Annotated in this window: 98 protein-coding genes, 4 pseudogenes and 1 riboswitch (1 of these 103 running past the window's edge); of the genes and pseudogenes, 37 read left to right on the top strand and 65 right to left on the bottom strand. The window is 62.5% G+C overall.

Annotated features, from left to right (window positions below):
- From CKW35_RS25585 to yghU, 4 genes are all read right to left on the bottom strand, one after another.
- Positions 1–617 carry the 5' portion of a pyridoxal-phosphate dependent enzyme gene (locus CKW35_RS25585; protein ID WP_060516581.1) on the bottom strand. 301 nt of this gene lie to the left of the window's left edge, so the window shows 617 of its 918 coding nt (coding positions 1–617); it begins with the start codon at positions 615–617; the stop codon falls past the left edge of the window.
- Positions 614–1288, bottom strand: coding sequence for a transcriptional regulator (locus tag CKW35_RS25580; protein WP_016486582.1), 675 nt, complete (start codon positions 1286–1288; stop codon positions 614–616). The genes CKW35_RS25585 and CKW35_RS25580 overlap by 4 nt, the downstream gene beginning before the upstream one ends.
- 186 nt (positions 1289–1474) lie before the next feature.
- A complete protein-coding gene (locus tag CKW35_RS25575; protein WP_016486583.1) occupies positions 1475–3178 on the bottom strand; it encodes an amidase in 1704 nt (567 codons plus the stop codon).
- Between the two features lie 140 nt (positions 3179–3318).
- Positions 3319–4158: a glutathione-dependent disulfide-bond oxidoreductase gene (yghU, locus tag CKW35_RS25570; protein ID WP_023048169.1), complete on the bottom strand. Its 840-nt coding sequence runs from the start codon at positions 4156–4158 to the stop codon at positions 3319–3321.
- 200 nt (positions 4159–4358) lie between these two features.
- Between yghU and CKW35_RS25565 the strand changes: the two genes are divergently transcribed.
- Positions 4359–5393, top strand: coding sequence for a dienelactone hydrolase (locus CKW35_RS25565; protein WP_016486585.1), 1035 nt, complete (start codon positions 4359–4361; stop codon positions 5391–5393).
- On the opposite strand, the gene CKW35_RS25560 is transcribed toward CKW35_RS25565, so the two are convergent.
- From CKW35_RS25560 to CKW35_RS28700, 3 genes and pseudogenes are all read right to left on the bottom strand, one after another.
- The gene (locus CKW35_RS25560) at positions 5367–6560 is read right to left on the bottom strand and encodes an MFS transporter (RefSeq protein ID WP_095117160.1); all 1194 of its coding nucleotides are present in this window, start codon (positions 6558–6560) and stop codon (positions 5367–5369) included. The two genes, CKW35_RS25565 and CKW35_RS25560, sit on opposite strands and share 27 nt — an antisense overlap.
- A 273-nt stretch (positions 6561–6833) precedes the next feature.
- Positions 6834–8420 carry an ABC-F family ATPase gene (locus CKW35_RS25555; RefSeq protein WP_016486587.1) on the bottom strand — a complete coding sequence of 529 codons (1587 nt, stop codon included), beginning with the start codon at positions 8418–8420 and terminating at the stop codon, positions 6834–6836.
- Between the two features lie 32 nt (positions 8421–8452).
- Positions 8453–8802: pseudogene (locus CKW35_RS28700) on the bottom strand (integrase).
- Between the two features lie 101 nt (positions 8803–8903).
- On the opposite strand from CKW35_RS28700, the gene trbK reads away from it, so the two are divergent.
- From trbK to CKW35_RS28975, 3 genes and pseudogenes are all read left to right on the top strand, one after another.
- The gene (gene trbK, locus CKW35_RS25545; RefSeq protein WP_016486673.1) at positions 8904–9128 is read left to right on the top strand and encodes an entry exclusion lipoprotein TrbK; all 225 of its coding nucleotides are present in this window, start codon (positions 8904–8906) and stop codon (positions 9126–9128) included.
- A gap of 941 nt (positions 9129–10069) precedes the next feature.
- Positions 10070–10846, top strand: a pseudogene (locus tag CKW35_RS28980) (PAS domain-containing protein); the annotation flags it as partial.
- A complete protein-coding gene (locus CKW35_RS28975; RefSeq protein WP_371262263.1) occupies positions 10829–11383 on the top strand; it encodes a methyl-accepting chemotaxis protein in 555 nt (184 codons plus the stop codon). The pseudogene CKW35_RS28980 and the gene CKW35_RS28975, both read left to right, overlap by 18 nt.
- A 40-nt stretch (positions 11384–11423) precedes the next feature.
- On the opposite strand, the gene CKW35_RS25525 is transcribed toward CKW35_RS28975, so the two are convergent.
- The gene (locus tag CKW35_RS25525; RefSeq protein ID WP_016486677.1) at positions 11424–11990 is read right to left on the bottom strand and encodes a DUF1003 domain-containing protein; all 567 of its coding nucleotides are present in this window, start codon (positions 11988–11990) and stop codon (positions 11424–11426) included.
- A gap of 122 nt (positions 11991–12112) precedes the next feature.
- Between CKW35_RS25525 and CKW35_RS25520 the strand changes: the two genes are divergently transcribed.
- From CKW35_RS25520 to CKW35_RS25510, 3 genes are all read left to right on the top strand, one after another.
- Positions 12113–12403, top strand: a complete 291-nt coding sequence (locus CKW35_RS25520; protein ID WP_016486678.1) for a hypothetical protein — start codon at positions 12113–12115, stop codon at positions 12401–12403.
- Positions 12404–12922: 519 nt separating this feature from the next.
- Positions 12923–13291, top strand: a complete 369-nt coding sequence (locus CKW35_RS25515; protein WP_031312022.1) for a hypothetical protein — start codon at positions 12923–12925, stop codon at positions 13289–13291.
- 194 nt (positions 13292–13485) lie between these two features.
- Positions 13486–13794, top strand: a complete 309-nt coding sequence (locus tag CKW35_RS25510) for a hypothetical protein (protein ID WP_095117158.1) — start codon at positions 13486–13488, stop codon at positions 13792–13794.
- On the opposite strand, the gene CKW35_RS25505 is transcribed toward CKW35_RS25510, so the two are convergent.
- From CKW35_RS25505 to CKW35_RS25495, 3 genes are all read right to left on the bottom strand, one after another.
- On the bottom strand, positions 13787–14011 hold the full coding sequence (locus tag CKW35_RS25505) for a hypothetical protein (protein WP_024717648.1): 225 nt from the start codon (positions 14009–14011) through the stop codon (positions 13787–13789). The two genes, CKW35_RS25510 and CKW35_RS25505, sit on opposite strands and share 8 nt — an antisense overlap.
- A 157-nt stretch (positions 14012–14168) precedes the next feature.
- A complete protein-coding gene (locus CKW35_RS25500) occupies positions 14169–14369 on the bottom strand; it encodes a hypothetical protein (protein WP_095117156.1) in 201 nt (66 codons plus the stop codon).
- A 114-nt stretch (positions 14370–14483) separates the two neighbouring features.
- A complete protein-coding gene (locus tag CKW35_RS25495; RefSeq protein ID WP_016486684.1) occupies positions 14484–14798 on the bottom strand; it encodes a hypothetical protein in 315 nt (104 codons plus the stop codon).
- 231 nt (positions 14799–15029) lie between these two features.
- On the opposite strand from CKW35_RS25495, the gene CKW35_RS25490 reads away from it, so the two are divergent.
- Positions 15030–15389, top strand: coding sequence for a hypothetical protein (locus CKW35_RS25490; protein WP_016486685.1), 360 nt, complete (start codon positions 15030–15032; stop codon positions 15387–15389).
- Positions 15390–15474: 85 nt separating this feature from the next.
- On the opposite strand, the gene CKW35_RS25485 is transcribed toward CKW35_RS25490, so the two are convergent.
- The 3 genes from CKW35_RS25485 to CKW35_RS25475 form a co-directional block, all read right to left on the bottom strand.
- Complete coding sequence (locus CKW35_RS25485) at positions 15475–16656, bottom strand: hypothetical protein (protein ID WP_095117154.1); 1182 nt, start codon at positions 16654–16656, stop codon at positions 15475–15477.
- Between the two features lie 51 nt (positions 16657–16707).
- Positions 16708–17187 carry a VOC family protein gene (locus CKW35_RS25480; protein WP_016486687.1) on the bottom strand — a complete coding sequence of 160 codons (480 nt, stop codon included), beginning with the start codon at positions 17185–17187 and terminating at the stop codon, positions 16708–16710.
- 110 nt (positions 17188–17297) lie between these two features.
- A complete protein-coding gene (locus tag CKW35_RS25475) occupies positions 17298–18917 on the bottom strand; it encodes an NADP-dependent glyceraldehyde-3-phosphate dehydrogenase (protein ID WP_095117152.1) in 1620 nt (539 codons plus the stop codon).
- 480 nt (positions 18918–19397) lie between these two features.
- Here CKW35_RS25475 and CKW35_RS25465 point away from each other — a divergent pair, with 480 nt between their 5' ends.
- From CKW35_RS25465 to CKW35_RS25455, 3 genes are all read left to right on the top strand, one after another.
- Entirely contained in the window at positions 19398–20552 is a 1155-nt protein-coding gene (locus tag CKW35_RS25465; RefSeq protein WP_016486689.1) for a hypothetical protein, read from the top strand.
- Positions 20553–20625: 73 nt separating this feature from the next.
- Positions 20626–21744, top strand: coding sequence for a glycosyltransferase 61 family protein (locus CKW35_RS25460; protein ID WP_016486690.1), 1119 nt, complete (start codon positions 20626–20628; stop codon positions 21742–21744).
- A 42-nt stretch (positions 21745–21786) separates the two neighbouring features.
- Positions 21787–22575 (top strand): AraC family transcriptional regulator, encoded by a 789-nt coding sequence (locus tag CKW35_RS25455; protein ID WP_095117148.1) that lies wholly within the window; start codon positions 21787–21789, stop codon positions 22573–22575.
- Here CKW35_RS25455 and CKW35_RS25450 read toward each other — a convergent pair.
- Positions 22568–23149: a LysE family translocator gene (locus CKW35_RS25450; protein ID WP_095117146.1), complete on the bottom strand. Its 582-nt coding sequence runs from the start codon at positions 23147–23149 to the stop codon at positions 22568–22570. The two genes, CKW35_RS25455 and CKW35_RS25450, sit on opposite strands and share 8 nt — an antisense overlap.
- Before the next feature lie 271 nt (positions 23150–23420).
- Here CKW35_RS25450 and CKW35_RS25445 point away from each other — a divergent pair, with 271 nt between their 5' ends.
- Positions 23421–24992 carry a TerC family protein gene (locus CKW35_RS25445; protein ID WP_023048161.1) on the top strand — a complete coding sequence of 524 codons (1572 nt, stop codon included), beginning with the start codon at positions 23421–23423 and terminating at the stop codon, positions 24990–24992.
- On the opposite strand, the gene rarD is transcribed toward CKW35_RS25445, so the two are convergent.
- Both rarD and CKW35_RS25435 read right to left on the bottom strand, forming a co-directional pair.
- Positions 24955–25842 carry an EamA family transporter RarD gene (gene rarD / locus CKW35_RS25440; protein ID WP_024717647.1) on the bottom strand — a complete coding sequence of 296 codons (888 nt, stop codon included), beginning with the start codon at positions 25840–25842 and terminating at the stop codon, positions 24955–24957. The two genes, CKW35_RS25445 and rarD, sit on opposite strands and share 38 nt — an antisense overlap.
- A gap of 33 nt (positions 25843–25875) precedes the next feature.
- Entirely contained in the window at positions 25876–27462 is a 1587-nt protein-coding gene (locus CKW35_RS25435; RefSeq protein WP_016486695.1) for an EAL domain-containing protein, read from the bottom strand.
- A 299-nt stretch (positions 27463–27761) separates the two neighbouring features.
- On the opposite strand from CKW35_RS25435, the gene hppD reads away from it, so the two are divergent.
- Positions 27762–28838 (top strand): 4-hydroxyphenylpyruvate dioxygenase, encoded by a 1077-nt coding sequence (hppD, locus tag CKW35_RS25430; protein ID WP_016486696.1) that lies wholly within the window; start codon positions 27762–27764, stop codon positions 28836–28838.
- Between the two features lie 22 nt (positions 28839–28860).
- On the opposite strand, the gene CKW35_RS25425 is transcribed toward hppD, so the two are convergent.
- Positions 28861–29667: a CSS-motif domain-containing protein gene (locus CKW35_RS25425; RefSeq protein WP_016486697.1), complete on the bottom strand. Its 807-nt coding sequence runs from the start codon at positions 29665–29667 to the stop codon at positions 28861–28863.
- A 132-nt stretch (positions 29668–29799) separates the two neighbouring features.
- Entirely contained in the window at positions 29800–30486 is a 687-nt protein-coding gene (locus tag CKW35_RS25420; protein WP_095117144.1) for a type 1 glutamine amidotransferase domain-containing protein, read from the bottom strand.
- Between the two features lie 182 nt (positions 30487–30668).
- Between CKW35_RS25420 and CKW35_RS25415 the strand changes: the two genes are divergently transcribed.
- Complete coding sequence (locus CKW35_RS25415; RefSeq protein ID WP_095117142.1) at positions 30669–32732, top strand: ATP-binding protein; 2064 nt, start codon at positions 30669–30671, stop codon at positions 32730–32732.
- Positions 32733–32738: 6 nt separating this feature from the next.
- On the opposite strand, the gene CKW35_RS25410 is transcribed toward CKW35_RS25415, so the two are convergent.
- The 10 genes from CKW35_RS25410 to CKW35_RS25365 form a co-directional block, all read right to left on the bottom strand.
- Positions 32739–34352: a response regulator gene (locus tag CKW35_RS25410; protein ID WP_095117140.1), complete on the bottom strand. Its 1614-nt coding sequence runs from the start codon at positions 34350–34352 to the stop codon at positions 32739–32741.
- Positions 34353–34432: 80 nt separating this feature from the next.
- A complete protein-coding gene (locus CKW35_RS25405) occupies positions 34433–35488 on the bottom strand; it encodes a HEAT repeat domain-containing protein (protein ID WP_016486701.1) in 1056 nt (351 codons plus the stop codon).
- Between the two features lie 277 nt (positions 35489–35765).
- On the bottom strand, positions 35766–37181 hold the full coding sequence (locus tag CKW35_RS25400; protein WP_095117138.1) for an efflux transporter outer membrane subunit: 1416 nt from the start codon (positions 37179–37181) through the stop codon (positions 35766–35768).
- Positions 37178–40357, bottom strand: coding sequence for an efflux RND transporter permease subunit (locus CKW35_RS25395; RefSeq protein WP_016486703.1), 3180 nt, complete (start codon positions 40355–40357; stop codon positions 37178–37180). Before CKW35_RS25395 ends, CKW35_RS25400 begins: the two co-directional genes overlap by 4 nt.
- A 12-nt stretch (positions 40358–40369) precedes the next feature.
- Positions 40370–41611 carry a multidrug efflux RND transporter periplasmic adaptor subunit MexE gene (mexE, locus tag CKW35_RS25390; RefSeq protein ID WP_095117136.1) on the bottom strand — a complete coding sequence of 414 codons (1242 nt, stop codon included), beginning with the start codon at positions 41609–41611 and terminating at the stop codon, positions 40370–40372.
- Between the two features lie 167 nt (positions 41612–41778).
- Positions 41779–44205, bottom strand: coding sequence for a TonB-dependent receptor (locus CKW35_RS25385; RefSeq protein ID WP_095117134.1), 2427 nt, complete (start codon positions 44203–44205; stop codon positions 41779–41781).
- 86 nt (positions 44206–44291) lie between these two features.
- The gene (locus tag CKW35_RS25380; protein ID WP_095117132.1) at positions 44292–45254 is read right to left on the bottom strand and encodes a FecR domain-containing protein; all 963 of its coding nucleotides are present in this window, start codon (positions 45252–45254) and stop codon (positions 44292–44294) included.
- Positions 45251–45781, bottom strand: coding sequence for a sigma-70 family RNA polymerase sigma factor (locus CKW35_RS25375; protein WP_023048544.1), 531 nt, complete (start codon positions 45779–45781; stop codon positions 45251–45253). The genes CKW35_RS25380 and CKW35_RS25375 overlap by 4 nt, the downstream gene beginning before the upstream one ends.
- 158 nt (positions 45782–45939) lie before the next feature.
- Complete coding sequence (locus CKW35_RS25370; RefSeq protein ID WP_095117130.1) at positions 45940–47526, bottom strand: rhodanese-related sulfurtransferase; 1587 nt, start codon at positions 47524–47526, stop codon at positions 45940–45942.
- Positions 47523–48131 carry a cysteine dioxygenase gene (locus tag CKW35_RS25365; protein ID WP_016486709.1) on the bottom strand — a complete coding sequence of 203 codons (609 nt, stop codon included), beginning with the start codon at positions 48129–48131 and terminating at the stop codon, positions 47523–47525. Before CKW35_RS25365 ends, CKW35_RS25370 begins: the two co-directional genes overlap by 4 nt.
- Before the next feature lie 303 nt (positions 48132–48434).
- Between CKW35_RS25365 and CKW35_RS25360 the strand changes: the two genes are divergently transcribed.
- Both CKW35_RS25360 and CKW35_RS25355 read left to right on the top strand, forming a co-directional pair.
- Complete coding sequence (locus tag CKW35_RS25360; RefSeq protein ID WP_095117128.1) at positions 48435–49370, top strand: ABC transporter substrate-binding protein; 936 nt, start codon at positions 48435–48437, stop codon at positions 49368–49370.
- Positions 49371–49509: 139 nt separating this feature from the next.
- Complete coding sequence (locus CKW35_RS25355) at positions 49510–50817, top strand: LLM class flavin-dependent oxidoreductase (protein ID WP_023048547.1); 1308 nt, start codon at positions 49510–49512, stop codon at positions 50815–50817.
- Here CKW35_RS25355 and CKW35_RS25350 read toward each other — a convergent pair.
- Together CKW35_RS25350 and gspG are read right to left on the bottom strand one after the other, a co-directional pair.
- Positions 50811–52001 carry a type II secretion system F family protein gene (locus tag CKW35_RS25350; RefSeq protein WP_060516432.1) on the bottom strand — a complete coding sequence of 397 codons (1191 nt, stop codon included), beginning with the start codon at positions 51999–52001 and terminating at the stop codon, positions 50811–50813. The two genes, CKW35_RS25355 and CKW35_RS25350, sit on opposite strands and share 7 nt — an antisense overlap.
- An 11-nt stretch (positions 52002–52012) precedes the next feature.
- A complete protein-coding gene (gspG, locus tag CKW35_RS25345) occupies positions 52013–52438 on the bottom strand; it encodes a type II secretion system major pseudopilin GspG (protein WP_024717645.1) in 426 nt (141 codons plus the stop codon).
- A gap of 184 nt (positions 52439–52622) precedes the next feature.
- Between gspG and CKW35_RS25340 the strand changes: the two genes are divergently transcribed.
- The 4 genes from CKW35_RS25340 to CKW35_RS25320 all read left to right on the top strand — a co-directional run bounded on the left by CKW35_RS25340 (position 52623) and on the right by CKW35_RS25320 (position 57940).
- The gene (locus CKW35_RS25340; protein WP_016486714.1) at positions 52623–53201 is read left to right on the top strand and encodes a lytic transglycosylase domain-containing protein; all 579 of its coding nucleotides are present in this window, start codon (positions 52623–52625) and stop codon (positions 53199–53201) included.
- Positions 53202–53291: 90 nt separating this feature from the next.
- Positions 53292–54749, top strand: coding sequence for a HAMP domain-containing sensor histidine kinase (locus CKW35_RS25335; RefSeq protein WP_016486715.1), 1458 nt, complete (start codon positions 53292–53294; stop codon positions 54747–54749).
- Between the two features lie 301 nt (positions 54750–55050).
- On the top strand, positions 55051–56544 hold the full coding sequence (locus CKW35_RS25325) for a sensor histidine kinase (protein WP_016486716.1): 1494 nt from the start codon (positions 55051–55053) through the stop codon (positions 56542–56544).
- Positions 56513–57940: a sigma-54 dependent transcriptional regulator gene (locus CKW35_RS25320; protein WP_023049198.1), complete on the top strand. Its 1428-nt coding sequence runs from the start codon at positions 56513–56515 to the stop codon at positions 57938–57940. Before CKW35_RS25325 ends, CKW35_RS25320 begins: the two co-directional genes overlap by 32 nt.
- 95 nt (positions 57941–58035) lie before the next feature.
- Here the strand turns inward: CKW35_RS25320 and CKW35_RS25315 are convergent, their stop codons facing one another.
- The 3 genes from CKW35_RS25315 to CKW35_RS25305 all read right to left on the bottom strand — a co-directional run bounded on the left by CKW35_RS25315 (position 58036) and on the right by CKW35_RS25305 (position 60424).
- A complete protein-coding gene (locus CKW35_RS25315; RefSeq protein WP_016486717.1) occupies positions 58036–58338 on the bottom strand; it encodes a hypothetical protein in 303 nt (100 codons plus the stop codon).
- Between the two features lie 83 nt (positions 58339–58421).
- Positions 58422–59774 (bottom strand): GntP family permease, encoded by a 1353-nt coding sequence (locus CKW35_RS25310; RefSeq protein ID WP_016486718.1) that lies wholly within the window; start codon positions 59772–59774, stop codon positions 58422–58424.
- Between the two features lie 110 nt (positions 59775–59884).
- Positions 59885–60424, bottom strand: a complete 540-nt coding sequence (locus CKW35_RS25305) for a gluconokinase (RefSeq protein ID WP_016486719.1) — start codon at positions 60422–60424, stop codon at positions 59885–59887.
- 207 nt (positions 60425–60631) lie between these two features.
- On the opposite strand from CKW35_RS25305, the gene CKW35_RS25300 reads away from it, so the two are divergent.
- From CKW35_RS25300 to CKW35_RS28965, 3 genes and pseudogenes are all read left to right on the top strand, one after another.
- Entirely contained in the window at positions 60632–61651 is a 1020-nt protein-coding gene (locus tag CKW35_RS25300) for a LacI family DNA-binding transcriptional regulator (RefSeq protein ID WP_016486720.1), read from the top strand.
- A 91-nt stretch (positions 61652–61742) separates the two neighbouring features.
- Positions 61743–62561, top strand: a pseudogene (locus CKW35_RS28970) (PAS domain-containing protein); the annotation flags it as partial.
- 42 nt (positions 62562–62603) lie between these two features.
- Complete coding sequence (locus CKW35_RS28965; RefSeq protein ID WP_371262262.1) at positions 62604–63098, top strand: methyl-accepting chemotaxis protein; 495 nt, start codon at positions 62604–62606, stop codon at positions 63096–63098.
- Here the strand turns inward: CKW35_RS28965 and CKW35_RS25290 are convergent.
- The 19 genes from CKW35_RS25290 to CKW35_RS25200 form a co-directional block, all read right to left on the bottom strand.
- The gene (locus tag CKW35_RS25290) at positions 63073–66342 is read right to left on the bottom strand and encodes a transporter substrate-binding domain-containing protein (RefSeq protein ID WP_095117124.1); all 3270 of its coding nucleotides are present in this window, start codon (positions 66340–66342) and stop codon (positions 63073–63075) included. The two genes, CKW35_RS28965 and CKW35_RS25290, sit on opposite strands and share 26 nt — an antisense overlap.
- Before the next feature lie 13 nt (positions 66343–66355).
- On the bottom strand, positions 66356–66970 hold the full coding sequence (locus tag CKW35_RS25285) for a response regulator transcription factor (RefSeq protein WP_016486723.1): 615 nt from the start codon (positions 66968–66970) through the stop codon (positions 66356–66358).
- Between the two features lie 219 nt (positions 66971–67189).
- Positions 67190–67432 carry a DUF1272 domain-containing protein gene (locus CKW35_RS25280; RefSeq protein ID WP_016486724.1) on the bottom strand — a complete coding sequence of 81 codons (243 nt, stop codon included), beginning with the start codon at positions 67430–67432 and terminating at the stop codon, positions 67190–67192.
- Between the two features lie 66 nt (positions 67433–67498).
- The gene (cobM, locus tag CKW35_RS25275) at positions 67499–68251 is read right to left on the bottom strand and encodes a precorrin-4 C(11)-methyltransferase (RefSeq protein WP_016486725.1); all 753 of its coding nucleotides are present in this window, start codon (positions 68249–68251) and stop codon (positions 67499–67501) included.
- A 33-nt stretch (positions 68252–68284) separates the two neighbouring features.
- Complete coding sequence (locus tag CKW35_RS25270; protein ID WP_024717644.1) at positions 68285–68674, bottom strand: cobalamin biosynthesis protein; 390 nt, start codon at positions 68672–68674, stop codon at positions 68285–68287.
- A complete protein-coding gene (locus tag CKW35_RS25265) occupies positions 68674–69360 on the bottom strand; it encodes a CbtA family protein (protein WP_016486727.1) in 687 nt (228 codons plus the stop codon). The genes CKW35_RS25270 and CKW35_RS25265 overlap by 1 nt, the downstream gene beginning before the upstream one ends.
- 9 nt (positions 69361–69369) lie before the next feature.
- The gene (locus tag CKW35_RS25260; RefSeq protein ID WP_016486728.1) at positions 69370–69558 is read right to left on the bottom strand and encodes a CbtB domain-containing protein; all 189 of its coding nucleotides are present in this window, start codon (positions 69556–69558) and stop codon (positions 69370–69372) included.
- Between the two features lie 93 nt (positions 69559–69651).
- A riboswitch (cobalamin riboswitch) is annotated at positions 69652–69875 on the bottom strand.
- A 194-nt stretch (positions 69876–70069) separates the two neighbouring features.
- A complete protein-coding gene (locus CKW35_RS25255) occupies positions 70070–72544 on the bottom strand; it encodes a TonB-dependent siderophore receptor (RefSeq protein WP_095117178.1) in 2475 nt (824 codons plus the stop codon).
- A gap of 221 nt (positions 72545–72765) precedes the next feature.
- On the bottom strand, positions 72766–73866 hold the full coding sequence (locus CKW35_RS25250; protein WP_095117122.1) for an LLM class flavin-dependent oxidoreductase: 1101 nt from the start codon (positions 73864–73866) through the stop codon (positions 72766–72768).
- A 29-nt stretch (positions 73867–73895) separates the two neighbouring features.
- On the bottom strand, positions 73896–75230 hold the full coding sequence (locus CKW35_RS25245) for an LLM class flavin-dependent oxidoreductase (protein ID WP_016486731.1): 1335 nt from the start codon (positions 75228–75230) through the stop codon (positions 73896–73898).
- A gap of 330 nt (positions 75231–75560) precedes the next feature.
- Positions 75561–77183: an ABC transporter ATP-binding protein gene (locus CKW35_RS25240; RefSeq protein ID WP_095117120.1), complete on the bottom strand. Its 1623-nt coding sequence runs from the start codon at positions 77181–77183 to the stop codon at positions 75561–75563.
- On the bottom strand, positions 77180–78070 hold the full coding sequence (locus CKW35_RS25235) for an ABC transporter permease (protein ID WP_016486733.1): 891 nt from the start codon (positions 78068–78070) through the stop codon (positions 77180–77182). Before CKW35_RS25235 ends, CKW35_RS25240 begins: the two co-directional genes overlap by 4 nt.
- Before the next feature lie 2 nt (positions 78071–78072).
- Entirely contained in the window at positions 78073–79023 is a 951-nt protein-coding gene (locus CKW35_RS25230) for an ABC transporter permease (protein WP_016486734.1), read from the bottom strand.
- Complete coding sequence (locus CKW35_RS25225; protein ID WP_095117118.1) at positions 79020–80648, bottom strand: ABC transporter substrate-binding protein; 1629 nt, start codon at positions 80646–80648, stop codon at positions 79020–79022. The genes CKW35_RS25230 and CKW35_RS25225 overlap by 4 nt, the downstream gene beginning before the upstream one ends.
- 129 nt (positions 80649–80777) lie before the next feature.
- On the bottom strand, positions 80778–81572 hold the full coding sequence (locus CKW35_RS25220; protein WP_060516406.1) for a class II aldolase/adducin family protein: 795 nt from the start codon (positions 81570–81572) through the stop codon (positions 80778–80780).
- 23 nt (positions 81573–81595) lie between these two features.
- Positions 81596–82540 carry a D-isomer specific 2-hydroxyacid dehydrogenase family protein gene (locus CKW35_RS25215; protein WP_095117116.1) on the bottom strand — a complete coding sequence of 315 codons (945 nt, stop codon included), beginning with the start codon at positions 82538–82540 and terminating at the stop codon, positions 81596–81598.
- Positions 82537–83673 (bottom strand): acyl-CoA dehydrogenase family protein, encoded by a 1137-nt coding sequence (locus CKW35_RS25210; RefSeq protein ID WP_070086608.1) that lies wholly within the window; start codon positions 83671–83673, stop codon positions 82537–82539. The genes CKW35_RS25215 and CKW35_RS25210 overlap by 4 nt, the downstream gene beginning before the upstream one ends.
- A gap of 217 nt (positions 83674–83890) precedes the next feature.
- Positions 83891–84781, bottom strand: coding sequence for a LysR family transcriptional regulator (locus tag CKW35_RS25205; protein WP_016486739.1), 891 nt, complete (start codon positions 84779–84781; stop codon positions 83891–83893).
- An 84-nt stretch (positions 84782–84865) separates the two neighbouring features.
- Positions 84866–85912: a LacI family DNA-binding transcriptional regulator gene (locus CKW35_RS25200; protein ID WP_016486740.1), complete on the bottom strand. Its 1047-nt coding sequence runs from the start codon at positions 85910–85912 to the stop codon at positions 84866–84868.
- Between the two features lie 260 nt (positions 85913–86172).
- Between CKW35_RS25200 and CKW35_RS25195 the strand changes: the two genes are divergently transcribed.
- The 4 genes from CKW35_RS25195 (at position 86173) to CKW35_RS25180 (ending at position 91849) form a co-directional block, all read left to right on the top strand.
- Positions 86173–88389, top strand: a complete 2217-nt coding sequence (locus CKW35_RS25195) for a TonB-dependent receptor (RefSeq protein ID WP_095117114.1) — start codon at positions 86173–86175, stop codon at positions 88387–88389.
- A 152-nt stretch (positions 88390–88541) separates the two neighbouring features.
- A complete protein-coding gene (locus CKW35_RS25190) occupies positions 88542–89876 on the top strand; it encodes an LLM class flavin-dependent oxidoreductase (protein WP_060516399.1) in 1335 nt (444 codons plus the stop codon).
- Positions 89873–90916, top strand: a complete 1044-nt coding sequence (gene mgrA, locus CKW35_RS25185) for an L-glyceraldehyde 3-phosphate reductase (RefSeq protein WP_016486743.1) — start codon at positions 89873–89875, stop codon at positions 90914–90916. Before CKW35_RS25190 ends, mgrA begins: the two co-directional genes overlap by 4 nt.
- A 3-nt stretch (positions 90917–90919) precedes the next feature.
- Entirely contained in the window at positions 90920–91849 is a 930-nt protein-coding gene (locus CKW35_RS25180) for an aliphatic sulfonate ABC transporter substrate-binding protein (protein WP_095117112.1), read from the top strand.
- Between the two features lie 122 nt (positions 91850–91971).
- Here the strand turns inward: CKW35_RS25180 and CKW35_RS25175 are convergent, their stop codons facing one another.
- Positions 91972–92451 carry a GNAT family N-acetyltransferase gene (locus CKW35_RS25175; RefSeq protein WP_016486745.1) on the bottom strand — a complete coding sequence of 160 codons (480 nt, stop codon included), beginning with the start codon at positions 92449–92451 and terminating at the stop codon, positions 91972–91974.
- 124 nt (positions 92452–92575) lie between these two features.
- Between CKW35_RS25175 and CKW35_RS25170 the strand changes: the two genes are divergently transcribed.
- The 4 genes from CKW35_RS25170 to CKW35_RS25155 all read left to right on the top strand — a co-directional run bounded on the left by CKW35_RS25170 (position 92576) and on the right by CKW35_RS25155 (position 95566).
- Entirely contained in the window at positions 92576–93205 is a 630-nt protein-coding gene (locus CKW35_RS25170) for a LysE family translocator (protein WP_016486746.1), read from the top strand.
- Between the two features lie 21 nt (positions 93206–93226).
- Positions 93227–94099: an alpha/beta fold hydrolase gene (locus tag CKW35_RS25165; RefSeq protein WP_095117110.1), complete on the top strand. Its 873-nt coding sequence runs from the start codon at positions 93227–93229 to the stop codon at positions 94097–94099.
- A 96-nt stretch (positions 94100–94195) separates the two neighbouring features.
- Positions 94196–95083, top strand: coding sequence for a pirin family protein (locus CKW35_RS25160; protein WP_023047906.1), 888 nt, complete (start codon positions 94196–94198; stop codon positions 95081–95083).
- A gap of 222 nt (positions 95084–95305) precedes the next feature.
- Positions 95306–95566, top strand: coding sequence for a DUF1652 domain-containing protein (locus CKW35_RS25155; RefSeq protein ID WP_023047905.1), 261 nt, complete (start codon positions 95306–95308; stop codon positions 95564–95566).
- A gap of 20 nt (positions 95567–95586) precedes the next feature.
- On the opposite strand, the gene CKW35_RS25150 is transcribed toward CKW35_RS25155, so the two are convergent.
- From CKW35_RS25150 to CKW35_RS25120, 7 genes are all read right to left on the bottom strand, one after another.
- Positions 95587–96201 carry a Yip1 family protein gene (locus CKW35_RS25150; RefSeq protein ID WP_016486750.1) on the bottom strand — a complete coding sequence of 205 codons (615 nt, stop codon included), beginning with the start codon at positions 96199–96201 and terminating at the stop codon, positions 95587–95589.
- Positions 96202–96287: 86 nt separating this feature from the next.
- The gene (locus tag CKW35_RS25145; protein ID WP_016486751.1) at positions 96288–96575 is read right to left on the bottom strand and encodes a hypothetical protein; all 288 of its coding nucleotides are present in this window, start codon (positions 96573–96575) and stop codon (positions 96288–96290) included.
- 166 nt (positions 96576–96741) lie between these two features.
- Positions 96742–97389, bottom strand: a complete 648-nt coding sequence (gene alkB / locus CKW35_RS25140; RefSeq protein WP_016486752.1) for a DNA oxidative demethylase AlkB — start codon at positions 97387–97389, stop codon at positions 96742–96744.
- A gap of 234 nt (positions 97390–97623) precedes the next feature.
- Positions 97624–99069 carry a curlin gene (locus CKW35_RS25135; protein ID WP_023047904.1) on the bottom strand — a complete coding sequence of 482 codons (1446 nt, stop codon included), beginning with the start codon at positions 99067–99069 and terminating at the stop codon, positions 97624–97626.
- A gap of 16 nt (positions 99070–99085) precedes the next feature.
- Positions 99086–99559 carry a curlin gene (locus CKW35_RS25130; RefSeq protein ID WP_016486754.1) on the bottom strand — a complete coding sequence of 158 codons (474 nt, stop codon included), beginning with the start codon at positions 99557–99559 and terminating at the stop codon, positions 99086–99088.
- A gap of 15 nt (positions 99560–99574) precedes the next feature.
- Entirely contained in the window at positions 99575–101806 is a 2232-nt protein-coding gene (locus CKW35_RS25125; protein ID WP_023047903.1) for an Ig-like domain-containing protein, read from the bottom strand.
- 32 nt (positions 101807–101838) lie between these two features.
- Positions 101839–103167, bottom strand: a complete 1329-nt coding sequence (locus CKW35_RS25120) for a hypothetical protein (protein ID WP_095117108.1) — start codon at positions 103165–103167, stop codon at positions 101839–101841.
- Positions 103168–103434: 267 nt separating this feature from the next.
- On the opposite strand from CKW35_RS25120, the gene CKW35_RS25115 reads away from it, so the two are divergent.
- The 6 genes from CKW35_RS25115 (at position 103435) to CKW35_RS25090 (ending at position 109834) form a co-directional block, all read left to right on the top strand.
- Positions 103435–104346, top strand: coding sequence for a LysR family transcriptional regulator (locus CKW35_RS25115; RefSeq protein WP_023047902.1), 912 nt, complete (start codon positions 103435–103437; stop codon positions 104344–104346).
- A gap of 98 nt (positions 104347–104444) precedes the next feature.
- Positions 104445–105374, top strand: coding sequence for a hydroxymethylglutaryl-CoA lyase (locus CKW35_RS25110; RefSeq protein ID WP_016486758.1), 930 nt, complete (start codon positions 104445–104447; stop codon positions 105372–105374).
- A 24-nt stretch (positions 105375–105398) separates the two neighbouring features.
- Positions 105399–106589: a CaiB/BaiF CoA-transferase family protein gene (locus CKW35_RS25105; RefSeq protein WP_031311977.1), complete on the top strand. Its 1191-nt coding sequence runs from the start codon at positions 105399–105401 to the stop codon at positions 106587–106589.
- 12 nt (positions 106590–106601) lie between these two features.
- Complete coding sequence (locus tag CKW35_RS25100) at positions 106602–107126, top strand: gamma carbonic anhydrase family protein (protein WP_016486760.1); 525 nt, start codon at positions 106602–106604, stop codon at positions 107124–107126.
- A 67-nt stretch (positions 107127–107193) separates the two neighbouring features.
- Positions 107194–108510 (top strand): MFS transporter, encoded by a 1317-nt coding sequence (locus tag CKW35_RS25095; protein ID WP_016486761.1) that lies wholly within the window; start codon positions 107194–107196, stop codon positions 108508–108510.
- 43 nt (positions 108511–108553) lie between these two features.
- Positions 108554–109834 (top strand): OprD family porin, encoded by a 1281-nt coding sequence (locus tag CKW35_RS25090; RefSeq protein ID WP_095117106.1) that lies wholly within the window; start codon positions 108554–108556, stop codon positions 109832–109834.
- A 5-nt stretch (positions 109835–109839) separates the two neighbouring features.
- Here CKW35_RS25090 and CKW35_RS25085 read toward each other — a convergent pair whose 3' ends face one another.
- The 4 genes and pseudogenes from CKW35_RS25085 to CKW35_RS25070 form a co-directional block, all read right to left on the bottom strand.
- Positions 109840–110982: a DUF6708 domain-containing protein gene (locus CKW35_RS25085; protein WP_031311976.1), complete on the bottom strand. Its 1143-nt coding sequence runs from the start codon at positions 110980–110982 to the stop codon at positions 109840–109842.
- Complete coding sequence (locus CKW35_RS25080; RefSeq protein ID WP_095117105.1) at positions 110982–113660, bottom strand: T6SS effector BTH_I2691 family protein; 2679 nt, start codon at positions 113658–113660, stop codon at positions 110982–110984. The genes CKW35_RS25085 and CKW35_RS25080 overlap by 1 nt, the downstream gene beginning before the upstream one ends.
- A gap of 11 nt (positions 113661–113671) precedes the next feature.
- A complete protein-coding gene (locus CKW35_RS25075; protein WP_095117103.1) occupies positions 113672–114550 on the bottom strand; it encodes a DUF4123 domain-containing protein in 879 nt (292 codons plus the stop codon).
- Positions 114550–115343: pseudogene (locus tag CKW35_RS25070) on the bottom strand (type VI secretion system tip protein VgrG); the annotation flags it as partial. The pseudogene CKW35_RS25070 and the gene CKW35_RS25075, both read right to left, overlap by 1 nt.

The following is a 115343-nucleotide window of genomic DNA, read 5'->3' as shown; positions in this document are numbered from 1 at the left end:
AGCTCGACCGAATGCCCCGCCTGCAGGGCCGCGTGCAGCGACGCGGCGCCGTGGGTTTCCACCGCCAGCACCGGTACATCACCCCAGCCATTGCGCTGCAGCCCCTCGACCACCCCGCTGAGCAAGCCGCCACCCCCCACCGACAGCACCACGGCGTCCGGTTTGACGCCTGCTTCGGCGACTTCATCGATCAGGCTGGCATGCCCGGCCCACAGCAGCGGATCGTCAAACGGGTGGATGAACGCATCATCCGGCCCCACCAAGGTCTGCGCCAGGGCGTTGGCCTCTTGCCAGGAGCTGCCATGCACCACCACGTTGGCGTCTTCCAGGCGCAGCAACTCCTTGGCCCGCTCGGTGGTGGTCTCGGGGACTACCACGGTCACCGGCACACCCAGTTTGCGCCCTGCATAGGCCACCGCCAGGCCGGCGTTGCCGCCCGAAGACGAGATGAACTGCCGGGCGCCACGGGCCTGATGCACTTCGCAGGCATGGCCCACCCCGCGCAGCTTGAACGAGCCGCAAGGTTGCAGGGCATCGAGCTTGAGCCAGATGTTTCGGCCCGCGGCCAACGACAGGGAGCGGGATTCGATCAGGGGGGTGTGGATATGCAAGGTCATTGGCTGGTTCCGCGTAATTGTTCAAGGTAGTTGTAAATGGTGTAGCGGGTCACGCCGAGCGCACTGGCCGCCTTTTCCACGCCGCCTTTGACGATGAACAGGCCACGCTCCTGCATGACCCGCACCGCCTCGACCTTGGCCTGTTTGTTCATCCGGCCTTGGCCGCTGCGTTGCAGGGAAGCCTGGATGATCTCGCTCATCAGCAGCTCCATGTCGGCGGGTTCGCTGACGGCAGGCGTGGCCCCCAGCGGTTGGAACTGCTGGAGAAAGCTCATGGCGGCGTCCAGGCCGGTGACGTCGGTGTTGACGCATAGGCTGGCGAAGGGGTGGCCGGTGCTGTCGCGAAAGATCGCAGTGGCGCTGCGCAGGGTGCGGCCCTTGAGCGTGGTGGGGTAGTCGGGTAGTACCACCGGCTCGCTGCCGTGCTGGTCGGCCGAGGCCTGCATCAGTGCCTTGAAGCCTTGATCCTGCTCTGGGGCGGCGAGGATCGGGCTGCCGACGCTGCGGCCGGAGAGGTGACCGTTGACGATCGCCACCACGGAATGCTCCGGGTGGTCCAGGTCGTGCAGCAGGATTTCCATGTTGCGTGCGGCGACGCTGCCCAAGGCCTGGATGGCGGCCTTGAGCACCGTGAGGGTGAGGTGGCGTTCTTCGCTGGGGGGGATAGGCATGGCACATCGCAATATCAACGTTTTGTGTATTTTTACACATAAAGTTGAATTGTGCGATCTGTGGTGGTTGTACCGGCCCATCGCGGGCAAGGCAGCGCCCACAGGTACTGCACGACCCTTGAGGTTTGCAGTTTCCTGTGGGCGCTGGCTTGCCGGCGATGAGCCGCAAAGCGGCCCTTGTAAAAGTCAGCCCAGCGCCGGGGTGCGCGGCGGAATCATACGGCGCGAGCCAGTCGCCTCGAAGGCTGCACCAAAGCTCAACAACGCATTGTCACTGTAAGCCCGCCCGGCAAAGGTCAGCCCCACCGGCATGCCGATGTCGGCCATCACCCCCATTGGCACGGTGACGGTCGGCACACCCAGGTGACGGATCGCCAGGTTACCGTTGGCCACCCAGATACCGTTGCTCCAGGCGATGTCCGCTGATGCCGGGTTGACGTCGGCATCGGCCGGGCCCACATCGGCCACTGTCGGGAACAGCACAGCGTCCAGGCCCAGATTGTCCATCCAGTCTTCCAGGTCCAGTTTGCGCGTGTGCTCCAGGCCACGCAGGCCGTCGGGCAAGGTCTCGATCTGGTCCCAGGTCTTCAGCCCGCGCTTGGCCATGTTGACGTACTCGTCCATGCCGGCGGCCAGGTCGTCTTCGCGGTTGGGCAGGGTGCCCGGGTCGTGGGGGAAAATCTGTGGGCCATCGACATCGGCCAGGCGGTTGAGCTTCGGGTCGCCGTTGGCGCGCAGGAAGTCGTCAAAGGCCCACCCCGACAGCTCCCACAGCTCGTCATGCAGGAACTCCTTGCTGACGATGCCACGGTTGTAAACGGTCGGTGCGCCCGGGCGGTCGCCCTCGCAGTTCGACACCAGCGGAAAGTCCACTTCCAGCACTTCGGCGCCGGCCGCCTCCAGAGCCTGGCGTGCCTGTTGCCACAAATCAATCACAGTGGCACGGGTGTTGATGCGTTGGCCAGTCGGGCCACCGATGCCTGGTTTTTCGCAGGTGCCTGCTTCGGCATCGGCATTTATATACATGCGCGGTACGCCAAAGCGTTTGCCCTTGAGTGCGCTGGCATCCACTGCCAGGTCCAGATAAGAAGCTGGGCGCACGGTGGATGCTGCCGGTATTGGCACCCAAGGTTGCAGACGCCACAGGTCGCCGCGCTTGTCAGCGTCATCGGCGACCACCACGTCGAGGATTTCCAGCAGGTCGGCCATGGTGCGGGCGTAAGGAACCACCACGTCCATGGTCGGGGTCAGCGGCCAGTTGCCACGCACCGAAATCACGCCGCGCGAGGGGGTGTAGGCGCACAAGCCATTGTTGGACGCCGGGCCACGGCCACTGGACCAGGTTTCCTCAGCCAGGCCGAAGGCACTGAAGCTGGCGGCGGTGGCGGTGCCGGCACCGTTGGATGAGCCCGAGGCGAAGGGCGCAGTCAGGAAGTTGGCGTTGTACGGGCTTTCGGCGCGGCCATACACGCCGCGCTGCATGCCACCGTTGGCCATGGGCGGCATGTTGGTTTTGCCCAGGCACACAGCACCCGCGGCGCGCAGGCGCTCGATGGTGAAAGCGTCGCGCTGGGCGACCAGATCCTTGAAGGCAGGGCTGCCGGAAGCGGCGGTCAGACCTTTGACCAGGTAGCTGTCCTTGGCGGTGTAGGGAATGCCATCCAGCGGGCTCAGGACCTGGCCTTGAGCGCGGCGGGCGTCGGAGGCCTCGGCTTCTTTCAGCGCCTCGGGGTTGCGTACCACGACAGCGTTCAGGGCGGTGGCGGTGTCGGCGCCATCGTAGGCGTCGATGCGCGCCAGGTAGGCCTTGACCAGCTCGACCGCCGTCGTGCGGCCCGACTCGAGCGCGTCGCGCAGCTCGGCAATGGAAACCTCGGTTACCTCGATCATGCGTTCACCAAAAAAATGTGCAGGTGGGGGCTAATGCGAGGAGTGTACAAGAAGGGCTTGGCGGACGCAGGTTTGCGCGGGGGCAAATGGTTTTATGCAAGCGGGCATTGTCGGGGTCGCACAGCGACCCCGGCTAACCCTCAATCCAGGTCCTGCGCCGCATGCCGCTCGGGCACCTGGCTGGCCTCATCACCCCACGTGCGGTTTACCCGCGTTCCGCGCTGCACCGCCGGGCGCAGGGCAATTTCCTCGGCCCAGCGCTGCACGTTGGGATACTCATCCACCGCCAGGAATTCTGCCGCGTCATACAGGTTGCCGCGCACCAGCTGGCCATACCACGGCCACACGGCAATATCGGCAATGCTGTACTCATCACCGCCCAGGTAGCGGCTCTCGGCCAGGCGGCGGTCGAGCACGTCCAGTTGACGCTTGGCCTCCATGGTAAAGCGGTTGATCGCGTATTCGATTTTTTCCGGGGCATACACGTAGAAGTGACCGAAGCCACCGCCCAGGTAAGGCGCCGCGCCCATCTGCCAGAACAGCCAGTTCAGGCTCTCGGCGCGTGTAGCGGGCGATTTTGGCAGCAGTGCGCCGAACTTGTCTGCCAGGTACAGCAGGATCGAACCCGATTCGAATACCCGCACAGGCGGTTCGACGCTGCGGTCGAGCAGGGCAGGGATTTTGGAATTGGGGTTGACCTGGACGAAGCCGCTGGAAAACTGGTCGCCCTCACCAATGCGGATCAACCAGGCATCGTACTCGGCTGCGGTATGGCCCAAGGCAAGCAGCTCTTCAAGGGCAATGGTGACCTTGACGCCATTGGGGGTGGCCAGGGAGTAAAGCTGCAGAGGGTGGTTGCCTAGCGGCAGGTCCCTGTCGTGTGTCGGGCCGGCAACAGGGCGGTTGATGCTGGCGAACTGGCCGCCGGACGCTGCTTCATTGCGCCAGACCTTGGGTGGCACGTAGGCGGGCTTGCTCATGCATGAATCTCCTTCATTGGCGCGAAACGGTCACGTAAAGACGTGGACCTGTATCTATGCCACGGGTTCGACGCCATGCGCAAATGCATAGGGTGCGCGCGCAACGTGCATGACGAGGGTTTCATCCAGTTTTCATCCGGCGCACGCCAGGCCGGCTTTATGCTGGGCTATCGCTTCGCCCTGCAAGGAACCGCCGGCCGATGACTATTCCCCGCTGCGTGTTGGCGCTGGTCCTGATCGGCGGCCTGCTGGCCCATGCCGAGGCTGGGCCCCGGGTTGTCGGCCTGCACCACATGACCTTGGTCGACCCGGTCGATAGCCGGCCGATGCAAGCACTGGCGTTCTACCCCGCTATCGGTAAACCCCGTAGCAGCCGTATAGACGGCTATCCAGTCGAGGTGGCTGAAGAGGCACCCGTCGCCACAGGCCGGTTCCCGTTACTGGTATTGTCCCACGGCAATACCGGCAGCCCATTGGCGCTGCATTACCTGGCAACTTCGTTGGCGCGGCGAGGCTTTGTGGTGGTGGCAGTCGTGCACCCTGGGGACAATGCCCACGACCACAGTCGTCTGGGTACTCTGAGCAATCTGTATGGCCGGCCGCTGCAAGTCAGCGCCGCCATCACCGCAGCCCGCGATGATGCTTTGGTCGGGGCTTACCTGGATGAAGGCAAGGTGGGCGTGATCGGTTATTCAGCCGGTGGCGAAACCGCGTTGATCCTTTCCGGTGCGCGCCCGGACCTGGACCGCCTGCGCCAGTACTGCCTGGAGCGTCCGACCGACGCCGACGCCTGCAAGACCCACGGCATCTTGATTGCCGACCGCAGCGAACTGGCGCCGCAGGCCGACCAGCGGGTAGGGGCGGTGATGCTGATGGCGCCGTTGAGCCTGCTGTTCGGGCGCCATGCCTTGGCGGGGGTTCAGGTGCCAGCGCTGATCTACAGCGGTGATAGCGACCAGCTGGTGGCGGTGGACCGCAACGCCGAAGCTCTGGCCCGCAAGCTGCCGGTCACTCCCGATTATCGCCTGTTGGCCGGCGCCGGCCACTTTGTGTTCATGGCCCACTGCGACGCCGAGCAGTACGCGCGGATGCCGGCGCTGTGCAAGGATGCCGAGGGTGTGGATCGCCGCCATATCCATCATTCGCTGGCGCGTGAAACGGCGGCGTTCTTCAGCCAGGCGCTGGGCGCGCCGCAACTGGCCGAACGATCAGCCGCGGCGAGCGCGCCGCGATAGCAACAGCGTTAGGCCCACCCCGGCCAGGGCGAGCAGGGCAGCCACGCAGAAGATCGAGGCATAGCCCAGGTGTACGGCTACTGCGCCCATCAGCGGGCCGGCGATAGCCAAGGCCATATCGAAGAACACCGCATAGGCCCCCAGCCCCGCGCCGCGGCTGTTGCTGGGGACCTGCCTGATTGCCTCGACGCCCAGCGCCGGGTACACCAGCGACAGCCCGAAACCGGTAAGCCCCGCGCCGACCAGTGCCCAGGCCGGCGCAGGCGCCAGCCACAGCAGGCTCAGGCCCAGCACTTCGGTGGCCATGCAGGCGACCGCCACGTTGTAGCCACCAAACCGGTTGACGGCATTGACGAATAAAAGCCGCGAAATGATGAAGCACACCCCAAACGCACTGAGGCACCAGGCTGCGCCCAGCCAACCTCGCTCCAGGTAGTACAAGGTGACGAAGGTGGTCAGGGTGCCATAGCCGATCGAAGCCAGGGTCAGGCCAAGACCGCACGGTGCGACCCGGGCAAACGCCGACCAGAATGGCAGGCGCTCGCCGCGCGCCACCACCACATCGGGGCGCTTTCGCAACCCCAGCAGGGCAAGGGTTGCCAGCATCAGCAAAGCAGGCCCCAGCACGCTGAAGTCCAGCCCATCCACGGCCAATACGCCCAGTGGCGCGCCAATAGCGATGGCGCCGTAGGAGGCGATACCGTTCCATGAGATCACCCTGGCGGTGTGTTCGGGGCCGACCTGGCTGATGCCCCAACTCAAGGTAGCCACGCCGATCAGCCCCTGGGCGATGCCGAGCAGCAAACGGCCGCCAAGCAACAACGCGAGGCTCAGCAGTGGCAGCGTCAGGGTCCAGGCCGATAACAGCGTCAATACCCCGCAGCCGGCAATCCCCAGCAGGCCGAAGCGGATGGCTCGCTTGCCCCCGAGGGTGTCTGCAACGCGCCCGGCAAACGGGCGGCTCAGCAGAGTGGCCAGATATTGCAAGCCGATGGTCACCCCGGCGATCACCGCACCGAAGCCCAGCTGGTCGTGCACGTAGCCGGGTAACACCGCAATGGGCAGGCCGATGCAGAGGAAGGCAATGAAGGTGTAGAAAACGATCGACAGGATCTGCAGGGTGATGTGCAGCGTATGGCTGGCGGGGGCAGGTTGTTGCGCGGTCATGGGCTCTTTCGCGGGCGGGCGGTTGGGCGTGGTCCCATCATGGCCGTTGTGCGAAGGAAAAGAAAGCAGGCTAACGAATTATTCGCCAGGGTGTGGCTGTGGCAGCGGACTTGTCCCCTGAATGGGAGTACGCGGTGCCTGGCAACGGCTTCGCCGGTGTTCGCGGGACAAGCCCGCTCCCACACGTCCCCTGCTTGACTGGGCTCTTGGGAGCGGGCGTGCCCGCGAAAAGGCCGGCCCAGCCATGCAACGTGGCCAGGCCTTACACTTCGATCAGACCAGTACGCCTTGGCTGCGCAGGTAATCGTCGTAGGTACCGCTGAAGTCCACCACACCATCGGGCGACAGCTCGATGATGCGCGTGGCCAACGACGAGACGAACTCGCGGTCGTGGCTGACGAACAGCAAGGTGCCCGGGTAGTTTTCCAGCGCCAGGTTCAGCGCCTCGATCGACTCCATGTCCAGGTGGTTGGTTGGCTCATCCATCACCAGCACGTTCGGCTTTTGCAGGATCAGCTTGCCGAACAGCATGCGGCCTTGCTCACCACCGGAAATCACCTTCACCGACTTGAGGATCTCGTCGTTGGAGAACAGCATGCGCCCCAGGGTGCCGCGAATCACCTGTTCGCCGGAGGTCCACTGGCCCATCCAGTCGAACAGGCTCAGATCGTCTTCAAAGTCGTGAGCGTGGTCCTGGGCGTAGTAGCCCACTTCTGCGCTGTCGGTCCATTTCACCGAACCTGCATCCGGGGTCATTTCGCCGACCAGAGTGCGCAGCAGGGTAGTCTTGCCAATACCGTTGGGGCCGATGATCGCAACGCGCTCACCCGCCTCGACGGTAATGTCGAAGTTCTTGAACAGCACCTTGTCGTCGAAGGCTTTCGCCATCTTCTCGACCACCACCGCCTGGCGGTGCAGTTTTTTGGTCTGCTCAAAGCGAATGAACGGGCTGACACGGCTGGAAGGTTTGACTTCGGCCAGCTGGATCTTGTCGATCTGCTTGGCACGCGAAGTCGCCTGCTTGGCCTTGGAGGCGTTGGCCGAGAAGCGGCTGACGAACGTCTGCAGTTCGGCGATCTGCGCCTTTTTCTTGGCGTTGTCCGACAGCAACTGCTCACGCGACTGGGTGGCCGCCGTCATGTACTCGTCATAGTTGCCTGGGAACAGGCGCAGCTCGCCGTAATCCAGGTCGGCCATGTGGGTGCAGACGCTGTTGAGGAAGTGGCGGTCGTGGGAAATGATGATCATGGTGCTGTTACGCGCCGTGAGGATCGTTTCCAGCCAGCGGATGGTGTTGATATCCAGGTGGTTGGTTGGTTCGTCGAGCAACAGCACGTCCGGGTCCGAGAACAATGCCTGGGCCAGCAGGACACGCAGCTTCCAGCCTGGCGCCACTTCGCTCATCGGGCCGAAGTGCTGTTCCAGGGGGATACCCAGGCCCAGCAGCAGTTCACCGGCGCGCGATTCGGCAGTGTAGCCGTCCATTTCGGCGAATTCGGTTTCCAGCTCGGCGACGGCCATGCCGTCTTCTTCGGTCATTTCCGGCAGCGAGTAGATACGGTCGCGCTCGGCCTTGACCTTCCACAGCTGGCTGTGGCCCATGATCACGGTGTCGATCACGGTGAATTCTTCATAGGCGAACTGGTCCTGGCGCAGCTTGCCCAGGCGGGTGTTCGGTTCCAGCATCACCTGGCCACCGGAAGGCTCCAGGTCACCGCCGAGGATCTTCATGAAGGTCGACTTGCCGCAACCGTTGGCGCCGATCAGACCGTAGCGGTTGCCGTTGTTGAATTTTACGGAAACGTTTTCAAACAGCGGCTTGGAGCCGAACTGCATGGTGATGTTAGCGGTAGAAATCAAGTGCTTGTCCTGCGGGGGTTCCAGAGGTGTATTTAGGCCCTCGCGTCAGGTTTGGGCCAATTTTGGGCCAATTCGACTCGGGGCGGCAGCTTCTCCAGCTCCCTCCAGTCCGAGGAGGAGCTGATCCATTTCGCGTAAGTAGAGAGCAACATCTCGACGCTGTGGCGAGCTGGTTCGCAATGAACGCGGGGTTCATACCAGGCATCAGGCACAGGGTCGCATAGGTGTGGCGGGTGTCGTACTGGCGGCGCTCACGGATGTTCAGCGCGTTGAGCGCCGATTTGAAGTGGCGGATTGTAACACTTGGTTCGTTGATCCACAGCCCAACTTTGCTCGGCTGGAACACAAAGGGGCTGACCGGGTGCAGGGATTTGGACGCCATGCACCGGAGTGTGCCCGTTCGCTGGACCTGGGTGAGGGGCGTTCTTTGCGATGCTGGTCGAGGTTTGCTATAACGCCCGACCACTTCAAAGGAATGAGCTCATGTCACGCAAAGCATTGGTTTTCTTCTCTGCCGCCGCGTTCTCTGCAGTGGTTCTGGCGGGCTGCAAAGAAGATGCCGTCGACACAGCAGCCTACGAGCCGACTGGCGAACACTGTCAGCCCGACTATCTGAAAACGCTTCCAGACAACAAGGCGCGCGAAGACCTGGTCGAAAAGTGCATGACCAGTGGCGCTTACAAGAAGTCAGAGCCGAAGACCTGGTAACGTCCGTGCTTCAGTCAACGCCGCCTCATCAGGCGGCGTTTTGGTTTGAGGAAGTGCTGGCGGGCAGCGAGGTGTGGGTACATGCGGCAGGCAGCTGATATGCTTCGTCGCCTACCAAAAGGAGAGTGGTGATGCATTTGGGTGAGAGGCTTCGGGCGTTCCAGCGATGGTTCAACCCGAGGCGCAGGCGGTGGGCTGGCGTGACGCTGATCGCGCTTGGGGTGGTCGGAATGTTTCTCAACCCGGCAAGCCGGTGGACCATGGTGCTAGGAACTGGGATCTACTGGTTCTTCACCGCCTTGCCGCCCGTCCTCGGCGGCAAGCGTTGAGGCGCTGGCGGGCAGCGCCAGAGGGTGAGGCGGCTACTGCGTTTTCCAACATCGGTCCTTTGAGTCGTCCAATCACGGGGGCGAATCTGCGATAAGGCATGCGGCCGCTGGGGTTTGATGTCATATTGATTACACAGGAACATCGGCCCGTGTCCACGAGCCAGTCCTTCAGGCCTTACCTCCAGATGCCAAGCAACGTTGATTTTCGCTTCACGGCTCATCGGCAGCTCCTTGATCTGGAAGCCTGTACATCAAGGCTCATGTACCTGGTTGCTGCGGGTGAGATCCACGGCGCTATCTGGGATGATGCCGTGGTCTGCCAGATGAAATCGCATGATGCCTGGCTTCAGTTCTTGAGCCAGAGATCTCAGCCTTCGCTACCCGCGTGATCCAGAATCGCAGAGGAATCTGTGATTTTCAGCAGTGTCCCTAAACACCTGCAATGTTGTGCGTTGAGCCGCGCGTCCAAGCCTGTAGCAATTTATCTGCCGGCCTGGAATTTTTCATCACCCCGCCCGTATACCCATCATGCTGCAATTAAAAATTGACTGGATGCTCTAGAACAATGGGCCCATCTCGATAATTGCTTACCCAGCACACTTGGAGCCTGTCATGTTCAACCGCAATCTCAAAAAAATGCTGCAAGAGCAGAGCGCGGAGCTGCATCAGTTACGTCAGCAGGTCGAGCAGATGGACAGAGGCATGCTCACCATAAGGCTGGATGCACAGTTTCGTATCTGCGCATTTAACCGACAGTTCTCGGAAACCTTGGGGTATTCTGAGGAGCGCCTGCTGGGGCGCCCGCTCGCGGAGATCGTGCCGCCGTACGTTAAAGACCTGCCTTGTTTTCACGCGTTCAATCAAGCTGTAGCGCGTTTTGAACCCGTCAATGACGAATATCGCTACCTCCGCGCGGACGGCACGCTTGCTTGGTTGAAAATCTATTGGCTCCCTATTCGAGACCACGACGCGAGCCTTGGCCATGTCCAGGGTTACGGCAGTGAAATCACCCGTACCGTGGAGCAGGCGAAGGAAAATGAAGCGCTGATCCAGGCGCTGGTTCGGTCCACTGCCGTCATTGAATTTAACCTGGATGGCACCGTCATCACAGCCAACAAGCAGTTTCTCGATGCCATGAGCTACTCATTAGGCCAAATTGCAGGAAAACATCATCGTTTGTTCTGCCCTGCCGAAGAAGCGGCATCGCCCCAGTATGAAAGTTTCTGGAAGACGCTCAACCGTGGCGAGTACGTTGCAGACCGATTCAAACGCGTCGATGGCCGTGGAAGTGTTATCTGGCTCGAGGCCACTTATAACCCTGTACATGACACTGAGGGCAAGCTGTCTAAAGTTGTGAAGTTTGCGAGTGTCGTGACGGACCAGGTCGCACGCGAGCAAGAGGTAAAGGATGCAGCGGGTGTCGCGTACGCCATATCCCGGCAAACGGATTCGAGCGCGGAGCGTGGCGCTGTGGTCGTGACGCGAACGGTGGAGACCATGCGCAGTATCGCTGAACAAATGAACGCGGCAACCGAGAGCATCGAAGCGCTTGGCAAACAGTCTGCGTTGATCAGTTCTATCGTTAAAACCATTGGCGGAATTGCTTCGCAGACGAATCTGCTAGCACTGAATGCAGCTATCGAAGCCGCGCGTGCGGGTGAGCAAGGTCGAGGCTTCGCTGTGGTTGCTGATGAGGTGCGCAAACTCGCTGGTCACACCAGTTCGGCCACCGAGGAAATCGTTAGCGTGGTCCAACAAAACCAGGCGCTTGCGGATCAAGCCGTTAGCGAAATATTCAGCAGCCGGGCAAAAGCTGAGGAAGGCTTGGCATTGGCTAATGAAGCCGGCACCGTCATCCTGGAAATTCAAAGCGGCGCTAAACAAGTGGTCGGGGCAGTTGGCCGCTTTGCGAATGAGGTGAGGTAGGACGAAACAGCGCTCCGCAGGCAACTGCAGGGGTAAGGGATTAATCGTTATTACCCAAAGGCGCATGCACTGAGGACGCAAGCAAATGCGCGTGCATCTGCGATGTAAGGAGCTCAATCCGTTCACTCATTTGCTTTGTGACTTCTGTGAGGTGTGTGTTTTGCTCCAGCAACTGCAGAAGCTGCTTGCTTTGCATCTCCGCGTCCCGTTGACGTCGTTGATTGGCCATGGCAATCGCCTCTCGATGTCGCGCATCTGCTTCGGCTGTTGCTTTGTCACGGTCGGCTTGGCGGGTTTGAGCCAGAAGAATCAGAGGGGCCGCGTAGGCCGCCTGCAGACTAAACGCCAGATTCAATAGAATGAAGGGATAGGGATCGAACGCTGACAGCCCCGATAGGCTGATCCCCATCCATATCAGAACCACCAGTGACTGAGACCCTAGAAACAACGGCGTGCCAAAGAAGCGCGCGAAAGCTTCCGCCCTGCGGGCAAAAGCATCGTTACCAAACGGGTGGTGCATATGTTCATGGGCGCGGTGAAACCTGAGATGGTCAACATCTTCAAGACCTTCATGAGGGACAGGCTGCGCAGAGATTGACGGTTGCATCTGCTGGCTCCGTGGTGGATGGCCATTTCAGTCTAGACTAGCCCGCGAGCGCATACTGCAGAGGGTTGCTATGATGGCCCTCTATTGCTTTTGTCACGATCAATTCACTTAAGGAGCGTGAGATGACACGTTTATTGCTGGCTGCCTTGATGCTGGCATCGGGCGCGGCCCAGGCCGGGATTCCACTGCTGAACGCAACGTGCCCCGGCAACATTGAGGTCCATGCGGACAAAGGTGGGCCGATCTATATCAATGGCAAGGAAGGGAAGCTGAAGAAGTTCAACGATAACTACTTCGAAGCCAAAGGCAGCGGGGTGACTGTTTCATTGTCGATCAACCCCGACGGTTCGCCCGACGTATCGTATACCGGCAAGAACAAAGCCAACGGCGTATGTCAGGTAAAGGCATCGTAGAAGATCGCCACGTTTGAGCGCAGTGGCAGCCGTTGGCTGGGCATCGGTGCTGGAACGGTAATTGCTTTGCTCCTGAGACATTGATCACGCGGAGAGCGCCGACATGACTCAGGATGACCGCTATTACATGGTTTTCGTTGTGGCAACTGTACTGGTCCTGGACCTGGTGGCAACCTTGGTCTTTCTCAAGGCCATTGCCTGACCCCGAGAGTGGGTACGGTAATACTCGGGGTTGGGGGCATTTGTAGTTGCTTATGCCTATGCGACGCCAGCCGTCCTGAACCTCAGATAAAACTGCGGGCGGGGAGCGCGGCGCCCAAACTTGCAGACCTGGCGGACGTAGGACAAGCTGTAGAAGAGGACATTTATTGCGCCGCCAATGCAGCCTGAACCCATATAGCAAATGAACCTATGGCATGGCTGTCATTGAGCAGTAATATGGCTCACGACAACTAAAAAATGGCGTGCTACTTGGCAACACTTTCCTAAGTTCTCGAGGGGGCAGCAGGGGCGTGTCGCGTGAAGAGCTCAATATCGGTAGCAGGTGCATTACTCGTTTCCACGTTCGCCACATTGTTCACGGCCGGGTGCGCACAAAACCCCGACGTGCGTGATAGTCATGACTCTACCTCTGGCAGCACCGCTAAGAGCCCACCCGCGTATCTGGGGTGCGTGAAGGGTGAACTGCCCGGGAATGTGAAAACCTACGAGGTTGATGGCGATAACTCGGTGAGACTGTTCATCGAAAGCACCGACCCCAGCAAGGCAGATGGCCTTGTGGAGTTGCGCAGCACAGCAGGCCAGCATCAGTTCACAGCCTATCAACGTGATGCCTGGTACGACCATGGGAGGTTGCTGGATGCCGCGTTGATGTGTTCAAAAGCATGATCATCTAACCGCCAGAGACAAAATGCCCGCCGTCGAGAGCGGGCTTTTTGCTGGTGGGCCCTGCCGCCGTTCTTATTCGAACGTGGCAGTCCTGAACTGGGCAGTGCTGGTTTTGCATTTGCCTGCCGTGCCCGCGATAATCCACGCATTTGGATGGAGAACACTGGGTGGAAGCAAGAAGCGCAGTCGCCGAAATGTTCATTGGGATCCCGACGCATTTCTGGGTGTTGCCCGTTGCCGGCCTGGTTGCGTACTACGGGCTGAAGGGTGCCGCCAGGTTCAGCAATCGTAGCACCCTGCTGCTAACATCGACTTACCTGCTATTGTTGGCCTTGGCGGTGCTGCCCAACGGCTTTTATGCCTTGTTCCCACCCACGCCCGACCCGGATGTGCTGTTGAATCACGCGCCATTGCCCAACTACGCGGGGCGTTTCTACCTGGATGCGTTCTACGTCTTCAGTGGCTGGGCGCTGAGCAAAGTGGTGAAGCTCAGGTTCAGCTGAAGCTAGCACCTCCAATGTCGTCGATTTTTGCAGCGACAGCGCGCAACTCGTCTGCTACCACATTGATGGACCTGATGTGCGCCGTGACATCAATCTCGCTCTGCGAACTGGCACGCGCCTCCATGAACCTGGCGTGGCCACTCATGGCCTGACTGAGCTTTTCCAGATGATCGGCTGTACTGACCAGATCGGACTTGATGCTGAGAAGCGTTTCCATGGTGCTAAAGGCCTTCCGTGTCTGTTGCTTCAACCGTTCCATGAGCATCGCCTCAGGGCAGGGTGAAACGCAACAGATTTGTGGAAAGCGCAGCCTTGCCCGAACGCTGGAGCGCTTGTGCGACCCTTATGGTGGGGCCGGTGCGGCTTGAGGGGGCTCAGCTGTTTTCCTGCACCTGTAGCACCGAACCCTTGTCGTCGGTCACCAGCAATCCACTGGTGCGGGTGCCGTCTAAGTGTTGCTCGGCAAGTGGCACATCCGAGGACCGAAAGATGCTACGGCTCTGTTCACCGGTTTTAAGGGTGACGAGTTTGCCGTTCTGGTAGAAGAAGCGCGTGATGTTGGCGTTCTTTTGCATGGTGTGTATTTCCTGGCCGAGTCGCGGTGAGGTGCCCCATTGGCAGTTCACTTTCTCAACGTTCGGCTACCCATGCTACTGGCAGAAATATCAGGTCCCCACCAGTGAGCCCGCTCAGGCTTCGTCCTGCAACCGCCCGGGGCTGAAGAAAAACGAGGCCACCACCACCGCTGTGATCACGCCTGCTGCATCTGCAATAAACAGCAGCAGAGCACCTGGACCACCAAGCGCCAGGTGCTTGCCCAAGGCAAAGTCCACACCGTGCGGGCATGCGGCGATCGTTAGCAGCATGGCAGCCAGCAGGCCAGAGAGGAGCCTCATGTAGACGCTGCCGAATGCCAAGCCATAGGCCCAGAACACGAAAATACAGAGCACGGCCAAGCCGGTGGAGGTTGCATATTGGGCGAGTATTTCCAGCCACCAGAGCATGGGGTTCTCCTGAACAAAGCCGGCCGGTGTTGCCGTTGCCTGATGTTGATGAGAAGCAGGGCAGAATGACTTCGTTCCCTGGATTCAGACAATTAATTGCAGTGACCGGGCGCCAGTAAACAACCCGCGATGTGATGGTGTTGTCACTGGCGCGTCGTTGCTGTGTCAATGGCGCGAAAATTCACCAGCAAGACCATGGTTGGTTAGAAACTTTGGACAACCCTCGTTAGAATGCAGCGTATCCCTGACGGCCAATTGCAAATGCCTACTTTTCGTATCTTCATCGCTTCTGCGTTGGTTGCCAGCCTTGCTGGCTGCGCGACGCCCGGCAAACCCACTGCCAGCAAGCTGACCAAAAAAACGCCGCAGGTGTACGCCGCCTGTGTCCTGCCCAAGTGGCAGGTTCTGGCACCCCAGGCCACGCAGAAGTCGATTGCCCACGGGTATCGACTGACGGCATCCAGTGCGGTGGCAAGTGACGATGTACTGGACGTGGTTGACTCTCGTGAAGGCAGCCGCGCGACCTTCTACAAGGGCAGCTTCCTGTCTGGCGACAAATTGCGCCAGGCTGCCAAGGACTGCCTGGACTGAGTCAATAGCCCGGGATCCTGGGGCCGCCTTGCATCCCTGTCGCGACACATGGCTGTGCCTGCCCGGGGCATGTACCGGCCGCAATTCAGCGTTCGCGCATGAAGAAACCGGCAACAAACTTGCGGAAGGTTTCCAGGCTCTTGAAGTCGGCGTAGCGCTTGAAGTTTTCGGTGTCCGGCTCGGGCCCAATCGGCTGTTCGAGGAGCGACACTGACAATACCCGGTCCTGGTCCGAGGTCATCACCAGCTCATCCATCACCTGGCCGCCGATCACCGGCCGGCGCATTTGCACCTTGACGCCCTTGCTGGCCATCCAGTCGATCAGCGACACCAGGGCCTTGAGTGGCTCGCGTTCTTCATCGCGGTACACCGGGAACAGATGCGCGCGCGATAGCACCGGCACGCTGGCCACATGGATCAGCTCATAGAAATGGCTACCGGCGCTGGTCGGCGAGTAGATCATCAGTGCCAGCAACGGCCCGCTGGTACGGCTACCGCCCCAGTACAGGTGGTGCCCCTGGAAGTCGAAGCCGTCTTCACTGCGATTGTTGAACAGCTTGCGCCCTTTGATCTGGTCGACGCAGTCCAGCATCAGCCCGTGGCGGCGATGGTTGCCGAACAGTGTGGATTCACGCAGCCGGGACTTGAGCATCATCATGTGCTTCATGTCCAGCCGGGTTTCCAGGTAGTTGCTGGCAGGTATCCGCTCCAGCAGCGGGTAGCGACTGGCCACGCTGCGCAATTCGGCAAACTGCGTGGTCAGGTCCTTCTTCAGGTGAGTGGCGTAAAGGTTGAGGCCGCTGGTCTCGATCCAGGTGAGCAGCAGCGACAGCAGGCGCTGTTGCTCGCGCCGGTCGTTGCCATCGCTTGCGGCACTGGCGGTACCGGCGCGAAAGTCACCCATCAGGCGCAGCGGCGTGTCGGGCGGCAGCCAGGCGGCAGGTGGTGCGGGATCGTCTTCGCGTTCGGCGGCTTCCCGCTCGTCTTTGGTAAACGGGCAACCAGGGGCATGCTCGGCAGTGCCCGGGTTGTTCTTGAGGAACAATGTGCCGGTATTGCCGTTAAGGGTGACATTGAGCACCGGCAGGGCGTCGTTGCGGCAGTCGCAGGCCAGCCATTGGTTGGCGTTGCGAACCTTCATCAGTAGCTGGTTCGCCTGCAGCAGGCGCGGGCCGACGAGGCTGCCGGTGGCAAAACCGACCAGCAGATCCTCTTCAGCGGGGGTCAGGCTGCGCACCTGCGCAGCGGTTTTGTCGATGATTCGCATGAAGCAGCTCCAGGCTACGAGCCTCAAGCTTCAAGCAAAGTGGCGCCGCTTTCAACTTGCCGCTGGGTTACCGCCGAACATCTTCGCTGCGCGGGCGCGAATTTCGTCAGGGCTCAGGTCCTCCTTGTGGGTCGAGACGAACCAGATATTGCCGAACGGGTCTTTCAGGGTGCCACTGCGGTCGCCATAGAACTGGTCGGTCAAGGGGTGCAACTGCGTGCCGCCAGCCGCCAGGGCTTGGGCGTAGACCTTGTCGCAGTCCTCGACATACAGGTGCAGGCCCACGCCTGCGCCGCTGAGCTTCTGGCTGGCGGTAAGGCCGCCTTCCATGTCGCAGGGGTCGCCCAGCATCAGCGACGAATCACCGATCTTGAGTTCGGCATGGCCCACACGGCCACCAGGGGCATCAAGGCGGAACATTTCGACCGCACCGAAGGCCTTCTTGTAGAACTCGATGGCCTTGGCGGCGTCGTTGATGGCCAGATAGGGGGTGATGCTGTGCTGGCCTTCGGGGATGGGTTTGACTGCCATGTTCGACTCTCCGTTGCAGTGGGCGCCGGATGGCGCCCTGTTGCTTAGAGTCGTTTGCGCCGATGGACAATCGACAATGCCGCTAGATCGATTTTCTATAAGCGCGGCCGTCAGAAGATGTAGTCGGTGGTCAGGAAGCTCGACTGGCGGTTACGGATGATTTCGCTGATCAGTTCTTTGTTGGCCTCCTGGAAGCGGGTGGCGACCAGGGTGCGGATGGAGAACACGCGCAAGGCGTCATGCACAGACAGAGTGCCTTCGGCGCTGTTCTTGCGGCCGTTGAACGGGTAGGTGTCGGGGCCGCGCTGGCACTGCGCGTTGATGTTGATGCGCCCGACCTGGTTGGCGAAGATGTCGACCAGGCTACCGATGGTCGCCGGATCGTTGCCGAACAGGCTCAACTGCTGGCCGTAATCGGAGTCCAGCACGTAGTCGATGACGGTTTGCAGGTCGCGGTAGGGCACCACGGGTACCAGGGGGCCGAATTGCTCTTCGTGGTACACGCGCATGTCGTTGTTAACCGGGTACAGCAAGGCCGGATAGAAGAACGAGCCGCGGCTTTGCCCGCCACCTGCGTTGAGCACGCGTGCGCCCTTGGCCGTGGCATCGGCGACCAGGCCGTCAAGGTAGTCGACCTTGCCGGGCTCCGGCAATGGCGTCAGCGCGACGCCCGGTTCCCAGGGCATGCCGGGCTTGAGCGCGGCCAGCTTGCGCTGGAACTTGTCGAGGAAGGCGTCGACCACGTGCTCGTGGACGAACAGGATCTTCAACGCTGTGCAGCGCTGGCCGTTGAACGACAGCGCGCCGGTAACCGCCTCTTCGACAGCGTTGTCGAGGTCGACCTGCGGCAACACGATGCCTGGGTTCTTGGCATCCAGGCCCAGCGCGGCGCGCAGGCGATGCGGGCGTGGGTGCAGCTTTTTCAGGTCGCTGGCTGCCTTGTGTGTACCAATGAAGGCGAATACATCGACCTTGCCGCTGGCCATCAGCGCGCTCACCGTTTCCCGGCCGCGGCCATAGATCACGTTGATCACCCCCGGCGGGAAACTGTCGCGGAAGGCTTCGAGCAACGGGCGGATCAGTAGCACACCGAACTTGGCCGGCTTGAACACCACGGTGTTGCCCATGATCAGCGCCGGGATCAGGGTGGTGAAGGTTTCGTTCAGCGGGTAATTGTAGGGCCCCATGCACAACGCCACACCCAGCGGCGCGCGGCGGATCTGGCCGAGGGTGCCTTGTTCCAGCTCGAAGCGGCTGGAGCGGCGGTCGAGGTCCTTGAGGGCATTGATGGTGTCGACGATGTAGTCGCAGGTGCGGTCGAATTCTTTTTCTGAATCCTTGAGGTTCTTGCCAATCTCCCACATCAGCAGCTTGACCACGGCCTGGCGCTGCTCGCGCATACGGGCCAGGAAGTTTTCGACATGCTGGATGCGTTCGGCCACACGCATGTTCGGCCAGGCACCGCGGCCCTTGTCGTAGGCCTGCACGGCGGCGTCGAGGGCCGTAAGGGCGGTGTCCGCGTCGAGCAGCGGGGCGCTACCCAGTACCACCTGGCGTTCCTCTGCGCCCTCCTTCAGCCATACCGGGCTGCGCACCGTGGCCAAGGGGCCGTCCCACTGCCTGAGTTCGCCGTTCACCAGGTAGTCGCGTTGTTCCATTGGGGCTCCCAGGCGCCAGGTTTCCGGAATGTTCTCGGCGCTGGGGAAGAGTGAATCGAGCAGACGGTCCATAGGTACTGCACCTCACATTGCGGGGCTGGTTCAAAGCAGGGTGAATCGCTTCAGCATGGAGCATGCACCGGCTGCCGGCAAAACACCAGTCTGGCTCAATCGGGACGTGGATGCTTGCCAAATGGCCCGGCAGGCACCGCAAAAAGCGTTCAGGCATGGCGACGTTTCTTTTATGCAAAGAAGATATCAAATGCTAATTATCAATAGCCAAGTGGTAATGAAAGGCTGTGTGCGTCGGCACGCTTATAGCAAACTTGCAATTGGCGTGGGTTTTCACGCAGGAAATTTGACGCCATCAAACTTGATCTAAAGTCAGCTAGAAGCCGCTTGCCAAAGCGTTTGCAGGCATCTTAAATTGTTACTGAATGTGATAAGCAAGTTTCAGGGCAAACTATAAAAATCAAAGCGTTAAGTGTTTTTGCTGATTTTTTCTCTTTTTCAGATAGACCATAAAGCCCTTCAAAGGACGTCGAAGAAAAAATGAAAGAGACCTTGACGGCTGTGGCGCGAAAGCTCCTGTCACCCTCCCAGCGCTACGAAATGAGGCTGTTGGCAAGCAAAGTGCGAGAAATGGCGGCGCGCGCCTGTTTCTGGCGCTGGGAAGTAGCGAGGTTTCGGCTACAGCAGGAGAGCCCCTACGAAATTCTTTACATCGGCCGCAAGCAACAGCGGGAAATGGCCAAGCTGCTGATCGGCGGCAAGGGCCAGGGCAGTGCTTCGATCGTAGAAAGTGCAAGTGCCACGGCGGCTGCAAACCATGTAGTGGTCATCAGCGAAATACCCTCGTCTGGGGCGCTGTCAGTGCCGCATTACCTGAGCGCTGTAGTACCGTTGGGCCGCTCGCTGGAGGACATCACGGCGCGCTACGACAGCGAACTGCGGCGCAGCATCCGCAAGAACCGCCCGCTCTACCAGATGCGACAAGCCCTGTCGGACGACGAGATCGCCATGGCAGACCGCGAGCTGCTGCGCCCCTATGCCACCGCCAGGCAAGGTATCCATGCTGCGCAGTTCCCCACGGAAGAAGTGTTCCGCATTGCCAAAAGCGTCGGCCGGCTCGACCTGATTACCTTGGGTGATGAAGTGATTGGCTGCCACTTGGGTTGTGAAGTGGTACGCGGGGGCAAGCGGTACTGGAGCACGTTGCGTTTCGGCTACTGCGAGGCAGTGTTCAGTGATGCCAAGAGGTTGCGTGAGGTGAATTCGATCACCACCTTCATGGCGCTTGAGTGGGCACTGCAGCAGGGCTTCGATTACTACGACATCGGGCTGTGCCTCGCGCGCCCGGACGACGGCCTGCTGAAATGGAAGCGCCGTCGCGGGGGAGACATCGACTCGTTGGGCAACCATGCCTATCTGTTTGTCCGCTTGCCAAAGACCGGCACAGCCAAGTTCTTGTGGGATACGCCGATGTTCGCAGTGGAGGGCAACAAACTCACGCTGCACTTGGGGTTGCCGGATGGCCCGAGCGATGAGGAGGTTGCCAGCCGATACCACGAGATGGTGTTTGGGGGGCTGCACAAGATTTATCTCTACGGTGGCAATGGTGCGGGTGAGCCCTTCGTGGAAACCCTGCGCAGCCGTTATGCCAGCGTGCAGTCACCGCCGACCATGGAAAGAGTCACGTGCAACTGAGTGACTGCCAGGGATGCATTGATCTGGCGCTCTACGCCAGGGTTTAAACTTCGTCATCAGGGGAGGACGCTTCATGGGGAGCGACATCTCGCAGTTCAGTGCATCGTCCGCGGCCAAGCAGCACACCTGGACCTTGGCCGCCTATCGTTACATGGCGCGCAAGCGGCTGGGCAAGAATACCGCCATCGACCTCAAGAGCATCGCCACCAGGAGTTGGGACATTGCTCCAGGCGAAACCACTGTGTCCCCGGCGGCCATTTTCCTGCCTGGCCAGCTGGAACGGGTAACGGGCTGGGAGGGCAAGCGTTTTTACCCCTACGTGCACCCCGCTCGCACCATGGAGGGTGGCATCAGCACATTGCAAGGGCCAACCCGCGGCTACCTGATCAAGGATGTGTGGCTGGTCGATGGTGCGTTGTACAAAGGCAAGGCCAGCCACTGGCTGTCGCTCAAGCCAAGTACCTTCCCGACCATCATCGTTGACAACGAAATAGACCGCGCGGCCATCTACTGCACGCAAAACGGCAATTCGTGGTTCGGCACCTGGCTGATGGAAGATTGCCCAACCTATGCGCTGGCCTGCAATGAGGGCATACCGGTGACCACCGCACCCTCGGCCAGATACCCGCTGTTTACCCAGGCCCCGGCCTATGAAGACTGGCTGGGCATGAAGCCCCTGCGCCTGCGCAGTGCGTTTTTCCGTGAGCTGGTGCTGTTCGATGATCAGGGCAACAACCGCAGCCGGCATGCCCGCTACCGGGCCATGGGGGATAAATTGCTGTCGCACGTGCCGCATGCCCCACATCCTGGCGTGTTCCTGCTGCGTGGCGGCGACGGCGACCTGCGCTTGTTGCGCAATGAGCTGGAGCTCGCCGAGCACCTGCGTGTCACCCGCGGTTTCCGTGTTGTGAACCCGCTCAAGTCCGATGTGCCGAGTATTGTTGCAGCCTGCGCCGGGGCAAAAGTGGTCATTGGCGTGGAGGGCAGCCAATTGGTGCATGGGGTAAATGTGCTGCAGCCCGGTGGTAGCCTGCTCACCTTGCAGCCGCCTGACCGGTTTGTGAGCTACTACAAATACCTGACCGATCGCGACCATCAGCATTTCGCTTTTGTGGTCGGGATTCCGGATGGCGATGGTTTCCGGATCGATATCGAAGAGGTGGAGCGCACGCTGGACCTGCTTCCACGGTAAACGTGTAGTATCGGTGAATGTCAGCATCAAGTGGGCAAGGGGATGATCGAGGTTTCGCGGTTCTGGCGTGATCATGCATTGCCCTTTGTCGAAGCCCGGCGGGTAGGGGACGGGCGCCAGGTGTGCTACGCCGCGCACTCCCATGAGAGCTTTTCAATCGGCGTGATCACGGGTGGGCGCAGTACCTACCTCAACGGTGACCTGCGCATCCAGGTAGGGGCCGGTACCACCGTGCTGATGAACCCGGGTGTTGTGCATGCCTGCAACCCCATCGACGCTGAGCCCTGGTCTTACCTGATGCTGTTCGTCGATATGTCCTGGCTACAGGCGCAAGGCTTTAAATTGCCTACGCAGACCTGGAGCAGCTCGCCTGCGTTGTACCAGCGGTTGTTGCAGGGGTTCGCTGACCTGTTCGATGCGGGCGTGCCTGATCGGGAAGGCCGCTTGGCAGAACTGTTTGGCGCATTGCCGGACTTTCTCGGCGCCAACGCCCAGGCGAGGGCCGAAGGCAACCCGCGGCTGAGCGCGGCAGCAGCGTTCATACGTGCTCATCGCACCGATCCACTGAGCCTTGAAGATATCTGCACAGCGTGCGGCCTGTCGCGCGCCTATCTGATTCGAGCCTTCCGCCAACATTATGGGCTGACACCGCATGGCTACCTGCTCGACCAGCGTGTTCAGCTGGCCAGGGCGCAGTTGCGTCAGGGGCGGGCGATTGCCGAGGTTGCGCAGGAGGCCGGGTTTGCAGACCAAGCGCACTTGCAGCGGGCTTTCAAAAAGCATCTGGCGGCGACGCCGGGTCATTATCGGAATGCGGCTGGCGTCAGATAACCAGGTAGACAGCACTGCCCACCAGCAACACCGCCAACCCTCGATTGAGCAGGCGCAGGTGCCGTGGGTTGCCCAGGTACTGGCGAACCACGCTGCCAGCCCATGCCCAGCTGGCCACCGAAATGAAACAGATCGGCCCGTAGATCCAGGTGAACAACCACAGCAAGTGCTGCTCACCACCGGTATAAGCGCCGACCCCGGCCACTGCTGCCAGCCAGGCCTTGGGGTTCAGCCATTGCATCGCCGCGCCTTGCCAGGCCGAGGGGGCGGGTGTCGAGTGCATGCCGGTCAGTTGGCCATCATTGCGCGCAAGTTTCCACGCCATGTACAGCAGAAACGTTACCCCGCCCCAGTGCAGCAGCTGGCCCATCAGCGGCCAACGCACCAGCAGCTGGTGCAAGCCCAGCCCGACCAGCACCAGCAACAGGCAGAAACCCAGCGTGGCGCCAGCCACATGTGCCAGGCTGGCGCGTAGGCCATGGTTGGCGCCGCTGCTCAGGGCAATGATGTTGACCGGGCCGGGGGAAATTGACGCCGCCAGTGCGAAGGCGGCCATGGACATGGACAGGCTCATGAGAAAGATCCGGTGGTGGGAAGGAGCCATGATTTTCAGCTGCTGGCGGTCGACGGTATTGAAGAAAAGTACCTACAAAAATACAGACTCAAATTCCTTTAAGGTTTTGTAATAGTTTTGCGCTATCAGATAAACCTGCTGTGCTTGTACGATTCTTGTCCCAATTTGCTATCAAGGTCTATATGAGCACCTTCGCGGAGCCCCCCAGTTTCTGGCCTTTCAGGCCGTCCCCCCTCCGTCCTCGTGACGCTTCGCTCGTGAGTACCCGCTAATGGAATGGCTAGCCGACCCCACGGCCTGGCTAGGCCTGTTGACGCTTATCGTCCTCGAGCTGGTGCTGGGTATCGACAATTTGGTGTTTATCGCCATTCTGGCCGACAAGCTGCCGCCCCATCAGCGAGACCGCGCGCGGGTGATCGGCCTGAGCCTGGCGTTGATCATGCGCCTTGGCCTGCTGGCCAGTATTTCGTGGATGGTCACCCTGACTGCGCCGCTGTTCGAGGTGTTCGACAAGAGCTTCTCGGGCCGTGACCTGATCATGCTGTTCGGCGGTGTGTTCCTGCTGTTCAAGGCCACCATGGAGCTGCACGAGCGCCTGGAGGGCCATGTCACCCAGGCAAGTGGCACGCTGCGCCATGCCGCATTCTGGCCTATCGTCGCTCAGATCGTGGTACTGGATGCTGTGTTCTCGCTGGATGCGGTGATCACGGCGGTGGGCATGGTCGAAGAGCTGTCGGTGATGATGATCGCGGTGATTTTCTCGATCGGTATCATGATCGTTGCCAGCAAGCCGCTGACCCGCTTCGTCAACGCCCACCCCACGGTGATCATGCTGTGCCTGGGCTTCCTGATGATGATTGGTTTCAGCCTTACCGCCGAGGGCCTGGGCTTCCATATCCCGAAAGGCTACCTGTACGCAGCGATCGGCTTCTCGATCCTGATCGAGCTGTTCAACCAGTTGGCGCGTGCCCGTCGCAAGCGCAGCTTGCAGCAGCACAGGCCGCTGCGTGAACGCACCGCACATGCCGTGCTGCGCATGCTGGGCGGCCGCCGGGTCGAGGCTGACGAGGTGGGCGAGGAAATCGCCGACATGGTTGAGGGTGGCGAGGAACAGGTGCTGTTCGACCGCCGTGAACGGATAATGATCAGTGGCGTACTTAACCTGGCCGAGCGGCCTATCCGAACGGTGATGACCGCACGTGCCGAAGTCGATGTGATCGACCTGGCGCAGCCGGCCGAAGCCATCACGCAGGCCTTGGCCAATTCGCCATACTCGCGCCTGCCGTTGATTCGTGATGGCCGTGTCGACGAACCGCTGGGCTTCGTGCACAAAAAGGAGCTGCTCAAGGAGTTGTTGTCGGGCAGCCAGCCGGACCTGGAAGGCATGGCACGGGCGCCGTTGAACCTGCTGGAGAGCTTCAGCATCCTCAACGCCCTGGAGCAGATGCGTGGTCAGTCGACCCACATCGCCTTCGTGATCAACGAGTTCGGTGACTTCACCGGCCTGTTGACCATGACCGACATTCTTGAATCGATTGCCGGTGAGCTGCCAGATGCCAGCGAAGTTGAAGGCCCTGGCATTGTCCAGGAGGGTGAAGGCTTTGTGGTGAGCGGTGCACTGAACCTGAGCCAGGTACAGGCACGTACCGGCTTCAGCGCACGTGCCACCGACGATTATCAGACCCTCGCGGGCCTGGTCATGAGCCTGCTCGATCGCCTGCCGATGGTGGGTGACCGTCTGGCGTGGAATGGCTGGACGCTCACCGTGGAAGCGGTTGAAGAGCGGCGGGTGCGCCAGGTTCGGCTTATACCGAGCGGCGACGCTGGCGCAGCAGGTGCTTGAAGCCTTCGAGCACCAGTACCAGCACCGCGGCCCAGATCGGCAGGTAAGTCAGCCACTGATCCGGGCCGATGGTTTCACCCAGCAGCAGCGCGACCCCCACCAGTAACACCGGCTCGACGTAGCTGAGCAGGCCGAACAGGCTGAATGGCAGCAAGCGGCTGGCCAGCACGTAGGCGATCAGGGCTGAGGCGCTGATCGCCCCAAGGACGGGGATCAAGGCATAAAGGCCTGGGTGGGCCTGCAGGTCGCCAGACGACAGCGGGCCCTGGATCACGAAGTAGAGCGCCCATGGCAGCAGCAGGCACATGTCGCACCACAGGCCACCCAGGTGGTCAGTGCGGCAACGCCGGCGCAGTACGAAATAGATCGGGTAGCCGATCGTCACCAGCAGGGTCTCCCAGGCAAAACTGCCATTTTGGTAGAGCTCGTGGCCTACGCCCAGCGCGGCGCAGGCCACGGCGACCTTTTGCAGCCGCGACAGGCGCTCGCCATACACCAGCCGCCCGGTCAGGACCATGGCCAGCGGCAGCAGAAAGTAGCCCATCGACACTTCCAGGCTGCGCCCGTGCAGGGGGGCCCAGAGGAAGAGCCACAACTGCACGCCCATTAACCACGACGTACCGACCATGCCCAGCAACAGCACTGGCGTACGTTTTACCCGGGCCAGCAGCTCGCCTACCCGTTTCCAGTCTTTCGAGACAAGCATGAACAAGGTGAGGCAGGGCAGTGTCAGCAGGGTGCGCCAGCCAAAGATCTCTTCGCCATCGAGTGGCGTGAGCAGCGAGGTATAGAAGTACATCACAGCGAACAAACAGGACGCCATGACCGATGAAACAATGCCTTTTGACACGAGTGCCTCGAATAGGGGAGTTGAGCGGCTGGATCAGCCGCGCATGATCTCAGGGGGCGCGTCTTGCGGCAACCGTGACGCGCCCGGATGTGCGGTCAGTGCCTCAAGGAACTGCGCCGCCGGCATGGGCCTGGCGAACAGGTAGCCTTGCTGGAAGTCCACGTCATGGCGGGCCAGGTAGTCGCGCTGGGTGTCGGTTTCGACACCTTCGGCAACGATGCCAAGGCCAAGTTTGGCTGACAGCTCGATGATGGTTTCGAGAATGTGCAGCGACAGCGCGTCGCCGCCGATCATGGCGACGAAGCTTTGGTCGATTTTCAGGTAGTCGACCTTGAACTGGCGCAGGTAATTGAGGCTTGACTGCCCGGTGCCAAAATCATCAAGTGCAATCATCACCCCCATGGCATGCAGCTTCTCGAACAGTTCCAGGGTCACGGGGGTGGGTTCGATCAGCTTGCGCTCGGTCAGCTCCAGGGTCAGCACCACCCGGCCGGGCGGAAAGTGCTGCAGGAAGGTGCGGCAGTCGTCCAGCAGGCGCAAGTCACGGCAGTGGTCGGCGGTAATGTTGACCCCGATGTGGAAACCGTCCCCCAGCAGCCCGGCATAGGGCGCGAGGCTCTGGGCAGTGTGCATCATCAGCGATCGGGTCATCGCGACTATCTGCCCGCTATGCTCGGCATAGGGAATGAACAGGTCAGGGCGGACCAGGCCTTCTCGTGGGTGGTTCCAGCGCATCAGCACTTCGGCACCGGCCCAGCGGTAATCGCCCTTGCGCACCACCGGCTGGAAGTACGGCAGGAATTCGTCTGCCTGCAGGGCCCGATCCAGTTCGGCGCGGGGTGAGGTGGCGCGGCGAATCTGCCAGCGGCAAGCCAGTGCGGCCACGGCACCCAGCACCAGCAGCAGGCTGAGCAGGGCAGGGTAGTGGCTGCGCAGCAGCTGTCCTTGCTTGTCGGCGCTGTAGCCGCCTTGCACGCTGAACGGGTAACGCGTCGAGCCCAACAGCACATTGGCGCTGGCGGCCGCAGGGGGCACGCCTTTGTGTACCACGCCATCCTTGCCCATCCAGGCATCGCCCACGCGTATTTGCAGGTCTTCATCGGGGCCGATCAGGCGCAGTGCTGTCAGCAGGTGGTCGCCATCGACCGTGGTGATTGCGCCGTGGTCGCCGTCGCTGGCGCGGTACACCAATAGCGGATGCCCCGGGGTGACCGAGTTGCCGTCCATCAGCCACAGTTTGCCGTCTGTGTAGTCGCTAGCGTTGACCGGCTCGTCGAATTCGCCGAACAGCGAGGTGCAATAAAGGTTGTTGTGCCTGAACAGGTTGGTCGAGCGTACGAAGGCATTGCGAGTTACCTGGGCACGCAGCATAAGCTTGGCCTGGTCGCAAGGGAGGGTAGTCAGGGGCAGGAGCGCATTGGCAGCGCCGGACAGGTTGTCGAGGATGCGTTCGAGATGCTCCACCGCTTGGCGTGTGGTGGCCTGGCTGTTGGTCTGCATCTCGCGCTCGACCTGCCAGTTCATCACGGCAAGGCCGCACAATACCGGCAGCACGCCGACGACCCAGGGCAGCAGGTTGCGCCAGCCCAGGCGGGCGCGGCGTTTAGCGGTAAGGGGCATGCTGGAATAATCTGTGTTGAGGGTAACGAGAGAATAGCCGCTTGTCGGAACGGGGGGGCAACTAAAACGCGACAAACGATTTTACGCAATGTAGAATCCATTTACGAATACAACAATAAGGTCCTTCAATTCCGAAGGATCAAGCCCGCCGAGAATGGGTCCATATGACATACCATGGGTTCAAGCTGATCATAGGTGACTACCTCGCCCGCAGCGTGCGTGGTATCCCTTGCTCCCCGCCATTTCTGTTCTACATCCCGCGCAATCTATAATTTTTCGCTGCAGATGAGGACACGAACATGGCTGATATCTTTGAAAATCCAATGGGCCTGATGGGTTTCGAATTCATCGAACTGGCTTCGCCTACCCCTGGCGTACTCGAACCGGTGTTCCAGATACTGGGCTTCACCAAGGTGGCTAGCCACCGTTCCAAGGATGTGCACCTGTACCGCCAAGGTGGCATCAACCTGATCCTGAACAACGAACCCAAGAGCATCGCCTCGTACTTTGCCGCCGAACACGGCCCGTCGGTGTGCGGCATGGCGTTCCGCGTGCGCAATGCCCATGAGGCCTATGCCCGAGCTCTGGAACTGGGCGCCCAGCCGGTGGAAATCGAAACCGGCCCGATGGAACTGCGCTTGCCGGCGATCAAAGGCATCGGTGGTGCGCCGCTGTACCTGATCGACCGCTTCGACGAAGGCAGCTCGATCTACGACATCGACTTCAACTTCATCGAAGGTGTGGACCGCAACCCGGTGGGTGCCGGCCTGAAGATCATCGACCACCTCACCCACAACGTGTACCGCGGGCGCATGGCCTACTGGGCTGGCTTCTACGAGAAGCTGTTCAATTTCCGCGAGATCCGCTACTTCGATATCAAGGGTGAATATACCGGCCTGACGTCCAAGGCCATGACGGCTCCCGATGGCATGATCCGTATCCCGCTCAACGAAGAATCGTCCAAGGGCGCCGGGCAGATCGAAGAGTTCCTGATGCAGTTCAACGGCGAAGGTATCCAGCACGTGGCCTTCCTGACCGACGACCTGCTCAAGACCTGGGACGCCCTGAAAGGCTTCGGCATGCGCTTCATGACGGCGCCGCCGCAAACTTACTACGAAATGCTCGAAGAGCGGTTGCCTGGCCATGGTGAGCCGGTCGACCAGTTGCAAGCTCGCGGTATCCTCCTCGATGGTGCCTCTCAACCTGAAGACAAGCGCCTATTGTTGCAGATTTTCTCGGAAACCCTGCTCGGCCCGGTGTTCTTCGAGTTCATCCAGCGCAAAGGGGATGATGGCTTTGGCGAAGGCAACTTCAAGGCATTGTTCGAATCCATCGAGCGCGACCAGGTACGCCGTGGCGTGCTGAGCACCGACTGAACCTGCTGGAGGGGCGCCGCCATCATGCGTGCTCGGTGGCCGCCCCACGCCTGTGGGCCCGTGCCCTGAACAAACCCAGGTAGACAATCGAGGCGGTTGCGATCCCTACCAGCGTCAATGATGGAACGATCTGCATCATCGACTGGTGGATTTCCTGTGCGGTGAAGCCCTCGGCGTAACCGCCTTTTACCCTGTATCCATACCTGGAAGACACCGCGCTTGCAAAGAACTCGGACTGCGAGGGGCGCTGTGCGTCACGGCTGTCGCCTTGGCTCCAGATGTAGCGGTCGTCGAACTCCAGCAGCAGTGTCAGCCCATCCTGAAAACCATCCAGTTCGCTGCGTAGCTGGGTGGCATAGGCGGTCACGATCACGCTACCGTTCATGCCCTGCAAGTGATAGTTGACAACCAGCTTGCGGCGTTTGTCGGGTTGCCCGTAGGACAGTTCGACCTGTTTGCCGGACAAGGCAAAGGACGATAGGTCTTCCAGGGAATCTGAAGTACTGCTGCAATAGGCCTTGTTACTTTCGACCAGGGTAAGCGACCTGAGCATGGAGCGGCTCATGACCTGTTCCTGCAGCATTTTTTTGACGCTGTCGCAAGCTTGGCCTGCAAGCGGCAGGGTACGCTGGGCAGCTTCATGCATGCGGTTCAGTGCCTGGTCAACGCTGAATACCGCCTCCTTGACTGAGATGGTCGCGTTTTCCGCAAGCTTCATTTCCAACTGGACAATCATCACCAGCAAACCTGAAACCACAGGCACCAGGGCCACCGTAGCAAGTAGCAGCAGCTCCCGCAGGCGACGCCCGGCGTGCATGATTTTCAACATAGCGCAATCGCTCTCCGGCCTAGCTGTTCGAGGTGTACAGCTGAGCCATGAGCCTAAGCGTTCATTTGATCGGCCGGCTGTAGTCCGCGTGCAGTTTGCGGGGCAGGAAAACCAAAAGGCTGATGTAAGGCTTTATCTACCGTCGAGTTTTGCCAGTACTTTGTCGGCGAGCAGTGCAGTGGAGGCAGGGTTCTGCCCGGTGATCAGCTGACCATCCGCGATCACGTAGGGTTTCCACGGGTCCTCATGTTTGCTGTATACCCCACCACGGCCACCTAGCTCGTTTTCTGTCAGGAACGGCACTATGTTGTCCAGTTCGACCAGTTTTTCCTCAATATTAGAAAACCCGGTCACCTTACGGTCTTTAAGCAGCAGGCTGTTGTCGCTGAGCTTGATATTGAGCAGGCCGACTACGCCGTGGCAGACCGCGGCAACGATACCCCCTTTCTCGTAGATCCTGCGTGCCACCTCTTGCAGCGGCTGGTTATCGGCGAAGTCGTACATCACACCGTGGCCGCCGGTGTAGTAGATGACGCTGTATTCGTCGGCTTTTACCTGGCCAGGGCTCAAGCTTGTGCCCAGCCGCGTCATGAAACGCTTGTCGTCATACCATTGCCAGTCCAGGTCGGGGGCCATCTGCAGGCTGTGTGGGTCGACAGGGACGTAGCCACCCTCAGGGCTTACATAATCGACCGTGTAGCCGGCCTTTTCGACTTTTTCGACAAAGTGCACCGCTTCACCCAGCCACAGCCCGGTCGCCCGATTCAAGGTCGGATACTTGGCTGTATTGGTCAGCACTACCAGCATTTTCTTGCTCATGACCATGCTCCTGTCGGCAACCTGAATGGGCCGTTGCTCCCTGGCCCAGGGGAAAACCTAATCAGCATAGCTGCCAGGCGCAAGTCCGCCATCGTGCGCAGCTTGTGCTGTGCTAACGTGAACGAACCCCTCCGGGGCAGCCTCGGAACCGAGGTAATCTACGCATTGGTGGAGTAACGCTATTGCCCGCACACGGTACGCCGCGCAAGCCTGCGCGGGAGCTCACCTTGAAAACGCCCGTATCGGCACCGCTCGATCTGATGAGCCAACGAATTGCGCAGTTCGACTGGGGGCACACATCACTTGGGCCGTTGCCACGTTGGTCGGCCTCGTTGCGCATTGCCGTCGACATGATGCACTCGTCACCGTTTCCTTGCGCAGTGGTCTGGGGGGCAGACCTCTGCGTGGTGCACAATGATGGCTACCGGGCGCTGCGGGCCGCCAGGCCGGATGCGCTGGGCAATGCGTTCGATGCGCTCTGGAGTGACCTCTGGGAGGCAATGGGGCCCTGGGTATTCAAGGCGCTTGAAGGGCGTTCGAACTTTGTCGAGGACCAGCCCCTGCTCGTCTGCGTCGAAGGCAGCGAGCCGCTGTGGTGCGCGTTCGGTTATGCACCCCTGCGCGATGAATTTGGAAACGTGGCGGGGTTTCTGCACAAGGTGATCGAGACCACGGCCAGCGTGGAGGCGTACCATCATTGGCGTGAGCAGGTGCAGGGCTATGAACGACAGATAGCGCGCCATGTGGCCGAGCGCGAGCAGATCTGGCAACTGTCCCCGGATGCAATGATGACGGTTACCCCTGAACTCAAGCTGCATGCCGTTAACCCCGCCTGGTACCGCATTCTGGGCTGGTCCGAGGAGCAGGTTCACGATGTGCCGGTGCTGGAGCTGGTGCATCCGGCGGATCGCGCCGAGGTACAAGTGGCAGTCTCCGGGTTCCTGCAATACCGCAATACCGAGCAACTGGAGACGCGCTTGCGTCACTGCGATGGCCATTATCACTGGTTCCGCTGGAGTGCCCGGTTCAATGGCAGCCTGTTGACGGCAGTCGGTCGGGATATCACCGAAGACCGCGAAGAGGCCGCGCGTAAGTCTGAAGCGCTGATGCGCAATAGCGAACGCATGGAGGTGGTTGGCCAGTTGGCCGGCGGCATGGGCCATGAGATGAACAACCTGCTGTCTGGCATCGGTGGCAGCCTGGAACTGCTGCAGCGGCGCCTTCAGGATGGCCGCCTGGAGCGTGTTGACGCCTATTTGGAGGTCGCTCGCGAATCGGTCTTACGCGCCATGGAACTGACCCATCGCCTGCTGGCATTCTCTCGGCATCAACCGCTTGCACCCAAGCCCCTGGACTTCAACCGGCAGTTGCGGCTAAGCGAGCCGTTGCTATTGAAGACGCTGGGCGCAGAGATGCGCTTGCACTGGCAACTGGATGTCGCGCCGTGGGCCGTATGCCTTGACGTTACCCAACTTGAAAATGCCTTGGTCAACCTCTGCGCCAATGCCCGGGAGGCCTGCCTGGAACGTGGCAATGTCACTGTACGCAGCGTCAACGAGCGGTTGACGGCCAGCTTCCCTGATGAAAATGGGCTGCCGCCAGGCGACTACGTTGCCTTGCATGTGGAGGACGACGGCCACGGCTTTTCGACGCGCGACATTACCAGGGCTTTTGAGCCGTTCTTCACCACCAAGCCCATCGGCCGTGGTTCCGGGCTTGGGCTATCGATGGTGTATGGTTTTGTCGGTCAATCGGGGGGATACGCCTGGATCGAGTCGAGCCCGAATCAGGGGGCCAGGGTTTCCATGCTTTTCCCAAGGTGCCACGACCCGGCACCCGAAGCGCCGAAGCCAGTGCAACGTTCCCACCGCATGGCCCAGGGTGAGCGCCTGTTACTGGTCGATGACGAGCTGAACTTGCGTGCCGTGATGCGCGAGTACCTGACTGAACGCGGTTTTGTGGTCACTGATGCGAGTGACGCCAATGCTGCGCTGGAGCGCTTTCGCCTTGATGGCCCCTTCGACCTGGTGATTACCGACATCGGTTTACCCGGCGGCTTCAGTGGCCGGCAAGTGGCCAAGGCCATGCGCATGCAGCTTCCTTCGCAGAAGATCCTGTTCATCACCGGCTACGCTGACCATCCTGTTGAAGCGCAGCTGCTTGATCAGCCGGGAACGGCATTGATGAACAAGCCGTTTTTGCTGGCGGACCTTGCCGATCAGGCGCTAAGCATGCTCGAACAATGACGGGGTTCAGGGGCGGCCCAGAATCTGCGTGACCTGCGTCTGCAAGTCTTTCAGTTCGAATGGTTTGCAGATCAAGTGCATGCCCGTGCCCAAAAAACCCTCGCGGGCCATGGCCGTTTCCGCGTAGCCGGTGATGAACAGCACGGGCAAATGTGGATGCAGGCTGCGGGCAATTTCGGCCAGTTGACGGCCATTCATACCGGGCAGGCCGATGTCGCTGACCAGCAAATCCACGGGCTGAGAGGAGCGCAACACCTTGAGCCCTTGGGTGGCGTTGGCCGCGCTGCGGCAGGGGAAGCCGCTCTCACGCAGTGCCTGGCACAACAATTGGCGCAGATGGGGGTCGTCTTCGACCACCAGCACGTGACGGCCCCGGCTCTCCTGCACAGGTATCGGCTTGCTTGGTGCCGTTGCCTGGCCGATATGGCGCGGCAGGTACAGGTCTACCCGAGTGCCCAGGCCAATCTGGCTGTGCAGTGCGAGATGCCCGTGAGACTGCCTGCTGAAGCCGTAGACCATCGACAGGCCGAGGCCGATACCCTGGCCGATCGCCTTGGTACTGAAAAACGGCTCGAAAGCGCGCTCAAGGGTGCTTTGCGCCATGCCCTGGCCGTCATCGATGATGCTCAGGCGCAGGTAGTCACCAGGACACAGAGCTCCACTGGTGAACTGCTTGCTGGGGATATGCTGGTTGCTTGCCTCGACTCGCAGCTGGCCGCCACTGGGCATGGCTTCTGAGGCATTGAACAGCAGGTTGTCGAGGGCTTCCTGCAACTGTTTGGCATCAGCTTCTACGGGCCACAGGTCTTTGGCGGTATGCACGTGTAACGTTATGGCAGGGTTGAGGCAGGTTTTCAGGCGTTTCACCTCGAGCAGGCCGTGCAGGTCGACACGCTGGCTGTTCAGCGATTGACGGGAGGAGAAGGCCAGCAAGCGGTGGGTCACGCGAGCGGCGCGTGTTACTGCCTCACGTCCCATCCGCAGTACGCTGTCAAGGCCATCGCTGCGGCCTTGATGCAGGCGCCGTTCAATCAGTTCGAAGCTGCCGCCAATGCTGGTAAGCAGGTTATTGAAGTCGTGAGCAACACCCCCGGCCAGTTGGCCAATGGCTTCCATCTTGCGTGTCTCGTAGCAGGCGAACTCGCTGGGTTTGTGTTCCTTCTCTGGCGGCGCTCCCAGTGAGTTCAGGCGCTGCTGCAGGTCGTGCAACTGGTCGCGTGCAGCGTATTGCCGTCGTCGGTTGCGCAAGGCGGATCGGGTCATGTGCAGCAGTTGGTCGTTGTCGAACGGGGCGACCAGCAGCAAAAGATTCCCCTCTGGGTGGTTGCCTGCACAAGCGGCCGACCAGGCGCCCTGCATGAGCAGCACGATGGGCAGGTCCGACCAGCTCTGTTGCTGGTCGATGAATGCTTGCAGCAACGCACTGGGGCCGTTGTCGAACACTTGCTCGGCAATGATTGCCAGGCCTGCGCCTTCTGCCAGGCAAGTCTGCAGGTTGGACAGGTCAACGGTGCACAGGCTATTGATGCCGGCTGAGGCGAGCAGGCGCGAGGTATCCGCCGCTAATGGCGGGGGTGCCAGGATCAAGGCACGTTCATCCAGCGCCAATGAATGGGACAAAACGACTCTCCTGCAGGGGTGGCCTGATACCCACTGGACCCTTGGTAAACGGCCTGGGTTCAACAATAGTCAGATATTGCCTATAGGCCTTGCTGCAGTGCGGGGTCGTCCGGGTTCTGCCGTTCCAGCTCGGCCAATAGCACTTGAACGTTCTGCAATTGCCCGGTCTCTTTCCAGTACTGGATCAGCAGCACTCGAGCGCGGCGGTTGGCCGGCTCCCGGTTGAGCACGGTTTCCAGCTGCTTTTGGGCTGCGTCGAGTTGTTCCAGTTCGTGCAGAGTGACTGCCAGCGTATAGCGGTAATCGGCGTTGTCCGGGTCCAGTTCGACGGCGCGGGACAAGGCAAGCAAGGCGTATTCACGTTGCTCGTGGCGGATCAGCCAGAGCCCAAGCTCGTACTGCAGGAAGGCTGAGTCGGGGCTGAGTGCCAAGGCTTTGCCCAGTACCTGGCGCGAGGCATCGTGCTGGCCCTGACGCTCCAGCAAACGCACCTGGGTGGCCAAGGCGTCGAGGTTGCCGGGTGCAACGTCCAGCGCGCGCTGCAGGGCCGCGGCTGCCTGGGCGTAGTCGTTTTCGTGCAGGTACAGGCGGGCCAGGTGTACCTGGGCGTCGGCATCCTCGGGTTGTTGCTCGAGCGCCTGCTGGTAGTGTTCAAGGGCTGCCTGCAACGGGCCGAAGTACAGGCCGATAGCATCGGGGTCGAGGCCTAGCAGCGCATCCACGGCAGCAAAGCGCACGCTTTGTTCGTCGTCGTCCAGCAGTGGGCCGAGTACCAGGCTGCGCTGCGCCGCCGGCAGCAGGCGGCGGATACCGGAAATGGCCGCACGGCGCACCAGCGGGTCGGCATGCTCCAGGTCCTGGCGGGCGAGTTTCAATGCCTGGGGGGAGGGGTAGTTGGGTAACTCGGCATACAGTGCAGCGCGGCGGATAGGGGGCAGGTCGTCGCGTTGCAATTGCTGGTACAGCACGCGCGCAGCGCCGGGTTGGCCGTCATGGGCCTGGCGCAGCGCCTTGGCATAGCTGTGTGCAGGCAAGGTCGGCGGGGCTGGCTGCTCATCGCGCCACAGGTAACCGAACAGGGCCGATACCAGGATCAACAGCAGCAGGGCGATCAGGTAGCGGTTGCGTCTGTGCATCGGACGGTCCGTGGTGGCGGGAAGGGCAGAGCTTGGGCCAGCCGGGGGGCAAATGCAACCGAGTGCAGGCACCAAGGCGGTCGCGCGCGTATCTCGCAGGTTTCGATTGGCCCGAAACAAACGTAGGAGCGAGCGCAGCTCGCGATGCGCCGCGCGGGCGGCGCTCGATCTCGCAGGCGCTGAAAATTCAACGACATAAAAAAGCCCCGCCGACCAAGGCCTGCGGGGCAAACGGTTGGGGGAGGAGCCAACCAAAGGAGTCGTTTGAACGGGTGTATCAGCGTGCGCTGGCCACCGTCTGCGGTTGCCAGCCGCCGCCCAGGGCTTTGTAGATGGAGACGATGCCGCGGTACAGATCGACCTCCCCCTGGGCCTGCGCATCCTCAGCGCTCAGCCGCTCGCGCTCGGCGTCGAGCAGTACCAGGTAGTCCACCGTGCCTTCGCGATAGCGAATCGAGGCCAGCTCCGCTGCCTTGCGGCTGGCGTCGCTCTGGCGCATCAGCGACAGCAGGCGCTGCTGGGTCTTGTCGTAATCGCTGAAGGCGTTGGCCGACTCTTCCAGGGCCACCAATACCTGCTGTTCGTAGTTGGCCAGAGCCCCTTCGGCATCGGCTTTGGCACCGCGCAGGCGGGCCCGCACGCTGCCCAGGTCGAAGGCCGCCCAGGTAATGCTGGGGCCCAACGCCCAGGCATTGGCTGCCGAGGAGCCGATCTGCGAGCCGCGAGCGGCGGTAAAGCCAAGGAAGCCACTGAGGCTGACGCGAGGGAACAGGTCTGCCGTGGCCACGCCGACATTGGCGGTGGCGGCAGCCAGCTGGCGTTCGGCGCTACGGATGTCCGGACGACGGCGTAGCAGCTCCCCCGGGTCGCCCACCGGCAATGCCTTGGCGATGGCCGGCAGGGCCTTGGGCGACAGGTCTACGCTGAGCGCGTCAGGGCGCTGGCCGAGCAGGGTGGCGATGCGGTGCCGCGCCCGGGCCTGTTCGGCCTGCAGTTGCGGCACGGTGGCTTCGACCCCGGCCAGGCGTGCATCGGCACGCACGACATCGAGGTCGTTGCCCACACCGGCATCGCGCAGGGTTTCGGTAATGGTCCGCGACTCCTGCTGGGTCTTGAGGTTTGCCAGGGCGATTTTCTCGCGCAGTTGCGCACCGCGCAGCTGCCCATAGGCATCGACCAATTCGGCGATCAGGCTGACCTGCAACTGTTGCAGGTCGGCGGCAGCTACCGCTTCCTGGGCCTCGCTGGCTTCGATCTGACGCTGGATGCGGCCGAACAGGTCAAGCTCCCAGGCCATGTCCAGGCCCAGGTCGTAGCGCTCGCTGTTCACCCGCTGCGTGGTCTGGCCGGGGATCTGGCCCTTGCCGATGTCGCTGCTGGCGCGGCTGGTCACGACCGGGAACTGGTCGTTCTCGGCGTCTTCGCGGATCGAACGGGCGGATTTCAGACGGGCGAAGGCCACGCGCAAGTCACGGTTGCCGTCCAGCGAAGCCTGCACCAGCTGGTTGAGCACCGGGTCGTCGAACTGCTTCCACCACAGGCTTTCGAAGCGGCTACGGTCATAAGCTTTGGCCTGCACATCACTGTTCAGTTGTGCAGGTTCGGTGGCCGGGGCCTGGTAGTCCGGGCCTACCGCACAGGCCGCCAGGGCCAGTGCCAGCAGGCTTGGGGTCAGGGGTTTGAGCAGGTTCATGCATGGTTCTCCAGCACTTGAGCGTGTTCGGCCTTGCGGGCCTGGCGGCGCTCGACGAAACGGCGGATCAGGAAGAAGAACACCGGGGTCAGGAACAGGCCGAACACGGTCACGCCAATCATCCCCGAGAACACTGCCACACCCATGGCATGGCGCATTTCCGAGCCGGCACCGGAGCTGAACACCAGCGGAACCACACCCATGATGAAGGCAATCGACGTCATCAGGATCGGCCGCAGGCGCAGGCGGCAGGCTTCCAGTACCGCAGCCAGCGGGTCAAGGCCTTTGGCCTGCTCATCCTTGGCGAACTCGACGATCAGGATCGCGTTCTTGCACGCCAGGCCCACCAGCACGATCAGTCCGATCTGGGTGAAGATGTTGTTGTCGCCACCTGACACGATCACACCGGTAATGGCCGACAGCAGGGTCATCGGTACGATCAGGATCACCGCCAGCGGCAAACTCCAGCTTTCGTACTGGGCGGCCAGCACCAGGAACGCCAACAGCACGCACAGAGGGAACACCAGCAGCGCGGTGTTACCCGAGAGGATTTGCTGGTAGGTCAGGTCGGTCCACTCGAAGGTCATGCCGTTGGGCAGTTCCTCTTTCAGCAGCTTCTCGATGGCAGCTTCGGCCTGGCCAGAGCTATAACCCGGGGCTGCTGCACCGTTGATTTCTGCGGTGATGAACCCGTTGTAGTGCATGACGCGGTCTGGCCCAGAGGTGTCGCTGACCTTGAGGAAGGTCGCCAGCGGAATCATCTCGCCGAGGTTGTTGCGCACTTTCAACTGGCCGATCTGCTCGGCATCGAGGCGGAACTGCTGCTCAGCCTGGACGTTGACCTGGTACGTACGGCCAAAGCGGTTGAAGTCGTTGGTGTACAGCGAGCCCAGGTAAACCTGCAAGGTGTCGAAGATGTCGGTGATCGCCACGCCGTGGGTCTTGGCCTTTTCCCGGTCGATGGCGGCATCAACCTGCGGCACGTTGACCTGGTAGCTGGTGAACAGGCCCGCCAGCTCCGGCACGTTGTGGCTTTTGGCGATGATGTTCTGGGTTTCTTTGTACAGCGCTTCGTAACCCAGGTTGCCACGGTCTTCGATTTGCAGGCGGAAGCCGCCGATTGTGCCCAGGCCCTGTACTGGCGGCGGCGGGAAGATCGCGATGTAGGCGTCCTGGATATCGGCGAACTGGGCATTGAGTGCAGCCGCGATGGCAGCGGCCGACTGGCTCGGGTCCTTGCGCTCATCAAACGGCTTGAGCGGGGTGAACACAATGCCGCTGTTCGGGCTGTTGGTGAAACCGTTGATCGACAGGCCAGGGAAGGCCACCGAGTCGGCCACGCCAGGTTGCTTCAGGGCAATTTCGCTCATGCGCTTGATCACCGCCTCGGTACGGTCGAGGCTGGCGGCGTCAGGTAACTGGGCAAATGCCACCAGGTACTGCTTGTCCTGGGCCGGCACGAAACCGGTCGGCGTGGACGAGAAGCCGAGGTAGGTCAGGCCCATCAGGCCGGCATAGACGAACAGGGCGATGCCGCTGGAGCGGATGACACGGCGCACGCCACCCACGTAGCGGTGGCTGGCGCGGTCGAAGAAACGGTTGAACGGGGAGAACAGCCAGCTGCCCAGCAGCTTGTCGAGGAACCGTGAGAAACGGTCCTTGGGCGCATGGTGGTCCTTGAGCAGCACGGCAGCCAGGGCCGGCGACAGGGTCAGCGAGTTGAACGCCGAGATCACGGTGGAAATGGCGATGGTCAGGGCGAACTGCTTGTAGAACTGCCCGGTAAGGCCCGAAATGAAGGCCGCAGGGACGAACACGGCGCACAGCACAAGGGCGGTGGCAATGATCGGCCCGGTCACTTCGCTCATGGCTTTTTGCGTGGCTTCCAGCGGTTTGAGACCCAGCCCGATGTTGCGCTCGACGTTTTCCACCACGACGATGGCGTCGTCCACCACGATGCCGATGGCCAACACCAACCCAAATAGCGACAAGGCGTTGAGCGAGAAGCCAAACAGGTGCATCACCGCAAAGGTGCCGATCAACGATACCGGCACAGCCAGCAGCGGAATGATCGAGGCACGCCAGGTCTGCAGGAACAGGATGACGACCAGCACGACCAGCACCAGGGCTTCAAACAGGGTGTGCACGACTGCTTCGATGGAGCCGCGCACGAAGATGGTCGGGTCATAGACGATGCTGTAGTCCATCCCTTCAGGGAAGTCCTTCTTCAGCTCGGCCATTTTCGCCCGCACTTCATCGGAGATCTCGATGGCGTTGGAGCCTGGGCGCTGGAAAATCGGGATCGCCACCGCTGGCTGGTTGTTCAGCAGCGAGCGCAAGGCGTACTGGCTGGAGCCGAGCTCGACCCGGGCGATATCTTTCAGGCGCGTGATCTCGCCATCGGCACCGGCACGGATGATGATGTTTTCGAACTCTTCCTCGTTGACCAGACGGCCCTGGGTGTTGATCGACAGCTGGAAGCTGGTGGAACCGGGGGCGGGCGGGGCGCCCAGCTGGCCGGCGGCCACCTGGCGGTTCTGCTCGCGGATGGCCGCGACCACATCGCTGGCGGTGAGGTTGCGCGAAGCGGTCTTGTTCGGGTCCAGCCACACGCGCAGTGAGTAGTCGCCCATGCCGAACAGCTGCACGTCGCCTACGCCGCCCAGGCGTGCCAGCTCGTCCTTGATGTTGAGGATGGCGTAGTTGGACAGGTAGAGCATGTCGTAGCGGTTGTCCGGTGAGGTCAGGTGCACGACCATGGTCAGGTCGGGCGAGGCCTTGTCAACGGTGATACCGATACGCGTCACTTCTTCAGGCAGCTTGGGCTGGGTACGGGTGACGCGGTTCTGCACCTGCACCTGGGCGTTGTCCAGGTCGGTGCCCAGGGCGAAGGTGATGGTCAGCGTCAGCTTGCCGTCTGCGGTGGACTGGGAAGACATGTACAGCATGTTCTCCACACCGGTAATGGCCTGCTCCAGCGGCGCGGCAACGGTTTCGCCAATGACCTTGGGGTTGGCGCCCGGGAAGTTGGCACGCACCACCACGGTGGGCGGCACCACCTCGGGGTATTCACTGATCGGCAGCTGGAACAGCGAGATCGAACCCGCAATCAGCAGCACCAGCGACAGCACCGCGGCGAAAATCGGCCGGGTAATGAAGAATTTCGAGAAGTTCATCGGTAGGTTCCCTTAACCGCGTGGCGCCTGGGCGCTGGCGACTTTCACGTTGTTGCCCGCCACCTTCGGCGCCGGGTTGCTGGCCTCCAGTGCCTGGCGCTGCTGGGCGAGGGCAGCGAGGGTCTGTTCGCTGGCCATCTGGGTTTCTTCCGGGGTGACCGGCGAGCCTGGGCGCACGCGCTGCAGGCCCTTGACCACGATGCGGTCATCCTTGCCCAGGCCGCTGCGCACGATGCGCAGGCCTTCCAGCTTTGGCCCCAGTTCCACGGCGCGGTAGGCGGCCTTGTTGTCCTTGTCCATGACCAGCACGAACTTCTTGCCAAGGTCGGTGCCCACAGCTTCGTCATTGATCAGTACGGCGTCGTACTGCGCGCTGCCCACCAGCTTCAGGCGTGCGTACAGCCCCGGGGTGAACTGGCCGTCGCGGTTGTCGAAGACTGCACGGCCGCGGATGGTGCCGGTGCGCGGGTTGACCTGGTTGTCGACGAAGTTCATCTGGCCCAGGTGCGGGTTGCCGGTTTCGTTGGTCAGGCCCAGGTACACGGGGGTGCTCTGGCCACGCTGGCCGTCGCGCGCCAGCTGGGTGTACTTGAGGTACACGCGCTCGTCGGCGTCGAAGTAGGCGTAGACCTTGTCGGTGGACACCACGCTGGTCAGCGGGGTGACATCGGCAGTGACAATGTTGCCGGCAGTGAACTGGGCGCGGCTGACGCGGCCACTGATAGGCGCGGTGACGCGGGTAAAGCTGAGGTTCAGGCGCGCCAGGTCGAGTTGCGCCTGGATCGCGTCGACGCCGGCGCGGGCTTCGGCGGCAGCGCTGCTACGCGATTCTGCAAGCTCGGCAGAAATGGCGTTGCTGTCGCGCAGGCGCTCGCCACGGCGGGCTTCGTTGGCGCTGCGAATGGCGGTGGCTTTGGCTTGTTGCAGTTGGGCTTCGAGGCGGCGGACTTCAGCCTGGAACGGGCGCGGGTCGATCTGGAACAGCAGGTCGCCTTTTTTGACCTGGGCGCCTTCGGTGAAGGCGACCTGATCGATCTGGCCAGCGACCCGCGGGCGAACTTCGACCGTTTCCGGGGCTTCGAGGCGGCCGGTGAACTCGTCCCATTCGTTGATCGGTTGCTCGATCACCTTGGCCACAGTGACCTTCGGCGCGGCGGGAGCCTGCACGGCGTCTGGGGTTCGACCGCAAGCGCTGATCACCACCACTGCCAAGGCAGCGAGGGGAAAGCGCAAGGGTTTGAGAGATTGTTCCATGGAGAACTCCGCCAATGTATTAGTAGTGGGCGGAGTGTGAGTGTCTTGCGCGTGAGGCACGAATCGAACGGGACGAAGGTTAATATCACGCTGAATGATATGTGTGGATCATTCATCGATGGCGGGCATGATGGGGCTGCCCGGCAGCCCCGTTCGCGTGCATTCCCTCAGAACCGCCAGCGGGCATTCGCCACCAGGTTGCGTGGCTCACCATAAGAGCCGGAGCTAAACGTGCCCAGGCCGTCGTAGTACTTCTTGTCGAACAGGTTGTTCAGGTTCAGCCCCAAGCTCAGGTGTTCATCGAAGGCATAGTTGGCCAGCAGCCCGACCACGCCATAGTCACGCTGGTGCGCCTTGGTGCCCAGGTCTGAATTGACCGCGTAGATATCGCTTTGCCATGTCATGTTGCCGCCCACTGTCAGCTTGTTCCAGTCACCGGGCAGGCGATAGGTGGTGGCCAGCTTGAACAGGTTCATCGGCTGGTTGGTCTCGACGCGGTTGCCCTCCTTGTCGTGGGACTCGCGGTAGGTGTAGCCGCCAAATAGATTCCAGCCTGGCAGTACCTCGCCGGAAATTTCCGTCTCGATGCCGCGGGTGGTGGTGCCGGCAATGGCCCGGTAGATTTCCTGGGGGCCACTGTCATCCACCAATTGCGGCGTGTTCTTCTGTTTGACTTCGAACAGTGCGGCGCTGGCGTTCAAAGCGCCGTCGTAGAACTCGCCCTTGATGCCAAGCTCGTAGTTGTCGCCTTCGAGCGGGTCCAGCGAGGTATTGCTGGCGGTCTTGTAATAGGTCTGTGGCAGGAAAATCTGCGTCCAGCTGGCGTACACCGAATACGTGTCGTTCAGGTCCAGCACCACACCGGCGTAGGGCGTGACCACGCCGGACTTCTTCGTCCGGTCGCGGCCAGTGACCTCGCCGGTCAAATCATCGCTGCTGTCGTCCTTCTGGTTCCACCAGCTGACCCGGCTGCCGAGGATGATCGACAGCGGATCATACGGCTTGAGGCGCACGGCGGCGTAGACACCGGACTGGCTCAGGCGTGACAGGCTCTCTTCGGTCTTGGCCAGGTGCGGTTTGCCATGGGGGTTGCCATCCCACTCATAGATGTTGTCGACCGCAGGGAAGCCGCGTTCGTAGGTGGGGTAGTTGAGGTGGGTGTAGGCCAGGTTGCTGCCCAACACCAGCTCATGTTCGCGGCCACCCAGCTGGAAGGGGCCGGTGGCGTACAGGTCGAAATTGTCCTGGGTCTGGTAGCTGTCCAGGCGGTTGATATACATCGATACGCCGCTGCCGGTAAGCGGGTCGGGCGTACCGGCGCTGGCGGAGCCGGTGACGCCACGGCGGTACGCGTACTGGTGGCTGTATGCGGCCTTGGCGACCCAGTCGTTGGCCAGCTTGTGCTCCAGCATGCCGGTGAAGTTGTACTGGGTATTGTTCAGGTAGCTCCAGCGTGCGGCCGGGTTGAACGACCGCGAGAAGTTTGTTGCGCTGCCATCGCTGTTGAACAAAGGGATGTGCCCGAAGCTGACGCCGTCGGCATTGTTGTTCTGGTAGTCGAGGCTCAGGCGCAGCAGGGTGTCTTCGCTCAGGTCGATGTCCAGGGCGCCGTACATCACGCGCTTGTCGGTCTTGTACCAGTCAACGAACGAGTTGGCGGTTTCGTACACCCCGACCAGGCGGCCACGGATGTTGCCGGCTTCGGTGAGCGGCCCGGAGACATCGGCCTCGGTGCGGTAGCGGTCCCATGAACCGACTTCGCCAGCCACCGTCGCCTGTGCATCCTCCGTAGGCCGCTTGCGCACCAGGTTGAGCGTGGCTGACGGCGTGCCTGCGCCACTGAGCAGGCCGGTGGCACCTCGTACCACTTCGACTCGGTCATAAATTGCCATGTCGGCCAAGGTACTGGTGAATTGCTGCGACTCGTTGGCGATTTGCGCAGGGATACCGTCGTACTGGAAGTTCTGGATCTGGAAGCCGCGGGCGTAGAAGGTATAGCGTTCGCTGTCACGATGGTTGCTGGAAAGCCCCGGTGTGAACTTCACCACATCGTCGATCGAGGCCAGGTGGTGATCATTCATCACCTGGTGCGTGACCACGCTGACCGACTGCGGCGTTTCGCGCAGTGACAGGCCCAGCTTGGTTGCGGTACGGGTACGTCCGGTGGTGTAGGCACCGGTGTTCTCGGTGGTTTCGCCCAGGCCATCGCCCACCACACTGGTCGCGCCCAGCTGCACGGCATTGCCGGTTTCGGCTGGGTACAGCACATAGGCACCTTGCTCGGCAGGCGCAACGCCCAGGCCGGTGCCAGCCAGAAGAGTGGCGAAGCCCTGTTCGACACTGTAGGTGCCTTGCAGGCCGGCACTTTGCTTGCCAGCAGTGAGCTGGCTGTCGAACGACAGCACAATCCCGGCCGCGTTGGCGAAGCGGCCGAGCACCGTGCTCAGCGGGCCGCTGCTGATGGCGTAGGTCTTCTGCGCGTTGGCTGCCTGGGCCACGGCTGCACCGGGTAGCAGCGGCGGAAGCAGGGCGAGCGAGGCGCCGAGCAAGGCAAACGTGAGTGCTTGGCGGGGTGGTGAGATAAGGCGGCGCATACGGGCTTCCTGGGCGTAGGGTTTTCGGTGTATTGCCAGGGAGGCGAATGGGCGAGGGCAAATCGACAATGCCCTGTGCATTTTTTTCAGGCATTGCCTCTCAATGGCTCCACGCGTGTCCAGAAGCGGGTATGGCGCACCAGCTTTACCGGCAGCGAGCGGGCAACGGTAGCCAGGGTCAGGTCAAGATCGGTGAGCGAATAGGCGCCGGAAACCCGCAAGTGGCCGACGGCCGTGTCGCAGCCCAGGTAGCCGCTGCGGTACCGCTGTAATTCTTCGAGCAGGTGATCCAGGCGCCAATCGTCCACCACCAGTTGGCCTTCGGTCCAGGCCGCGTCGGTACTGGCCAGTGGCATGCGTTGCAGGATGCGGGTTTTGTCGAACAACACGCCATGGCCACTGTCCAGGCGGGTTTGCTCGCCACCCGCGTTGATCGGGTTCACGACGACGGCATGCTGGTAAACGCATACGCGGGTCTGGTGGTCCTGTTGCCTGACGCTGAACCGGGTGCCCAGCGCCCTGATGTGGCCTTCGGCAGTGCTGACCATGAACGGGCGGTGATCGGCGGCAGTTTCGACAAAGATCTCCCCGGCACGCAGCCGTAGCTGGCGGGTGTCGTTGCTGAAGGCAATGTCCACCGCACTGCCGGTGTTGAGGATCAGGCGGCTGCCGTCACTCAGCGTCAACCTGCGCTGTTCGCCGATGGCGGTGCGCACATCGGCCAGCCACGCCGGCGCATCGCGATAACCGCGCCAGCCCAGGGCGCCAAGCCCCGCGCCCAGCAACAGCCCCTTGAGCAGCATGCGCCGCTGCAGCGCCGGGCCCTGCTGGCCAGCACGCTCCAGCACGTCATGGCCCAGTGCGCCTTGTGCTTGGTTCAGTTGAGCCTGCAACATGGCCACCCGTTGCCAGGCCCACTGGTGCTGCGGGTCGGCCGCATGCCAGGCCTGCCAGCGTTGCTGCAGGTCCGGGTCGGCAGGGGCCTCGCCCAGCCGGGCAAACCACTGCGCGGCGGCGCTCAGTGCCTGTCTTTGGGGCAGCGGGCTCACTGGGCGTGTTCCAGGGCAAACAGCAAGCAGTGCTCGGTGGCGCGGGCAATGTACTTGGTGACCGAACTGACTGATACGCCCATCTGGGCGGCGATGTCCTTGTAGCCCAGGCCACGCAACTGCGATAACAGAAACGCCTGCTTGACCTTCTTGCCCAGGCCTTCAAGCATCGCATCCAGTGCTTGCAGGGTTTCTACCAGCATCCAGCGTTCCTCGGGGGAAATCGCATACTGTTCGGGCTGTTCGGCCAACAGTTGCAGGTAGGCCTGCTCCAGTGCCCGACGGCGGAAGCTGTCAATCATCACGCGCCTGGCCATGGTGACCAGAAAGTGGCGTGGCTCGCGCAGTTCACTGAGCAAAGGCTGGCTGCGGTCGGCCAGCAGTACACGCACGAACGTGTCCTGGGCCAGGTCGGCGGCCTGCTGCGAACACTGCAGGCGGCCACGCAGCCAGTTCACCAGCCAGCCATGGTGGTTGGCGTACAGGCCGGCCAGGCTGTGTCCGGTCGAGGGGAGGGAGTCAGGCATGGTGCTGTTGCGCGCTAATGAGAATTAGTCGCAATTTATTTCAATTACGCACATTCAGCAATGGCCCAGCTACAAAGGTGAGGGGGAAGAGACGCTGCCCGGAACAGGCAGGGGCGGTGATGTGTTGCGAAAAGGGGCGCAACGCGCCCCCGGCAATCTCAGCTCAATACGTTGAACCCGTGGGTGCCATCCCGCTCTAGCTGGGCAATCAGCCCGAACTCCCAGTCCAGGTACCCCTGCATGGCCTCCCGCGGGTTATCAGTGCCTTCATAGGGCCGGCGATAACGGTCGGTACGCGCCACCGCCAGGTGCGTTTCGCCACTTTCCAGCGGCTTGCCTGCCGCAATCCACCGCGCCGTGCCGCCCTCCAGTACGTACACCGGTGTCTGCGTAAGCGCCTGCAAGTCTACCGCCGCAAAGCGTGCCAGCAGGCTGCTGCCGCAGGTCAGTACATAGCGCTCGGCTACTGGCAGCTGTTCCAGCACCTGCGGCAACTGCGCGCGAATTGCCCAGTGGGCACCCGGAATGTGGCGTTTCACGTAGTTGGCACTGGTGGTGAAGTCCAGCAGCACGGTGCCTGGCGTTTGCAGCCAGTCGTCCAGCTGCTCGACCCCGATTTCGGAGACTGCAGGCAGTGGAGGTTGGGGGGGCTGCCAATCGCCGGTCTCGCTGAAATCTTGCGCCGACAGGTCATCGAGCACGGCGACCTGCCAGCCCATTTGCGCCAGCCATGAAGCACTCATGTTGGCCCGCACGCCGTCATCATCCACCAGCACGATGCGCGCCCCGCGCACGCTGGCGACGTGGTCGGTTTCCTGCACCAGTTGCCCGCCCGGTACACTGCGGCTGGCCGGCAGGTGGCCGTGGGCATATTCCTCGGGGGTGCGCACATCGAACAGGTAGGTGGTGCGCTGGGTATCGGCCTGCCAGGCGGCCAGGGCTTCGCGCTCCAGGCGCAGCACACCGGCACGGTCGGCCACATTGCGTGCGCGTTGGGCGGCGTTGGCGCGGGTGTTGTCGCTCACCTCGGCGAAGCGGCGCTCCTGGCCGTGCGCCAGCGCTTGCCCGGCCAGGGTCCAGCCGATGGTGCCGTTGCGCAGGGCAGCCACGGGGTTGGGGATGCCGGCGTTGACCAGCGACTGGGTGCCGATGATGCTGCGGGTGCGTCCTGCGCAGTTGACGATGACCTGGGTAGCGGGGCTGGGCGCCAGTTCGGCAACCCGCAGTACCAGCTCGGCACCCGGCACGCTGATGCCCCCCGGGATGCTCATGGTCTGGTATTCGTCGAAGCGGCGGGCGTCGAGCACCACCACATCGGCGTTGTCGTCCAGCAGCGCTTGCACCTGTTCGGCCGCCAGCGACGGGGTATGGCGCACGCTTTCAACCAGCTCGCCAAAGGCCTTGCTCGGCACGTTCACGTCACGGAACAGCTCGCCACCGGCGGCGCGCCAGCCGGCCAGGCCGCCTTCGAGCAATGCGACATCGCTGTACCCTAACGCCAGCAGGCGTTCGGCGGCCTGATGTGCCAGGCCTTCACCTTCGTCATACACCGTAATGCGGGTGTCGCGCCGTGGCACGCGGGCGAAAATCTCCAGTTCCAGCTTGGACAAGGGGATGTTGGCAGTGAACAGGGGGTGTGCCTGGGCGAACGGGTCTTCCTCGCGCACATCGATCAGCGCCAGTTCTTCATGGGCCAGCAAGGCCTGGCGAATGTCTTGGTAGGAGCGGGTGGCAACGGTACTCATGGGGCAGGGTTCTCTTTGGACAGGTCCCAGATGTTGGGCAGAAGGCTGTTGGAATAGCCGGAAATGAACGGTTTTTCGCTGCCGTCGGGCGAGTACACCGCGCGGCTGACGGCACCGATGTTGGCGCCATAGACGTGGATGCTGATCGACACCCGGTCGTCGAACGCATTGCTGACCTGATGCACATCGCCGATGCGCGGCGAAACGGCCTCTACGTGACCGGGCTCGAGGCGCACGGGCGCGCCTGCTGGTAGTAGGGCGCCGTGTTCGCTGCGGGCAAAGCCTTGCGAGTATTCGGCGCCGCGCAGCATGCCGATCAAGCCCCACACCCGATGGTCGTGAATGGGTGTCTGCTGGCCTGGCCCCCAGACGAAGCTGACGATGGAAAAGCGCTGGCGCGAATCGCAGTGCAGCAAATATTGCTGGTAACGGGCCGGGTCTGGCTGCGCCAGTGCCTCGGGCAACCAGTCGTCATGGGCGACCAGGCTGCGCAGCAGGCCTTGGCCGTGGTCGAGGAGGGTGGCTTCGTCGGTTTCTTGGTCCACCAGTTGCGCAAGCGCGTCAATGAAAGTGCGCAGGCGCTCAAGGCGCAGGGGTTGGCTCATGATTCAGGCTCGGCTGACGGTTTGGGCTAACCCTAGCAAATGCGCTGAATATTCTCAAAAGTAAAAATATGAATAAGCTAATATGCAAAAAACGCATTTACAGAGTGGCTGATCTGTTTTGAAATGTGCGCAATGGGCAAAGCATTAGGTTATGCCCAAAACGAATTTCACGGCACTGCGCTTAATCGATAACTTATAAGCATTGCGTTATTTATATTCAAAGTGAATATGAAAGCCCCATGCCCCCACGAGACCGCACGCGCGGATCGGCCTGATGTACCCCGACGGTACCTGGAGACGAACGTGCGATATCTAAAACAATTGGCCGCCTGTGTGCTGGCCAGCTCCCTCAGCCTGACCGCTGCCGCGCAAACCCTGGTGGTCGGTGACCAGAGCTTCAATGCCCGGGCGGTGATGGAAGCGGCCGGCGTGCTCGACGACCTGCCGTATACCCTGGAGTGGAAGCAGTTTACGGCCGGCTCGCCGGTAGCCGAGGCGCTGAACGTGGGCAGCCTGGACATCGGCCTGTTGGGCGATGCGCCACCGTTGTTCCTGGGCGCCTTGGGCGCGCCGATCAAGGTGATTGCGGTAAGCCGGCAGAACCTGGATGGCGTGGCGATTCTGGCGCGCAAGGACTCGAACATTCACAGCCTCGAAGACCTGCGCGGCAAACGTGCGGCGATCTGGAAGGGCTCCTGGAGCCAGCAGTTGCTGTTCAGCGCGCTGGACAAGGCCCCCGTGCCACGTGATGCCCTGGAGCTGCGCTACCTCAGCGCCCTGGACGCCTCCCATGCCCTGGATGGCGGTTCAGTGGATGTGATCGCGACCTGGGAGCCCTATGTCACCCAGCAGGAGCGCCAAGGGGCGCGCGTGCTGGCCACGGCCGAAGGGTTGATACCGGCGCAGAGTTTCGTGGTGGCCAATGCCAAGGCGGTGGAGGCCAAGCGGGCGCAGATCAGTGATTTTCTGCAGCGTCTGAAAAAGGCCCGTGACTGGACCCTGAGCGACCCGGCCCATACCGAGGCTTATGCCGATGCCTGGGCAAAACGCACCCGTGCCGATCGCGACATTGCGCGCGCCTGGTTTGCCCGCGCACGTACCGATGTGGCACCGCTGAACCCGCAGGTGATCGTGGATGCGCAGAAGACCGTGGACTTTTTTGCCGGGCTGGGGCTGATCAAGAACTACCCGGCGTCGAGCCTGTTCGATACCTCGTTCGCGGCTGCGTTCGACCACTGAGTTTTCCTGCCGTGGCCCAATCGCCGGCAAGCCAGCGGCCACAGGATCACCACAGCCGTGGGTTCAGTGGAAAACCTGTGGGAGCTGGCTTGCCGGCGATTGGGCCGGTACAGGCAACAACTGTTATGAGGAGCTGTACATGACCACCCGCAAAATCAAGCTTGGTGCCCTGACCATGGGCTGCGGCGGCCCAGGCCGGCACAACCTGTGGCTCGACCCGGAGCTGCCCGCCGATGCCAGCGTCAACATCGACTGGTACATCGACATCGCCCGCCAGGCTGAAGCGGCGCTGTTCGACCTCATCTTCATCGTCGACAGCCAGTACATCACCCCCGGCTCACCGTCGCATTATCTCAACCGCCTGGAGCCGTTGACCCTACTCTCGGCGCTGGCAGTGACTACCCGTAACATCGGCCTGGTCGGCACCCTGACCACGTCCTACAACGAACCCTTCAACGTCGCCCGCCGCCTGGCCTCGCTGGACCTGATCAGCAAGGGCCGCGCTGGCTGGAACGTGGTCACCAGCGGTGACGCCGGTACCGCCGGCAACTATGGCCGTGACGAGCACTACGACTATGACACCCGTTATGCCCGTGCCCAGGAGCATGTGGCGGTGGTTCAGGGCCTATGGCAGTCCTATGAAGACGGGGCGTTCCCGCGCAACCGCGCTACCGGTCAATTCCTCGATCCGGGCCGGATGCATGCCCTTCACCACAAGGGCGAACACTTCTCGGTCGTAGGGCCATTGAATATTCAGCGTTCCCCCCAGGGCCAGCCGGTCATTTTCCAGGCCGGCGATTCGCAGCAAGGGCGCGAGCTTGGGGCCGCCACGGCAGATGTCATCTTCACCCATGCTGCCAGTATCGAGCAGGGCCAGGCGTTCTACCGCGATGTGAAAGGCCGCGCTGCGCGGCTGGGGCGTGACCCGGAGCAACTGCTGGTATTGCCCGGTGCCGAGATCTACGTGGGCGACACCGACGAACACGCCCGCGAGATCGAACGCCACTACCACCAGCAGGACCATAGCTTCGAGCTGGCGCTCAAAGAGTTCGGGCGCAACTTCGGCTGGCACGACTTCAGCCAGTACGACCTCGATGCACCGTTCCCGCAGGACAGCCTGGAGCATGCGCGCAGCAGCTTTTTCACCAATGCCAAGCGCATCGCCGACCAGGCCTGGGAGCAGGGGTTCAGCCTGCGCCAGGCGGTGGAGTTCGGGCGTAAGCTGCGCCCAGGTGCCTTCGTTGGCTCGGCCGAAACGGTCGCGGCAAAAATGACCGAGTGGTTCGAGGCGCGGGCGCTGGATGGTTTCAACATCTACATCGGCCACCCCGGGCAGTTTCGCCGGTTTACCCAGGAGGTGGTGCCGCTGCTGCAGGAGCGCGGGGTGTACCGCACGGCTTACGAGGGCAGCACACTGCGCGAGAGCCTGGGCCTGGCCATTCAGTGAATGCTCGAGGCCAGTTCGAAGATCGGCATGTACATCAGGATCACGATCAGGCCGATCAGCAGGCCGATGAACGTCATCAGCAGCGGTTCGAACAGTTTCACGAACCATTCCACCCAGCGGCCGATTTCCTGGTCATGGAAGTCGGCGCAGCGTTCCAGCATTTCCCCCAGGTTGCCGGACTGCTCCCCGGCCCGCAGCAGGCGCAGCGACACCGGGGTAACCAGGTGGCCGGCTTCCAGCGCATCGGACAGTGGCAGCCCTTCGCCCACCCGCTGGCTGGCCTGGCCCAGGCCCTGGGCTGCTGCGCTACCGAGCAGGCCGCGGGCCATGCCCATGGCGGTCAGGATGGGAATGCCGCCTTGCAGCAAGATGCCCAACGAGCGGTAGAAGCGCGCCAGCTCGTACATCATCAAGCGTTGATGCAGCGCCGGCAGGCGGCGCAACTGGCAGGAGGCCCAGCGCCGTACCCGTGGGTGGCGGCGCAGCAGCCACAGTGCCGTGACCCCACTGAGCGTGCCCAGCGCCAGCGGCAGTTGCTGGGCGTGCAGGAACAGCCCGATCTGCATCAATACCCGTGACAGCCAGGGCAATTCGGTGCCCATGCCCTCGAACACCTGGCTGAAACGCGGCACCACATAGCCGAGCAGGAACAGCACCACGCCGCCCCCCACCAGCAACAGCAGCAACGGGTAGACCGAGGCCCCCACCAGCTTTTGCCGAACCAGGTCCAGGCGCTGGCGGTAGCTGATGTAGCGCGTGAGGGCATCGCCCAGCGCCCCGGTGCGTTCGCTGGACTGCACCAGCGCCACATACAGCGGCGGAAATATCCGCGGCTGCTGGCCCAGGGCCTGGGACAGCGATCGGCCTTCGTACAACTGGCGTACCAGCTCGGCCAGCACCTTGCGGGTGGTGGCTGCAGGCGCCTTTTCCGCCAGGCTCTCCAGTGCGTCGATCAGCGGCAGCCCGGCATTTAGCAGGGTTGACAGTTCCTGGCTGAACAGCACCAGGTCAAAGGCCGCTTGGCGCCGCCTGGCCATGCCGCGCAGGGCACCGCCGTTGCTGCGCAGGCTGAGCACACGCAGGCCCTGATCCGCGGCCTGGCGGCGGGCCTGGTCGGCGTCCTCGGCGTCGATCTGCAACTGCACCACGCCCTGTCTGCCCAGGGCCTTGAGGCTATAGCGCATGGCCACTCTCCTTACTGCCAGCTGGTGATTTCGGCGTTTTCCCCGTCACCCCCGGGCTGGCCGTCCTTGCCCATCGACAACAGGTCGTATTCACCGCCGTTTTCGCCAGGTTGCCGGTAGATGTATGGGCGGCCCCAGGGGTCCTGCGGCACGGCCTTCTGCAGGTACGGGCCGGTCCAGCGCGCTTCACCATTGGGGGCGATGACCAGGGCCTGCAGGCCTTGCTCACTGTTGGGGTAGTGGCCGACTTCCAGGCGATACAAATCCAGCGCCTTGCTCAGCCCTTCAATCTGCGCCCGCGCCACTTTGGCTTCGGAGCGACCGAGCTGGCTGAAGTACTTGGGCGCGACGATGCCGGCCAGCAGGCCGAGCACCACCAGCACCACCAGGAGTTCGAGCAGGGTGAAGCCACGTTGCGGTTTGGTTCTGCGCTGCATGGTGAAGCCCTCCACTGCATGGGGACACAGGTTGACAGGCACCATGCAACAGCCGTGCACGTCTGCCTCGGGGCCTTGCGCCATGCGGTGCCGGAAGCGGCACAGTGCTTGCGTCGTGGTCATCGACCTCGGGTTTCCGGGGCATTTCCCCCACTTCGGGGGCCACGACGAAGAGGCGACCGTCATGCGTGGACTCATCCTCGGTTTGATATGGCTGGCGGCAGGTGTCGCCCAGGCTGATGTGTACATCTCCATCGATGCCAAGGGCGGCTACGTACTGACCAACGTCCATCGGCCTGGGCGCCATTATGAAAAGGTGATCAACGAGCCGTTGGCACAGGCCGGCCCGGCCAATGCGCAGATGATCACCGGCCGACCCTACGCTGAACTGGTCGCTGCCGCCGCGCGGGCCCACAACGTCCCTCCAGCGCTGTTGCATGCGCTGATCAAGGCCGAATCTGGCTACAACCCCAAGGCCCGGTCGTCTGCGGGCGCGGTAGGGCTGATGCAGTTGATGCCGGATACAGCACGTGAAATGGGTGTGGAAGATCGCCTGGACCCCGAAGACAACGTGCAGGGCGGGGCACGCTACCTCAAGCAGATGCTTACCTTGTTTGACAACGACATCACCCTGGCTGTGGCGGCTTACAACGCCGGCCCGGATGCCGTAATGCGGCGCGGCGCCGTGCCGCCGTTTGCCGAGACCCGGCGTTATGTACCCACCGTGCTGCGCGAATATCGCAAGTTACAGGGGTTGGAGTAATACCCTTCGGCGGATGCCATCAATTTAGCACTACGGCTTCCCCAGGTCTGGGCTATAACCTTCTGAAGGTGCTCAGCTGTGGAGCCCACCATGGACATCGCCCCTCGTTCCGACGCCATAGAAGTGCCTGCCGGTAACGAACTGGCAGCCCCACGCAAGCCATTCAACCTGTTGCGCTGGTATGCCTGGGTCAGCCTGGCCATCATCGTTTCGGTGGCTGCCGGACTTGGGTTGATATCCAGCCGTTTCATCATTGATGAAAGCGTTGAGCGCGATGCCTTGCTCACGGCACAGTTCATTACCTCTATCGCCGACGCCGAAGTGCGCCATGTGTCGATCCCCAACGTGCGCACCATGGGCGAGTTGCTGGACCCGCGCACCGACCCTGGCAACCTGCCGGACGTCGACCCGGATGCCCGGCGCAAGGCTCGCGGCGAGTTCCTCGACCACATCGCCCACCTGCCAGACATGCTGCTGGCCAACATCTATGCCCCGGACCTTACGGTGATCTGGTCCACCAACCCGGCGCTGATTGGCAAGCTGATTGATACTGACGACGACCTGGCGAGGGCGTTCGAGTACAAGATGCGGGTCTCGGCCAGCTACCACAACTTCGAACAGGCCCGTGCCGAGCAGAAATTCGTCACCCCGCCCGAGCAGCTGTTCATCGAAAACTACATTCCGCTGTTCGCTGCCGATGGCGAGCACGTCACGGCAATGGTCGAAATCTACAAAGAGCCCCATGACCTGATTGTGCGCATCGAGCATGGCCTGATACTGATCTGGCTGGCGATCACCGTCGGCGCCGCGCTGGTCTACGTCGGCCTGTACGGCATCATGCACCGCGCTGCACGGCTGCTGGCGGTGCAGCAGAAGCGGCTGATCAACAACGAAACCTATGTCGCGTTGGGGGAGGTGTCCTCAGCGGTGGCCCACAGCCTGCGCAACCCGCTGGCCAGTATCCGCTCCAGTGCCGAGTTGGCCCAAGCGTTCGACGAAGGCCCGGCGCAGCGCAATATCAACGACATCATCAGCCAGGTTGACCGGATGTCGCAGTGGATCCGCCAGATGCTGCAGTCGCTGCGTCCGCTGAACGATGAGGCGGTTGCGGTGGACTTGACGCTGGCCTTGCAGGACAGCCTTCAAACCTACGCCGTGCCGCTGGCGCGTGGCGGGGTAAGCCTGGACCTGCAGCCGTTACCGGCGGTACAGGTATTGGGGCATCCGGCTTTACTGCGGCAGATATTCAGCAGTTTGATCGCCAATGCCCTCGAATCGATGGATCAGGGCGGACGGTTGCGTATCGAGGTGGTACGCCATGACCGGCGTGGCCTGACCTTGCGCCTGTCTGACAATGGCAGGGGCATGAGCGAAGTGCAGCAGCGCATGGCCTTCCGGCCATTTTTTACCACCAAGCAAGGTGGGCTGGGGGTGGGCCTGGTGCTGGTGAAACGTATCATGGAGCGCTTCGGCGGCACCGTCAGGCTCAGCAGCAGTGAGGGCCATGGCACCCGGGTGTCGTTGAATTTCCGATTGGTCAGAAATTAATGTTTTGCGCTAAGAATAGTTTCTAACACGTTGATATATATGAGATCAGTGGTTCCTGGGTACTTATTACCCAACTGTGGGGCCTTTTCTTGAAGTCGCATTTAACTATGCACCTTAAAGCATTGAAAATTATAGCTTTACGGTCCTCTGGGTTTGGCTGGCCAACTTCTTGCTTGGTGATGTGCGGAGCGCTACACACGACAAATGGCAGCCAGGGCTGCCCAGGTGGGGTGCTATCAACTGGCTGCTGCTGTTGGCCTTGATGCATTTCTGAACGGACGCACTGTGCGGGAACCACGCCATGCAGATGCTGGAAAACGATGTTCGCGACAAGGCCAGTGCGAGTGCCAGCGGTCTGGCCGTACCCTTGCGTGAGTTCAACCTGCTGCGCTGGTTTTCAGTCATCAGCCTGTTGATCATCACTGCGGTGGCGGGCGGGCTGGGTTATGTGTCCACGCGCTTCGTGGTCCGCGATAGCGTGCAGCGTGATGCGATGCTGACCGCGCAGTTCATCCAGGCCATGGCCCAGGCCGAGGTCCGCCATTCGCAGTTGCCACCGGGCACCACCATGGGCGAACTGCTCGACCCGCGCCTGGACCAGCAGCACCTGCAGTTTGCCCCGGCGCTGGCCGAATCGACCCGGGTCGAATTTCTTGACCATGTCGAGCACCTGCCTGATATTTTGCTGGCCAATGTCTATGCCCGCGACCGCACCATCGTCTGGTCCACCAACGTCGAGCTTATCGGCAAGCGGATAGAGGCTGATGGCGATCTGGACCGTGCTTTCCATTCGCGCAGGGCGGTGTCGGCCAGCTATCACAAGGCTGAAGATGACCGCGAGGAGCAGAAGTTCCTGCGTGAACCGCGCTACCTGTTCATCGAGAACTACATCCCCCTGTTCGACAGCCAAGGTGAACAGGTGCTGGCCATGGTGGAGATCTACAAGGAGCCACAGGACCTGATACGGCGCATCCAGCGCGGCTATGTACTGATCTGGGCTTCGACCCTGGTGGGTGGAGCGCTGATCTACTTCGGGCTGTTCTGGATCGTACGTCGGGCGGCGCAGATGCTGCATCTGCAACAGGACCGGCTGGTGGCCAGCGAAACCTACGTGGCGCTGGGCGAGATGTCGTCTGCTGTGGCGCACAGCCTGCGCAACCCGTTGGCCAACATCCGCTCCAGCGCCGAACTGGCGCAGGAAATCGCCAACCCAGCGGCGCAGAAAAACATCACCGACATCATCAGCCAGGTCGACCGCATGTCGCGCTGGGTGCGCGACTTGCTGGTGTCGTTGCGCCCGGTCAGTGACGAGGCAGAGGCTGTGGACCTGGTGGCCGCCATCGAGGACACCCACCTGGCGTTCGTCCAGCAGATCGAGCGCAATGGTGTGCGCTTCCATTTCGAAGGGCCTGATCAGCAGTGGGTGGCCAGCCAGCCGCTGCAGCTCACGCAGATTCTCAACAGCCTGTTCTCCAATGCCCTGGAGGCCATGCCGGCGGGCGGCATGCTGACTGCCCAGGTCAACGTACAGGATGGCCAGCGTGCCGAGTTCGTGCTTACCGACACTGGCAAGGGCATGAGCCAACAGCAGGAGCGGATGGTGTTCAAGCCGTTCTTCACGACCAAGCAGGGTGGCCTCGGTGTAGGGCTGGCCCTGGTCAAGCGCATCATGGAACGGTTTGGCGGCTCGGTCAGCCTGAGCAGCCGCCAAGAGGAAGGAACCCGCGTCAGCCTTACATTCAATATCGCAGCGGGAGGGGAACATGGAGCACAGCATCCTGGTCGTCGAGGATGATGAAATCCTCGCTGACAACATTCGCACCTACCTCAGCCTCAAGGGCTTTGAAGTCACCGTGTGCCACAGCGCCGAGCTTGCGCTGGAGCAGATCAAGCGGGCTCAGCCCGACGCGGTGCTAACTGACAACTCGCTGCCGGGCATGAGCGGCCACGACTTGCTGCGCAGCTTGGTGGCGCAGGTACCTGGCCTGAAAGTGATCATGATGACCGGCTACGGCAATGTCGAAGACGCCGTGCAGGCGATGAAGGAGGGTGCCTTCCATTACCTGACCAAGCCCGTGGTGCTCGCCGAGCTCAAATTGACCCTGGACAAGGCATTGGCGGCCGAACGCATGGAGCGCACGCTGTCGTTTTACCAGGAACGCGAGGCGCAGAAATCCGGGTTGCAGGCGTTGATCGGCGATTCGCCGGTAATGCTCACCCTCAAGCACACGTTGCAACAGGTGCTGGATGCCGAGCGGCGCATGGCCTGCGACGACCTGCCACCGGTGCTGGTCGAAGGCGAGACCGGCACCGGCAAGGAGCTGGTGGCGCGGGCCCTGCATTTTGACGGCTCTCGCAGCAAGGGGCCGTTCATCGAATTCAACTGCGCCTCGATCCCTGCCAACTTGCTGGAGGCCGAGCTGTTCGGTCACGAGAAGGGCGCGTTCACTGATGCCAAGGAGCGGCGGCTGGGCCTGGTGGAGGCTGCAGACGGTGGCACGTTGTTCCTCGACGAGATTGGCGAGATGGACCTGGTGTTGCAGGCCAAGTTGCTCAAGCTGCTGGAAGATCGCAGTATCCGCCGGATTGGTGCGGTGAAGGAGCGCAAGGTTGACCTGCGGGTCATCAGCGCCACCAACTGCAACCTGGAGCAGATGGTGCAGCAGGGCAAGTTCCGCCGCGACTTGTTTTTCCGCCTGCGCATCATCGCCCTGAAGGTACCGCGCCTGTATGCCCGTGGTCAGGACATCCTGTTGCTGGCAAGGCATTTCCTGGCCCACCATGGCCGGCGTTATGGCAAGCCGAACCTGCGCTTTTCCGCCGAAGCCGAGAGCCTGATGCTGGGCTATAGCTGGCCCGGCAACGTCCGCGAGCTGCGCAATATGCTTGAGCAGACCGTGTTGCTGGCGCCGAATGAGGTGATACAGGCGCACCAGTTGAACCTGTGCATGACCTTGATTGACGAGCCATTGGTGCCGCAGCCGGCACCTGCGATGTTCGAAATGCCGCGGCACGAGCCGGAGCCAGGCACCAGCCTGCCGGACATGGAGCGCGACCTCGTGTGCAAGACGCTGGACCGTACGGACTGGAACGTGACCAAGTCAGCGCGGATGCTCGGGTTGTCGCGGGACATGCTGCGTTACCGGATCGAGAAGCTGGGGCTGACACGTCCTGATAAACGCCAGTGGTAACAAACAGTCAATCTTACTCAACCGGGCGGGTGAACCCGCTCCCACAGGGAATACATAACCTGCAATGTCGAGCGGTGGCCCATTGAGTAGCGTACTCAGGGGGTACCTGTACGGGTGCCACTATTTCCCTGAGGACCGGTACCCTCCGAACCGCTGCCATCCATCCCCGGCAGGTCGCGGTTGTCATTTTGCTTGGCCGGCGGGCTTTCGGGGTCGTTACCTTGAATGCGCGTGTCAGTATCCCGCGGCATGGGCTTTTCGATCGGGTTGAGGGTGCTATCCACGCCCGGCCGGGGTGCCGGGTTGTGCGGATCGTCAGGGTAGGTCGGGCCGGTGCCGACGGCGAAGGCCAGTGGCGAGGCGAGCAGGGCAATCAGCAGAATGCTTGAGCGGGGCATGACAGGCTCCTTGGCTTAGGGTAGGTCTGATATTTCCTTCGGCCCTACCCTGAGCATCAAGGTGCCATTACCCCGATAAACGGTTACACCACCTGCGCCAACAACATGATGAAGATGATGCCAACCACCGAGAGGATGGTTTCCATCATGCTCCAGGTCTTGAAGGTTTCCGCTACAGTCATGTTGAAATACTGCTTCACCAGCCAGAAGCCGGCGTCGTTCACATGTGACAGGATCAACGAGCCCGCACCGGTGGCCAGCACCAGCAACTCACGGTTCACGCCCGGTACCAGGTCGATTACCGGTGCCACAATGCCCGCACCGGTAATGGTGGCGACCGTGGCGGAGCCAGTAGCGATGCGGATTACCGCTGCCACCAGCCAGGCCAGCATGATGGGCGAAATCTCCGCCTGCACGGCCATTTGCCCGATCACGTTGCCGACACCGGTGTCCACCAGCATCTGCTTGAAGCCGCCGCCTGCACCCACGATCAGCACGATGGCCGCCGTGGGGGCCAGGCTCTGGTCGAGCATTTTCATGATCTGCTGGCGGTTGAAGCCGCGGGCAGAACCAAACGTGTAAAAGGCCAGCAGCAGGGCCGCGAGCAGGGCAGTGATGGGGTGGCCGATCAGGTCCATCCACTGGCGCACGATATGCTCGGCCGGCAACACCACGTCGGCGAAGGTCTTCAGCAGCATCAGCGCGACCGGCAGCAGCACCGTGATCAGGGTGATGCTGAAGCTTGGCAGGTTGCCCTGGTCGGACTCCTTGGCAATTTGGTCCATCAGTTCCTGGGACGGGTTGCCCGGGATGTAGCGGGAGATGAAGTTGCCGAACAGCGGACCGGCGATGATCGCGGTGGGCAGTGCGACGATCAGGCCGTAGAAGATGGTCTTGCCAATATCGGCGTGGAAAATGCCAATCGCCAGCAATGGGCCCGGGTGTGGCGGCACCAGGCCGTGCACCACCGAAAGGCCCGCCAGCAGCGGTATGCCGATTTTCACCAGCGACACCCCGGAGCGCCGGGCAACGATGAACACCAGCGGAATCAGCAGCACAAAGCCGATTTCAAAGAACAGCGGTATGCCCACCAGGAAGGCGGCGAACATCATCGCCCAATGCACGTTCTTCTTGCCGAAGGCGCGGATCAGGGTTTGCGCGATCTGGTCGGCCCCCCCAGAGTCGGCCATCAGCTTGCCCAGCATGGTGCCCAAGGCGAGCACGATGCCGACGAAGCCAAGCACACCGCCAAAACCATCCTGGAACGACTTCATGACCTTGGCCACCGGCATGCCGGAGGTCAGGCCAAGGAAGCCGGCCGCGAGGGTGAGGGCAACGAAGGGGTGCACTTTGAAGTGGGTGATCAGCAGGATCAGCCCGACGATGGTAACCAGCGCGTCGAGCAGCAGAAAGGTGTCAGTAGCCAGTCCGAACATGGTTTGAAGGCCTCGATCTTATCGTTGTTTTTGGCGTAGCGTCTTGGAACTATTCCCGCACCTGCGGGTCGAGGTAGCGCTGTCTTTGGTGAGCCGGGAAAACCGCGGGGTCAGGCGGTTTGCGCCAGGCCCTGCTCACCGGCGCGCTTTAGCCAGCGGTCTACCGCTTCGGCGAGCGCATCGATGGGCTGGGTGGCGTCCAGTGCCAGTGTGAGCGGCTCGCCATGTGGCGATTCGAGGGCAGCAAACTGGCTGTCGATGAGGCTGGCCGGCATGAAGTGCCCAGGGCGCGCCAGCACGCGTTTTTCGGCCTCGGCGGGCGACAGTTCGAGAAATACGAACACCAGCCCTGGCATGGCATCGCGCAGGGTATCGCGGTAGCGGCGCTTGAGCGCCGAGCAGGTCAGTATCGGGCGTTCCCCGGCCTGGGTGGTGGCCTGCAACTCCTGGCCTAGGCGCACCAGCCAGCCGGCACGGTCGCTGTCGTCCAGCGGGATGCCAGCGCTCATCTTGCGGATGTTTTCGGCAGGGTGAAAAGCGTCGCCTTCAATCAGGCGGCCGCCGCTTCTGGCAGCAATGGCAGCGCCGATGCAGCTTTTGCCGCAACCGGCCACGCCCATTACCACGATGGCGGACAGGGGAGAATTCATCAGTACCTCCTGCGGGGTGAGATAGCGCTGTCTCGTCGCCGACGAACAGCCACCTCCCCGGTGTTATTGGTCTTGTCCTTACGCAGTATGGACGCTTGGTAGCGAGCGCGCGGTGGCTGCCGCCAAAGATTACATTGCCTGCGTCCTGAGACAGCGCTACCTTAGTGGCCGTTCCCTCTCCTTGCAAGTAGTAAAATTACAACATCCATGACCCGCACCGGCTCCCGTACTACAGGTCGTCCAACCCTGGCAGAAGTTGCCAGGCTTTCCGGGGTTTCCCCCATCACCGCTTCGCGCGCCTTGCGCGGGGTCAGCACGGTTGCGCCAGAGCTGGTCGAGAAGGTCGTCGCTGCAGCGGCGAGCCTGGGCTATGTGGCCAACCCGGCAGCCCGCGCCTTGGCCTCGGCTCGCAGCCAGTCGGTGGTGGTGTTGATCCCGTCGCTGTCCAACCAGCTGTTCATCGACACCCTGGAAGCCATTCACGAGGTCATGCGCCCCCGTGGGCTCGAGGTGCTGATCGGCAACTATCACTACGACCTTGCCGAAGAAGAAAACCTGATCCGTAATTACCTGGCCTACCAGCCCTGCGGCATGCTGTTGACCGGTTTCGAGCGCAGCGACGCGGCGCGGCAGATGTTGACCGCCAGCGGTGTGCCGTGTGTGCACATGATGGAACTCAATGGCGAGCCAGGGGCATTGTCGGTCGGTTTTTCGCAGCAGCAGGCCGGGCGCGCCGCGGCCCGGCACTTGATCGAGCGCGGGCGCAAACGCCTGGCGTTCATTGCCGCGCAGCTCGACCCACGGGTGATGCAGCGGGCCGAAGGTTTCCGCCAGGCGTTGGCTGAGGCCGGTTTGCAGGCGGCCGAGCTGGAGGTACTGGCGCCGCAGCCTTCATCCATTGCCCTGGGCAGTGTGCTGTTCAGCCAGTTGCTGCAGCAGGCGCCAGATGTCGACGGTATCTTCTTCTGCAACGACGACCTGGCGCAGGGGGCGGTGCTGCAGGCATTGCGCCAAGGGGTGGAAGTGCCCCGCCAGGTGGCGATGGTGGGGTTCAACGACTTGCCGGCGTCGGCCCACATGGTGCCGCGCCTGACCTCGATTCGCACGCCCCGGGCAGCCGTTGGGCGTGGCGCGGCGCAGGCGCTGCTGGCGTTGCTCGATGGCAAGCGGGTGGCGGATACGCAGCAGGATCTGGGCTTTGAGCTGATGGTGCGCGAGAGTTCGTAGCGGGAGCCCGTAGCTGTGCAGCCGTTCTGTCCTATTAATGTAGTAATCCTAAAGTGATAGCACTGTGCTTGCACGGCGCCAACGGCGATCTATGCTCAGGACACCGCGCATAAAGGAGCCCGGCGTCATGTTCGATTTCCATCGCAAATCCGATTTGGTTGAGATCCAGCGCACTCACCAGGCCTTGAGCGGCACGCAAGCCAAATTGGCGGCGATCAGCCGTTCGATGGCGATGATCGAGTTCGCCCCGGATGGCACCATCCTCGATGCCAACGAGCGTTTCTGCCAGGCCATGGGCTATAGCGCCGACGAACTGCGTGGCAAGCATCACCGGGTGTTTTGCGAGCCGGGCTACGCGCAAAGTGCCGAATACCAACAATTGTGGCGCGAATTGGGCCAAGGCAAGGCCATCAGCGGTACATTCGAACGCCTCGACAAGGCCGGCCGTGAGGTCTGGTTGGAGGCCAGTTACATGCCGGTGCTGGATGAGCACCGCCAAGTCACCAGTGTGATCAAGGTGGCAGCGGACATCAGCCAGCGGGTGGTGCTGGAGCACGAGAGCGAGAGCCTGCTCAAGGCCATCAGCCGCTCCATGGCGGTGATCGAGTTCACCCCGCAAGGCCGCGTGATCAAGGCCAACCAGAACTTCCTCGATACCATGGGCTATCGCCTGGACGAGGTAGTCGGCCGCCATCACGGGCTGTTTTGCCTGCCGCAGGAGCGCGAGTCGGCTGAGTACCGCGAGTTCTGGGCATCGCTCAACCGCGGCGAGTACCATTCGCACCGCTTCGAGCGCATCAACAAGCAGGGCCAGATGGTCTATCTGGAGGCCTCTTACAACCCGATATTCGACAGCAAGGGCCGCTTGTACAAAGTGGTGAAGTTCGCCAGTGACATCACCCGCCAGGTCAGCACGCAGCAAACCGCCGCCGATGCCGCCCATGCCAGTTCCATGCAGACCGATGCCTGCGCGCGCAAGGGCACCGAGGTGGTACAGCAGACGGTGCAGGTAATCGAGCAGATTTCCCATGAGCTGAACGACGCTGCCCGCAGCATCGACGCGGTCAGCAAGCAATCGGATGTAATCGGTCAGATCGTGCTGACCATACGTGGAATTGCCGACCAGACCAACCTGTTGGCCCTGAATGCGGCCATCGAGGCGGCCCGCGCCGGTGAGCACGGGCGAGGTTTTGCCGTGGTAGCCGACGAGGTGCGCAACCTGGCGGCGCGGACCAGCAAGGCAACCCTGGAAATCGTCGACGTTGTACGGCAGAACCACGACCTGTCACTGCTGGCGGTGGCCAGCATGCAATCGAGTTTGACCCGCACCGGTCATGGGGTTGCGCTGGCCAATGAGGCCGGTACGGTGATCATGGAAATCCAGCAGGGCTCACGGCACGTGGTGGATGCGATCAGCCAGATCAGCTCGACGTTGCAATTGCATTGAGCGCATCCTTCAGTTCGTTCAGCAGGGCCTGCAGGCTGATTTGCAGCCGTTCACGTTCGACAGCCGTTGGCAGGCCCCGCGCATGAGCGTTCTCGATGGCTTCGCAATCCTTCACCACGCCGCGCACCCTGATCATCTTCGCGCCACCCTTGATTCGGTGAGCCAGGGTACGCACGTCCTCATCGGCGGCCCCGGGCGCCAGCGCCCGCAAGGCGGTCAGGTCCTCGCCAACGCTGATCGACAGCTGTTCCAGCAGATGACGCGTCAGTTGCTTGTCGTCCTGGGTGAGGTGGCGCAACTCAGCCAGGTTGAAGCCGCTACTGTGCAGTGGCGTTTCTTGGGCGCCGCGGGCCTGGGGGAGATGGGCCTTGAGTGTGTGCAGGCCGATCGGCTTGAACAGGCACTCGTCCATGCCGCTGGCCAGGCAACGGTCACGCTCTTCGGCCTGGGCATTGGCAGTCACGCCGAGGATCTGGCACGCCGGCAGGTCGCGTTCGGCTTCAAGGCTGCGAATGCGACGGGTGAGTTCGTGGCCGTCCATGACCGGCATGCTGCAATCGGTGATCACCAGGTCGAAACGCGCTGCCTGCCAGCGCTCCAGGGCAATCTGGCCGTTGTCTGCCAAGGTCACGTGATGGCCCAAGGTGTGCAGTTGCCGCTCCAGCAATAGAAGGTTGGCCGGGTAGTCGTCGACAACCAGGATTTCCAACGGGCCAGTGCTGCGTTCCGCTACCGGGTCCAGTTGCTGTGCGGGCTCTGGTGCTGGGCAGGTTGGCAATTGCAGGCTGACCTGTACCTTGGTGCCAACGCCTTCGACGCTTTGCAGGCTCAAGCTGCCACCCATCAGTTCGGCAAAGGTGCGGCTGATGACCAATCCCAGGCCCGCCCCTTGGTGGGTTCGCGGGCCGTCAGCCTGAACGAAGGCGTGGAACAGCCGGGCCTGATCAAGTGGGCTGATGCCGATGCCGGTGTCGCGCACAGACAGTTCAACTGGCAGGCGGCTTTGCCCATCGGCTGGGGGCGTCAGCAAGCTGGCCTGGACCTCGCCGCGGTCGGTGAATTTGATGGCGTTGCTGATCAGGTTGGACAGGATCTGTTTGAGTCGCAGCGGGTCTGCCAGCACCCAGACCGGCCCGGCAGGCAGCTCAGCGTGCAGAAGCAAGCCTTTGGCCCGGGCGTTGCCCTCGAAAACCCGCACGGTAGCGCGTACCAGTTCGACCAGGTTTGTGGGCACCGGTTGCAGGGTGATGTGCCCGGACTCGATGCGGGAAATGTCCAGAATATCGCCAATCAGTTCAAGCAGGCCGATGGCCGAGTCATGGGCAGTCTGCAGGGTCTGGGCGTCGCAACGGCCCTCGCGGCTGTCTTCCAGGGCCAACTCCAGCAGGCCGATCACGGCATTCATCGGGGTGCGGATTTCATGGCTCATGGTGGCCAGGAAGGTACTTTTGGTTTGACTGGCTTGTTCGGCGTCGTCCTTTGCCTGACGCAGCTGTTCGAGCAGGCCTCGGCTCAGGGCCAGCTGAGCTTGCAGCGCGTGTTGGGCCTCGGTGCGCTGATTGATCAGTTTGCGCAGGTAGCTGTTCCAGAACACCACGCCTGCCAGCAGCAGGGCCGACAACACCAGTACCTGCAAGGCCAGTGTGCGGTAATCGCGCCAAGCGCTGTCGCTGACCAGGGTGCTGGTGCGCCAGCGATTGGCCAGCTGGTCGAGCTCTTCGGGTGGAATGCTCAGCAGCGCCTTGTCGAGAATGGCCTGGAGCTGCGGCTGGTCCGCAGCCACGGCGAAGGCCGCAATGGCCGGGTCTTCATCCAGTACGCTGGCGATGCGCAAGCGGCCCTTGAAAACATGGCTGATGTAGTAGGCGGCATTGATGTGGCTGGCAAGGGCCACATCGGCAGCCCCGCCGGCCAGGGCCTCCATGAGGCCGAGCGGGTTGTCCACTTCGACCAGCCTGGCTTGCGGATAGCGCTGTTGCAGCAGTGCCCTCTGCGGCGAGCCGCGTACCAAAGCGATGCGCTGGCCATCCAGCGTTTTGGTTTGTGCGGGGTAAGTGCTGTCGCTGCGCGTAACCAGTACGCGTGGGCTGACCAGGTAGGGGCGGGTATAGCGCAGCTGTTTCGAGCGCTCCGCGCCGTAGCCCAGGGCGCCGATCATGTGTGCATCGCCGCGGACCAGGCGCTCGACCATCGCCTGCGCCGAATCGCTTTCGACCGGGCGGAACTGTAGCCCGGTACGCAATGAAATCTGTTTCAGCAGGTCAAGGGTGATGCCGGTTGGGCGGTGTTCGGCGTCGTTGAACGTCAATGGCGCCAGCGAAGTGTTGACCAATACATCGATGTAGGGGTGGGCTGCGATCCAGGCTTTTTCTTCGCTGCTCAAGTCAGTGAGGTGGCGCTGCAACAGCAGGCTGGTGTTGCCACTGCTCCAGCGGCGCAGGATGTTAAGGCGCTCGCTTTCGCTTATGCGGGCCAGCGCCATGTCGACCAGCCGATGCAAGCGAGGGTTGTCGCTGGCCAAGGCAAATGCAAATGCGCCAGCCGGAACCTGACAGAAGTGGTCGATTCTCAGCGTGCCTTGATAGTTCTTGCCAATCGTGAAGTCGGTGCTGATGGCATCGCCCAGGTACGCATCGGCCTCGCCCAGATCGACGGCTGCCAACCCGGCAAGGGTCGAGCGGTACAAGCTTAACTGCGCTTTTGGATACAGACCGCGTACGGTGCTGGCCGGCAGGTAGTGATCGACCATGGCCAGGCGCAAGCCGGCGAGGTCGGGTTGGTTCTTCAGGCTGCTCCCCTCGCGTGTGACGATGACCGGCAGGTCGTCTGCATACGGCGTGCTCAGTTCAAGCTCGGCATCTGCCGCCTCGAAGGCATTGGAGCTGCCCAGAAGGTCAATACTGCCCTCCCGCAACGCGGCGATGGCTTCGTGGCGGCTATCGAATCGGCGCACCTCGACGTGTATGCCCAGCAGTTCGGCAATGATACCTGCGTAGTCTGCACTGATCCCTTCGTAGTCCTGTTGGCTGGCGTTCAATTCGAACGGTGGATAGTCGGGCCGCGAACTGCCTAGCACCAGGTATTGACGTCGCTGCAGCCAGGCCCGGTCTTCGCTGGACAGTTGCAGTGGGGCTGCTGCGCTGACAGAGCGCGCCAGCAGTTGCCGAGCTTCGCTGCGGGCCAGCAGCGCGGTGGGGGCGGCCAGGCCGATGGCCAGGAGCATGCACGCCAGCAGGCGCTTCATGGCGGCCGAACGCTCAGTAGACGCTGTTGCGTTTGGCCAGGTCGACCATCTCGACCAGAGATTCGGTTTTGAGCTTTTCCATGATCCGGCCTCGGTAGGTGCTGATGGTCTTGGCACTCAGATTCATGCGGGTACCGATATTCTTGTTGTTTTCACCGCGCGCCAGGCGCCGCAGCACCTCCATTTCACGGTTCGACAGGCTGGCAAGGCGCACCGGTTCGCTTTCCAGCGAGTTGCTGTTGACCGACATTTGCGGGAAGGTCGAATAGCCTTTGACCAGCGCCTTGAGGGCGAACAGCAGTGCTTCGTGGTCTTCTTCCTTGGTGACGAAGGCGCCGATGCCGGCATCCAGGCAACGCCGTACGTACAGGTCAGTGGCTTGGCCCGTCAGCACCATGATCTTGGGCACCGGCTCAAGGCTTTGCAGGCGTTTGATCACTTCCATGCCATCCAGACCGGGCAGGCCAATATCGAGCACGACTACATCGGGGCGCAGATCGCGGGCTACCTGAGCCACTTCGCTGCCGTTACCCACCTCACCGACAACATGAAAGCGTTCACGCTCGAGCAGTAGGCGCAAGGACAGTCGGACAATGGGGTGGTCGTCGACGATCAGCACGGTTGTCATGTGGAAAACTCCTGTCGGGATGTGGTCCGCTTCCTGGATCACTCCGGAATACGTCTGCAAGTGGGTTAATCGGAAGCGCTGCAAGATACGACCAATCCCGAAGTTTGGTAATGCCGAGTATAGAAGTGTTGATAATCCGCGTGCTTGTTGTGGAAAAATCCTACAAGAAGCGTGAAAGACATCACCCCGAGAAAGCGGCGATGTCTGTTTGGAAGGGCGTCAGGCGCAGGTGGCGTGCGCTTTGTTCACACGCTGGGTGGCGGCGGGGTTATTGGCCAGCGCCTGACCGACACGCGTCGGCCGGGGCACCAGCTGGCCGGCACAGTTCGGGCAGCGGCCTTGCAGGCGTGTGTCGGCGCAGGCACGGCAGAAGGTGCATTCGAAGGAGCAGATCAGCGCATCGGGGCTGTCGCCCGGCAGGTCAGTATCGCAGCACTCGCAGTTGGGGCGTAATTCCAGCATGGGCGTGACTCCTGTTCGCAGGCGGGAACCCGGAGTCTGCTACGCGGGCGGCAATACTGGCAATGCTCAGTCCCCAGGGCGGTACAGGTGGGCATGCCCGGCACGGTACAAGGCCGATTCGGCGAAGGGGGTATCCCCTAGCACATGGCCTACCAGGATCAGCGCCGTGCGGCGAAAATCTTTGGCTGCGACGCGTTCGACGATATCGCCAAGGGTGCCGCGCACCCAGTCCTGGTCCGGCCAGGTGGCACGATGTACCACCGCCACCGGGCAGTGCGCACCGTAGTGCGGCAGCAGTTCTTCGACGATCCGCGAGAGGTGTTTGACCCCGAGGTGAATCGCCAAGGTGCTGCCGTGGCGCGCCAGGTCGCCCAGTTGCTCCCCAGGTGGCATGGGTGAACTGTCGCCATAGCGAGTGAGTATCACCGTCTGCGCCACCTGTGGCAGGGTCAGTTCGCAGCCAAGTAGCGCCGCGCTGGCCGCCGTGGCGGTGACCCCGGGGATGATCTGGTAATCGATGCCCAGCGCCTGCAGGTGGCGGATCTGTTCACCGATGGCGCCGTACAGGCTGGGGTCGCCGCTGTGTACACGGGCCACGTCCTGGCCTTGTTCGTGCGCGCTGCGCATGGCGGCGATGATCTGTTCCAGGTGCAGCTCGGCACTGTTGATCACGATCTGGGCCTTGTGGCCTTCGAGCACGGCAGCAGGTACCAGTGAGCCGGCATAGATGATCACTGGGCACTGGCGAATCAGCCGTTGGCCTTTGACCGTGATCAGTTCAGGGTCGCCGGGGCCGGCACCGATGAAGTACACCGTCATGGAAAGTCCTTGCAGGAAAGAGGAGCGAAATGTTCAGCAGGCCAGGGCGAGGGTCGCCGGGCCCAGTACCTGGCGGGTCAGCAGTAACCCGGCGGTGCAGCCGGGCCGCTGGCTGGCCAACGCCAGTGCCGCGCTCTCGGCCACGCCCCAGCAGCCGCTGTGGGCATGGGCTGTGGCAGAGCGGTGGCTGAGCAGCGGCTCAAAGGCTTGCAGTTGTGCGCTATGGTACAGCACCAAGGGCAAGCCAAGGCGTTCGGCCAGTTGCTGCAAGCCGGGTTCGTCGGCCTTGAGGCTGATGCTGGCAATGCCGCGCAGGTCGGCAAGCACCAGGCCCTGGCTAGCCAAGGCTTGGTGCAGCAGGGTTTGCAATGTATCCACCGGGCAACCTCGGCGGCAGCCGAAGCCGGCGTAGAAGGCCGGCATCAGGCCTGGCTGGAACGGCGGAACAGCCATGCACTGAGCAGGCCCAAGGCCACCCAGAATGCAGCGTTGGTCAGCCAGGAGGCCATCTTGAACTGAGTCTCCAGTGCTGCGGGGGCCAGGCTTTCATGCACGTCGGGCTGTGGCGCGCCGATCACATGGGGGATTATCAACAACACGGCGCCCAGCGCCTTCAACAGCCAGTGCCGGGCGAACACCAGCAAGGCCAGGCCAAGGGCGGTGGCGCTGGCCGTGCCAATCCACCAGGCCTGGCGTTGCCCCAGGTCGGCGGCAGCGGTGCCGGGCAGTTCCGGTGGCAGCCCCAACGTTGGCGCCAGACAGAACACGGCGAAACCGGCCAGGCCCCACAGCACACCGGTGCCGGCACGCTGCGGTTCGCGCAGGCTGTAGAGGGCGGCGAGGATCAGGGCGAAGCCGACCGCAACCACCAGGTTGCCACCGGTGGTGGACAGCACCCGCTGCCAGCCGTCTTCCGGCGACCAGGCGTCGGCGCTGTGCTCATGGGCGGCCACTTCGCCGCCATGTTCGTGGTGTGCGGCCGGGGCCGAGGATTCGTAGGTTTCCGCCTCAAGAATCAGCGGGGCGACCCAGAAGCTTTGCAGCAGGGTCAGCAGCAGGGCCGCAAGCAGCCCGCTGAAGCCCGCGGTACGGGCAATGCGCGTGATCATCAGGCGTACTCAGTGGCAGGGGAAGGCGGCGCTGTGGCGGGTGTCGTGAGCGGCGTTGTGCACGGCCTCGATGTGCGAGAAACCGGCGAAGTACACCAGGCACAGGCCCAGCAGGCTTGCGCCAACGGCAATGACGATGCGCTGGCTGAGGGTGACGGGGGTGGCAAGGCTGTGTGGCTTGGCGCTGGTGACGGGCATGACGCGTTCCTCTGCTTTTTGTGGGCAACGGGCAAGCGCGGCATCCCTGATGCGTGGCCGCCCAGGGGAATGCAACAGCGCCCGCCCACCGCGGGGTGTTCATGAACGCCAGGCCGGTCTCCGGGCTTGCGAGGAGGAGCAGGGCTCCTGAAAAGCGTCACCTTCCCATGCCGGACTACAAGGCATAGTGGCACAGACGCTTCACTCGCTTACCGTTGCGGGGGCAGCACCGGGCTTGTCCGGCCCTGATGGAGGGCCTGCGACGCACCGGTTTCCCGTTTCACCCCCTGGGGGGCACCTGAACGTGAGGCATAAGGAGAGCATGGGGCGGGGTTTGCGTCAATTGCCATGTGTGCGAGTGACTGCCGTGCTCAGGGTGAAAGTTTGCCCAATCATTGTGGGCGCGGGCTCGCCCGCGAACACCGGCAAAGCCGGTGCCATCCACCGCATCTGCCTGATTCGCGGGCTTGCCCGCTCCCACTGAGGTCCGCGCTAAACCCAAAGGATGTTTTCAGAAGTCATACGCCAACTTGGTGTACCAGTACCCGCCACCTGGATGAAACGGCGGGTTGCCGTAGGCCGCCTGGTTGCCGTTGGCGTTGTACACGCCGTTCTTGTCGGGCCGTACATTGAAGATGTTGGTGCCGCCCAGGCTGACGGTCAAGCTGTCGAACAGCAGGTACGACAGGTCCAGGTCGGTAATCCACTTGGCGCCGAAGGTGCGGTCCTGGGCCTGATTCTGCTGCCAGGTTTCGACCTTGCCGTAGCGGGTGGTCTGCAAGGTGCCGGTGAAGCTACCCAGCAACCACTGACTGCCCAGTACCCATTTGGTTTTCGGCGAGGCCGCCACCAGGTCACCTTCGCGGCCATGGCCGACCACCTCGATACCGGCTGCCGCCAGGGCAGCGGGCGTGCCCCGGCTGCCGCGCACAGTGGTCTTGTTCCAGTTGAAGCCCAAGGTCCAGCGCACATCGCCCCAGGCACCGAATTCGCTGGTGTGGTCACCTACCAGGTCGAGGCCGCGGGTACGGGTGTCGAAGGCATTGGTGTAGTAGTTGATCCAGGTGGTGCGTGCCAGGCCCAGTGCTTGGAGCATATCGCCAATGGCACCGGCACCGTTCTGCCGGTCGTAGAGGTTTTCGGTCAACAGGATGCGGTCGTCGATGTCGATCAGGTAGGTGTCCAGGGTGACACTGGTACGGCGCGCCGGTTGCCAGGTCAGGCCCAGGCCGGCGTTGCGCGATTTCTCCGGGTCGAGCTTGTCGCCGCCGAATGCCAGCGCCGCGGCACTGCCAGGCGCCACGGTGCGGCGCAAGGCCGGCACCACATTGCCGTCAGCGTCCAGCGCGGTGCGGTTGTCGCTGACCGTATAGCCGCTCTGGGTCAGCGACGGGGCACGGAAACCGCTGCCCAAAGTGCCGCGGATTGCCACGGTTTCGCTCAGTTCATAGCGTGAATTGAGCTTGAAGCTGGCGGTGTTGCCCGAGTTGTCGTCGTAGTGCTCGACGCGCGCGGCGGTGCCCAGGTACCAGCGCGGGGTCAGGTCCAGGCCGAGGTCGATGTAGGCGGCATAGTTGTTGCGCTTCACATCGGCCTCGTCTTCCGGGCGGATGGTCAGCGCAGCCTGGGCGCCCACGGCGGTCTGGCCGTTGGCCAGCGCATAGAGCGGGTTGGGGCGCCCGTCGGCCAGGGTGGCCGGGTAAGTGTAGGGCCCGACGCCGTAGGCGACGGGGTCGCCGGCGAAGGTCTGGAAGCGCTCCCAACGGTGTTCCAGGCCCGCCGAGACGCGGGTTGGTACGGCCAGGCCAAACACGCGATCAAAAGCGCGGGTGATGTCCAGGTTGTTTACCCACTGGTCGAACTGCAAAGTCGCCAGGTCATCGAACGAGGTTGGCGAGGCCGGGCCGTAGGTAGGGTTGATGGTGAGGTCGCTGGACTGCTGGTTCTTGTTGCGCCCGTACGTGGTGGACAGGTCCCAGTCCCAGGCACCGGCGGCACCCCGGGTGCCGAGCAGCCACTGGTAGTCGGTGTCTTTGATGTTGTTGAGCGGGAAGTACCCGTCGGGGAACAACTCGGGGATCGAGGCGTTGCTGTTGGGCAGTCGATAGTTGTTGAAGGCTTCGAGCTTGCGCTCGGCATAGGTGGCGAACGAATACAGTTTCAGGTCGTCGCTGATGGGCAGTTCGGCGTTGTAACCGAGGTTGAAGGCGCGCAGGTCGGGGTCGCCGTTCTTCACAGCGCGGTGGTCCCAGGCGGCCTGGCGGTCGTCCTCGAAGTAGGCCCGGTAACCAGGGTCGGCTTTGTCGATCCAGTTGGCGGTGCCGCGCTTGCGTGCCTCCCCCGACAGGTGCAGGAAACCGCCGTCACCCAGGCCGAAACCCTGGTCGCCAGCCAGCTTGATGGTTTCGCCCTGGCCGCTGTACAGCTGGCCATAGCTGCTTTCGTAATGGCCGCCACTGCTGGCGCTTTTGAGGATGATGTTGATCACCCCGGCTACCGCATCCGAGCCGTACTGAGCCGCCGCGCTGTCTTTGAGGACTTCGATGTGCGACACCGCGCTGACCGGGATCATGTCGATATCCACGGCGTTGGCACCGCTGTTGTCCGTCGAGCCGCTGGCCGGCACGGCGCTGTTGTGGCGGCGTTTGCCATTGACCAGTACCAAGGTGTAGGCCGGGCCCAGGCCGCGGTTGCTCAGCGGCCGCACGCCAGACTGGAAACCGGCGATGTTGGTGCCGAAGTTGAACGAGGGCAGCAGTTTGGAAATGGCCTCGGACAGCTCGGCGCGGCCGGTGCGCAGCAACTGTTCGTTGCTGATCACGTCGATGGGGGCCGGGCTGTCGGCGACGGTGCGCTGGTTGCCACGCATGCCAGTGGAGATCACCGTGACAGTGTCCAGGCGTTGGTCTTCGGTGGTTGCAGCAGCGTCGGCGAACGGGGTGAGCAGGCAGGCCAGGGGCAGGGCGAAAAGCGGTGTTCTAGACATCATGTCCTCGGAATACGGTGGAGCACGCAGGCGAATAGGCGCCAGGCCCTTACAGGGCTGGCGTAGGGTGTTTGGGAAAGTGTTTGCCTGCACCGGCCTCTTCGCGGGCATGCCCGCTCCCACAGGAATTGCACAGGCCTTGAGGTCAGTGATTTTCCTGTGGGAGCGGGCTCGTCGAGGCGTCGAACCGCCGCGAAGAGGCCGGTGCTGCGAGTCGGGATCTAGGCTGTGCGGGTGCTGCGTCCAGCCTCATGCTGTTCTACCAACGCCCGAATACGGGGAATGAGGTCCTGCCCGTATTCCACCGCATCGCGCAGTTGGTCGAACCCACGGAACAGGAAGGTAGTCACCCCCAGTTCGTAGTAGGCCAGTGCGGCCTCGGCCACCTGGTCTGCAGTGCCTACCAGCGAGGTGGAGTTACCTGCACCGCCGCCCAACGCAGCAATCTCGGTCCACAGCCGGGTGTCATGCACCTTGCGCTGGCTGGCCAGCTGCACCAGGCGTTCGGAGCCGGCGTTGCTCTTTCCGAAGTTTTTCTCGCGGCGATTGCCCTGGCGGATACCGATGCGCGCTTGGGCATCGGCCAGAATACGTTCGGCGCGGGCCCAGGCTTCTGCCTCGGTACCGCCCAGAATCGGTCGCAACGATAGGCTGAAGCGGATGTGCTTCTCGCGCCCGTAGCGGGCGGCGGCCTTGCGCACCTTGGCGATGCGCTCGCGCACCTGCTCCAGCGGTTCGCCCCACATCATGTAGACGTCGGCGTGCTTGGCGGCCACTTCGACCGCGGCGTCTGACGCACCGGAGAAGTAGATGGGCAAATGCTGTACCGGTTTGACCAAGGTCAGGTTGTCTTCAACGCGGTAGTGGATGCCCTGGTGGTCGAAAGGCTCCTGGCGGGTCCAGGTGTCGCGCAGTACCTGCAGGTATTCATCCGTGCGGGCATAACGGGCATCCTTGTCGAGGAAGTCGCCATCGCGCTGCAGGTCGCCGCTGTCGCCCCCGGTGATGACATTGATCGAGGCTCGGCCACGGCTCAGCTGGTCGAGGGTGGCGAACTGGCGGGCAGCGAAGGTTGGCGCCTGGAAGCCCGGGCGGTGGGCGACCAGCAGGCCGATGCGCTCGGTCAGTGCTGCCACGTAGCTGGCCAGGATCATAGAGTCCGGCGCACTGGTGTTGACCGCCAGCAATGCCTTGTCGAAGCCGCCATATTCCTGGGCCTGGGAGAAGGCCTTGATGAACGCCAGATCAACCAGCGGGCCACGGGGTGCCTGGGATTCGCTGCTTTCCTGCGGGCCGATGAGGCCGATGAACTCGAGGCTCATGAAACAAAACTCCTTGTCTGGGGGGGGGCTCAGGCAAGCGCTGCCTGGTTGCGGCGTAGGGTGTTGCGGTTTTCTGGCACGTCGAGGCCAAAATGGCTGCGCAGGGTTGTACCGCTGTACTCACGGCGAACCAGGCCACGGGCTTGCAGCAGCGGCACCACGTGTTCGGTGAAGTACTGCAGGCCGTCAGGTAGCAATGAGTTGATGATGAAGCCGTCGGCAGCCCCGTTTTCAAACCAGTGCTGCAAGGCATCGGCAACCTGCTCCGGGGTGCCGACGAAGTCCCTGCGCGGGCGCGAAAAGCGCAGTGCCAGTTCGCGCAGGCTCAGGCTTTCATCCCGGGCCAGCTGCTTGAGCTGGTCCGAGGTGCCTTTGTGGCTGTCGTTGCCCAGGGTGCCGAGATCGGGGAAGGGCGCATCCAGATCATGTTGGCTGAAGTCGTAGTCGTTGAAGGGGCGGCCCAGGGCAACCAGGGCATCTTCGATGCTCACCAGGTCGACGGCCTGCTGGTAGCGCTGCTCGACCTCCTCGACATTGCGGCCGACGATGGGGCGGATGCCGGGCAGGATGAACAGTGCGTCCGGGGCGCGGCCATGGCGTGCGGCTCGCTGTTTGAGGTCCTGGTAATAGGCGTGGGCGTCGTCGAACGATTCCGGGCTGACAAAGATGGCGTCGGCGTTCTGCGCCGCGAAGTTGCGGCCGTCTTCCGATACGCCTGCCTGGAAGATCAGCGGCTGGCCCTGGGGCGAGCGCTGGATGTTCAACGGGCCTTTGACCTTGAAGAACTCACCTTGGTGGCCAAGGGTGTGCAACTTGGCCGGGTCGAAGAACTGGCCGCTGTGCTTGTTGCGGGTAAAGGCGTCGTCTTCCCATGAGTCCCACAGCCCCTTGACCACATCCACATGCTCACGTGCAATCCGGTAACGCACGGCATGCGGCGGGTGTTCAGCCTTGCCGAAGTTGTCAGCGGTGCCGGAAAGCCAGGAGGTCACCACGTTCCAGCCTGCGCGCCCGCCGCTGATCAGGTCCAGCGAAGCGAATTGGCGAGCTACCTGGAACGGCTCGGTGTAGCTGACCGTGACCGTGGCCACCAGGCCGATGTGCTCGGTCACCGCCGCCAGTGCCGAAAGGATGGTCAGCGGCTCGAAACGGTTGAGGTAGTGCGGGCTGGAGCGGGCGTGAATGTGCAGGCTGTCGGCGATGAAGGCGAAGTCGAACTTTGCCGCCTCGGCCAGCTTTGCCTGCTGTTTGTAGAAGCCGAAATTGACGCTGGCATCGGCCAGCGCCTGTGGGTGGCGCCATTCGCCCCAGCCGTGGCCGACGCCATGGATCATGGCGCCCAGGCGGATTTGTCGTTTGCTCATCGGAGTACCTGTGGGTTGTGTTGCAAATGGAATGGGGACAGTCATGCGTCACCTGGCCCGTGGGCGAAGATGAAGCAGGGGTGCGGGTGAGAGAGGTGGCATGCGTGCAAGGCTCCTGGGGTGGTCGTGGTGGACGGCCTCCGCCAGGAAAGGGGTCGGTCTGGAGTGACCTTAGCGGGTGTGGGGCGGGGTTGTGAAAGGCTTTGTTGTTCTATGCTAATTATGAAAAACAAAAATAACAGCAGTGCTTAATGATGCTTGATATGCATTTTGAGTTTGAGGCTGACCTGAGATTGCTGGGGGCGCAAAGCGCCCCCGAGGCCTTCAAACTCAAGCTGCAACAGTGACCAACCGCCCAGGCACGGCAGCAATCAACTCTCGCGTGTAATCACTCGTCGGCCTGTCGAACACCTGCGCCACCGTCCCGCGCTCCACCACCTGCCCCTGGCGCAGCACCAGCACTTGGTCAGCCATGCTCGCTACCACCGCCAGGTCATGCGATACCAGCACATAAGCCATGCCCAGCTCCCGTTGCAGCTCATCCAGCAGTGCCAGAATCTGTGCCTGTACCGATACATCCAGCGCACTTACTGGCTCGTCGAGCAGCAACAGTTCTGGCTGTAGTGCCAGCGCCCGGGCGATGGCCACCCGCTGCCGCTGGCCGCCGGACAGTTCGCGGGGCAGGCGGTCAAGGTAATGCAGAGGCAGGTGCACGCGTTCGATCAGTTCGCGTGCGCGCTGCTCCAGTGCCGCACCTTTGAGCAGGCCAAACGCCACCAGCGGCTCGACGATGCTGTCGAACACCGTGAAACGCGGGTCGAGGGCGGCGAAGGGGTTTTGCTGGACCAGCTGCATGCGTCGGCGCAAGGGGCGGAACTGGCGCCAGCCGTGGCCGGTGACGTCCTGTTGGTCGAACAGCACACGGCCCTGGCTGGGCGCCTCCAGGCCAAGGGCGATGCGCAGGGTGGTGCTCTTGCCCGAACCGGATTCACCGACGATGGCCAGCGTTTGCCCCGGGTGAACCTGCAAGTCCAGGCCCTGCAACGCGACAAAGCCGTTGTTCTGGCCTTTTACCTTGGGCAACGCGAACGTTTTGCCAACCCCCTGCAGGCTAAGGATCGGCTTTGCGCCCGGCGGCGGTTGCCGGGGCTGGCGACGGGCACTGAATGCCGGCGCGGCATTGAGCAGGGCGCGGGTGTACGGGTGCTGCGGTGCCTTCAGGATCTGCGCAGGTGAGCCGTGTTCCACCAGCTCGCCCTGTTTCATCACCAGCAGGCGGTTTGCGCGGTCGGTGGCCATGCCCAGGTCGTGGGTGATGATCAGCAATGAGATGCCACGCTCGGCCACCAGCCGCTGCAAATGATCGAGGATTTTGCGTTGCACGGTCACGTCCAGCGCGCTGGTGGGTTCATCGGCGATGATCAGGCGTGGGTTGCCGGCCAGGGCGATGGCAATCAGCACCCGCTGGCGCATGCCGCCAGACAGCTCGTGCGGGTACTGGCGGGCGCGCAGGGCCGGGTTGTCCAGGCCAACCTGGGCGAGGAGTGCCAGCACATCGGCATCCACGCTGCGCGAGCGGACGCCTTGGGCCAGCACCAGAGCCTCACCAATCTGCTGCCCGATGCGCAGGGTGGGGTTCAGGCTGACCATCGGGTCTTGCGGTACCAGGCCCACCGTACGCCCACGCAGCTGGCGCTTCTGCCGCTCGCTGGCGCGCACCACATCCAGCCCGTCAACCCACAGCTGGCCGCTGTCGATGCGCGCCGTGCCTGGTAGCAGGCCGAGCAGGCCGTTTGCCAAGGTCGACTTACCCGAACCTGACTCGCCGACAATGGCCACCGTTTCGCCCTGGCCCAGGCTGAAGGTAAGGTGCTTGACGGCTTGCGTGGTCTGGCCAGAGGCGTGATAACGGATGCTGAGGTCGCGTACCACAAGCAAAGGCTGGTTGTTCATTGTGGGTGTTCCTCAAAGCTGCGGGCAAGGTGGTTGAGGCTGAACACCACGGCGACTACGAACAGGCCGGGCAGCAGCGACACCCAGGGTGCGGTGATCAGGAAGTGCCGGCCGTTGGCAATCAAGGTGCCCCATTCCGCCGCTGGCGGTGCTGCACCAAAACCGAGGAAGCTCAGGCCGGCAGTGGCCAGGATGGCGGCGCCGAAGTCCAAGGTGGCCAGCACGGCCACAGGCCCCCAGGCATTGGGCAGCACATGCCGCAGCAAGGTGCGGCGCCAGCTGGCGCCACCCAGGCGTGCGGCCTCGACATAGGGCAGGGTCTTGACCCGCAGCACTTCGCCGCGGGTGGTGCGGGCAAAGCCGGGGATGATGCCGACGCCGACGGCGATCGCCACCGGCACCGTGCCAAAACCGATAGCGGTAACGATGGCCAGGGCCAGCAGCAGGCCGGGCAGGGCCAACAGTACATCGACCAGGCGCATGAGGGCGGCATCCAGACGCCCGCCGGCAAACCCGGCGAGTACGCCCAGGCTCAAGCCGCCTGCCAGGGCAATGCCAACTGCCAGCAATGCCGCCTGCACCGACAGGCTGGCGCCATACACCACGCGGGTATACAGGTCACGGCCCAGCTCGTCGGTGCCGAACCAGTGGACGGCGTCAGGGGCCCGTAGCTTGTCGACCGGCGACGTGGCGTAAGGGTCGAAACTGGTCAGCCAGTGCGGCGCCAGTGCCGCCAGCAGGGCGAACAGCACCACCAGGAGCGCCAGGCTGAAGCCCGGGCGCGCCAGCAAAGGGGCGAGCGCCTGGCCCAAGCGTTGCAGGCGTGTGCGGCGCTTCCAGGTGGCTGACGGTGGGGCAGCACACAGGAGGTGAGTATCGGCGGTCATGGTCAGGTCACCTTCGTGGCATGGGCGATTCGGGGGTCAAGGTACGGGTAGAGCAGGTCGACGATCAGGTTCACCAGCACGAAGGCTGCCGCCGATACCGCCACAATCGCCAGCACCACCGGAATGTCCTGGCGCAGCACAGCTTCCTGGGCCAAACGGCCAACGCCGTTGCGCGAAAAGATGGTTTCGACCAGTACGGCCCCGGACACCGTGTTGCCCACCTGCAAACCGACCAGGGTCAGAATTGGCAGGGCAGCATTGCGCAGGCCGTGTCGTGCCTGCACTTGCGCACGGCTCAGGCCTTTGGCGAATGCGGTGGCGATGTAGGGCTCCTGCCACACACCCTGGAAACCGCGTTGCAACACTTGCGCGTACACCGCAGCACTGGGGATGGCCAGCGTCACCGCCGGCAGTACCAGGCTGGCAAACCCCTGGCTGCCGGTGGCCGGGAACCAGCCCAGGCCAAAGGCGAACACCTGGATCAGTAGCAGCCCCATCCAGAACACCGGTACCGAAAAACCCAGTGACGGCAAGCGTGACAGCGCCACCTTCAGCGGTTGCCATTGCAGGTAGGCGGTGAGGTAGGCCAGGCCGATGCCGCCAAGCAACGACAGCGCGATGGCAAAGCCAGCCAGGGCCAGGGTTTGCGGCAGGCGCTCGGCCAGCAGCGCGGTCACTGGGCGGTTCAGTGACAACGACTGGCCCAGGTCACCGTGCAGTGCCCGCCATAGCAGGTCGAAATACTGCTCGAAAATGCCCTTGTCCAGGCCGTAGTAGGCGCGTGCCTTCGCCAGGTCCTCGGGCGACAGGCCATCGGCTTCCATACCCGAGGCGCTGAGCATGATCGCCAGGGTGTCACCAGGCAGCAGATAGAGAATGAAGTAGGTGATGGTGTAGGCGCCCCACAGCACCAGCAGCGCCTGGCCGATGCGGCCGATCAGGTAGCGGTTCATGGCTGCGCGACCTGGATATCACTGAGGAAGGCAAAACCTTCGGCGGTCCAGCGGAAGTCCTTGACCCGAGGTGCGGTGGCGGCTTGCCACACGCGTTCGTACAGCGGGAACGCCGAGGCTTCGTCAACCAGCAGGTCTTGCAGCTGGCCATAGGCCTGTGCGCGTTGTTCGTCGTGGGTGGCGGTAATGCCGTTGTCGAACAAGGTTTGTGCCTGGGCCAGTGCGTGTGGCTCGTAAGTATTGGTGGCCAAGGTGGCACTGCTGGCGGCGCGCGGGTCGAGGATGGTCTGCAGGATGATCGGATCGGCGCGGGTCATGTAGGTGGAGGTGAGGTCGTAGTTGCCCGAAGCGTTGCCGGCCACCCATTCGGCACGGGTCAGCACGTTCAGCTTGAGGTCGATGCCAACCTTGCGCAGTTGGTCCTGCACCAGCACATCACCGGCGCTTTCGGCAGGGGTGAGGTTGTAGCGCAGGGTCAGGCGTTTGCCGTCCTTGTGCCGGTAGCCGTCATCGCCCTTGCGCCAGCCGGCGGCATCCAGCAGGCGCTCGGCGCCCTGCGGGTCGTAGGCCAGTTTGCTGGTCTGTGGTTTGAAGTACGGCGTGGTCACGTCGTACACGCCGGTCACCACTGGGAATTCGGCGTTGTAGACGGTGTGCGCATAGCTGGTGCGGTCGATGGCCTTCTGCAAGGCCAGGCGCACCTGGCGGTCACCCAGCAGGCGGCCGTTGCGGGTGTTGGGGTAAAGGTTGAGCGCCGGGCCTGGCAACGAGCGGCTCTGGATGGCCGCACCCTTTGCCTGGAACAACTTCAGGTCAACCTCGGAGAACGGGTTACGTGGCCAGAGGATGTCAGCCTTGCCTTGCAGGAACAGGCCGTTGCGCACGCTTTCTTCGGGGATATAGCTGATCTCCACGCGGTCCAGGTGGGCGGCGCCAGGGTTTTTGACGTTGGCCGAGGCCCAGGCATAGTCCGTTCGCTTGACCAGGCGTGCGCCGACTTCCGGGGTGTAGTGTTCGAGGATGAACGGGCCGGTGCCGATGATTTTGCCCAATGAACGCTCCTGGGCACTGAGCGCGTAGGAGGCCGGGGCGAGAATGGCCAGGTTGGTGGTGGATGTGGCCTGCAGGAAGCCGGCGTTGGGCCGTGAAAGCACCAGGCGGACGGTGAACGGGTCGACCACTTCGGCATGGTCGAAGCCGGCCAGGTAGGTGGCGCCGAATGTGGCGGGCAGTTGTTCAGCGAAGGCCTTGTTGCTGTCGAAGGCCGTTTTCACGGCTTGGGCGTCGAAGCGCTCGCCGTTGCTGAAGGAGACGTCCTGGCGCAGGTGGAAGGTGTACTGCAGCGCGTCGTCGCTGACCTCCCAGCTGCTGGCCAGCCAAGGGATGATGCGGCCTGTGGCCGGGTCCTGGTCAGTGAGCGATTCGGCGACGTTGCGCAGCAGTACGCGGTGCTCCAGCCAGTAGACCTGGAACGGGTCGACGCTGACCAGCGTGGTGTTGTCGCCCCAGAAGGCGATGTTAAGGGTTTTGCTGGTGGCATCTTCGCTGGAGGGGGAGCAGGCGGCGAGCGTGAAGGCCAGGGTGGCGCAGGCCAGCAGGCTTCTGGCCAGGTGTAATGGGGGCATTGGGTGATCCTTAAATGGGGTATGAGGTGTTTGTTCGGGCCCTATCGCCGGCAAGCCAGCTCCCACAGGATCACCACAGGCCTCAATCCAGTGGGGTTCTTGTGGGGGCTGGAGGCCACAGAAAACCTGTCAGTCCTGGTAATCCAGCCCCTCCCGGTCCAGCTGCCGGATCAGCGCATCCCAGTGCCGCTGGATCCCTTCACCCAACCCGTCGGAAAACCGCTTGGACTGCTCATGCACCTTGGCAATCGCCGCCGGCGCAGCATGCAGCAACTGGTCATTGCCTCCGGCCTGCGCCGCTACCTGGATGTTGCAGGCCCGCTCCAGCCCGTGCAGTTCACGGAAGGCATGCTCCACGCTGACACCCCCGGTCAGCAGGCCATGGTTGCGCAGGATGAGGATGTTGCTGTCGCCCAGGTTGGCCACCAGCCGCTGCTGCTCGTCCAGGTCCAGGGCGACGCCTTCGTAGTCGTGGTAAGCCACCCGGCTGTAGTACGCCAGGGCGTGCTGCGAGATCGGCAGCAGGCCGTCGCGCTGCGCTGACACCGCCGCGCCATCGCGGGTGTGGGTGTGCAGCACGGCCTTGAGGTCCTGCCGGGCGCGGTGGATCGCGCTGTGAATCACATAGCCCGCCTGGTTGATGCCCAGGCCCAGCGGGTCGTCGATGATGGTGCCGTCCACGTCGACTTTCACCAGGTTGGACGCGGTGATCTCGTCGAACAGCAGGCCAAAGGCATTGATCAGAAAATGCTCGTCGGGCCCCGGCACGCGTGCCGAAAAGTGGGTGTAGATGTGGTCTGTCCAGCGGAACAGCGCGGCCAGGCGGTAGGCGGCGGCCAGTTTGACCCGCACCTCCCACTCTTCGGCGCTGACCCGTTGGCGTACGGTGTTTTCCTGGGCGATGACGACAGACAGTGCAGTCATGGTGTTCTCCAATAAGTGTGGGTTCAGTAGCCGCGCTGGGTGTCGACCAGGTTGTGCAGCGGTGCCTGTTCGCGGTAACGGGCGAAGTTGTCGAGAAACGCATCGAGCAGGGCCGGGTAACCGTCCTCGGAAATCGCCGAGGTGTGCGGTGACAGAAACACCCGAGGATGCTGGTACAGCGGGTGGCCCGCCGGCAGTGGTTCCGGATCGGTGACATCAAGGCTGGCGCGGCCGATCAGGCCGCTTTCCAGGGCTTCGAGCAGGGCATGCTGGTCCAGCAGCCCGCCACGGGCGATGTTGATCAGGTGCAGCCCGGGCTTGGCCTGGGCCAGCACCTGACGGTCGATCAGGCCGTGGGTGGCGGGGGTGAGCGGGGCGGCGATGACCAGGTGATCGCTGCTGGCAAAAAGTTGCTGCAGGTTGTCGACGCGCTGCACGCCCGGCATCTGGGCAATGGGCTGGCCTGGGCGGTTCAGCGCCAGTACTGACATGCCCAGCGCCACCGCCTTGCGTGCCAGGCTCTGGCCGATGCTGCCGAAGCCGAAGATGCCCAAGGTGCGACCACGCACGGGGGCCAGCGGGGTCAGGCGCCAGTCGGCGTCCTTGACCCACAGGCCTGGCAACTGCTTGGCCGCAGCAAACACCAGGCCCAGGGCGAATTCGGCCACCTGCTCGGCATTGGCGCCGCGGCCACTGGTGACCGGCGGGCCCTGAAACACCCAGCCAGGGTAGAAGTCGATGCCCGAGGACACCACCTGCACCCAGCGCAACGACCACGGCCAGCCCGCTGGAGGGTTGTCCACGCGGTTACCGCGTACATTGATCGGGCGCACGATGAACACGTCGGCAGGAACGTCCAGATGCAACTGGCCCGGGGCGATATCGATCACCTCATGGTCGGGCAACCGTTCGCGCAGGTACTGGTTGGCCGGTGCGTCCAGCTGGCTGGCGATGATCGAATGGCTCATGCTGCCACCTCTGCCAAGGCGGCGCGGCCGACATGGCCGAGTACCACGTCATCCTGAGGGGTGTGGATGCGGCTGCACAGCACATCACGGTAGTGCCGCTCCAGCGGGTTGCGCCGCGACAGGCCAGGGTTGCCGGCAGCCTCGATGGCCAGTTCCACGGCCTGGATGGCGTTGCGGCTGACCAGGTGCTTGAGCTGCCCGGCGTGGCGCGGATCGACCTGCCCGGTCACGGCCGCGTTCAACAGGCTCTGGTTGGCGAACAGCAGGGTGTCGATACGCCCGACCACGTCCTGGAAACGCGGCAGGCTGGCCAGCGGTGCGCCGAGGTTGGACGGCGCCCGCTGGTTCAGGAACTGCACCAGCCAGTCGCGTGCGGCCTGGGCCACCCCGTCGTACAGCGCAGGCAGCAACACTGCCATCCACAGCAGGCCGGTGCTGTCGAGCTCGGCGCGCGGTGCGCTGGCCGGGCTGACGCTGACGGCATGATCGAGCGGGATCAGCACCTCGTCGAACTGCACTTCATGGCTGCAGGTGGCGCGCATGCCCAGGTGGTCCCAGTCTTCGACGATGCGGATGCCCGGGGTGTCCTTGCGCACCAGGAAACCGCCCACCAGTGGGTCCTGGTCGTCGCTGCGGGCCCATACCAGGTACCAGGTCAGGCCGTGGCTGCCGGTGGAGTAGATCTTGCGCCCGGACAACCGCCAGCCCTCGGCGGTGCGCCGGGCGACGGTGGCCGGCAGGCCGCCGCGGGCGGGCGTGCCCAGTTCGGGTTCGACGCGAAACGCGTTGATCAGCGCGCCGTCGGCCACCGCGTCGCGGGCCACTTGCAGGCGCAGGTGCTCGGGCCAGCGGTCTTCGTCCTGCAGGCGAAAGTGCTGCAGATACTGCATTACGAGGATCAGTGCGGTGGACGGGCAACCTTTGCCGACAGCGGCGACTACCTGGCGCGCACTGGCCAGGTCGGCGCCACCGCCGCCCAAATGGCGCGGCACGGTGAAACCCAGCAGGCCGTGACGCTGCAGCAGGTCGAAGTTATCGGCGGGGAACTGGCCGCTGCGGTCGTAGCGTTCGGCGTTGGCGGCCAGGGCCTGGGTGAGTTCGGCAAGCGCGCTGGCAGAAGGGGGGTGACTCATGGGTATTCATCCCTGGAACACGTTGGTTTCTAAGACCGTATTCGTATGGATGAGCGCTGTAAAAGTCTTTTTGGTTCTATGCTAATTATTAGTTGTAAGAATTACTTTTGGATCAAGTTATGCGTGTTGGTTATTTTATTGCGATTGAGTTGCCAAGGGCTGCTGCGCAGCCCAATCGCGACGCAAGGCCGCTCCCGCAAGCGCTTGCGCTTTCGGCTCACCCGCAGAGTTGCTGCCCTGCCACCCGGCCAAACTGCTCAACCGGCTCCTGCAGGTTGCCCAGGTAGCGCGGGTGGAACAACCACAAATCCACCTGCGGCTTGAAATCCGTCACATTGACCACGTCCAGTGCATCGCGGTGGCGGCTGTTCTGCAACAAGGGCTCGGGCACCAGCCCAAGCCCTTGCCCATTGGCCACCAGCCCGAGCTGCAGCTCGGTGCCGAAGGTCTCCAGGTTGATCGACAGTCTCAGCCCCTGTTCGCTCAGGGCGCGCTGCAGCCCGGCGCGAAAGCCGCAACCATCGGGGTTGAGTACCCACCCACGGGTGTAGCAGTCCTTGAGTTTGAGGCTGCGCTTGCCGACAGTGCCCTTGGCCGCCACCACGCGCAGCGGCATGCGTGCGATCGACTGGCTGGCGATGCCCTCGGGGAAGATCTTGCCGGGCGGGAACAGTGCCGCGGCGCCATCCAGCTCGCCGTTTTCCATGCGTGCGATCAGGCTGCTGCCCCAGCCACTGGTGACCTGGGTGCGCAGGTCGGGATAGGTTTCACGAATTTGTGCCAAGGCATCGAGCAGCACCACATCGCCAAGGGTTTGCGGCACGCCCAGGCGCAGGGTCCCGGACGGGGCACCGTCGTTGGCCACCAGTTCACGCAGCGAGTCGATCTCACGCAAGATCGCCTTGCACTGCTCGTACACCCGCAGGCCCATGGGGGTCGGCTTCAGCGGCTTGGTGTTGCGGTCGAGCAGGGTGGCGCCCAGGTCTTCCTCGAAGTTTTGCACCCGGCGGGTGATGGCCGGCTGGGTCAGTTGCAGGGCCTCGGCGGCGAGGTTGGTCGACTGGCAACGGATGACCGCCACGAAGGCGTCCATGTCATCGATTTTCATATTCGGCGCTCACATATTGGGGCGGTGGGACATACCGTAGGAGAATAATCCTCAATGGCCGGGTTGTCACAGCGCCTGTGCATCTCACGCGCTCTCGCGGGCAATCAACTCACACGCCAACAGGTTAAGCCGTTGCACCTCACCCTCACACGCTACCACCCCCAGGTGCTGCAGCACCCGCAACGCCGCCAGTTCGCCAATTGCCCGCGAGGGCGGGCGCAGGGTGGTCAGGCTGGGCAACAGCATGTCGGCAAAGGGGTAGTCGCCAAAGCCGACGATGGCCATGTCTTCGGGCAGGCGCAAACCGGCGCGCTGGCCCGCCAGGAGGGCGCCGGCAGCCAGGTTGTCATTGGCGAAGATGATCGCTTCGGGCCGTGGCTGGCGACGAATCAATGCTTCCATTGCCTGCTTGCCCGCCTCGAACGGTGCGCAGTCGGTTGAGGGCACGAACACCCAAGGCTCCAGCCCGGCTTCATGCAATGCCGCAATATAGCCATCGCGCCGCTCCAGCGCACTCAGGTCGCCGGCCGCACTGTTTTGCACGAAGGCAATGCGCCGGTGGCCCTTGTCCAGCAGGTAGCGGCAGGCCTGCACGCCTACCTGGTGATGAAGGAAACCCACTTGCAAGGGCGCCCGCTCAGGGCGGTAGTCCCAGATTTCCACGACGGGCACGTCTGCGTCGGCCAGCATCTTTTCCGTGGCCGGGCTGTGGAAATGGCTGGTCACCACCAACGCTGCCGGCGACCAGCCGAGAAAGGCCCGTACTGCGCTTTCTTCTTGCGCTTCGCTGAAATAACTGGAGGCCAGCAATAACTGGTAGCCGTGGCTGCTGAGGGTGTCGCTGAACGCCTGGATAGTCTGGGCGAAGATCGGTCCGGAGATATTCGGGATCACCATGCCGACAATGCGCCCACGGGCCGAGGCCAGCCCACCAGCGACCAGGTTGGGCACATAGCCCAGCGCCTGCACGGCGGCTTCGATACGCTCGCGTAAAGGCGGCGAAACCTGGTCTGGCTGGTTGAAGTAGCGCGACACGCTGATGGCCGAAACCTCAGCGGCCCGTGCCACCTCGGCGAGGGTGACACGGCCTGCGCCACGGCGCTTGCGGGGGGGATCCTTGGCCTGGCTCACCGGGCTGCCTCCTGGGGAAATGGCGCGATGGTAGCGCTAACGGGAAGTGGCTTGGCAAATAGCTTTATTGCATATCAATCTGACTTTTAAGTATTTGACGTGCTAAGCAACGCCCTCTGATACTTGCCCATGTTAGCGCTAACAAGCGCAGCTGTTGGCAACCGCCTGCCACTCGCACGAGCGAGACCAGACAACCACAGCAACTTCGTGTCGGCCCCGTCAGATGGGGCCTGGTCTGGTTTCCCGAGGCAGTGAGCACCATGCACAAAAGCCGTACACCGTTCCCCGCTACGCAACGTCGGCCATTGGCCGCAGCCATCTTGCTGGCCGCTTTTGGCCAAGGTGCCCAAGCAGCCGAACCGGCCAAAGCGGGGGTTGCGCAGGCCGCTGCATTAGGCGCGGTCACCGTCACCGCCACGCGCCGCGAAGCCACGCTGCAGGAAGTGCCGGTGGCGGTGTCGGTTATCGATGGCGAACAGCTGGAGCGCGACAACCGCAACAACGTTGCCAGCATCGTCCAGCAGGTGCCTACCCTCAATTACCGCGCCGGCGCCTCGAACAAGGACACCTCGCTGTTCATCCGTGGCGTGGGCACCATTTCTACCTCGCCCGGCGTCGAGCCCACCGTGGCGACGGTGGTCGATGGCGTGGTGTTCGGCCGCCCGGGGCAGTCGACCCTCGACCTGCTCGACCTCGAACGCATCGAGGTATTGCGCGGGCCACAGGGCACCCTGTTTGGCAAGAACGCCTCGGCGGGTGTACTCAACGTGGTCAGTAAGGCCGTCCCCGAACAGACCCAGGGCTATGTGGACTATTCGCACTTTGGCGCTGGCGACGAGAACCGCCTGCGTTTTGGGATTGGCGGGCGTCTGAGCGAGCAGTTCAAGGGTTCGTTGAGCACCTTGTGGGGCGACTACGATGGCAATGTCGAGAACGTTGCCAATGGCCACGACGTCAATGGCTATGCACGCAAAGGCGCCCGCGGCAAGCTGGAGTTCGAGCCCAACGAAGACGTGCGCCTGACCCTGATCGCCGACTACATGAAGGGCGAGGACACATTGCCCAGCGGCGTCATCACCAGCGCCAGTGCCGCATTTGCCAGCCAGTTGCGCCCGGTGACGCCAAGTGCCCACAACCGCGACATCAACAGCGACTTCAAGACCCACGTCGAGGACGAGAACCAGGGGCTTTCGGCGCAACTGGACTGGCAGCTGGGCGACTACACCCTGACGTCGATCAGCGCCTGGCGGGGCTGGGACAACACCCAGTACCAGGACGGCGACCGGCGTGCCTTGCTGCCGGTCACGGCGTCCCATGACAAGGGCACGGTGGACTATGACCAGTACAGCCAGGAGTTTCGCCTGACCTCGCCCAAAGGGCAGTTCAACGAATATGTGCTGGGCGCCTTCTACATGCATGGCACGTCCAACGAGACCTACCAGCGCCTGTCGGTCAATGGCGGCGTGGCCAACCGTGGCCGCGCCGACTATTCCACCACCAACGACAGTGTCGCGCTGTTCGGTGAAAACACCTTCAACTTCACCGATGACCTGCGTGCCATTTTCGGCCTGCGCTGGACCCACGACGACCTTGAGTACGATCATCGCCGCGTCTCCACCTCGGCCAGCGCAGTGACCGGTATCCAGCCTTCGACCGCAAGCGCTGGCTCGGTTGACGAGGACGGCTGGAGCGGAAGGACCGGCCTGCAATATGATTTCAATGACAACCTGACCGGTTATGTCACGTACTCGCGCGGCTACAAAGGGCCGGCCTATAACGTGTTCTTCAACATGCAGCCGCGCGACACCGAGGCACTCAAGCCCGAAACGTCGGATGCGTACGAAATCGGCTTGAAAAGCACGGCGCTGGATAATCGCCTGACCGCCAACCTGGCCGTATTCCACACCGACTACGACAACTACCAGGCCAACTTCTTCGACACCGTGGCCAACCAGGTGGTAACCCGCCTGGTCAACGCCGGCAAGGTCAAGACCCAGGGTGTGGAGCTGGATGCCAGCTTCCAGGCCACCTCGCGGCTGAAGCTGTCGACAGCCGTGGCCTACACCAAGGCCCGTGTCGATCACTTCAATTGCCCGGCGGGTGCGGCGGCCAACTGCAACATCGATGGCGGTCGCCTGCCGTTCACGCCCGACTGGAAGACCTACCTGCGCGCCGATTACGTGATCCCGCTGGACAACGGCCTGGATGTGGAGCTGAGCAGCGATTACAGCTGGCAGGACGCCGTGCAGTTCAGCCTCGACCAGAACCCGGACACCGTGCAGGGCGCCTATGGCATCTGGAACGCCAGCATTGCCCTGGCCGATTACAACGACGGCTGGCGCGTAGCCCTGTTGGGCAAGAACCTGGGCGACAAATCGTATGCGCAGATGCTGGCCAGTGGCGGCGACTACATCTACCGCTCAGTACCGCGGGATGACGGGCGCTACTTCGGTGTGCAACTGCGCAAGGATTTCTGAGTGGCGGCCGGTGGCCTGTACCGGCCTCATCGCCGGCAAGCCAGCGCCCACAGGTACAGCGCAGCCTGAACGAATTGCGTGCTCCCTGTGGGAGCCGGCTTGCCGGCGATGGGCCGCAAAGCGGCCCCAATCGAGATTTCAAGGAGAACAACATGCCCCGCCAAATGAATCTGGGCGCCTTCCTCATGGCTACCGGTCACCACGTGGCCGCCTGGCGCCACCCGGACGTACCGGCCGACCCGCTGGATTTCGCCACCTACAAGCGCACCGCACAAATCGCGGAAGCCGCGTGCTTCGATGCCTTGTTCGTCGCCGACAGCGTCGCCGCGCCCAGCGACCCGGTGGCCAGCCACAGTGCCCGCTCGGTGTACTTCGAACCACTGACCCTGTTGTCGGCGCTGAGTGCAGTCACCGAACGCATCGGCCTGATCGCCACAGCCACCACCAGTTACAACGAGCCATACCATGTGGCACGCAAGTTCGCCTCGCTGGATCACCTGTCCGCAGGCCGTGCCGGCTGGAACCTGGTCACCTCCGACGCTGCCGCCGAGGCCGGCAACTTTGGCCGCCAGACGCACATCCCACATGCCGAGCGTTACGCCCGCGCCCGCGAATTCCAGCAGGTGGTGCAAGGGCTTTGGGACAGCTGGGCCGATGATGCGTTCGTGCGCGACAAGGCCAGTGGCCTGTTCCACCACCCGCAGGCGGTGCGTACCCTTGACCATGTGGGCGAGCACTTTCGCGTCAAAGGCCCACTCAATGTGGCCCGCTCCCCACAGGGGCGACCTGTGCTGGTGCAGGCTGGCTCGTCCGAAACCGGCCGCGAGCTGGCTGCACAAAGCGCCGAGGTGGTGTTCACCGCCCAGCCGAGCCTGGCCCGGGCACAAGCTTTTTACGCCGACCTCAAGGGCCGGCTGGCGCGTCATGGGCGGGATGAGCAATCGCTGAAGATCATGCCCGGCGTGTTCGTGGTGGTGGGGCAAAGCCAGGCGCAGGCCGAGGACAAGTACGAACAGTTCCAGGCGCTGGTCGACCCGCGGGTCGGCGTTGGCCTACTCGGGCGCATGCTCGGTAACTTCGACCTCTCCGGCTACCCGCTGGACAGCCCGCTGCCAGCGTTGCCGCCTACCGAAGATGGCCAGCGCAGCCGCCAGCAACTGCTGACCGAACTGGCCGGTAACGAACAGCTGACCCTGGCCCAGCTGGGCCGGCGCATCGCCGGTGGGCGAGGGCACTACAGCCTGGTCGGCACCCCGACGCAGATCGCCGATGAGCTGCAAGCCTGGTTCGAAGGCGGCGGCGCCGATGGCTTCAACGTGCTGGTGCCGCACCTGCCCCTGGGCCTGGAAGACTTCGCTGTGCAGGTGGTGCCCGAGTTGCAGCGGCGCGGCCTGTTCCGCCGTCAGTACCAGGGCCACACCCTGCGCGAGCACCTGGGCCTGCAGCGCCCAGCCAACCCTTACTTTGCCGAACGAGGCCAACCATGAGCTACACCGCCAACCCCGAGCGCTATGCGCGCATGCCTTACCGTCGTGTCGGTCGCAGCGGCCTGGTGCTGCCGGCCCTGTCCCTGGGCCTGTGGCACAACTTTGGCGATGCCACGCCCATCACCACCCAGCGCGCCTTGCTGCACACGGCGTTCGATGCCGGTATCAACCATTTCGACCTGGCCAACAACTACGGCCCGCCCTATGGCAGTGCCGAGACCAACTTCGGCCGGCTGCTGCGCGAGGACCTGCGCAGCTACCGTGACGAGCTGATCATTTCCAGCAAGGCCGGCTGGGACATGTGGCCGGGACCGTATGGGCAGGGCGGCAGCTCGCGCAAATACCTGATCGCCAGCCTGGACCAGAGCCTGGCGCGCCTGGGCCTGGATTACGTTGACATCTTCTATTCGCACCGTTTCGACGCCGATACCCCGCTGGAAGAAACGGCCATCGCACTGGCCGATATCGTGCGCCAGGGCAAGGCGCTGTACATCGGCATTTCGTCCTACTCGGCCGGAAAGACCGCTGAAATTGCGGCGTTGCTGCAAGCCCTGAAGGTACCACTGCTGATCCACCAGCCGTCGTACAACCTGTTCAACCGCTGGATCGAACGGGACCTGCTCGACACCACCGATGCCTTGGGTGCCGGGGTGATTGTATTCACTGCCCTGGCCCAGGGCCTGCTCAGCGACAAATACCTCAACGGCATCCCGACCGACGCCCGGGTGAACCGTGCGGGTGGTGGCTCGCTGTTGCCCCAGCACTTGTCGCAAGCCAACATCGCCCGCGCACGCGCCCTGAACGACATTGCCCGCCAGCGTGGCCAGAGCCTGGCCCAACTGGCACTTGCCTGGACACTGCGCGACCCAAGGGTGAGCTCTGCGCTGATTGGTGCCAGCCGGCCCGAGCAGATCACCGAGAACGTGGCCGCGCTCGACAACCTGGCCTTCACGGCCGAAGAACTGGCCGCCATCGACCAGTACGCTGTGGAAGGCGGGATCAACTTGTGGGAAAAACCCTCGACCGACTGGAAGGAATGACCCATGCGCTTACTACGCTTTGCCATGCTGCTGATGCTGGCCTTGGCCGGCGCGGCCCAGGCCGCAGACCCGGCCACCTTGCGTATTGGCTATCAGAAGGGCTCGATCAGCCTGGTGCTGGCAAAGCAGCATCGGCTGCTGGAGCAACGCTTTGCCAGCACCCGCGTGCAATGGATCGAGTTTCCCGCGGGCCCGCAGATGCTTGAAGCGTTGAACATCGGCAGCCTTGATATTGGCTCTACCGGTGATATTCCGCCGATCTTCGCCCAGGCCGCCGGCGCCGACCTGCTGTACCTGGGGGCCGAGCCGCCCAAGCCGCAGGCTGAAGTGATCCTGGTGCCGAAAGACAGCCCGATCAGGGCAGTAGGGGAGCTCAAGGGCAAGCGTATTGCCCTGCAGAAGGGTTCCAGCGCCCACAACCTGCTATTGCGTGCCTTGGCCAAGGCCGGGCTGAGCATTGGTGATGTTCAGCCAGTGTGGCTGGCGCCTGCCGATGCCCGGGCGGCATTCGAGCGGGGCAGCGTGGATGCCTGGGCAATCTGGGACCCGTTCTACTCCGCCATCGACCTGGAGGGTAAGGCGCGTCTGCTGGCCGACGGCCAAGGGTTGGGGCTGATTGGGCCGTTCATGCTGGGTGCACGCACCTATGTCGAAGCCAATGGCGCCTTTGTCGGGCAATTGCTGGACGAAATCAGCCGGGCCGAGGCACTTACCCGCAGCGACGAGGCTGGGAGCATCCACGTGCTGGCACAGTTCATGGGTTTGCCAGAAGCGGTGGTGCAGCGCAGTTTCAGCCACCGGCCGGCGTCACCCGTGCTGCCGGTGAGTGATGAGATCGTGGCGGCGCAGCAGCGTACGGCACAGTTGTTCTTCGACAACAAGGTACTGCCCAAGCGGGTCGACATTGCCGGGGCAGTGTGGCGGCGGCAGTAACTTTACCTGTCCGGGCCCTATCGCCGGCAAGCCAGCCCCCACAGGATTAGCAGTGCCCTAAAGGGTTATACAGTACCTGTGGGAGCTGGCTTGCCGGCGATAGGGCCGCATCAGCAAGCGTGTCACCCGCGGGCGAATGCCGCCAGCTTCTCGCCATCCAGCCGGTAGCGGACCCACTCATCCTGCGCCTCGGCCCCCAGCTTCTGATAGAAGCCGATCGCCGGCTCGTTCCAGTCCAGCACGCTCCATTCCAGGCGCCCGCAATTGTTCGCCACCGCCTCGCGGGCAATATGTCGCAGCAGTTGCCGGCCAGCACCGTCGCCACGCTGTTCAGGCGTGACATACAGGTCTTCCAGATAAATACCGTTGCGCCCGAGCCAGGTCGAGTAGCTGTAGAAGTACACCGCAAAACCGACTGCCCGGCCATCGCGTTCGCACATCAGGCTACGCACTGTGCTGCCCTCGTCGAACAGGCTGTGCTCGATGTCGGCCAGGGTGGCGACCACCTCGTGGCGGGCACGTTCATACTCGGCCAGCTCGGTAATGAAGGCCAGGATCTGCTCGGCATCGGTGCGAACGGCTGGGCGAATGGTGAGGCTCATGGTGACGGCTTCCTTGATCCGGGTTAGGGGTACAGTGATGTGTATCTGAATAATTTAATATAACTGTATCGGTCGCTAGAGAGGGCGACTCCGTTAGTGTGACAGCACCTATAACGAAAGTGGAATGCCCGCCATGCTTGCCTCTGCCGACCTGTTGATCGCTTTCGTGCTGTTTGCCTTTGTATCGTCCATCACTCCCGGCCCCAACAACACCATGTTACTGGCCTCGGGGGTGAACTTCGGCGTGCGTCGTTCGGTCCCTCATGCCCTGGGTATCAGCATCGGTTTCATGGTCATGGTGCTGGCCGTGGGCTTGGGCCTGGGTGAAGTGTTCAAGGCCTGGCCGCCGCTGTACACGGCGCTGCGCTATACCGGCGCCGCCTACCTGCTGTATCTGGCCTGGAAAATAGCCACTTCCGGGCCAGTCGGCACGGCCTCCTCGAGCGCCCGAAAGCCGCTGGGGTTCTGGGGCGCAGCGGCGTTCCAGTGGGTCAACCCCAAGGCCTGGGTCATGGCGGTGGGTGCGATTACCACCTACACACCGGCGCAAGGCTATGTGACCAACGTGATCGTCATCGCCGCCTTGTTTGCCTTGGTCAACCTGCCTAGCGTCGGTGTGTGGGTAATGTTCGGCAGCGCCCTGCGCAACGTATTGCAGAATCCGCGCTGGCTGATGCTGTTCAATGTCCTGATGGCCTTGTTGCTGGTGATTTCACTCTACCCGCTGCTGTTTGTAGAATCGGCGTTTTCTTAGCCCCGCGAGTGAAGCAAGCCGATGCAGTTGATACCCTGGTCCCACGAATGCGCCGAAGGTTTCACCCTGCGTGGCTGGCGAACACCTGTCAGTGGCAAGCCGTTGCTGCATTTTTTGCACGGCAATGGCTTCTGTTGCCTGGCCTACCAACCGTTGCTGATGCGTCTGGGCGAACATTTCGACCTGTGGCTTTGCGACGTTCAGGGGCATGGCGACAGTGACCATGGTGGGGTGTTTCGGGGGTGGAACCGTACTGCCGAGCTGGCAGTGGAAGCCTTTCAGGCCGGGCGTGGCGAGTACGGCGATGTGCCGCGGTTTGCCGTGGGGCACAGCTTTGGCGGCGTGCTTACGGGCCTGATCCTGGCCGCTGAACCTGAGCTGTTCGAGCGTGCGGTGTTGCTAGACCCCGTGTTGTTCAGTCGTCGCATGCTGGGTGTGATGGGCGCAGCAGCACTGGTTGGCCTGCACCAGCGTCATGCATTGGCACGCAAGGCCGCCAGCCGCCGCAGCCACTGGCCTGATCGCGAGGCAGCGCTAGCCTTGCTGCAAGGGCGGGGCATCTTCAAGGGCTGGACCCATGCAGCGCTGCAGGCTTATGTCGAACACGCCATCGGCGATTGTGGCGATGCAGTGGTGCTCAAGTGCCGGCCCAGCCGGGAAGTGGAAATCTTCAGTTCATTCCCCAAACGCATGTGGGCGCGCCTTGCAGCGATCAGCGCGCCGACACGGATTCTGTATGGCGAACAGACGTATCCCTTCGTGCCACATTCGGTGAACCGCCTGGCCACGCTCAACCGGCATGTAACCGCCCGGCAAGTTGCCGGTGGGCACTGTTTCATGCAGGAAGACCCGGCCATGGCGGCCGAGCAGGTACTCGCTTTCTTGCCGGGCTGACTGTTCCATAGGTAGAACGATGTATGCCGAATAACCCGTCTACCGCCTGATTCGTATCATTGATAAGGTTATCCCAGCCAAGAGAGGAGCCTTCTCATGAAAAACATTCTGGGTATCCACCGCAGCCCACACGCCCATTGGGTAGGTGATGGTTTTCCCGTGCGCAGCCTGTTCACTTACGAAAACCTGGCCAGCCGGATCAGCCCGTTCCTGCTGCTGGACTACGCTGGCCCCCATGACTTCACCCCGACCACGGCGCGGCGCGGCGTTGGCCAGCACCCGCACCGCGGCTTCGAGACCGTGACCATCGTCTATCAGGGCGAGCTGGAACACCGTGACTCCACGGGTGCTGGCGGCCTGATCGGGCCAGGTGATGTGCAGTGGATGACCGCCGCCAATGGCATCATCCATGAGGAGTTCCATTCCCCGGGCTTTGCCCGCAGTGGCGGTACCCTGGAAATGGTCCAGTTGTGGGTCAACCTGCCCGCGCGTGACAAACGTGCAGCGGCCGGCTACCAGACGCTGCTGGCCAGCGACATCCCGGTGGTAGCGCTGGAGGGCGACGCCGGTAGCTTGCGGGTGATTGCCGGCGACTACAAGGGGCACCCAGGGCCGGCGCGGACCTTTACCGCGATGGATGTGTGGGACCTGCGGCTCAATGCCGGCACGGCCTTGCAGCTGCCGGTTGCTGTCGGTCGCAACGCGGCGCTGGTGGTGTTACGCGGTAACGTGCGCATCAATGGCGAGCGCGACGCTGGCCCGTCCAGCCTGGTACTGCTGGACCGGGACGGGGAGGATGTCACCGTGCAGGCTCTGGAGGGCACCAGTGTGCTGGTGCTCAGCGGCGAGCCGATTGACGAGCCGATCGTCGGTTACGGTCCATTCGTGATGAACAGCCAGGCGGAGATTGCCGAGTCGTTCGACGATTTCCATGCCGGGCGGTTTGGGCAGATGCAGGATGAACGGGAAGGGGCCGGCCATTGAACCGTGGCTGGTGATACCGGCACCGCTCGTCGTTAAGTCAGGCTTTGCATTCGAACCCTCGGCCCGCGAGCGCAATCTTCCACTAAGGTGCTAAGGGATTCCCCGCATCATCATTGCCCCGGCGCATGGACGCCTGCCAGGGCATGGGCAATATCAATTGGCGCCCCGCCCGATAAAGGCGTACTCACTCACAACAGGCCATCGCACAGAGAGGGTCGTACCATGTCGTTGATTGGAGTTTCGATGCTGGAGATGCGGCAGATGATCGAGCAGGCATGCCTGCCCGACCGCTGTGAAGTCAGCTGCCCGGACGGCGCCAACCTGACCATCCGCCTGGGTCAGGGCCAGAGTCTCGAAAAGAGCGTGACCCTCAGTGGGGTTCCGTTGCACAACCTTAACAGTTGCCGTGACCTGGTCCACCTCGTGGGGCAGTTGCATGCGCTGCGCAACAGCCACCCGGCGCCACTCAGGTCGCATGCTTGAGTGCACCTGGTTTGCCCCGGTCAGCCCAGGTTGGCCGGGCGCACGTATTCTGGCATCAGGCCGTTGAACCAGAACAGAACCATCGCCACGAGCAGGGTTACCAAAACCAGAAGCCCCACGCCCCACACGCATGTCGCGAACAGCATTGCCTGTTCCTTTTTAAGCCGCAGGAATGTCTGCAAACCGCCATACAGCAAGACGCTTGCATAGGCCGAAGCGGCCATTAGCGCGACGAAGGCCAACCAGCGAATCGGCAGCAGCCCGACTACCCCGGCGAAGAACCACGGCGTGGCGCAGTAGGCGGCAAAACCGATGCACTGGCTCAGGCTTGGATGTGCGTCGAACCCTCGTGACATCCAGCGGATCATCACCCCCATCAGCATCACGCCCACAACGGTGGTGGCATACAGCAGCCCCGCCAGTTGCGCGGCGCTACCCATGCCAAGGCGTACCCGCTCCTCGGCCGCCAGGCTCCAGCCGAAGGTGGTCGTGCCAATGAACAGGCACACGGCGGGTATCAGTGCCAAGGCCAGCAGCCGCGGCAGGTATTGCTGTGGGTGGTCTTCTTCGGCCCGACGAATATCCAGCCAGGCGTCGGCGGGGTGGGTGAAGAGCTTGAGCAATGGACTGTTCATGGCATTCTCCGGCGGGCAGAGGCCCTTTTGCTATGGAGAGACGCCGCGGTCGGCCGGTTCAGCTGGTTTAGCTGCCGTTGATCGGCTTACTGTAGCTCGAGCAGCAGGTTGAGGCCGCCATCGCCGCACTTGCCTTTGTCGCGAACCACCCCATGATAACTGCGCCCATCCCAGACGAAGGCCACACTGTGGGCACGGTCGACCTTGTCAGGCAGCGGCGGGCAGATATGCAGACGCAGCCCCGCTCGACCTTGAAGGTTGAGATCGGCCAGCTGGCACTGGCATTCCACGCTCTGCGCCACTGGGCCGAAAAGGGTGTCGCGTACGTAATCGAGCTGCAGCGAGGCGTTGGGGGCACGGCCAGGCATCTTCATCGGTAAGTGGCTCCGTGGCAACGGTTTGAGGGGCTAAGTGGGTTCGACATGGCAGGCTCCAGGCAAGGAAGGCGGCTTGATATTTGAAGCTTGCCTGGCCTGGATGTTCAACATGTTTCATGTGAATTCATCTTGTTTTGCGCCGGGTGGTAGAAGCGGGGCCTGTTCAGGGCCCCGCCTTGCGCAATGTCAGGTTGATCCGCCGCTCGCCCATGCGCGGATGCACGCCGGGTTTGATGGGCAGCACGCCGTGAAAGCGCAAGCGGTCCTCGCCGCCCCAGACCAACACATCGCCGTGGCTCAGGGGGATGCGACGGGGCTTGTCGGCGCGCTGCAGGCCGCCGAACAGGAACACTGCCGGTAGGCCCAGCGACACAGACACGATCGGCTGCCCGAAGTCCCGTTCGTCGCGGTCCTGGTGCAGGCTCAAGCGTGTGCCTGGCAGGTAATGGTTGACCAGGCAGGCATCCGGCACGAAGCCCTCGAAGCCGGCCAGCGCCGCAGCGCGGGCGGCGAGCGCGAGCAGAACCGGGGGCAGTGCAGGCCACGGCTTGCCACTGAGCGGATCGTTGGGGCTATAGCGGTAACCCTGTTCGTCACTCACCCAACCCAGCGTGCCGCAGTTGGTCAGGCCTACAGCCATGCGTAGGCCACCGGGCGTGTGCATGTGCCGGAAGGGCGCTGCACGCAGCACCGGGCGCAGCGCATCGAGCAGCGGCTCGGTTTCGGCCAGGGCAAAGCCGGGCAAAAGCACGGTATGGCTGGCCAGGCGTTGTGGCTGGGGGCCGAACAGGTCTAGGTCGGACTGGATCATGGCACCGCACAGGTTCGAGGGGGTGGATATTGTATCCCTGCAATTGCAATCCCCGCAGGAGCATCCTTGTGCGGCGAAGAGGCCGGTATGCCTCCCAACGATGTGCCAGTCCTGCAGGCCCTTTCGCAGCACAAGGCTGATCCTGCAGGGAATGCATATACCGGGCAGAGGGTGTGAGCGAAAAAGGAACCGCGGCACCAGGGAGAGGAGCACCGCGGTTCAAGGGGGAGCGGGTTACTTTTGGGTCACGGTGGCCAGGTTTGCACTGCCCAGCTGAGTGATGGTGGCGGTTTGGGCGATACCACTCTGGTCGACGAACGCCTTGTTGCCCTGGCCTCCCTGGGTCACGTAGGCGACGTTGATGCTGTCAGTCTGTTTGATGGTGGCTTCGTTGCCGCTGCCGTACAGCTGGTTGGTGTAGCTCTGGTTGCTGTAGCCGGATTGGTCCAGGGTAATGGTGTTGCCGGTGCCCTGGCTGTTGCCGTAGGCATAGTTGTCGGTACCGCGCTGGTCGGCGATCAGGATGTTGTCGGTGCCGTTCTGCTCGAAATACAGCTCATTGTTGACGTCGTCCTGCTTGGTCTGCATCTGGTTGCCTTTGCCCGTCTGGGTCAGCGTGGCCACCTGGTCAGCGCCTTTTTGGGTCAGGTTGACGCCGTTGCCGTTGCCGGTCTGGTTGATGGTGGCACTTTGGTTGGTGCCGAACTGGCCACCCATCTTGGCGCCTTTCCAGTTGCTGGCGGTGATGCTGTTGCCATTGCCTTTGGTGTTGATGGTCAGGTTGAGGTTTTCACCATTCTGGTAGGTGAAATGCAGGTTGTTGTTGCCGGTCTGGGTGATGGTGGCGGTCGCGTTATTGGTTTCGAACTGGTCCGACCAACTGGCGTTGGCATTGCCTTGCTGCGTCAGGCTGACCTTGTTGCCGGTGCCGAAGCTCTGGTCGATATAGCCCTCGTTCGTCTGCCCGGTCTGGACCACGGAAGCCTGGCTACCGACCTGGGTGTCCTGCCACACTTCCACCGAGTTGCCGCCACCGTACTGGCCAATGCCAATGGTGCCACCGGTGCCCTCACGCTGGTCGCCGTAGGCCCAGTTGTCGTGGCCATCCTGGTAGACCTGGATGTCGCCATCGACATGGTTCAGGTGCTCGGCGGCTGCATAGTTGTCCTGGCCGGTCTGGTTGACGGTACTGCGGTTGTTGCTGCCACCGAAGGTCTGCTCAAGGAAGGCCTCGTTGCGCTGGCCGGATTGCCAGCTGGCGGCTTTGCTGCCTTCCTGGGTGTCCTGCCACACGGTGGATTTGTTACCGACGCCTTGCTGGGTTTGCAGCGATTCGTTGTTCATCCCTACCGACTGGCTAGCGAAGGCATCGTTGTAGCTGCCCCCGGCAGTTTGGGTAATCTGGCTGCCGTTCTCGAACAGTTGCTCGGCGTAGCCGGCGTTGTACTGGCCGGTGGCGCTCTGCTGGATATCGCTGGTGCTCTCGGTTTGCACCGCCAGGTGGTTGTGACCTTTACCGGTCTGGTTCTGCGTGGCCGAAGCGAAGGATGCCTGGGTCTGGCTGACCTCGGCGATGTTGTCCTTGCCGTCCTGAGTCTGCGATGAGGTGCTGTCAGCAGCCATGGCCTGACCTGCGAGGGCCAGGACGATAGCGGCACTTAAAGGGGCGAGCTTGTACATGGTGGTGCCTCCAGGTCTATCGGTATTGTGTGATCTGCACATGTTGGCCATTGCCGGTCTGGCTCACGGAGCTGCTGAGGCCCGAACCGGACTGCACGATGCTGGCGCTGTTGTCGTTGCCGATCTGCTCGATGGCTGCGCTGTTGCTGCTGCCGCTCTGTCGGATCGACGCACTGTTGCCCTTTCCCTGTTGGCTGATGGTTGCCATCAGGTCACTGCCTTCCTGCAAGATGTACGCTTCCTGCGCACCGCCGGCCTGGACGATGCGGCCCAGCAGGGCCTGACCGTTCTGGTCGAGGGCGGCGCGGTTGCCTGACCCTTGCTGCTCGATCACTGCAGCCTGACCGGCGCCGACCGGTAGCAGGCGGATGATCACCGGTTCACCGAGGTCATTGCCGGGTGCAAGGTCGGCGTTGTCCATCAGGTCATCGGCCCAGCTGGCCTGGCCCGCCAGGGCCAGGCTGAACAGCAGTGGATACAGGCGCTTCATGGCGTTTCCCCGCCTTTACTGCACAACCACGTTGACGGTGCGGGTGGTACCCGGGCTGGTGGTGATGGTTGCCGTCGGCGCGGCGGTCGGGATGATCGTGGTGCTGTTGCTCACTGCCAGTCGCCAGCGGCCGGTCACGGGTACCGTGGTGGTACCCAGCGTTTGCACGCCGGTGGTAGTGGTGACCCGGACGGTGACAACGTTGCCCGTGGTTACCGATGAGGTACCGCTGATGTCCCAGTTGTACCGGTTGTTGGAGCGCGCCGTGACGGTGGCTGCCGTGACTGCGAAGGTTTCGGCGGCAGGCCGTGGCGACACGTTGACGGTGACCGTACCCGGGGTGGATAGCGCCCCCAGCGAGTCACGTGCCTGGTAGGTGAAGGTGGCGGTGAAGGCTGCAGTGACCGTGGCCGGTGGGGTGTAGGTGACGGTGGTGCCGTCGGTGCTGACCGTGCCCCGGCCGGCGGCCGGTTGGGTGACGGCAGCAACGGCCAGCGGCACGTTGCCCTCTGGATCGGTGTCGTTGGCCAGCACGTTGATGGTCAATGGCACGCCCAGGGTGGCGACGGTTTCCGGGTTGGCGGTCGGTGCCCGGTTAGGCGCAACGTTGATCGTGACCGTGGCCGGTTCCGACTTCAGGCCTTTGGAATCCACCGCCCGGTAGCTGAAGGTGGCCACCAGCGGTTGCGTAGCCCCGGCTGGCGGGGTGTAGGTAACCGAGGTGGTACCGTTGAGCACGACGCCGCCAAGGCCGGTACCGGGTTGGGTGAGGTCACTGATGGTCAGTGGCACGTTGCCGTCCGGATCGCTGTCGTTCAGCAGCAGGTTGAGGGTAAGCGGGATACCGACACTGGTGCTTCCGATGTCAGCCTGGGCCAGCGGTGGCTGGTTGGCCGCCTCGACGGGGGCGTTGCCGACCACGAGCACCGGTTCTACGTCAGCACCACCATGGGCAGATTTGACTGTCACGGTGGCTGGCGGTTGCGCCACGTCGTTGATCGTGATGCTTTGCAGCGTGCCCGATTTCGACAGGCGGCCGTAACCCTGGGCGAGCATGTCGGGGATCGCTACCTCATCACTGGACCTGGCCTCGATCAGCAGGCGCTTGTTGGCCCAGTCATATCGCGCGGTACTGACCTTGACCACGTCGGTCAGCTTGCTCGACAACGCGGTCGGCTGGGTGCCGCCGGCACTGTTGCTGGCCGTGACCACTACCACCGCAGGCGGTGCAGTCTGGCCAAGCTGTTGGTGGAAGAACAGGCCGTTGTTGTCTGCCGTCAGGGTGAACTGGCAGGGCGATGGCGGCGTGCCGACCAGTGCCAGGCCATTGCGCATGCACAGGCTGGCCTCTTTCGGCGCTTTGGCGAACACTTCCACACGGGTACCGCTGCCATTGCGTGAGTAGGTGGCGCGCTCCAGGGTGACCGGGGTTTGCGCGCGTGGGTCCAGCACCTTGCCCGAGACCGTGAACAGCGCGGTCTCGATGCGACCGGGCGGGCCGTCGATGCGGATGAAGTTGGTGTTGAACGGGCTGCCGGCCACGGCTTCCGGCCGGTTAGGGTCGCCGATGAAGGTTTCGGTGGCGCCGGTGTCCGGATTGACTTCGGTGTAAGGCCCGCCCACCCCGCGCAGCCATGGCCCGAGAGCGCCATTGAGCGCCCCTGTGAAGTTGCCCGGTGCCCCGATGCCGATGTCGCGGGTGATGTTGATCGCTCGACGACCGGGCGTGGTGACGTTCACGGTCTCGACACCGTAGGGGTGTGTGATGGTGTATACACCGGCACGGGGTACAGACACACGGATACGGATACGGGCGAAGCTCTGCTGGTCGCCGTCTACCGGGTTCTCGGCAGCAAAGGCTGCTTCCAGGCCGGCAACGTAGGCATCCAGTTCGTAGCCGCTGTTACCAACGGCAGGGATGGTGGCTTCGGCCAGGAACCAGAACATTTCTGGCGGCCAGTTGTCGGGGAACACCAGCGGCAATGCATCGTCGTAGATGCCGGGCTCTGGTAGCAGGGTGCACATGTAGGACGGTGCGGCCGGTGTGCCGGGCACCCGGGTACTGGTCGCGCGTGACTGGCACAGTTCCAGGGACTGGTTGAGGCTGTCCTTGTACCACATCGGGTAGCCGCCAGTGGCGAAGGTGTAGGGCCCCGGGTCGACATCAGACAACGCGGCAAAGGCGGCGCTGGTAACGGTGAGGGAAAAACCGGCGGCGAACAGCGCACGGCGCGACCAAGTGTTCATGCGGCCTCCTTGAAGGCTGAGCCTTTGTCTGTTCATGGCACCAGCACCACGTCTTCGGTGTCGCTACCCCCATTGGCACTGGTGACTTGCACCTTGGCCGGTGGGATGGGCGACAGGGTCATGCTCAACGTCTTCACGGCGCCGGTGCCGCCCAGGTTGCCGATCAACGTGCCGTTGCCGGTTTGTGCGGTGAGCACGGGCGGGGTGGTTTCGTCGCTGGTGCTGGCCACCAGGGTCAGCTCGCCGGTGGACAGGCGGTACTGGGCCTGAGTGATGGTGACCAGGTCGGTCAGCGGCATGTTGGTGGTGGTCAGGCTGCTGGTGGGGATCGACACGCTGTTGTCGGCGGTCAGTGTCACGAGGGTGCCGGCCGCCGGGTTCAGGGCCGACTGGGCGTACCAGGCGCCAGTGCCGTTGGCCTCGGTGAGGTTCAGGTTGGGCGTTTGGCTGGTCAGGGTGACGCTGGCTGGCGGCGGCGGGGCCATCACGAAGATGTCTTGCTGGGCGCGCAAGTCGCCGTTTTCGGTGTGCCGGGAGTAGGTGCTGCGCTGTGGCATCAGTGGGGTTGGCAGGGCCACTTCTGAAAGCTTGCCCGAAATGGCGAACAGTTCAGTGCGCAGGTCGATGCCGCCAGGGCCTTCGATGCGCACGAAGTTGGTGTTGAACGGGCTGCCGGTTACCCGTTCCTTAAGGTTCGGGTCACCGATGAAGCGTTCATTTCCTTCGGTGTAGGGGCCGTTGACACTGCGCAGGAAAGGCCCGACGTCGCCCTTCAGCGCGCCGGTGAAGTCGCCTGCGCCGGCGATGCCGATGTCGCGGGTCATGTTGATCGCCCGGCGGCCGGCGGCAGGCACATCGAACACTTCCACGCCGTAGGGGTGGGTGACCACGTAGGTGCCGGCGGTGGGTACATCGACCCGGATGCGCACCCGGGCGAAGCTGACCTGGTCACCCTCAACCGGTTCTTCGGCGGCAAATGCCGCTTCGATCGCCGTGCCGTAGCTGAGGTCGATGCCACGGGCGGCGTCGACGATGGCAGCGTCGGCGGTGAACCAGAATGCTTCGTCAGGGAAGTTGGTGGGGAAGGCGATGGGTTGGGTATCGTCGAACACGCCGGGTGTGGGCAGCAGCGTGCACATGTACGACGGTGCGCCGGGCGCGCCGGCAACCCTGGAGCTGACCGCCTTGGTCAGGCACAGGTCGAGGGTACGACCGTGGCTGTCCTGGTACCAGGCGGGGAAGCCGCCGTTGGCGGGAACGTATGCGCCTGGATCGACAGCATTCAAGGCAGCCTGCGCCGGGAGCTGGAGCATGCCGGCGAAAATCGCCACTGCCAGCGGGTGGGGTATCGGTCGGTGCATGAGTCAATTCCTCCTGCAAACGGGCCCATGGACTTGGGGCGTCTGGGAGGAGATCGGCAAGAGCTGTGCCAATACTTGAATTTTGCGGTGCGGGCCTTGTGGAGCAAGGGGGCGAGCCTTTTCGTGACGTATTCTGGAGGCGGCTGGCAATGGGCTGCGTTGCCCCAAGGTTGGGGATTGGGGCAAGTGATTCAAACCCAGTTTTCGCAGCAAATGTGGTTTTTGCTACATTGCACCGGCGGTCCCTTTCCCCTGCCGAGTCAAGCGATGCAACCCCTCGACCACCTTTCCCTGAGCCTGTTCATCGTCGTCTGCGAAGAAGGCACCATCGCCCGCGCTGGCGAGCGTGCATTCATGGCGCCCTCCGCCGTCAGCAAACGTATTTCTGACATCGAGGTACGTTTTGGCACTATCTTGCTCAAACGCAGCAAGCGCGGCGTTGAGCCTACCCCGGCGGGGCTGGCGCTGCTGCGCCATGCGCGGGAAATGACCCGCGCCATGGAGCGCCTGGACAGCGAGCTGAGCGAGTACGCCGACGGCGCGCGCGGCCATGTGCGGGTGCTGGCCAATGTATCGTCGATCATGGGTTTTCTGCCCGAGGAACTGTCGGCGTTCATGCTGCAAAACCCACTGATCCAGGCCGATATCGAAGAGCGCTTCAGCCCCGATGTCGTTCGTGGCGTGGCCGAGGGCAATGCAGACCTCGGCATCTGCCGCAAATCCATGGCGGCGGGTGACCTGGAGTTCGTACCGTACCGGCAGGATCACCTGGCCGTGATCGTTGCTGCTGATCACCCGTTGGCCGGCCGCAGCCAGATTGCCTTCGAGGAAACCCTGAGTTACGACCACCTGGGTCTTTCGGCCTTCGCTACCTTGAACGCCTTCATGCGTAAAAGCGCCGCACAGGCGGGCAAAGAGTTGTGCTTTCGTTCGTATGTATCGTCGTTCGACGCGGCCTACCGGCTGGTGCAGTTCGGCCTTGGCCTGGCGGTGTTCCCGCAAGAAGCCGTGGCCCGCTATGCGGCGTTGTTCGACCTGCGGGTCATTCCGCTGACTGACGACTGGGCGCTTGGCGAATTCGTCATTTGCATGCGCGCCCGTCACACGCTCTCGCTGTCGGCACGGCGCCTGCTTGACCACCTGCTGCTGCGGGCACCGCCCTGGCAGGTGGCGGGCTGATCCATCGTGGCTGACGATGGATCAGCCCGTGAAACACGTCTTTTCTGCTCGTCATCCAGCTCTTAGTCTGGCGCAACGCTTCAGCCAGAGAGACCGAGATGACAACAATAACAATCAACGAAGTCGGCCTGCGCGATGGCCTGCAGAGCCTGCAGACGACCATGCCAACGGCCGCCAAACGCCGCTGGGTCGACGCCGCGTACGCCGCCGGCGTGCGCCACATGGAGGTCGCTTCCTTCGTACCGGCACGCTTGCTGCCGCAAATGGCCGATGCCCGCGAAGTGGTGGCCCACGCCCTCACATACCCCGACCTGCAGGTGACGGTGTTGGCCCCGAACCTGCGCGGCGCCAGGGACGCACTTGAGTCTGGCGCCCATCGCATCGTCGCGCCGGTATCGGTCAGCATGGCGCACAGCCTGGCCAACGTGCGCCGCACGCCCATGCAAATGGTCGAAGAACTGGGGCGCATGTGCCAGCTGCGTACTGAAATGGCCCTGCATGATGTGCAGATCATTGCCGGCATGTCGGTTGCCTTTGGCTGCACGCGTCAGGGCGATGTCCCGCTGGCCGACCTGTGTGCACTGACTCACCATGTGATCGAAGCCGGTTGCGACCTTGTCTCGCTGGGTGACACCACTGGCTACGCCAACCCGGGCCAGGTGGCGGTGGTGCTTCAGGCCGTGCGGGCGATTGCCGGTGAGCGCCTCAAGGCCGCGCATTTTCATGACACCCGTGGCCTGGCCCTGGCCAACAGCCTCGTCGCGGTGCAGCAGGGCATCCGCGAGCTTGACGCCTCCCTGGCAGGTTTGGGGGGCTGCCCGTTCGCCCCTGGTGCTTCCGGCAATACCGTCACCGAAGACCTGGTGTTCATGCTGCAGAGCATGGGCTACGACACCGGGATCAATTTGCCTGCACTGATCGAGTCGCGCCATGTGCTGAGCGAGGCGCTGCCGGGCGAGCCCCTTTACGGCTGCATCGCCCGCGCCGGGCTACCGCTGAACTTTGCTGACGCCACCGACCCCGCCTGACCCGCCTGAACGAGGAATACCACGATGTCCAGACTTCCCTTGGACGGCATCCGCGTCGTCGAAATTTCGCATATGGTCATGGGCCCGACCTGCGGCATGATCCTCGGTGACCTTGGCGCCGAAGTGATCAAGATCGAACCCGTGCGCGGCGACGGCACGCGCCGTCTGCTGGGCGCGGGGGCGGGTTTCTTTCGCACCTTCAACCGCAACAAGCAATGCATCGCCGTGAATGTCGAAACCCCCGAGGGCCGCGAGGCCGTCCTGCAACTGATCGATACGGCCGACGTGTTCATCGAAAACTTCAAACCCGGTCGCATGCACACGCTGGGCCTGGACTACCCCGCGCTGCGCCAGCGCAACCCACGGCTGATCTACGCCTCGCACAAAGGCTTTCTCAGCGGGCCCTATGACAACCGCCTGGCGCTGGACGAGGTGGTGCAGATGATGGCCGGCCTGGCCTACATGACAGGGCCAGTGGGCCGCCCATTGCGCGCGGGCAGCTCGGTGAACGACATCATGGGCGGCATGTTCGGCGCCATTGGCGTGCTGGCGGCCCTCAACGAGCGCCACACCACCGGCAGCGGCCGAGAGGTGCAAAGTGCCCTCTACGAGAACTGCGTGCTGCTGGCAGCCCAGCACATGCAGCAGTACGTGGTCACCGGCGAGGCAGCAGCGCCGATGCCCAATCGCATCAGTGCCTGGGCCATCTATGACGTGTTCACCTTCGCCGGTGGCGAGCAGATGTTCGTTGCCGCCACCGGTGAAGGGCAATGGCACGCGCTGTGCCAGATGCTGGGGCAGACCACCTTGCTTGATGACCCGACACTGGCCAGTAACAACGACCGTGTGTTGCAACGGCCACGGCTGCTGGCGCACCTGGCCGAGGTGTTCGCGTCACTCGACGCCGGGCAATTGGCCCTGCAACTGGAGGCCAACGGCATACCCTTTGCGCCCATCCGCCGCCCGGAAGAATTATTCGACGACCCGCACCTGCAACAGAGCGGCGGTATGGCAGAGCTGCAACTTGAAGACGGCAGCCACACACCGATGCCGTTGCTACCGCTGTCGCTGGACGGCCAGCGCCTGCAGCCACGCCGGGCGATAGCGCGGATTGGCGAGCACACCCGCCAGGTGATGCGCGAACTGGGTTACAGCGATGAGCACATTGCCGAGCTGTGCGCGGCCGGCGTGCTAAAAACCGACGACGCAGCTTGAGGAGGGTTTGAGATGGCGATTTACCAATACGACACCCTGGCGCCCAACCTGCACCCGGAAACTTTTGTTGCCGAGGACGCCACCGTGATCGGCGACGTAACCCTCGAGCAAGGCGTCAGCGTATGGCCGCAGGCCGTACTGCGGGGCGACAACGAACCGATCCGTATCGGCCAGCGCAGCAACGTGCAGGAAGGTGCGGTGCTGCATGCCGACCCCGGCTTTGCGTTGACGGTGGGGCAGGGCGTGACCATCGGCCATCAGGCGATGTTGCATGGCTGCACCATTGGCGATGGTGCCCTGATCGGCATCCAGGCGGTGGTGCTCAATGGTGCGGTCATCGGCAACAACTGCCTGGTCGGTGCCGGTGCCATTGTCACCGAGGGCAAGGTATTCCCCGATAACTCGCTGATCCTGGGTGCACCTGCCAAGGTGGTGCGCGAGCTGTCGGCCGAGGCCATCGCCAGCATGCAGCGCAACGCCGCCGAGTACGTCGAAAAAGGCCAGAGCTTCAAGGAGAAACTGATCCGCATCCGCTGAAACACCTGCTGGCGGCGCCCCTCGATGCGTCGCTGCTCTCCAATAATTACAAGAATGGAGATCCACCATGGTTGCCATGACCGGCGAACTGGCGCGCGAGCGCAACGACAGTCACATCAATGAACTGCTGCTGTACCGCCGTGTGGCCTGGCGCATCATGCCGCTGGCCATCATCTGCTTCCTGTTCTCGTACTTCGACCGCATCAACATCAGTTTCGCCAAGGCCCAGATGCAGCAAGAGCTGGGCCTCAGCGATGCCGCCTATGGCCTGGCCGCTAGCATGTTCTTCGTCGGCTATGTGCTGTTCGAAGTGCCCAGCAGTCTTGGCCTTAAGCGCTACGGGGCACCGGCGTGGATCTGCCGGATCATGGTGTCGTGGGGCCTGGCAACGGCGGCGCTGGTGTTTGCCTATACCCAGTACACTTTGTATTTCCTGCGCTTTCTGATCGGCGTGATGGAGGCCGGTTTCGGCCCGGCGATCCTGTTCTACCTGGCATGCTGGTTCCCCCGCAAGCACCTGGCGAAGATGAATGGCCTGTGGTTTTTGGCGGTGCCGCTGGCCGGTGCGGTGGGCGGCCCGGCGGCGGGCTTTTTGCTGGGGACCATGGACGGCGTGCTGGGGCTCGCGGGATGGCACTGGTTGTTCCTGATGTCCGGGCTGCCGTGTGTGCTGCTGGGCCTGCTGGTGCTGTGGAAGCTGGACCGTGACATCGAGGCAGCGAAATGGCTGAGCCGCGAGGAGAAGGACCTGCTGGCGGAGAACCTGGCCCAGGACAAACGCGCCGCAAAACCCATCCTCGGCTCGATCTGGCGAGTATTGCTGACCCGCGAAGTGGCGATCATGGCGTTCATCTATTACGTGATCAAAACTGCGTCCTATGGCCTTAACTTCTGGATGCCGCACCTGATCAAGTCGTCAGGTGTGCAGGACATGCTGTGGGTCGGTGTGCTGTCGGCATTGCCTTACGCGGTGGCCTGCATGGGCATGGTGTTGCTGACCCGTCGCTCTGACCGTACCGGCGAGCGCAAGCGCTACCTGGTGTACTGCCTGCTGGCGGCAGCTATCGGTTACTTGCTGGCGTGCCTGTACGCCGACTCGTCGCTGGCGATGATGGCCGCGCTGGTGCTGGCCACCGCGGGTACCTTCATCGCCATCCCGATCTTCTGGACCATCCCCCAATCGACCTTCTCGGGCTTGGCAATTGCCACCGGCACTGCTGCAATCAACTCGGTCGGGCAGCTAAGCGGCATCGTCGCACCGGTGATGGTGGGCAAGATCAATGATCTCACTGGTAGCAACTCCATGGGCATGTTGTCCATCGCCCCGCTGATCCTGATCGCCTGCCTGGTGGTAATGCGCTACGTGCGCAACCCCCGAACCTGATTGGCGCTGAGTCTTCGAACAACAACAAGAACAAGGCACACCCATGATCATTACTTCCCGGCGAGTATCGCTGATGCTCGGGGCGCTTTGCTGCGCCTGTCAAAACGCGCAGGCCGGCTTCATCGATGGCGCCAGCGGTAGCCTGGAACTGCGTAATTTTTATTTCGACCGCGACTTTCACGGTGACAGCGCCGCGCAATCGCGACGCGGTGAATGGGCCCAGGGGTTCATGCTGCGCTTGCAGTCTGGCTACACCGACGGCCAGGTCGGCTTTGGTCTGGACGCAGCCGGCATGCTGGGCCTCAAGCTGGACTCTACCCCCGACCGTAGTGGTTCCGGCCTGTTGCCGCGGGGTAGCGACAAACGCGCCGCGGACGACTACACAAAGGCTGTGGCTACCTTCAAGGCAAGGCTGGCGCAGAGTGAGTTGAAAGTGGGTGGCCTGAGCCCACAACTGCCGTTGCTGGCGTCCAACAACAGCCGCTTGTTCCCCCAGTGGTTCAACGGTGCGCAACTGGTGAGCAAGGACTTGAACCGGTTTACGCTCACCTTGCTGCAGGTGGATGCCACCAAACTGCGTGACTCCACCGACTACGAGGACCTGACCGCCATGGCGCAGCAAGGGGCCTATTCGTCGACGGTCACCAGTGATCGTCTGCGCTACGCCGGTGTCGATTACCAGCCGCTGGACAACCTGACCCTGAGCGTTCACACCAGCGCGCTCGAAGACCTGTTCCGGCGGGATTTTGCCGGGTTCAAGTTCAAGACCCGTCTCGGGTCGGGGGATGTGTTCACCGAGTGGCGCTGGTTCAATGCACAGGAGCAGGGCCGGGCGTTGCTGGGCGAAGTCGACAACCAGACCCTCAGTACCAACTTCGGGTACAGCGTGCAGGGCCATACATTCAGCGGGGGGTATCAGAAAGTGCGTGGCGATACGGCATACGCCTACGTGGGTGGCACCGATACTTACCTGTTCAGCGAACAGCAGGTCAGCACCTTTGCCCTGGCCAACGAACGGGCGTGGATGCTGCGCTATGACTACAACTTTGCTGCAGTGGGCATCCCTGGGCTCACGTTCAACGTGCGTTATGTGAAGGGCGACCAGGTCGACCCGCAGCGCATTGCCAGCGTCAAGGGCAGGGCGCTGGCGGCTGGCGACGGAGAAGGGCGGGAGTGGGAGCGGACCACGGACGTCACCTACGTGGTGCAATCGGGGGCGCTCCGGAATGTGTCGCTGCGTTGGCGCAATGCGAGCATGCGCTCGAATTTTGCCGATGCAGCGGATGAGAACCGGGTGATTGTGGGGTACACGTTCGAGTTCTGACGCAATCACTCTGTGGGGTTGGCCGGTTTCTCTCCCGCTTTGGACTTGCGTGGTTTACGTGGCTTTTTCTCAGGCCGTTTGCCGGGTTTGAGCTGCCAGCGGTAGGCATTGGCGAGCAGGCGCTCCTGGATTGCGGGTGGGTAGTCGCTCAGGGTGGTCACGGGTGGTACGGGCTTGCCGGGCAAGCCGGCCTCGCGGATTACTTTCGGCCAGCGCGGTCGCCAGCACAGCAGCAGGCTGAGCCAGTGGCCGGTGCCAACGATGACGAAAGCGGGCCACACGAACAGCAGGATAACTTTGAACAACCAGCTGCTTTTGCGGAAGAAACGCCCGAGCCCCTCGAACTGGGCGCTGAATGCCTGGATGGGTGAGGGGAGTTGTGTGCTCAGGCGGGGGCGGGGGACGGCGTGTGGGCCTTCTTCCATGTAGCGGCGGATGAATTCCCACTCGTCACGCAGTTCGCTGCCGCCTTGGCCTTGCTTGCCGAGTAGGGCCATTTCCATGTGGGGAAGGCCGGTGCGGCTGGGGTGCCAGACTAGCCCTAGTCGCATGCCCAAGCTGAGTGAGTCATCTTCTGGGTCGATGGCTGTGCTTCCGGTTGTTTTCCAGGGGAAAGTGACGATGCCGCCGCAGTATTTCGGTCGATGTAGGTGAACTTGTTGGGTTGCTCGATTGAAGCGAATGAGTAGGTGACGGCTAGTCAGCATTTCTAGTCGGGTTAAGTGAATTCCATACTTTGAATAAAGATACACTAAGGTCGAGGTGACTGAGAGCATTATAAGCGTTGTAAGAATAGTGATTACAGAGCGACCCTCAGGGTCTGTGATGTCCATCCAAATAAACCCGGTGGTGATGTAAAGTCCCACAGCAACGGCCGGGGCGATGGCTCCGAGCGTTGCGAGCGTAATAAGGCCGCGCTTTTCTTCTGAGCCACCACAGCGAATGTCTAAGAAGATGTCGTTAAAAGCGAATACAGGGCCTCTTGCGCGTGGGTTTTCACTAACGGGCTGAAAGTGCATTTCTTCATCCAGCTCGCCCTCATACAAATCTTGACGCTTCTCATTCGGTGTCAGTTCTGCTTCATATGCTTTTCGCGCAGCTTCGGATTCAGTAGCCATTTGCCAAAAACCCCATTCGATCAGATACATCACAATACCTCGCTGAATGCGGTGTGCAGGGTCTTTAGTTCTTCCTGTTCTTCAAACGGTTTTAAGTTCTTTGCAAGGCGGAAACTGCTGCGTTTGCACCACTTTTCCAAAGCGTCGTCTTCAAATATGTAAATTATCACTGTCAGGACCAGGCCGATCCAGAAAGCGCCAAGAATGAGGCGGGCAAGTAATAGCCGAGCGGCTTGCGTTCCGAGCTTTTTTGCAAGCTCTCTCAAGGACGTGGATACCATCCTAGCCAGCTTGGTTTTGGCATTATGAGAAAGGTATTCGAAGAGAGGCTTTGCAATCGCGACTGCTGTTCCTAACTCTGCTAGCGAAAGGGTTATTGTCGCCATTCCTCTTACAAAATACGTAGCAGCCAAGAGTCTAGAGTTTTTTTGAGCCTGCTTGGTAGCGCCACTCTGGCTGCTTTTGAAGTGCTCAACCGAATCTGTGAAATCCCACCACGCCAGTAGTGAACCTCCGATACCAGCCAATCCCGCCCCCCATAGCTTCAACCTTCCCAATGTTGCGGCCGCCCCTTTCCCAGTCACACTGTTAGCGCCGTATCGGGTGACCACTTGGTCTACATAGCTGGCCCCAATTTCAAAACCCGCAGCAGCCGTGGTCATCGCGGCCGCCAAGAGTTCGGTCTTCACCCGCGCATCACTGTCAGGCAGCTCGCGGGCTTTGAAGGCCATCAGCATGCCTTCGATGAGGCATATCAGGCCCGCAGCACGAACTTTATAGAAATCACTTTGCTTGTTATCAGCCTGCATTAGCCCTTCGGCCCAGGCTTGATCCAAGTACCGTGCAATCTGGCCACCGGTGCGTTGCGGATTGATTGGCTGCCCACTTCGTGCAGCTTCACTCACGCGTATTTCGACAGCCGTTTCATGTACCGAAGCAAACAACGCCAGGCGCAGGCCATGGTGCATCGCTCGGTCTGGGCTGCTCGGTGCCCCGGTTCTCAGTACCTGTCGCCCCAGCGCGACGTACCATCCATACAGGCCGATGCTGACGCTGCTGTTCCGCTTCTGCAGTTCTTCATACAGCGTGTTGATGCGTGCAAAGGCATTCGCTGCGGCATGGGCGCGTTTGGCAAGGCCTTCGGCCAGCGTGAAGTTGGATTCTGCGGGTGGTTCGGCCTTGGCTGTTTCCAGCAGCGCCGCAAGCACCTCTCGGAGGTCGTCCTGGTTATAGCTGATGCCGCGTATCGCCAGGTTGCCCCGGTCGGCCACGTCGCTGCGCCACCAGTGGTCCAGCACCTTGGTGCCCCATTCACTCAACTCCATGCCGATCACGCACTGGCCGGTCTGCTCGGCAAAGGCCAGGCCGTTGATCAGGTCGGCGTTATCGTAACGGTCCAGCGCTTGCAGCAAACGTTCGCTGACTACCCAGCGGGCATGGTCCTTGGCGCGGTCTTCTGCCGCTTGCTGGGCTTGTTGCATGGCCTGCTCAAAGGCTTCGAGCTGATCGTGCATGGCCTGACGGTCGACCAGGTGGCCGTATTTCTGGTCGAACTTCTTGCTGAACTCGCCAGCCTCCTGACGGGCCTGGACCTTGGCACGGACGTCGCGCTCGAACTGCGCCAGGTGAGGCTTCATGCGTTCATCATGGGCATCGGCCTGCTGCCTGGCCCGTTCGGAAAACGCGTAGATCTCCGCGTGCACGTAGGGTTGGTTGCGTATGTTTTCAGCCATGACTTCGCGCTTGACGATCTGCTCGGCCATCATCTGCGGGTAGAGCTTTTCGATCTCCAGGAACGACTGCGCGACCAGCAGCTTGCGCTCGTTGTCCACGCCGGGTTCCACGGTGCGTTCCAGCCACTTGGTCTTCACATCCTCGACAGCGGCGTTGCGCCAGGCGTTGAGCTCCTGGGTAATGCCGAGGGCGTCTTCGATGACGATGGCGGCGCCCCGGGGTTTGCTCTGGTTCATTAGCGGCGCCAGCGCTTGCCGTGAGGCGTGCGGCGAGACGATCTGGTCATTGTTGAACGGCTGCAGGTCCAGCAGCGCCTGCAGGTCTGTATCGTGCTGTGCCTTGAAGTCAGCCACCCAATTCAGCTGGTCATGCTTGAGCACGTGGGGCTGGGGTGGGGCGTCGGAGGGCTGGATGAAACGGGCGATATCGATCGCAGGCAGGCTGCTGCGGTATTCGTCGTCAAGCAGGCGGTAATTGTCGAGCATGCGCGGGGTCAGCGGGGAGGGGCTGAACAATGGGCGCAGCTCCTGGATGTCGTCGAGGTCGTACAGGGTGATGGTCCAGCCGAAGCTGCGGATGATGTCATCCAGATTGCCAGTGAGGGGGGCGGGCGCCCACGGTGAGTCGGCGCTGATGTACAGCAGTGAGCCATTGGGCGCGACGCGGTACTGGCTGTGCCACTCGTAGGCAGGGGCGCTGTGGCGTTTGATCAGCAGGTAGAGAAAGCCCTCGCGCAGGGGGCGGATGGCGTAGCTGGAGTGGGTCAACTCGCCGACGTCCTGAAAGGGGCTGAGATAGCCCGGTAGTTTCGGCAGGCGGGCACGTTGTGCCGGGTTGCCGCCGATGGCGGCGTAGCGCAGGGGTAACAGTTCGAAGCGGCGGGTGCAGTTGGCGACCGGGCTGTTGCGCAGGGCGGGGCGGTAGCCGGTGGTGATACGCCTGCACAGCTCGAGGGTTTCGCTCAGAGAGTCCATGGTTATTTGCCTCAGTCCTTGGTGCGCAGGCATCGCTGCACATTGTCCATCAGGGATGTCTGTTGCTCGCGGGTGGCGGCAATCGCCTCCTGCCAGGCCGGTGAGTTACTGAGTTGTTCCCCACCGCGAGCCAACATGAGCACATAGCTGATCAGATCGTCCTCACGGTCCAGGCCTTGCTCGCGTGCCTGATCCAGGTAGTGCTGGATCAAGCCAACCCGCGTGCCGTGGCAAGCGGCAGCCAGGGCAGTGCAGGACGGCTCGCCTTTGAGCAACTCGGCAAGCTGATAGCTCAGTGGGTCACCTGCCAATTCGGCCCAACACGCTTCGTTCAGCGTGATGGGCGGGAAGTGCGTGGATTGGGGCTGATCACCACCGGATATCTGCAGCCACACCCGCTTGTTCGGGTGCGCGACGGGCGACCACCAGTGGTGGATGGGCGCCAGCCATTCGCTTATACCGGGCAGTTCACGGTGCGTATCCAGCACTTGCAAGGCTGCAGCGGTGTGAAAGCGCAGGAGGTACGAATGGCCGTCAGCACCCGTGACGATGTTGGCGCGGCTTAAATGCCGCGCAAGCCGGTCGGGGGGTAGGGCGCTGACTATCCAGCCGCATACTGCGCCCGCTGCACCCTGCTCGAGTTGCCATTGAAAATCATACTGGGCCGAGACATCCGAGCCCGGGCGCGAACCAAACAACCAGGGGCCTGCTGTGCGCAGGTTGGTGAACTGGGCTTGCTGCAGCAGTGGCCAGCAGCGGTCGGCGTAGTACCCGGTCAGTCTTTCCTGCACCTCGGGAGCCAGATTGGCCATTTCCACGATCGCGCTCAGGCGGTAACGGTCGGATACTCGCAGCACCTCGACCATCGCTCTGACAAATGGGCTGGGCATCAGCTTGCTCCTTCCATGCGAATCATGTTGTGGCCGTCGGCGATCGCTTTCAGCAGGCAGCTGAGGCAAATAGGTTCGCCGGGCTCAGGTACACCAGAAGTTGAAGTGATGCGATTGCTACCCGTAGCTTGCTGGTTGACCGGCCCTTTGAAGGACAGCGCAAGGCCGTCCAGCGTGATACCGGCGCCATCGATTCGAAGCAGGCCCGCCGGGCTCCTGATCGTCAGGCTTTCGCTGACCTGAATGTCATAGACCTTGGTGGTGTGCCGGATAGCTTCACCCGTTTTCAGGTTGTGGTGACCGGCCACGACCTGTTCCAGATGGCCGCCGATTTCTACCGTGTGGTTGGCCTTGGTGATGTCCTGGCGGTGGTTGCCTACCTGTTCGATTCGATCCTTGCCTGTGGTGATCGTGTGGGTGCGACCAATGCTCAGGCTGTCGTCGTTGGCGATTTCATGTACCCGGTTCTGGCCAATGCCGACGGACTCGTCACGGGCTACTTCTTCGCGACGGTCCTGCCCAATAGAGATTGTCTCGTCCCGTTCCACGCGTTCCGTGCGGTCGTTGCCCACCCGCGTGGTTTCGTCGTGCTTGACGATGTTGTTCTGGTCTCGCTGGGCATGGATGAACACTTCCTCCTTGCCCAGTTCATCCTCGAAACGCAGTTCGTTAAAACCATCGCCCTTATGGGTCTGGCTCTTGATGGTCATCCGCGTCTTGTGCTTGGGCAGGTCATACGGCGGCAGCTGATTGCCACAGTAGGTGCGCCCGGTGATCATCGGCTGGTCCGGGT

It is taken from the genome of Pseudomonas sp. Irchel 3F3, from assembly GCF_900187545.1.
Taxonomy (GTDB): domain Bacteria; phylum Pseudomonadota; class Gammaproteobacteria; order Pseudomonadales; family Pseudomonadaceae; genus Aquipseudomonas; species Aquipseudomonas fortuita.
The sequence above is the reverse complement of the archived record's forward strand: the minus strand, read 5'-3'. Positions and strand labels throughout refer to the sequence as shown.

Excerpts from the sequence above, each read along its gene's own strand:
- CKW35_RS25580 (WP_016486582.1), bottom strand. The coding sequence starts at position 1,288 with ATGCCTATCCCCCCCAGCGAAGAACGCCACCTCACCCTCACGGTGCTC.
- CKW35_RS25575 (WP_016486583.1), bottom strand. The coding sequence starts at position 3,178 with ATGATCGAGGTAACCGAGGTTTCCATTGCCGAGCTGCGCGACGCGCTC.
- yghU (WP_023048169.1), bottom strand. The coding sequence starts at position 4,158 with ATGAGCAAGCCCGCCTACGTGCCACCCAAGGTCTGGCGCAATGAAGCA.
- CKW35_RS25565 (WP_016486585.1), top strand. The coding sequence starts at position 4,359 with ATGACTATTCCCCGCTGCGTGTTGGCGCTGGTCCTGATCGGCGGCCTG.
- CKW35_RS25560 (WP_095117160.1), bottom strand. The coding sequence starts at position 6,560 with ATGACCGCGCAACAACCTGCCCCCGCCAGCCATACGCTGCACATCACC.
- trbK (WP_016486673.1), top strand. The coding sequence starts at position 8,904 with ATGTCACGCAAAGCATTGGTTTTCTTCTCTGCCGCCGCGTTCTCTGCA.
- CKW35_RS25525 (WP_016486677.1), bottom strand. The coding sequence starts at position 11,990 with ATGCAACCGTCAATCTCTGCGCAGCCTGTCCCTCATGAAGGTCTTGAA.
- CKW35_RS25520 (WP_016486678.1), top strand. The coding sequence starts at position 12,113 with ATGACACGTTTATTGCTGGCTGCCTTGATGCTGGCATCGGGCGCGGCC.
- CKW35_RS25510 (WP_095117158.1), top strand. The coding sequence starts at position 13,486 with ATGTTCATTGGGATCCCGACGCATTTCTGGGTGTTGCCCGTTGCCGGC.
- CKW35_RS25505 (WP_024717648.1), bottom strand. The coding sequence starts at position 14,011 with ATGGAAACGCTTCTCAGCATCAAGTCCGATCTGGTCAGTACAGCCGAT.
- CKW35_RS25500 (WP_095117156.1), bottom strand. The coding sequence starts at position 14,369 with ATGCAAAAGAACGCCAACATCACGCGCTTCTTCTACCAGAACGGCAAA.
- CKW35_RS25495 (WP_016486684.1), bottom strand. The coding sequence starts at position 14,798 with ATGCTCTGGTGGCTGGAAATACTCGCCCAATATGCAACCTCCACCGGC.
- CKW35_RS25490 (WP_016486685.1), top strand. The coding sequence starts at position 15,030 with ATGCAGCGTATCCCTGACGGCCAATTGCAAATGCCTACTTTTCGTATC.
- CKW35_RS25485 (WP_095117154.1), bottom strand. The coding sequence starts at position 16,656 with ATGCGAATCATCGACAAAACCGCTGCGCAGGTGCGCAGCCTGACCCCC.
- CKW35_RS25480 (WP_016486687.1), bottom strand. The coding sequence starts at position 17,187 with ATGGCAGTCAAACCCATCCCCGAAGGCCAGCACAGCATCACCCCCTAT.
- CKW35_RS25475 (WP_095117152.1), bottom strand. The coding sequence starts at position 18,917 with ATGGACCGTCTGCTCGATTCACTCTTCCCCAGCGCCGAGAACATTCCG.
- CKW35_RS25465 (WP_016486689.1), top strand. The coding sequence starts at position 19,398 with ATGAAAGAGACCTTGACGGCTGTGGCGCGAAAGCTCCTGTCACCCTCC.
- CKW35_RS25460 (WP_016486690.1), top strand. The coding sequence starts at position 20,626 with ATGGGGAGCGACATCTCGCAGTTCAGTGCATCGTCCGCGGCCAAGCAG.
- CKW35_RS25455 (WP_095117148.1), top strand. The coding sequence starts at position 21,787 with ATGATCGAGGTTTCGCGGTTCTGGCGTGATCATGCATTGCCCTTTGTC.
- CKW35_RS25450 (WP_095117146.1), bottom strand. The coding sequence starts at position 23,149 with ATGAGCCTGTCCATGTCCATGGCCGCCTTCGCACTGGCGGCGTCAATT.
- CKW35_RS25445 (WP_023048161.1), top strand. The coding sequence starts at position 23,421 with ATGGAATGGCTAGCCGACCCCACGGCCTGGCTAGGCCTGTTGACGCTT.
- CKW35_RS25435 (WP_016486695.1), bottom strand. The coding sequence starts at position 27,462 with ATGCCCCTTACCGCTAAACGCCGCGCCCGCCTGGGCTGGCGCAACCTG.
- hppD (WP_016486696.1), top strand. The coding sequence starts at position 27,762 with ATGGCTGATATCTTTGAAAATCCAATGGGCCTGATGGGTTTCGAATTC.
- CKW35_RS25425 (WP_016486697.1), bottom strand. The coding sequence starts at position 29,667 with ATGTTGAAAATCATGCACGCCGGGCGTCGCCTGCGGGAGCTGCTGCTA.
- CKW35_RS25420 (WP_095117144.1), bottom strand. The coding sequence starts at position 30,486 with ATGAGCAAGAAAATGCTGGTAGTGCTGACCAATACAGCCAAGTATCCG.
- CKW35_RS25405 (WP_016486701.1), bottom strand. The coding sequence starts at position 35,488 with ATGCACAGACGCAACCGCTACCTGATCGCCCTGCTGCTGTTGATCCTG.
- CKW35_RS25400 (WP_095117138.1), bottom strand. The coding sequence starts at position 37,181 with ATGAACCTGCTCAAACCCCTGACCCCAAGCCTGCTGGCACTGGCCCTG.
- CKW35_RS25395 (WP_016486703.1), bottom strand. The coding sequence starts at position 40,357 with ATGAACTTCTCGAAATTCTTCATTACCCGGCCGATTTTCGCCGCGGTG.
- mexE (WP_095117136.1), bottom strand. The coding sequence starts at position 41,611 with ATGGAACAATCTCTCAAACCCTTGCGCTTTCCCCTCGCTGCCTTGGCA.
- CKW35_RS25385 (WP_095117134.1), bottom strand. The coding sequence starts at position 44,205 with ATGCGCCGCCTTATCTCACCACCCCGCCAAGCACTCACGTTTGCCTTG.
- CKW35_RS25375 (WP_023048544.1), bottom strand. The coding sequence starts at position 45,781 with ATGCCTGACTCCCTCCCCTCGACCGGACACAGCCTGGCCGGCCTGTAC.
- CKW35_RS25370 (WP_095117130.1), bottom strand. The coding sequence starts at position 47,526 with ATGAGTACCGTTGCCACCCGCTCCTACCAAGACATTCGCCAGGCCTTG.
- CKW35_RS25365 (WP_016486709.1), bottom strand. The coding sequence starts at position 48,131 with ATGAGCCAACCCCTGCGCCTTGAGCGCCTGCGCACTTTCATTGACGCG.
- CKW35_RS25355 (WP_023048547.1), top strand. The coding sequence starts at position 49,510 with ATGACCACCCGCAAAATCAAGCTTGGTGCCCTGACCATGGGCTGCGGC.
- CKW35_RS25350 (WP_060516432.1), bottom strand. The coding sequence starts at position 52,001 with ATGCGCTATAGCCTCAAGGCCCTGGGCAGACAGGGCGTGGTGCAGTTG.
- gspG (WP_024717645.1), bottom strand. The coding sequence starts at position 52,438 with ATGCAGCGCAGAACCAAACCGCAACGTGGCTTCACCCTGCTCGAACTC.
- CKW35_RS25340 (WP_016486714.1), top strand. The coding sequence starts at position 52,623 with ATGCGTGGACTCATCCTCGGTTTGATATGGCTGGCGGCAGGTGTCGCC.
- CKW35_RS25335 (WP_016486715.1), top strand. The coding sequence starts at position 53,292 with ATGGACATCGCCCCTCGTTCCGACGCCATAGAAGTGCCTGCCGGTAAC.
- CKW35_RS25325 (WP_016486716.1), top strand. The coding sequence starts at position 55,051 with ATGCAGATGCTGGAAAACGATGTTCGCGACAAGGCCAGTGCGAGTGCC.
- CKW35_RS25320 (WP_023049198.1), top strand. The coding sequence starts at position 56,513 with ATGGAGCACAGCATCCTGGTCGTCGAGGATGATGAAATCCTCGCTGAC.
- CKW35_RS25315 (WP_016486717.1), bottom strand. The coding sequence starts at position 58,338 with ATGCCCCGCTCAAGCATTCTGCTGATTGCCCTGCTCGCCTCGCCACTG.
- CKW35_RS25310 (WP_016486718.1), bottom strand. The coding sequence starts at position 59,774 with ATGTTCGGACTGGCTACTGACACCTTTCTGCTGCTCGACGCGCTGGTT.
- CKW35_RS25305 (WP_016486719.1), bottom strand. The coding sequence starts at position 60,424 with ATGAATTCTCCCCTGTCCGCCATCGTGGTAATGGGCGTGGCCGGTTGC.
- CKW35_RS25300 (WP_016486720.1), top strand. The coding sequence starts at position 60,632 with ATGACCCGCACCGGCTCCCGTACTACAGGTCGTCCAACCCTGGCAGAA.
- CKW35_RS28965 (WP_371262262.1), top strand. The coding sequence starts at position 62,604 with ATGCAGACCGATGCCTGCGCGCGCAAGGGCACCGAGGTGGTACAGCAG.
- CKW35_RS25290 (WP_095117124.1), bottom strand. The coding sequence starts at position 66,342 with ATGAAGCGCCTGCTGGCGTGCATGCTCCTGGCCATCGGCCTGGCCGCC.
- CKW35_RS25285 (WP_016486723.1), bottom strand. The coding sequence starts at position 66,970 with ATGACAACCGTGCTGATCGTCGACGACCACCCCATTGTCCGACTGTCC.
- CKW35_RS25280 (WP_016486724.1), bottom strand. The coding sequence starts at position 67,432 with ATGCTGGAATTACGCCCCAACTGCGAGTGCTGCGATACTGACCTGCCG.
- cobM (WP_016486725.1), bottom strand. The coding sequence starts at position 68,251 with ATGACGGTGTACTTCATCGGTGCCGGCCCCGGCGACCCTGAACTGATC.
- CKW35_RS25270 (WP_024717644.1), bottom strand. The coding sequence starts at position 68,674 with ATGCCGGCCTTCTACGCCGGCTTCGGCTGCCGCCGAGGTTGCCCGGTG.
- CKW35_RS25265 (WP_016486727.1), bottom strand. The coding sequence starts at position 69,360 with ATGATCACGCGCATTGCCCGTACCGCGGGCTTCAGCGGGCTGCTTGCG.
- CKW35_RS25260 (WP_016486728.1), bottom strand. The coding sequence starts at position 69,558 with ATGCCCGTCACCAGCGCCAAGCCACACAGCCTTGCCACCCCCGTCACC.
- CKW35_RS25255 (WP_095117178.1), bottom strand. The coding sequence starts at position 72,544 with ATGTCTAGAACACCGCTTTTCGCCCTGCCCCTGGCCTGCCTGCTCACC.
- CKW35_RS25250 (WP_095117122.1), bottom strand. The coding sequence starts at position 73,866 with ATGAGCCTCGAGTTCATCGGCCTCATCGGCCCGCAGGAAAGCAGCGAA.
- CKW35_RS25245 (WP_016486731.1), bottom strand. The coding sequence starts at position 75,230 with ATGAGCAAACGACAAATCCGCCTGGGCGCCATGATCCATGGCGTCGGC.
- CKW35_RS25240 (WP_095117120.1), bottom strand. The coding sequence starts at position 77,183 with ATGAACAACCAGCCTTTGCTTGTGGTACGCGACCTCAGCATCCGTTAT.
- CKW35_RS25235 (WP_016486733.1), bottom strand. The coding sequence starts at position 78,070 with ATGACCGCCGATACTCACCTCCTGTGTGCTGCCCCACCGTCAGCCACC.
- CKW35_RS25230 (WP_016486734.1), bottom strand. The coding sequence starts at position 79,023 with ATGAACCGCTACCTGATCGGCCGCATCGGCCAGGCGCTGCTGGTGCTG.
- CKW35_RS25225 (WP_095117118.1), bottom strand. The coding sequence starts at position 80,648 with ATGCCCCCATTACACCTGGCCAGAAGCCTGCTGGCCTGCGCCACCCTG.
- CKW35_RS25220 (WP_060516406.1), bottom strand. The coding sequence starts at position 81,572 with ATGACTGCACTGTCTGTCGTCATCGCCCAGGAAAACACCGTACGCCAA.
- CKW35_RS25215 (WP_095117116.1), bottom strand. The coding sequence starts at position 82,540 with ATGAGCCATTCGATCATCGCCAGCCAGCTGGACGCACCGGCCAACCAG.
- CKW35_RS25210 (WP_070086608.1), bottom strand. The coding sequence starts at position 83,673 with ATGAGTCACCCCCCTTCTGCCAGCGCGCTTGCCGAACTCACCCAGGCC.
- CKW35_RS25205 (WP_016486739.1), bottom strand. The coding sequence starts at position 84,781 with ATGAAAATCGATGACATGGACGCCTTCGTGGCGGTCATCCGTTGCCAG.
- CKW35_RS25195 (WP_095117114.1), top strand. The coding sequence starts at position 86,173 with ATGCACAAAAGCCGTACACCGTTCCCCGCTACGCAACGTCGGCCATTG.
- CKW35_RS25190 (WP_060516399.1), top strand. The coding sequence starts at position 88,542 with ATGCCCCGCCAAATGAATCTGGGCGCCTTCCTCATGGCTACCGGTCAC.
- mgrA (WP_016486743.1), top strand. The coding sequence starts at position 89,873 with ATGAGCTACACCGCCAACCCCGAGCGCTATGCGCGCATGCCTTACCGT.
- CKW35_RS25180 (WP_095117112.1), top strand. The coding sequence starts at position 90,920 with ATGCGCTTACTACGCTTTGCCATGCTGCTGATGCTGGCCTTGGCCGGC.
- CKW35_RS25175 (WP_016486745.1), bottom strand. The coding sequence starts at position 92,451 with ATGAGCCTCACCATTCGCCCAGCCGTTCGCACCGATGCCGAGCAGATC.
- CKW35_RS25170 (WP_016486746.1), top strand. The coding sequence starts at position 92,576 with ATGCCCGCCATGCTTGCCTCTGCCGACCTGTTGATCGCTTTCGTGCTG.
- CKW35_RS25165 (WP_095117110.1), top strand. The coding sequence starts at position 93,227 with ATGCAGTTGATACCCTGGTCCCACGAATGCGCCGAAGGTTTCACCCTG.
- CKW35_RS25160 (WP_023047906.1), top strand. The coding sequence starts at position 94,196 with ATGAAAAACATTCTGGGTATCCACCGCAGCCCACACGCCCATTGGGTA.
- CKW35_RS25155 (WP_023047905.1), top strand. The coding sequence starts at position 95,306 with ATGTCGTTGATTGGAGTTTCGATGCTGGAGATGCGGCAGATGATCGAG.
- CKW35_RS25150 (WP_016486750.1), bottom strand. The coding sequence starts at position 96,201 with ATGAACAGTCCATTGCTCAAGCTCTTCACCCACCCCGCCGACGCCTGG.
- CKW35_RS25145 (WP_016486751.1), bottom strand. The coding sequence starts at position 96,575 with ATGAAGATGCCTGGCCGTGCCCCCAACGCCTCGCTGCAGCTCGATTAC.
- alkB (WP_016486752.1), bottom strand. The coding sequence starts at position 97,389 with ATGATCCAGTCCGACCTAGACCTGTTCGGCCCCCAGCCACAACGCCTG.
- CKW35_RS25135 (WP_023047904.1), bottom strand. The coding sequence starts at position 99,069 with ATGTACAAGCTCGCCCCTTTAAGTGCCGCTATCGTCCTGGCCCTCGCA.
- CKW35_RS25130 (WP_016486754.1), bottom strand. The coding sequence starts at position 99,559 with ATGAAGCGCCTGTATCCACTGCTGTTCAGCCTGGCCCTGGCGGGCCAG.
- CKW35_RS25125 (WP_023047903.1), bottom strand. The coding sequence starts at position 101,806 with ATGAACACTTGGTCGCGCCGTGCGCTGTTCGCCGCCGGTTTTTCCCTC.
- CKW35_RS25120 (WP_095117108.1), bottom strand. The coding sequence starts at position 103,167 with ATGCACCGACCGATACCCCACCCGCTGGCAGTGGCGATTTTCGCCGGC.
- CKW35_RS25115 (WP_023047902.1), top strand. The coding sequence starts at position 103,435 with ATGCAACCCCTCGACCACCTTTCCCTGAGCCTGTTCATCGTCGTCTGC.
- CKW35_RS25110 (WP_016486758.1), top strand. The coding sequence starts at position 104,445 with ATGACAACAATAACAATCAACGAAGTCGGCCTGCGCGATGGCCTGCAG.
- CKW35_RS25105 (WP_031311977.1), top strand. The coding sequence starts at position 105,399 with ATGTCCAGACTTCCCTTGGACGGCATCCGCGTCGTCGAAATTTCGCAT.
- CKW35_RS25100 (WP_016486760.1), top strand. The coding sequence starts at position 106,602 with ATGGCGATTTACCAATACGACACCCTGGCGCCCAACCTGCACCCGGAA.
- CKW35_RS25095 (WP_016486761.1), top strand. The coding sequence starts at position 107,194 with ATGGTTGCCATGACCGGCGAACTGGCGCGCGAGCGCAACGACAGTCAC.
- CKW35_RS25090 (WP_095117106.1), top strand. The coding sequence starts at position 108,554 with ATGATCATTACTTCCCGGCGAGTATCGCTGATGCTCGGGGCGCTTTGC.
- CKW35_RS25085 (WP_031311976.1), bottom strand. The coding sequence starts at position 110,982 with ATGTATCTGATCGAATGGGGTTTTTGGCAAATGGCTACTGAATCCGAA.
- CKW35_RS25080 (WP_095117105.1), bottom strand. The coding sequence starts at position 113,660 with ATGGACTCTCTGAGCGAAACCCTCGAGCTGTGCAGGCGTATCACCACC.
- CKW35_RS25075 (WP_095117103.1), bottom strand. The coding sequence starts at position 114,550 with ATGCCCAGCCCATTTGTCAGAGCGATGGTCGAGGTGCTGCGAGTATCC.